Origin of the sequence: Oceanobacillus sp. FSL W7-1293 (assembly GCF_037969815.1) — a bacterium.
Classification (GTDB): Bacteria; Bacillota; Bacilli; order Bacillales; family Amphibacillaceae; genus Oceanobacillus; species Oceanobacillus oncorhynchi.
In genome coordinates this window covers 4,429,413-4,544,755 of sequence record NZ_CP150212.1, presented here as the reverse complement: position 1 = coordinate 4,544,755, position 115,343 = coordinate 4,429,413, and the positions used below count along the sequence as shown (strand labels likewise).

At 40.0% G+C, this 115,343-nt stretch carries 103 protein-coding genes, 3 riboswitches and 1 other annotated feature (2 of these 107 cut by a window edge); of the genes, 64 read left to right on the top strand and 39 right to left on the bottom strand.

Annotated features, from left to right (window positions below):
* Window positions 1-952, top strand: the 3' portion of a protein-coding gene (locus tag MKY65_RS21825; RefSeq protein ID WP_339180713.1) for an MFS transporter. 254 nt of this gene lie to the left of the window's left edge; only the last 952 of its 1,206 coding nucleotides appear in the window; its start codon lies off the left edge, out of view; it ends in the stop codon at window positions 950-952.
* A 53-nt stretch (window positions 953-1,005) separates the two neighbouring features.
* On the opposite strand, the gene MKY65_RS21820 is transcribed toward MKY65_RS21825, so the two are convergent.
* Window positions 1,006-1,668: a TerC family protein gene (locus MKY65_RS21820; protein ID WP_339180710.1), complete on the bottom strand. Its 663-nt coding sequence runs from the start codon at window positions 1,666-1,668 to the stop codon at window positions 1,006-1,008.
* 376 nt (window positions 1,669-2,044) lie between these two features.
* The gene (locus MKY65_RS21815) at window positions 2,045-2,341 is read right to left on the bottom strand and encodes a DUF2653 family protein (protein ID WP_042529140.1); all 297 of its coding nucleotides are present in this window, start codon (window positions 2,339-2,341) and stop codon (window positions 2,045-2,047) included.
* 502 nt (window positions 2,342-2,843) lie between these two features.
* Between MKY65_RS21815 and MKY65_RS21810 the strand changes: the two genes are divergently transcribed.
* Complete coding sequence (locus tag MKY65_RS21810) at window positions 2,844-3,101, top strand: AbrB/MazE/SpoVT family DNA-binding domain-containing protein (RefSeq protein ID WP_256705271.1); 258 nt, start codon at window positions 2,844-2,846, stop codon at window positions 3,099-3,101.
* Window positions 3,102-3,178: 77 nt separating this feature from the next.
* Here the strand turns inward: MKY65_RS21810 and MKY65_RS21805 are convergent, their stop codons facing one another.
* Window positions 3,179-4,213, bottom strand: a complete 1,035-nt coding sequence (locus MKY65_RS21805; RefSeq protein WP_339180707.1) for a S66 peptidase family protein — start codon at window positions 4,211-4,213, stop codon at window positions 3,179-3,181.
* A 42-nt stretch (window positions 4,214-4,255) separates the two neighbouring features.
* Entirely contained in the window at window positions 4,256-5,191 is a 936-nt protein-coding gene (locus MKY65_RS21800; RefSeq protein WP_339180704.1) for a hypothetical protein, read from the bottom strand.
* Window positions 5,192-5,705: 514 nt separating this feature from the next.
* Between MKY65_RS21800 and MKY65_RS21795 the strand changes: the two genes are divergently transcribed.
* Complete coding sequence (locus MKY65_RS21795) at window positions 5,706-6,530, top strand: AraC family transcriptional regulator (protein ID WP_339180701.1); 825 nt, start codon at window positions 5,706-5,708, stop codon at window positions 6,528-6,530.
* On the opposite strand, the gene MKY65_RS21790 is transcribed toward MKY65_RS21795, so the two are convergent.
* Window positions 6,503-7,696 (bottom strand): MFS transporter, encoded by a 1,194-nt coding sequence (locus tag MKY65_RS21790; RefSeq protein WP_339180698.1) that lies wholly within the window; start codon window positions 7,694-7,696, stop codon window positions 6,503-6,505. The genes MKY65_RS21795 and MKY65_RS21790 overlap by 28 nt on opposite strands.
* A gap of 179 nt (window positions 7,697-7,875) precedes the next feature.
* Window positions 7,876-7,979: riboswitch (TPP riboswitch) on the top strand.
* 81 nt (window positions 7,980-8,060) lie between these two features.
* On the opposite strand from MKY65_RS21790, the gene MKY65_RS21785 reads away from it, so the two are divergent.
* The 3 genes from MKY65_RS21785 to MKY65_RS21775 all read left to right on the top strand — a co-directional run bounded on the left by MKY65_RS21785 (window position 8,061) and on the right by MKY65_RS21775 (window position 10,794).
* Window positions 8,061-9,329 (top strand): acetylornithine deacetylase, encoded by a 1,269-nt coding sequence (locus MKY65_RS21785; RefSeq protein ID WP_339180695.1) that lies wholly within the window; start codon window positions 8,061-8,063, stop codon window positions 9,327-9,329.
* A gap of 39 nt (window positions 9,330-9,368) precedes the next feature.
* On the top strand, window positions 9,369-10,037 hold the full coding sequence (tenA, locus tag MKY65_RS21780; protein ID WP_339180693.1) for a thiaminase II: 669 nt from the start codon (window positions 9,369-9,371) through the stop codon (window positions 10,035-10,037).
* A gap of 169 nt (window positions 10,038-10,206) precedes the next feature.
* On the top strand, window positions 10,207-10,794 hold the full coding sequence (locus MKY65_RS21775) for a YpjP family protein (protein WP_042529152.1): 588 nt from the start codon (window positions 10,207-10,209) through the stop codon (window positions 10,792-10,794).
* Between the two features lie 117 nt (window positions 10,795-10,911).
* On the opposite strand, the gene MKY65_RS21770 is transcribed toward MKY65_RS21775, so the two are convergent.
* Window positions 10,912-11,622 carry an NAD-dependent protein deacylase gene (locus MKY65_RS21770; RefSeq protein ID WP_339180690.1) on the bottom strand — a complete coding sequence of 237 codons (711 nt, stop codon included), beginning with the start codon at window positions 11,620-11,622 and terminating at the stop codon, window positions 10,912-10,914.
* Between the two features lie 157 nt (window positions 11,623-11,779).
* Here MKY65_RS21770 and htpG point away from each other — a divergent pair, with 157 nt between their 5' ends.
* The 5 genes from htpG (at window position 11,780) to MKY65_RS21745 (ending at window position 16,499) form a co-directional block, all read left to right on the top strand.
* Entirely contained in the window at window positions 11,780-13,657 is a 1,878-nt protein-coding gene (gene htpG / locus MKY65_RS21765; RefSeq protein WP_339180687.1) for a molecular chaperone HtpG, read from the top strand.
* A gap of 430 nt (window positions 13,658-14,087) precedes the next feature.
* A complete protein-coding gene (locus MKY65_RS21760) occupies window positions 14,088-14,717 on the top strand; it encodes a TetR/AcrR family transcriptional regulator (RefSeq protein WP_193064498.1) in 630 nt (209 codons plus the stop codon).
* 52 nt (window positions 14,718-14,769) lie between these two features.
* A complete protein-coding gene (locus MKY65_RS21755; RefSeq protein WP_147211757.1) occupies window positions 14,770-15,180 on the top strand; it encodes a Spx/MgsR family RNA polymerase-binding regulatory protein in 411 nt (136 codons plus the stop codon).
* Between the two features lie 77 nt (window positions 15,181-15,257).
* Window positions 15,258-15,560: a hypothetical protein gene (locus MKY65_RS21750; protein ID WP_256705270.1), complete on the top strand. Its 303-nt coding sequence runs from the start codon at window positions 15,258-15,260 to the stop codon at window positions 15,558-15,560.
* Window positions 15,561-15,803: 243 nt separating this feature from the next.
* Window positions 15,804-16,499 (top strand): hypothetical protein, encoded by a 696-nt coding sequence (locus MKY65_RS21745; RefSeq protein ID WP_339180679.1) that lies wholly within the window; start codon window positions 15,804-15,806, stop codon window positions 16,497-16,499.
* Between the two features lie 42 nt (window positions 16,500-16,541).
* Here the strand turns inward: MKY65_RS21745 and MKY65_RS21740 are convergent, their stop codons facing one another.
* The gene (locus tag MKY65_RS21740) at window positions 16,542-17,465 is read right to left on the bottom strand and encodes a YitT family protein (protein ID WP_339180677.1); all 924 of its coding nucleotides are present in this window, start codon (window positions 17,463-17,465) and stop codon (window positions 16,542-16,544) included.
* A gap of 275 nt (window positions 17,466-17,740) precedes the next feature.
* On the opposite strand from MKY65_RS21740, the gene alr reads away from it, so the two are divergent.
* The 3 genes from alr to MKY65_RS21725 all read left to right on the top strand — a co-directional run bounded on the left by alr (window position 17,741) and on the right by MKY65_RS21725 (window position 20,038).
* Window positions 17,741-18,871 carry an alanine racemase gene (gene alr / locus MKY65_RS21735; protein ID WP_339180676.1) on the top strand — a complete coding sequence of 377 codons (1,131 nt, stop codon included), beginning with the start codon at window positions 17,741-17,743 and terminating at the stop codon, window positions 18,869-18,871.
* Window positions 18,872-18,896: 25 nt separating this feature from the next.
* On the top strand, window positions 18,897-19,205 hold the full coding sequence (locus MKY65_RS21730; RefSeq protein WP_193064503.1) for an MGMT family protein: 309 nt from the start codon (window positions 18,897-18,899) through the stop codon (window positions 19,203-19,205).
* A gap of 275 nt (window positions 19,206-19,480) precedes the next feature.
* On the top strand, window positions 19,481-20,038 hold the full coding sequence (locus MKY65_RS21725) for an NADPH-dependent FMN reductase (protein WP_212929406.1): 558 nt from the start codon (window positions 19,481-19,483) through the stop codon (window positions 20,036-20,038).
* A gap of 251 nt (window positions 20,039-20,289) precedes the next feature.
* Here the strand turns inward: MKY65_RS21725 and MKY65_RS21720 are convergent, their stop codons facing one another.
* From MKY65_RS21720 to MKY65_RS21705, 4 genes are all read right to left on the bottom strand, one after another.
* Window positions 20,290-20,943, bottom strand: a complete 654-nt coding sequence (locus MKY65_RS21720; protein WP_339180670.1) for a lysoplasmalogenase — start codon at window positions 20,941-20,943, stop codon at window positions 20,290-20,292.
* 293 nt (window positions 20,944-21,236) lie between these two features.
* A complete protein-coding gene (locus tag MKY65_RS21715; protein ID WP_042529173.1) occupies window positions 21,237-22,835 on the bottom strand; it encodes a glutathione ABC transporter substrate-binding protein in 1,599 nt (532 codons plus the stop codon).
* 57 nt (window positions 22,836-22,892) lie between these two features.
* Window positions 22,893-23,708, bottom strand: coding sequence for a MetQ/NlpA family ABC transporter substrate-binding protein (locus tag MKY65_RS21710; protein WP_339180668.1), 816 nt, complete (start codon window positions 23,706-23,708; stop codon window positions 22,893-22,895).
* A 22-nt stretch (window positions 23,709-23,730) separates the two neighbouring features.
* The gene (locus tag MKY65_RS21705) at window positions 23,731-24,831 is read right to left on the bottom strand and encodes an iron-containing alcohol dehydrogenase family protein (protein WP_339180666.1); all 1,101 of its coding nucleotides are present in this window, start codon (window positions 24,829-24,831) and stop codon (window positions 23,731-23,733) included.
* Between the two features lie 97 nt (window positions 24,832-24,928).
* A riboswitch (SAM riboswitch) is annotated at window positions 24,929-25,045 on the bottom strand.
* A 252-nt stretch (window positions 25,046-25,297) separates the two neighbouring features.
* Here MKY65_RS21705 and MKY65_RS21700 point away from each other — a divergent pair.
* The gene (locus MKY65_RS21700) at window positions 25,298-25,513 is read left to right on the top strand and encodes a hypothetical protein (RefSeq protein ID WP_042529178.1); all 216 of its coding nucleotides are present in this window, start codon (window positions 25,298-25,300) and stop codon (window positions 25,511-25,513) included.
* Window positions 25,510-25,785 carry a YolD-like family protein gene (locus MKY65_RS21695; protein ID WP_339180663.1) on the top strand — a complete coding sequence of 92 codons (276 nt, stop codon included), beginning with the start codon at window positions 25,510-25,512 and terminating at the stop codon, window positions 25,783-25,785. The genes MKY65_RS21700 and MKY65_RS21695 overlap by 4 nt, the downstream gene beginning before the upstream one ends.
* 76 nt (window positions 25,786-25,861) lie before the next feature.
* Here the strand turns inward: MKY65_RS21695 and MKY65_RS21690 are convergent, their stop codons facing one another.
* The gene (locus MKY65_RS21690) at window positions 25,862-26,644 is read right to left on the bottom strand and encodes a YibE/F family protein (protein WP_339180661.1); all 783 of its coding nucleotides are present in this window, start codon (window positions 26,642-26,644) and stop codon (window positions 25,862-25,864) included.
* Window positions 26,641-27,744, bottom strand: coding sequence for a YibE/F family protein (locus MKY65_RS21685; protein WP_339180658.1), 1,104 nt, complete (start codon window positions 27,742-27,744; stop codon window positions 26,641-26,643). The genes MKY65_RS21690 and MKY65_RS21685 overlap by 4 nt, the downstream gene beginning before the upstream one ends.
* Window positions 27,745-29,154: 1,410 nt before the next feature.
* Between MKY65_RS21685 and MKY65_RS21680 the strand changes: the two genes are divergently transcribed.
* From MKY65_RS21680 to MKY65_RS21660, 5 genes are all read left to right on the top strand, one after another.
* On the top strand, window positions 29,155-29,355 hold the full coding sequence (locus tag MKY65_RS21680; protein ID WP_193064805.1) for a helix-turn-helix transcriptional regulator: 201 nt from the start codon (window positions 29,155-29,157) through the stop codon (window positions 29,353-29,355).
* Window positions 29,339-29,896, top strand: a complete 558-nt coding sequence (gene def, locus MKY65_RS21675; RefSeq protein WP_339180656.1) for a peptide deformylase — start codon at window positions 29,339-29,341, stop codon at window positions 29,894-29,896. The genes MKY65_RS21680 and def overlap by 17 nt, the downstream gene beginning before the upstream one ends.
* A 33-nt stretch (window positions 29,897-29,929) precedes the next feature.
* On the top strand, window positions 29,930-30,868 hold the full coding sequence (locus MKY65_RS21670) for a phosphotransferase (RefSeq protein ID WP_339180654.1): 939 nt from the start codon (window positions 29,930-29,932) through the stop codon (window positions 30,866-30,868).
* Window positions 30,869-30,950: 82 nt separating this feature from the next.
* Window positions 30,951-32,018, top strand: a complete 1,068-nt coding sequence (locus MKY65_RS21665) for an ABC transporter permease (protein WP_339185342.1) — start codon at window positions 30,951-30,953, stop codon at window positions 32,016-32,018.
* Window positions 32,019-32,024: 6 nt separating this feature from the next.
* Window positions 32,025-32,714, top strand: a complete 690-nt coding sequence (locus tag MKY65_RS21660; protein ID WP_339180652.1) for an ABC transporter ATP-binding protein — start codon at window positions 32,025-32,027, stop codon at window positions 32,712-32,714.
* Between the two features lie 52 nt (window positions 32,715-32,766).
* On the opposite strand, the gene MKY65_RS21655 is transcribed toward MKY65_RS21660, so the two are convergent.
* From MKY65_RS21655 to MKY65_RS21640, 4 genes are read right to left on the bottom strand one after another with little or no spacing between them, the layout of a single operon-like run.
* Complete coding sequence (locus MKY65_RS21655) at window positions 32,767-33,597, bottom strand: energy-coupling factor transporter transmembrane component T (RefSeq protein WP_339180651.1); 831 nt, start codon at window positions 33,595-33,597, stop codon at window positions 32,767-32,769.
* Complete coding sequence (locus tag MKY65_RS21650) at window positions 33,588-35,303, bottom strand: ABC transporter ATP-binding protein (protein WP_339180648.1); 1,716 nt, start codon at window positions 35,301-35,303, stop codon at window positions 33,588-33,590. Before MKY65_RS21650 ends, MKY65_RS21655 begins: the two co-directional genes overlap by 10 nt.
* 56 nt (window positions 35,304-35,359) lie before the next feature.
* Window positions 35,360-35,914 carry an ECF-type riboflavin transporter substrate-binding protein gene (locus tag MKY65_RS21645; RefSeq protein ID WP_339180645.1) on the bottom strand — a complete coding sequence of 185 codons (555 nt, stop codon included), beginning with the start codon at window positions 35,912-35,914 and terminating at the stop codon, window positions 35,360-35,362.
* A gap of 49 nt (window positions 35,915-35,963) precedes the next feature.
* On the bottom strand, window positions 35,964-36,815 hold the full coding sequence (locus tag MKY65_RS21640; protein WP_339180643.1) for an S-adenosyl-l-methionine hydroxide adenosyltransferase family protein: 852 nt from the start codon (window positions 36,813-36,815) through the stop codon (window positions 35,964-35,966).
* Window positions 36,816-36,909: 94 nt separating this feature from the next.
* Window positions 36,910-37,179: a binding site (T-box leader), on the bottom strand.
* Window positions 37,180-38,442: 1,263 nt separating this feature from the next.
* Here MKY65_RS21640 and MKY65_RS21635 point away from each other — a divergent pair.
* From MKY65_RS21635 to pstB, 4 genes are all read left to right on the top strand, one after another.
* Window positions 38,443-39,402: a PstS family phosphate ABC transporter substrate-binding protein gene (locus tag MKY65_RS21635; RefSeq protein WP_339180642.1), complete on the top strand. Its 960-nt coding sequence runs from the start codon at window positions 38,443-38,445 to the stop codon at window positions 39,400-39,402.
* 81 nt (window positions 39,403-39,483) lie between these two features.
* The gene (gene pstC / locus MKY65_RS21630) at window positions 39,484-40,428 is read left to right on the top strand and encodes a phosphate ABC transporter permease subunit PstC (protein ID WP_339180640.1); all 945 of its coding nucleotides are present in this window, start codon (window positions 39,484-39,486) and stop codon (window positions 40,426-40,428) included.
* Window position 40,429: 1 nt separating this feature from the next.
* On the top strand, window positions 40,430-41,320 hold the full coding sequence (gene pstA, locus MKY65_RS21625; protein ID WP_339180637.1) for a phosphate ABC transporter permease PstA: 891 nt from the start codon (window positions 40,430-40,432) through the stop codon (window positions 41,318-41,320).
* Between the two features lie 49 nt (window positions 41,321-41,369).
* Entirely contained in the window at window positions 41,370-42,203 is an 834-nt protein-coding gene (gene pstB / locus MKY65_RS21620) for a phosphate ABC transporter ATP-binding protein PstB (RefSeq protein WP_339180634.1), read from the top strand.
* 127 nt (window positions 42,204-42,330) lie between these two features.
* Here pstB and MKY65_RS21615 read toward each other — a convergent pair whose 3' ends face one another.
* Complete coding sequence (locus MKY65_RS21615; protein WP_339180632.1) at window positions 42,331-42,573, bottom strand: hypothetical protein; 243 nt, start codon at window positions 42,571-42,573, stop codon at window positions 42,331-42,333.
* Between the two features lie 159 nt (window positions 42,574-42,732).
* On the opposite strand from MKY65_RS21615, the gene MKY65_RS21610 reads away from it, so the two are divergent.
* The 4 genes from MKY65_RS21610 (at window position 42,733) to MKY65_RS21595 (ending at window position 47,339) form a co-directional block, all read left to right on the top strand.
* Window positions 42,733-43,380, top strand: a complete 648-nt coding sequence (locus MKY65_RS21610; protein WP_339180630.1) for an SDR family oxidoreductase — start codon at window positions 42,733-42,735, stop codon at window positions 43,378-43,380.
* Window positions 43,381-43,712: 332 nt separating this feature from the next.
* Window positions 43,713-44,966, top strand: a complete 1,254-nt coding sequence (locus MKY65_RS21605) for an argininosuccinate synthase (RefSeq protein WP_339180628.1) — start codon at window positions 43,713-43,715, stop codon at window positions 44,964-44,966.
* Window positions 44,963-46,354 carry an argininosuccinate lyase gene (argH, locus tag MKY65_RS21600; protein ID WP_339180625.1) on the top strand — a complete coding sequence of 464 codons (1,392 nt, stop codon included), beginning with the start codon at window positions 44,963-44,965 and terminating at the stop codon, window positions 46,352-46,354. Before MKY65_RS21605 ends, argH begins: the two co-directional genes overlap by 4 nt.
* A gap of 118 nt (window positions 46,355-46,472) precedes the next feature.
* Window positions 46,473-47,339 carry a Cof-type HAD-IIB family hydrolase gene (locus tag MKY65_RS21595; protein WP_339180622.1) on the top strand — a complete coding sequence of 289 codons (867 nt, stop codon included), beginning with the start codon at window positions 46,473-46,475 and terminating at the stop codon, window positions 47,337-47,339.
* A 42-nt stretch (window positions 47,340-47,381) separates the two neighbouring features.
* On the opposite strand, the gene MKY65_RS21590 is transcribed toward MKY65_RS21595, so the two are convergent.
* On the bottom strand, window positions 47,382-48,443 hold the full coding sequence (locus MKY65_RS21590; protein ID WP_339180619.1) for an FAD-dependent oxidoreductase: 1,062 nt from the start codon (window positions 48,441-48,443) through the stop codon (window positions 47,382-47,384).
* Window positions 48,444-49,052: 609 nt separating this feature from the next.
* On the opposite strand from MKY65_RS21590, the gene MKY65_RS21585 reads away from it, so the two are divergent.
* A complete protein-coding gene (locus MKY65_RS21585) occupies window positions 49,053-50,921 on the top strand; it encodes an ATP-dependent DNA helicase (protein ID WP_339180617.1) in 1,869 nt (622 codons plus the stop codon).
* Window positions 50,922-50,987: 66 nt separating this feature from the next.
* Here MKY65_RS21585 and MKY65_RS21580 read toward each other — a convergent pair whose 3' ends face one another.
* Window positions 50,988-51,617 carry a CoA pyrophosphatase gene (locus MKY65_RS21580; RefSeq protein WP_339180615.1) on the bottom strand — a complete coding sequence of 210 codons (630 nt, stop codon included), beginning with the start codon at window positions 51,615-51,617 and terminating at the stop codon, window positions 50,988-50,990.
* A 204-nt stretch (window positions 51,618-51,821) separates the two neighbouring features.
* Between MKY65_RS21580 and MKY65_RS21575 the strand changes: the two genes are divergently transcribed.
* Complete coding sequence (locus tag MKY65_RS21575; protein ID WP_339180613.1) at window positions 51,822-52,616, top strand: carbon-nitrogen family hydrolase; 795 nt, start codon at window positions 51,822-51,824, stop codon at window positions 52,614-52,616.
* 380 nt (window positions 52,617-52,996) lie between these two features.
* Here MKY65_RS21575 and MKY65_RS21570 read toward each other — a convergent pair whose 3' ends face one another.
* Entirely contained in the window at window positions 52,997-53,689 is a 693-nt protein-coding gene (locus tag MKY65_RS21570) for a universal stress protein (protein WP_339180611.1), read from the bottom strand.
* Between the two features lie 1,274 nt (window positions 53,690-54,963).
* Here MKY65_RS21570 and MKY65_RS21565 point away from each other — a divergent pair.
* The 8 genes from MKY65_RS21565 to MKY65_RS21530 all read left to right on the top strand — a co-directional run bounded on the left by MKY65_RS21565 (window position 54,964) and on the right by MKY65_RS21530 (window position 62,221).
* A complete protein-coding gene (locus tag MKY65_RS21565) occupies window positions 54,964-57,378 on the top strand; it encodes a Na+/H+ antiporter subunit A (protein ID WP_339180608.1) in 2,415 nt (804 codons plus the stop codon).
* A complete protein-coding gene (locus MKY65_RS21560) occupies window positions 57,365-57,787 on the top strand; it encodes a Na(+)/H(+) antiporter subunit B (protein ID WP_339180605.1) in 423 nt (140 codons plus the stop codon). The genes MKY65_RS21565 and MKY65_RS21560 overlap by 14 nt, the downstream gene beginning before the upstream one ends.
* A 2-nt stretch (window positions 57,788-57,789) precedes the next feature.
* Window positions 57,790-58,122, top strand: coding sequence for a Na(+)/H(+) antiporter subunit C (locus MKY65_RS21555; protein ID WP_339180603.1), 333 nt, complete (start codon window positions 57,790-57,792; stop codon window positions 58,120-58,122).
* Complete coding sequence (locus MKY65_RS21550) at window positions 58,115-59,596, top strand: Na+/H+ antiporter subunit D (RefSeq protein ID WP_339180600.1); 1,482 nt, start codon at window positions 58,115-58,117, stop codon at window positions 59,594-59,596. Before MKY65_RS21555 ends, MKY65_RS21550 begins: the two co-directional genes overlap by 8 nt.
* A gap of 91 nt (window positions 59,597-59,687) precedes the next feature.
* Entirely contained in the window at window positions 59,688-60,170 is a 483-nt protein-coding gene (locus tag MKY65_RS21545; RefSeq protein WP_339180598.1) for a Na+/H+ antiporter subunit E, read from the top strand.
* Window positions 60,170-60,454: a Na(+)/H(+) antiporter subunit F1 gene (locus MKY65_RS21540; RefSeq protein WP_339180596.1), complete on the top strand. Its 285-nt coding sequence runs from the start codon at window positions 60,170-60,172 to the stop codon at window positions 60,452-60,454. Before MKY65_RS21545 ends, MKY65_RS21540 begins: the two co-directional genes overlap by 1 nt.
* A 19-nt stretch (window positions 60,455-60,473) precedes the next feature.
* Window positions 60,474-60,869 carry a Na+/H+ antiporter subunit G gene (locus MKY65_RS21535; protein ID WP_339185340.1) on the top strand — a complete coding sequence of 132 codons (396 nt, stop codon included), beginning with the start codon at window positions 60,474-60,476 and terminating at the stop codon, window positions 60,867-60,869.
* A gap of 113 nt (window positions 60,870-60,982) precedes the next feature.
* Window positions 60,983-62,221: a cytochrome P450 gene (locus MKY65_RS21530; RefSeq protein WP_339180594.1), complete on the top strand. Its 1,239-nt coding sequence runs from the start codon at window positions 60,983-60,985 to the stop codon at window positions 62,219-62,221.
* Window positions 62,222-62,345: 124 nt separating this feature from the next.
* Here the strand turns inward: MKY65_RS21530 and MKY65_RS21525 are convergent, their stop codons facing one another.
* Entirely contained in the window at window positions 62,346-63,365 is a 1,020-nt protein-coding gene (locus MKY65_RS21525) for an LLM class flavin-dependent oxidoreductase (protein ID WP_339180592.1), read from the bottom strand.
* A 635-nt stretch (window positions 63,366-64,000) separates the two neighbouring features.
* On the opposite strand from MKY65_RS21525, the gene rlmN reads away from it, so the two are divergent.
* A complete protein-coding gene (rlmN, locus tag MKY65_RS21520) occupies window positions 64,001-65,068 on the top strand; it encodes a 23S rRNA (adenine(2503)-C(2))-methyltransferase RlmN (RefSeq protein ID WP_042529247.1) in 1,068 nt (355 codons plus the stop codon).
* An 84-nt stretch (window positions 65,069-65,152) separates the two neighbouring features.
* Window positions 65,153-65,638, top strand: coding sequence for a GNAT family N-acetyltransferase (locus MKY65_RS21515; protein ID WP_339180590.1), 486 nt, complete (start codon window positions 65,153-65,155; stop codon window positions 65,636-65,638).
* 68 nt (window positions 65,639-65,706) lie between these two features.
* Here the strand turns inward: MKY65_RS21515 and MKY65_RS21510 are convergent, their stop codons facing one another.
* Window positions 65,707-66,954 carry a diguanylate cyclase gene (locus tag MKY65_RS21510; protein WP_339180588.1) on the bottom strand — a complete coding sequence of 416 codons (1,248 nt, stop codon included), beginning with the start codon at window positions 66,952-66,954 and terminating at the stop codon, window positions 65,707-65,709.
* A 606-nt stretch (window positions 66,955-67,560) separates the two neighbouring features.
* On the opposite strand from MKY65_RS21510, the gene MKY65_RS21505 reads away from it, so the two are divergent.
* From MKY65_RS21505 to MKY65_RS21485, 5 genes are all read left to right on the top strand, one after another.
* Entirely contained in the window at window positions 67,561-68,727 is a 1,167-nt protein-coding gene (locus MKY65_RS21505; RefSeq protein ID WP_339180585.1) for a ParM/StbA family protein, read from the top strand.
* 12 nt (window positions 68,728-68,739) lie between these two features.
* A complete protein-coding gene (locus MKY65_RS21500; RefSeq protein WP_339180583.1) occupies window positions 68,740-69,264 on the top strand; it encodes a hypothetical protein in 525 nt (174 codons plus the stop codon).
* A gap of 1,394 nt (window positions 69,265-70,658) precedes the next feature.
* A complete protein-coding gene (locus MKY65_RS21495; RefSeq protein ID WP_339180581.1) occupies window positions 70,659-72,887 on the top strand; it encodes a ribonucleoside-diphosphate reductase subunit alpha in 2,229 nt (742 codons plus the stop codon).
* Complete coding sequence (locus MKY65_RS21490) at window positions 72,872-73,318, top strand: flavodoxin (protein ID WP_339180578.1); 447 nt, start codon at window positions 72,872-72,874, stop codon at window positions 73,316-73,318. Before MKY65_RS21495 ends, MKY65_RS21490 begins: the two co-directional genes overlap by 16 nt.
* The gene (locus tag MKY65_RS21485; RefSeq protein WP_042529258.1) at window positions 73,299-74,342 is read left to right on the top strand and encodes a ribonucleotide-diphosphate reductase subunit beta; all 1,044 of its coding nucleotides are present in this window, start codon (window positions 73,299-73,301) and stop codon (window positions 74,340-74,342) included. The genes MKY65_RS21490 and MKY65_RS21485 overlap by 20 nt, the downstream gene beginning before the upstream one ends.
* Before the next feature lie 90 nt (window positions 74,343-74,432).
* On the opposite strand, the gene MKY65_RS21480 is transcribed toward MKY65_RS21485, so the two are convergent.
* The 5 genes from MKY65_RS21480 to MKY65_RS21460 form a co-directional block, all read right to left on the bottom strand.
* A complete protein-coding gene (locus tag MKY65_RS21480) occupies window positions 74,433-75,692 on the bottom strand; it encodes a hypothetical protein (RefSeq protein ID WP_339180576.1) in 1,260 nt (419 codons plus the stop codon).
* A gap of 122 nt (window positions 75,693-75,814) precedes the next feature.
* Window positions 75,815-76,972 carry an N-acetylmuramoyl-L-alanine amidase gene (locus MKY65_RS21475; RefSeq protein ID WP_339180574.1) on the bottom strand — a complete coding sequence of 386 codons (1,158 nt, stop codon included), beginning with the start codon at window positions 76,970-76,972 and terminating at the stop codon, window positions 75,815-75,817.
* Window positions 76,973-77,211: 239 nt separating this feature from the next.
* Entirely contained in the window at window positions 77,212-77,754 is a 543-nt protein-coding gene (locus tag MKY65_RS21470) for a flavodoxin family protein (protein WP_339180572.1), read from the bottom strand.
* Window positions 77,755-78,233: 479 nt separating this feature from the next.
* Window positions 78,234-79,463 carry an ABC transporter permease gene (locus MKY65_RS21465; protein ID WP_339180569.1) on the bottom strand — a complete coding sequence of 410 codons (1,230 nt, stop codon included), beginning with the start codon at window positions 79,461-79,463 and terminating at the stop codon, window positions 78,234-78,236.
* 1 nt (window position 79,464) lies between these two features.
* Window positions 79,465-80,391, bottom strand: coding sequence for an ATP-binding cassette domain-containing protein (locus tag MKY65_RS21460; protein WP_339180567.1), 927 nt, complete (start codon window positions 80,389-80,391; stop codon window positions 79,465-79,467).
* A gap of 679 nt (window positions 80,392-81,070) precedes the next feature.
* Between MKY65_RS21460 and MKY65_RS21455 the strand changes: the two genes are divergently transcribed.
* The 3 genes from MKY65_RS21455 to MKY65_RS21445 all read left to right on the top strand — a co-directional run bounded on the left by MKY65_RS21455 (window position 81,071) and on the right by MKY65_RS21445 (window position 86,103).
* The gene (locus MKY65_RS21455; protein WP_042529269.1) at window positions 81,071-81,586 is read left to right on the top strand and encodes a DoxX family protein; all 516 of its coding nucleotides are present in this window, start codon (window positions 81,071-81,073) and stop codon (window positions 81,584-81,586) included.
* A gap of 165 nt (window positions 81,587-81,751) precedes the next feature.
* Window positions 81,752-82,945, top strand: a complete 1,194-nt coding sequence (locus tag MKY65_RS21450; protein ID WP_339180563.1) for an MFS transporter — start codon at window positions 81,752-81,754, stop codon at window positions 82,943-82,945.
* 5 nt (window positions 82,946-82,950) lie between these two features.
* Window positions 82,951-86,103, top strand: a complete 3,153-nt coding sequence (locus MKY65_RS21445) for a DEAD/DEAH box helicase (RefSeq protein WP_339180560.1) — start codon at window positions 82,951-82,953, stop codon at window positions 86,101-86,103.
* A gap of 69 nt (window positions 86,104-86,172) precedes the next feature.
* Here the strand turns inward: MKY65_RS21445 and MKY65_RS21440 are convergent, their stop codons facing one another.
* Both MKY65_RS21440 and MKY65_RS21435 read right to left on the bottom strand, forming a co-directional pair.
* A complete protein-coding gene (locus MKY65_RS21440) occupies window positions 86,173-87,435 on the bottom strand; it encodes a hypothetical protein (protein ID WP_339180556.1) in 1,263 nt (420 codons plus the stop codon).
* 55 nt (window positions 87,436-87,490) lie between these two features.
* Window positions 87,491-88,279, bottom strand: coding sequence for a serine hydrolase (locus MKY65_RS21435; protein ID WP_339180555.1), 789 nt, complete (start codon window positions 88,277-88,279; stop codon window positions 87,491-87,493).
* A 269-nt stretch (window positions 88,280-88,548) separates the two neighbouring features.
* Here MKY65_RS21435 and MKY65_RS21430 point away from each other — a divergent pair, with 269 nt between their 5' ends.
* From MKY65_RS21430 to MKY65_RS21395, 8 genes are all read left to right on the top strand, one after another.
* Window positions 88,549-89,541 (top strand): TAXI family TRAP transporter solute-binding subunit, encoded by a 993-nt coding sequence (locus MKY65_RS21430; protein ID WP_339180553.1) that lies wholly within the window; start codon window positions 88,549-88,551, stop codon window positions 89,539-89,541.
* A gap of 93 nt (window positions 89,542-89,634) precedes the next feature.
* Entirely contained in the window at window positions 89,635-90,177 is a 543-nt protein-coding gene (locus MKY65_RS21425) for a DUF1850 domain-containing protein (RefSeq protein ID WP_339180551.1), read from the top strand.
* Window positions 90,170-92,164 carry a TRAP transporter permease gene (locus tag MKY65_RS21420; RefSeq protein ID WP_339180550.1) on the top strand — a complete coding sequence of 665 codons (1,995 nt, stop codon included), beginning with the start codon at window positions 90,170-90,172 and terminating at the stop codon, window positions 92,162-92,164. Before MKY65_RS21425 ends, MKY65_RS21420 begins: the two co-directional genes overlap by 8 nt.
* 125 nt (window positions 92,165-92,289) lie before the next feature.
* Complete coding sequence (locus tag MKY65_RS21415) at window positions 92,290-93,630, top strand: MATE family efflux transporter (RefSeq protein WP_339180549.1); 1,341 nt, start codon at window positions 92,290-92,292, stop codon at window positions 93,628-93,630.
* A gap of 16 nt (window positions 93,631-93,646) precedes the next feature.
* Window positions 93,647-94,078, top strand: a complete 432-nt coding sequence (locus MKY65_RS21410) for a hypothetical protein (protein ID WP_339180547.1) — start codon at window positions 93,647-93,649, stop codon at window positions 94,076-94,078.
* On the top strand, window positions 94,068-94,724 hold the full coding sequence (locus MKY65_RS21405; RefSeq protein ID WP_339180545.1) for a lysozyme family protein: 657 nt from the start codon (window positions 94,068-94,070) through the stop codon (window positions 94,722-94,724). Before MKY65_RS21410 ends, MKY65_RS21405 begins: the two co-directional genes overlap by 11 nt.
* A gap of 174 nt (window positions 94,725-94,898) precedes the next feature.
* Window positions 94,899-95,276 carry a RidA family protein gene (locus MKY65_RS21400; RefSeq protein ID WP_042529292.1) on the top strand — a complete coding sequence of 126 codons (378 nt, stop codon included), beginning with the start codon at window positions 94,899-94,901 and terminating at the stop codon, window positions 95,274-95,276.
* Window positions 95,277-95,287: 11 nt separating this feature from the next.
* The gene (locus MKY65_RS21395) at window positions 95,288-96,457 is read left to right on the top strand and encodes an iron-containing alcohol dehydrogenase (protein ID WP_339180543.1); all 1,170 of its coding nucleotides are present in this window, start codon (window positions 95,288-95,290) and stop codon (window positions 96,455-96,457) included.
* A gap of 44 nt (window positions 96,458-96,501) precedes the next feature.
* Here MKY65_RS21395 and MKY65_RS21390 read toward each other — a convergent pair whose 3' ends face one another.
* Together MKY65_RS21390 and MKY65_RS21385 are read right to left on the bottom strand one after the other, a co-directional pair.
* Window positions 96,502-96,747, bottom strand: a complete 246-nt coding sequence (locus tag MKY65_RS21390) for a YuzB family protein (RefSeq protein WP_042529296.1) — start codon at window positions 96,745-96,747, stop codon at window positions 96,502-96,504.
* A gap of 76 nt (window positions 96,748-96,823) precedes the next feature.
* The gene (locus MKY65_RS21385; RefSeq protein ID WP_256706343.1) at window positions 96,824-98,032 is read right to left on the bottom strand and encodes an MFS transporter; all 1,209 of its coding nucleotides are present in this window, start codon (window positions 98,030-98,032) and stop codon (window positions 96,824-96,826) included.
* Window positions 98,033-99,037: 1,005 nt separating this feature from the next.
* On the opposite strand from MKY65_RS21385, the gene MKY65_RS21380 reads away from it, so the two are divergent.
* Together MKY65_RS21380 and MKY65_RS21375 are read left to right on the top strand one after the other, a co-directional pair.
* The gene (locus MKY65_RS21380; protein WP_339180541.1) at window positions 99,038-99,919 is read left to right on the top strand and encodes a DUF1002 domain-containing protein; all 882 of its coding nucleotides are present in this window, start codon (window positions 99,038-99,040) and stop codon (window positions 99,917-99,919) included.
* Between the two features lie 257 nt (window positions 99,920-100,176).
* Window positions 100,177-101,103: a LysM peptidoglycan-binding domain-containing protein gene (locus MKY65_RS21375; protein WP_339180540.1), complete on the top strand. Its 927-nt coding sequence runs from the start codon at window positions 100,177-100,179 to the stop codon at window positions 101,101-101,103.
* 312 nt (window positions 101,104-101,415) lie between these two features.
* Here the strand turns inward: MKY65_RS21375 and MKY65_RS21370 are convergent, their stop codons facing one another.
* A complete protein-coding gene (locus tag MKY65_RS21370) occupies window positions 101,416-101,553 on the bottom strand; it encodes a hypothetical protein (RefSeq protein WP_175296993.1) in 138 nt (45 codons plus the stop codon).
* Window positions 101,554-101,870: 317 nt separating this feature from the next.
* Here MKY65_RS21370 and MKY65_RS21365 point away from each other — a divergent pair, with 317 nt between their 5' ends.
* Together MKY65_RS21365 and MKY65_RS21360 are read left to right on the top strand one after the other, a co-directional pair.
* A complete protein-coding gene (locus MKY65_RS21365; RefSeq protein ID WP_339180538.1) occupies window positions 101,871-103,061 on the top strand; it encodes a glycine C-acetyltransferase in 1,191 nt (396 codons plus the stop codon).
* A 92-nt stretch (window positions 103,062-103,153) separates the two neighbouring features.
* Window positions 103,154-104,104 (top strand): L-threonine 3-dehydrogenase, encoded by a 951-nt coding sequence (locus MKY65_RS21360; RefSeq protein WP_339180536.1) that lies wholly within the window; start codon window positions 103,154-103,156, stop codon window positions 104,102-104,104.
* A gap of 154 nt (window positions 104,105-104,258) precedes the next feature.
* Here the strand turns inward: MKY65_RS21360 and MKY65_RS21355 are convergent, their stop codons facing one another.
* On the bottom strand, window positions 104,259-104,846 hold the full coding sequence (locus tag MKY65_RS21355; RefSeq protein ID WP_339180533.1) for a TetR/AcrR family transcriptional regulator: 588 nt from the start codon (window positions 104,844-104,846) through the stop codon (window positions 104,259-104,261).
* 206 nt (window positions 104,847-105,052) lie between these two features.
* Here MKY65_RS21355 and MKY65_RS21350 point away from each other — a divergent pair, with 206 nt between their 5' ends.
* Window positions 105,053-106,201: a DUF418 domain-containing protein gene (locus tag MKY65_RS21350; RefSeq protein ID WP_339180529.1), complete on the top strand. Its 1,149-nt coding sequence runs from the start codon at window positions 105,053-105,055 to the stop codon at window positions 106,199-106,201.
* A 924-nt stretch (window positions 106,202-107,125) separates the two neighbouring features.
* Here the strand turns inward: MKY65_RS21350 and MKY65_RS21345 are convergent.
* Window positions 107,126-108,751: an ATP-binding cassette domain-containing protein gene (locus tag MKY65_RS21345; protein WP_339180526.1), complete on the bottom strand. Its 1,626-nt coding sequence runs from the start codon at window positions 108,749-108,751 to the stop codon at window positions 107,126-107,128.
* A 695-nt stretch (window positions 108,752-109,446) separates the two neighbouring features.
* Between MKY65_RS21345 and MKY65_RS21340 the strand changes: the two genes are divergently transcribed.
* Window positions 109,447-110,025: a hypothetical protein gene (locus MKY65_RS21340; protein ID WP_339180523.1), complete on the top strand. Its 579-nt coding sequence runs from the start codon at window positions 109,447-109,449 to the stop codon at window positions 110,023-110,025.
* A 62-nt stretch (window positions 110,026-110,087) separates the two neighbouring features.
* On the opposite strand, the gene MKY65_RS21335 is transcribed toward MKY65_RS21340, so the two are convergent.
* The 4 genes from MKY65_RS21335 to rarD all read right to left on the bottom strand — a co-directional run bounded on the left by MKY65_RS21335 (window position 110,088) and on the right by rarD (window position 114,994).
* Window positions 110,088-110,747: a YpmS family protein gene (locus MKY65_RS21335; protein WP_339180519.1), complete on the bottom strand. Its 660-nt coding sequence runs from the start codon at window positions 110,745-110,747 to the stop codon at window positions 110,088-110,090.
* A gap of 17 nt (window positions 110,748-110,764) precedes the next feature.
* Complete coding sequence (locus MKY65_RS21330) at window positions 110,765-111,664, bottom strand: SGNH/GDSL hydrolase family protein (protein ID WP_339180516.1); 900 nt, start codon at window positions 111,662-111,664, stop codon at window positions 110,765-110,767.
* Between the two features lie 371 nt (window positions 111,665-112,035).
* Window positions 112,036-113,694, bottom strand: coding sequence for an O-acetylhomoserine aminocarboxypropyltransferase/cysteine synthase family protein (locus MKY65_RS21325; RefSeq protein ID WP_339180513.1), 1,659 nt, complete (start codon window positions 113,692-113,694; stop codon window positions 112,036-112,038).
* Between the two features lie 94 nt (window positions 113,695-113,788).
* A riboswitch (SAM riboswitch) is annotated at window positions 113,789-113,887 on the bottom strand.
* A gap of 195 nt (window positions 113,888-114,082) precedes the next feature.
* On the bottom strand, window positions 114,083-114,994 hold the full coding sequence (rarD, locus tag MKY65_RS21320) for an EamA family transporter RarD (protein ID WP_339180511.1): 912 nt from the start codon (window positions 114,992-114,994) through the stop codon (window positions 114,083-114,085).
* A 250-nt stretch (window positions 114,995-115,244) separates the two neighbouring features.
* Here rarD and megL point away from each other — a divergent pair, with 250 nt between their 5' ends.
* Window positions 115,245-115,343: the start of a methionine gamma-lyase gene (gene megL, locus MKY65_RS21315; RefSeq protein ID WP_339180509.1), read on the top strand. The gene runs 1,080 nt beyond the window's last position; the window shows 99 of its 1,179 coding nt (coding positions 1-99); it begins with the start codon at window positions 115,245-115,247; its stop codon lies off the right edge, out of view.

Below are 115,343 nucleotides of genomic sequence, written 5' to 3'. Positions count from 1 at the left end.
GGCTCTTCTTTTGCTTGTGTTATATATACTGATGAAAAATGATGCATTATCACTTACTTTGCTTCTATTGATTGCTGCGGGATTTGGGATGCTAGATGCCTTTTTCGGGCCGGCAAGTTCATCGATGATTCCTAAGATTGTTGAGAAAAGCCAGCTGCAGCGCGCCAATGCCTTGTTCCAGGGTGTCGATCAGATTTCATTTGTAGCGGGTCCGATTGTTGCCGGTGTATTAATGGAATCTATCGGTGTCGGCGGCAGTTATTTTGTAGCGATGATTTTGGCTTTGCTTTCTGCGGTCATTATTTATCCGCGCTTCATTAATGAAGGGCCGGTTGCGTTGCAGGAAAAGCAGAAGCCAATCAAAGAGATCAAAGAGGGTCTGGCGTATATTCGCAATTCAAGCTTTCTTATAACGGGGATAGTTGTACTTATTACCCTTAACTTCTTTGTGTTTGGAACATTGCATATTGCGATTCCCTTCCTGGTGGAAAGCTATGGCGGAACACCGCTTAACCTAAGTTATATGGAAGCCAGTCTGGGGATTGGTCTGGTGGCTGGCACAGGGATACTCAGCTCTGTCTTAGTCAAGAAGAAAGGGAGGACCTCCTTATTTGGATTATTGGGAGCATTAATCGCATATGTCATTTTTGCACTTGTTCCTAATTTAACGATGCTGACAATAGTTGTGTTCTTTATCGGGTTTTCCATGTCTTTTGTATTCATCCCATTCTTTACTGCTGCTCAGGAACAGGCGGAAGATTATATTATGGGAAGGGTCATGAGTATTATCTTCCTGGCCATGAATGGATTCGATCCGATTTCTTACGCCCTTGTTTCGGGGTTATCCGCTGCCAATATCCCAATTCAAGCCATTCTGCTTGGTTTTGGAATGCTTGGCTTGATTATTACAGCAGTGTTATTTACAAAAGCAAAAACCTACAAAAGCATTTAAATCTGCAGAGTTAAAAACCTCTTATGTGACGTTAAGGCCCATAAGAGGTTTTTTTACACAGTCATTTCTAATTGATTTCTGCGCCATTTCCCAATAAAAAGAACGGCAAGGGTAAGAATGTTAAGGAAGATAAGCTGTCCATATTTCAGCGAAGCAAAAAGCTGCTGTACAAATGCTTCTTCTAACAGCATTTTTCCGGCTGTCCAGGCAAGCAGGCCGGCACCGATATAAATGATAATCGGAAATTTCTCAATGAGCTTCAAAATCAATTCACTGGCTGTTAAGATAATCGGGATGCTTAAAATAATCCCGGCAATGATCAGAAGCAAATCACTATCAGCAATGGCGGCAATGGCTAGTACATTATCCAAGCTCATAATCACATCAGCAAAAATAATAATCGTAATGGCCTCCCGCAAGGAATTACCGCTTTTCATCTGGCTGTGATCCTGCTTATCCACCAGTAATTTATATGCTACATACAATAGGAGACATCCGCCGATTAATTGGATAAAAGGAAGCTGCAGCAGGTAAATCATAATAAATACAAAGAGAATCCGAAGTGCGATTGCGCCGAACGTTCCCCAGCGAATAGCGCGTGCCTGAAGATGTTCCGGAAGATTCCGGCTCGCCATCGCAATGACAATCGCGTTATCTCCACTCAGTAAGATATTAATCAGGAGAATCTGTCCGATGGTCTGTATAAACTCCAACATATCTCTCCTTTCCTCATCAAGTCATTGGTTAAATATATGAGCTTGTACGAGAAATCAGAACAGCTGGAAGGAAAAAAGGGAGCAAAAACAAATAGAACAATAATTCTCTTATACAGGGGTTCATCACCAAACTCAAAAATCCTTATTTTCTTTATGAAGGAAGAAAATAAGGATTTTTTGGCTATTATGTACATACATGCTTGGAAATGTTCTTTAAGCTTTTTAAACCATCTTAGAAGAAGAGTTCATCCAGTTAAAAAATAAAATAATGAAAATAAATACGCTATTCATAGATGCGGAGGTTGCTGCTCCTGCATCCTCGAAAATATGTAAAGAAACTTAAAAATGAAAAATAGGAAGAAAGATTTGTGAAATATTAACTATTGTATCGAAGACGTGCATAAATGCCGTTTCGTCTGTCTAAATCCAACTTTAAGCCTGCATACGGATCGGCGTGGAGATTTTCTTTGATCCATTTTCTTAATGCAGCAATAATTTGCTTGGTCATCCATTCCTGTTTTCCAGATGACGTCACGACTTCTGCTGAAAATCCAGTGTAATCATCATAAAATAACTCTACTTGGACGTCATCTGCACTCATATTCTGTTCTTCAGCAATGTACATACATATAGCAAGCACAATATCCTCTTCAGGAATAATAAGTTTTTGCATACCTCAAATTCCTCCTGCATATGGTTGGGAGCTTATTTTCAGCTTCCGGTAATGATGCCTACTCTATTCTACTACAAACTCCCTATTTGCATGAAGTAAGAAGTAGTTATAGGGGCATAAACTTTCCCTGGCTTCTTTTTGACCGTTTCTTTTCCGTCCGGGTAAGTTGTAAATCTTTTCGGAAAAAGAAAAATGCGGATGAAAGAGCTTACTTTTTGCTTTGTGTAACGAACGTTTCTAAAAAGGATTATATAGATAGTATATCACTGTCTCAATTGATTTAATAATAAGAGCGACTTCAAATCTGCTATAGCGTATATAAAATGCAGTATATTTTAACCAATAATACTTTCTTACCGTATTTATGGATGGTGATATCGATTACTGCTGCCGCTTTTTCACACTGTTAATAAGTCCCTTTGTTGTTTATACATTTCCAAAAAAGGGTAGAGGAAATGATATAGATAGTTATCTTAAGAAATATAAAAAAGGAGCGTGCAGAATGAAAAGCACTGGTATCGTTAGAAAAGTGGACGAACTGGGCCGGATTGTTATACCTAAGGAATTGCGAAGAAGTTTGAACATACAAGAGCGGGATCCGATGGAAATATTCGTAGAGGAAGACCGAATTATCATACGGAAATACGAAGCTGAAAAGACTTGTTTTATTACAGGAGAAGTCAATGATGATAATATACAGCTGCCAGGCGGATTATATGTAAGTCAAAAAGGAAAAGAAATTCTTAAAGAATATCTTTGATGTGAAACAGAAAGATTGAAACGGAAGGGAGACGCAATATGTCTCCTTTTATTTTTGGCAAAGAAAAGCAGCCGGATTTAATCTGTCACAGCTGCTTCCAAAATTGAAAAGGATACCTGATTACAATCAATTCGTGCTAATCTTCCATATGGAATGGGCGTTTTTGGTTCGGTATGTCCAAAAGAAACACCATATAACACTGGGAGGTCATTCAGCCTGTTTTCTGCTAAAACAGATAGAATAACCTCCTTGTACGCCTCGTAATGTACTTCCCCATAAGGCTTGGCAACAATCATTCCATTCGCTTGGTGTAGAATCCCCTGAGCGGCATAATTTCGAAGCCATCTTTTAATTAATTCTGGATCCGTTTTTTCCTCTGATGTTTCAAAAAAGAGAATGCTGTTTTGCCATGCTTCCTGCTGCGGCCAAATGGCTGTTCCTTTAGCAAATTCAAGTACTTCGATACAGCCGCCGATGAGGTTCCCTTTTGCGATACCGTTTCCTTGCAGCAGTTCGTAACCCTGATTAGGGTGCATTGTTCTGGCAATAGACTTATTGGAAATATCCCACTCTAAAAATTCACTTGTCCACTTTTCCGGTGCAGGGATGCCGCCGACCGCTTCTGCTTCAAAAAGCATGCTTTGAATGGCTTGCACCGTATAATCATCCATCGCCACATTTTCTGCAAAATCTGTCATGATTGCTGGTCCGTAGAAGGAGGATAAACCAGCATGGAAGCAGAATAAATGAGCAATCGTCGTATCAGAAAATCCCATGAAAATCTTTGGATTTTGACGGATAATCTCAAAATCGATATAGGGAAGCAGACGAATACTGTCATCACCGCCAATATTAGAGATAATCGCTTTGATTTCAGGGTCTTTGAATGCAGTCATTAAATCTTCGGCCCGTGCCTCGGGATGTTCATCTATATAAGTTTGTCCTTTTAAGCTGTTAGGCATTGGAACGACTTCAAGCCCAAACACGCTCTCTAAGCGTTCCACACCCTGCTGGTAGCGCCAGCTTAAGGAGGGCTCGCCTGCTCCGCCCCAGGAGAGGCTGACAGTCGCTGCCTTATCCCCTGGAGATAATTTTGCCGGCTGCATAAGCATAAGAAATACTCCTCTCTGAAAATGGTATATCTTATGTATTCGTTATTTATTGGAGAAATCCTTTTTTTTATAAAAAGAGCCTGTTTTTTTCTTTCTTCGCATAAAAAAAGCTGAATATATTAATAAAGCTGTAACGATGAGAACGCAACAATAAATAATCAAGCTGGATCCGAAAAAATCTCTAAATTTAGTCCCTGCTATGTGTGCTTTATAAGGCTGTCCTTCAGGATATTGAACATCAATGACATGGTTAGCCTGAGAAAATATACGAGAAGATACTTCTTTGGAAACCATAACCTCCTTGTTTATGTCTTCTGCGTAGAAAGATAAATGCAAATAGTATGAACTTGTGCTATAGCGGCCAGCATTATAGTCATATTCCCTATCCGAAATATAGGCTTCAGTTTCTATTTGGTCTCCGCTATGGGACTGCACAATACTAACGATAGATTTTCCCATAAAGACATATGCCATTAAAAATACCAAGCAAACGATTCCCAATAGAGAAAAGAGAAACAGTGAAGCTGCTTTATCCTCTAATTTTTTTAGCAGTGGTATATGTTCGATATTATAAGCAATGAAACCGAAAGGATAGATACTAAAGACGACGATGACAATAAGATGCTCGATGATCTGTGATTTTTTATCCTCGTCTGTCATATAAGAATCGTTCTTCCTAATTGTATCCCCGGCATTAAGCTGTTCAAATTCCTTTTTACTTATTAAGGAAATTTCTTGAGTAGACATCTTCCGAGTTAATTGCGATAACGCTTCCTCTTCTAAAACAGCATAGTATTTCAATTTACCGAATAAATCACTGGATACCGTTTTACCAACAACAGTAACTTCCTCTTCGTTTCCGCCTTTATCTTGTAACAGCTGATACAGACTCTTTGATTCATCGACTATACCTGTAACCAAGACGCAGAAAACAAAAATCCCAATTGCATACGCACCTATTTTTTTAAATCGTTCCATGTGTCACATCCTTATCTTCCGGGGTTCCAAAATGCATTGTAGCATTTTAAGATTAAAAAGTATTTGCTGCAGGATTATTTTTCCTGTGTGAAAATTTTACTATTTCAATTTATACAATGCTTAGGGGAATTTGAACAGCATTTTAAAATCATGAAGGCTGTTCATATGATAGAATTTAAATATCCTTAAGTATATTAATGATTTACTCAACTTTCGCACATTAAAAAGTAATTTCGTTTCTATAGAAACAGGAGTTGATCGTTCCTTGGATAACTCCCTTGACAAAGAATAGAAGGTGAAGTGTAAAGCACCGCTGCGTCGGAAAGCGGAGTGGTTGGCCGGAGCGGAGCTATGCACCATCACCAATTCCAAAAAGGCCGGATATTTCACCAAAATGCAAGCATGGTAATGGAGAACATGTTCACCCTGAAATAGCAAGATATATATGCTTATTCTTAGGTGCGAAAGTTGAGTGATTTATTACAGAAATAAGCAAAATAAGGAAGGGAAATCGATGAATAAAATACTTTCAACGGATCAAGGTCTATTCTTATTTAAAACGGAATTTGAACAGGAAAGTATCCGGCGGTCAGATAATTGTTATAAATTCATTTACTCGCTTGGCGGAGACATGACATATCAGCTGCCTCATCAGGATTTGACTTTTTATACGGATCAAATGCTGCTTTTGAATCCTTATGACCCCCATCGGCAATTAGAGGTAGCGCATCATAAATTTTTAATCGAATTAAATCCAGAATTGATAAATCAAGCTGCCAAAAATTTGATGAATCATCATTCGGCAGATATTCAATTTGCACAAATGCCGCAGCAATCGCTGCAAATAAAGAAGTGGGTGGCATTTATTCTGGATTATATTGATGTAAGTAATGGGGTAATGGATGCGAGTATGAAGGTGTTCCTTGATAATAGCTTTACGCAGTTAGCAATCCTTCTGATGAAAGGAAGTATAAACAGTTATTATCAGGATGTTCAGCCGGAAGCATACACTGCTGCAGGTTTCCCGATTTATAAAGTGCTGGAGGCAATGAAGGAAAGTTATACATCTAACTGGACATTAGATGATATGGCTGCAATTGCCCAGTTAGATAAGTACCGGCTCTCACATATATTTAAAGAGAAGATGGGTGTTTCGCCATTTTCATGGCTGCAAATCTACCGTCTTCAACGCAGTTTGGATAAACTGCAATTTACCGATACGACGATATTGCAGATTGCGATGGATTCGGGATTTTCTTCTGTTTCTGTCTATAATCGTCTATTCAAGAAACTGTATGGCATGACGCCAAGCTATTTTCGCAGGTTAAGCAATACATAAATTCCAGCCAGAATCATCATACAAGTCCCGCATATGATAAAAATCAGGTGTATGGAGACCCAATAAGATACAAGTCCGAAGAAACCTAAAGAAATAAAATTAGAAAAATAAAGCAGGACGGCATTGAAACTGAAACCTCTTCCCAGCATATCTGGCGGAATATACTTTTGCAGTAAATAAACCCTGGATAGCCCAGATAGAGGCAATCCGACTGCTACCCAGATAATTCCCAAAACAAGCAGGGGGATAGCTGGTAAACCTCCTAAGAATAAAATGCCTGTCCCCCAGATAAGGGAGCTGAGAAGGTAGGTTTTTAGCGTGAATTGTTTAAAGATATAGGGAACAATCAAATTGACAATAATAACAACAATTCCAAACCATCCTGTTACAACGCTGTACCATACTTCTGCATTCGCCATCGTTTCTTGTAATAGTAATAACAGCCCAACCTGCCAAACCCAGGTGTTAAAGAAAACAATAAAAGCTGTCATCTCAAATAAGGAGCGGATGGTTTTATGAGAACGGAGCCATATAGCAAATTCCCGGATGGCTGTGAATATATTAAAATGCTTTTTATCTGTCTGCTCTTCTTTTAAAAGAATGAATGATAGAAAAAGCGCGCTCAATAGATAGCTGAGTGCATCCAGCGTGAAAAAGTGGATCACACCAATAGTATTCATGAAGATAATGCTGAAAACAGGTCCTAAAACAGTCATTCCCCGTGTTACAGTGTCCGTTAAACTATTTACTGCAGGTCTCTCTCTTTCACTCGTGATAAGCGGGATAATTGCCCGATGCGCCGGATTATATAAGCATCCGCATAAATGAATCAAGATGCTTACAATAATTAAATGCCAGTAAGCAAGCTGATTGGAGAAGTCTAACAAAACTAACCCGATGAGAAGCGGAGAACGAAATAAATCGATACGAATCAACCATTTCATTTTAGAAATCCAGTCAGCAATAACTCCTCCAATCAATCCGAACAGCAGGTAAGGAGCAACTTGAGCGATAGCAATCCCCGTGGTATACGCATTAGAAGCAGTTAAATCATAAGCAAGAAATAAAAGAGCCATGCCAGTCATCACATTCCCTAAATTGGAACTGGCAGTAGCAAGCAGATAGTTTCGGGCACGTTTATTTTTTTTTATGATAGTTATGTACACTAGCTGTAACCTCCTTTGTAAGAAGGTTACAACGTATTCCGGATTTCATCTGTATTGATATTGCGCAAAAAAACAGCAATATGTATACAGACAAGCGGGTATAGAATCATCCTTCCTTAAATTCTGCTTTACGCTTACAAAACTGTATGGTAATCTAAAAGGGATAAATACATACGCAATGGATCCACTAGGGGTGCTTATTAAGCTGAGAGAGGTATATTGCCTTGACCCTTACCAACCTGATCTAGTTCGTACTAGCGGAGGGAAGTGGGCGGATATGCCTTTAGGTAAATGAACCAAATTATTCTGCCGCTTTCTATATCAGGAGGCGGCTTTTTTGCGTGCTTTGAAAGGAGGTTTTTGAATGGATGGATTAATTCAGGAGATTCGAAATCGAGAAGACGAATTAATAGCGCTTGTCAGCGATTTGATTCGTTTTGAAACACCAGCCCCGCCTGCAAGAAATACAGAGGCTATCCAAGCTTATATTGCGAACTACTTGAAGGAAATGAATTTTGAAACAGAACAATGGGAGGTTTATCCCGGTGACCCGAATGTCGTCGGCTGTTTGCGTGGAACTGCTTCCGATACATACAACAGCTTGATTCTTAATGGGCATGTGGATGTCGCTTCTATAGAGGAAGGTGAAAACTGGAAGCATGCACCATTTCAGCCAGCAGTGGAAGGGCGTACATTATTTGGGCGGGGTGCAGCAGATATGAAAGGCGGTCTGGCAGCGTGTTTATTTGCGATGCGCATATTGCATGACCACCAGATTCGCCTTGGCGGGGATGTTATTCTGCAGTCCGTCATTGGTGAAGAGGTTGGGGAAGCAGGGACGAAGCAATGCGGAGAACGCGGGTATACAGCAGATTATGCCATTGTTGCAGATACAAGTCATTGCGAAATACATGGGCAAGGAGGCGTTATTACCGGCTGGATTACAGTGAAAAGTCCGTCCACGCACCATGATGGGACACGTCGCCAGCTCATTCATGCAGGCGGCGGGATGAATGGGGCCAGCGCCATTGAAAAGATGAATAAGCTCCTTACTGTGTTGCAGGAGCTGGAGCGACATTGGGCAGTGACCAAATCCTATCCAGGCTTTCCCCCAGGAACCAATACCATCAACCCGGCAGTGATTGAAGGAGGCAGACATGCTGCTTTTATTGCTGATGAATGCCGCCTGTGGATTACCGTTCATTATTATCCCGATGAGACTGCTGAGCAGGTTGCTGCAGAAATTGAGTCCCATTTACGAAAGACGGCTGAAGCGGATGTCTGGATGCGGGATAATCCACCCGCCTTTGAATGGGGAGGCGAATCGATGATTGTAGACCGCGGTGAAATTTTCCCGTCTTTCTCCGTAGATAAAGAACATGCTGCTTTTGCGATGTTACAGGAGAGTCATAGCAAAGCTTTTGGCGAGGAAGCGAAAGTCCGAATGTCGGAAACAGTAACTGATGGCGGCTGGCTTGCAGCATACGGGATTCCTGTTGTCTGCTATGGACCTGGTGAATTGAAGCACGCCCATGCCGTGGATGAGCAGGTAAACATCGACGAGTTAGTAGATTATACAGTGTCCCTGCTGCGATTTATTTTGAAATGGTGTCAAACAAAAAAACAGGAATAAGGCAGTTACTAAAAATGATAGAAAAGGGAGCGCATATACATGAAATTTACAGAACGTATTCGAAAGTCAGCAGATTCAATTTGGGAGAAAAGCCACCAGCATCCATTTGTGCAGGGAATTGGTAACGGTACACTCGATATAGAGTCATTTAAATTCTACATGTGTCAGGATTACAAGTATTTGATAGAGTACTCAAAAGTAATCGCGATGGGAACGGTGCTTGCAAAAGATTTAGATACCATGTCTGGCTTTGCTAAATCGCTGGATGAAACCCTGAATTTTGAAATGGAGCTTCATCGCCAATATGCCGAGCGTCTCGGTATTTCCAGAGAGGAACTAGAATCTACGGTTCCAGGGCCTGTAACGCTTGCCTACAGCAGTAATATGCTTGCAGAGGCACAGAAAGGTTCTTTAGCAGCATTGATTGCAGCGATTCTGCCGTGTGCCTGGAGTTATTATGAAATTGGTCTGGAGCTGGCAAAAAAGTCGGGTGCACTGGAGCATGAACAGTATGGGGAATGGGTGAAAATGTACAGCTCGGATGAATTTGGTTCCATCGGCAAGTGGCTGATTGAAAAATTAGATGAGCTTGCGGAAGGCTGTACAGAAGCAGAACTGGATCATTTAGAAGCTATTTTTCTGAATACGAGCCGCTATGAATATATGTTTTGGGATATGGCATATAAGCGTGAAGGCTGGCCGGTATAAGGTAAAACGACCCTATATGATTTCTTAAGTTGTAAAATAATGTATAAACAGAATGTTCCGTATAACAAATTATTTTCTTCCAATATTCAAAAAAGTAAAATGGTTGGATAGACAAGAAATGGATTCATGGTAAAATAAAGAAAACGGATACGGAAGATGGGTGAAGCAGATGAAGCTCTGGTGGAGAAAAATTGCAGTCGTATTTATAACAATTTTAACATTGGGTATCTATACGCCAACAAATCTTTTGGAAGTCGACGCCAATAAGCGGGATGACAGCAGTGTGTCTTCTTCATCAGATCTCGAAACAACATCTGTTATCGAGGAAACCACCCAATCATACAATGTAGAAGATCCAAGGGAAGCTTTTCTTGGCCACCTTCATGAAGAGGCGAAAAAATTGAGTATCGAAAAATTTGGAACGAGGATTGCGGGGAAGGTCGAGGATGAATTTTCTGCTATGATTTTACCACAGATGGAATTGGTGCTGTCTGATCTTGTCGAGCATTCTGACATATACAAGGATATAGCGATTACCGAAAAACCTTCAGACGGCTATGGAGAGCGGATTTTCAATGTTTCCAATAACAGCACCAGCAAAACATTGGCAAAGTTTCATGTCCGCCGGGAAAACCGGCCATTGGAAGGGTATTATTTTAATTTTCATTACCATTTAAGTGAGGATGGATTCCAAAAGCATTATCATATCGGGGATATTTATTGGAATAAGAATACACCGCCTAAATGGATGGCCTAAGACCGAAATTTTGGGGCTGCGGTTACTCGCCCCGCTTAAAACATTTGCCGCCATATTTATTTTAATCCATCAAGAAAGGCAAGGAAGCGTGCAGCGCCTCCTTGCCTTTTATCTGTTTTATAATAATTGATCCGTTTCTTCTAAATAAGCTCCAATCTTCCGGTCAAAAACAACTTCATCTGCAAACTCGTCTAATGGTGTTTTTTCCTGATTGACAATGACAAGTTTGGCGCCATTTTGTTTAGCGATTTCCGGGAATTGGTTGGCTGGTGTAACCGATAGAGAGGAACCTAGCACGATAAATAAATCGGCTTTCTTTGCATGCTCAAACGCAGCAGAAAAGGCATCCTCAGGGAGCATTTCCCCAAATAATACAATAGAAGGTCTGAGTATTCCGCCGCAGGAACAGTGATAGTCTTCGTTTAAATAAGCAGAACTGTCGTAGATTTTCCCGCAGCTTTGGCAATGCAGCTCTTGCAGGGTTCCATGAAGCTCATGAACGTGTCTGTTGCCTGCAGCCTGATGAAAACCGTCCACATTTTGGGTAATAATCGATTGGATCAGTCCATTCTTTTCCCAATCGACAAGAATGTGATGTCCTTTATGCGGACCAACTTCTTTGACGCCGAGAACGCGCTCCCGATAAAATTCGATAAAATCCTCTACGTGATGATTTAAAGCATCTACACTTGCGATTTTGCTTGGGTCTTTCTTTCTCCAAAGTCCCCGGTTTGTGGAACGAAAGTCAGGCAGCCCACTCTCTGTAGACATTCCTGCGCCAGTGAAAACGACGGTGTGTTTGGAATCTTTTAACCATTCATGAAGCATCGAGACCCCTCCTCTTCTATATATTTTCTATTATACATGTTGTTTAGGCTATATGCGACTAATATTGACAGTTAAAATAGAATATGGTATTCATGTAATAGAGGTTTAGCACTCTGTGAGAGAGAGTGCTAAAAACAGAAAAAGGAGAGAGAGCATTATGGCAAAGCATGAGTTTAAAGCAGAATCACAGAAACTATTAGATATGGTCATCCACTCCATTTATTCACAACGGGAGATTTTCTTGCGTGAATTAATCTCCAACGCAAGTGACGCCATTGACAAAATTTATTATAAAGCATTAACGGATGATGCTTTAACATTCGATCAAAGCAATTATTATATCAAACTGATTCCTAATAAAGAAAAGCGTACGTTGACTGTAGTAGATACGGGAATTGGAATGACAAAGGAAGAGCTGGAAGATAACCTCGGTGTGATTGCTAAAAGTGGGTCACATACGTTTAAATCGGAAAATGAAATTAAAGACGGCCATGATATTATTGGTCAATTCGGTGTCGGCTTTTATGCAGCGTTTATGGTTGCGGATAAAGTGACCGTATTAACAAAATCGATTGACAGTCAAGAAGGATATCAATGGGTTTCACAGGGGTCAGACGGCTATACGATTACGCCAATTGACCGCGAAGAAGTTGGAACAGAGATTATCCTTGAAATAAAAGATAACGAAGAAGAAGACAATTATGATACATTTTTAGAAGAATCTACTTTAAAACAAATCGTCAAGAAATACTCGGACTTTATCCGCTATCCAATTAAAATGGATGTTACGGAAAGCAAGTTAAAAGAAGGAACAGAAGATGAGTATGAAGATGTGATTGAAGAGCAGACGCTGAACACAATGGTTCCTATTTGGAAGAAAAATAAGAGCGAATTAACAGATGAAGATTACACTAATTTCTATCAGGAGAAACGGTACGGATTTGATCAGCCATTGCGCCATATTCATATCAATGTAGATGGAGCGGTCCGTTATAATGCAATTCTATTTATTCCGGAGCAAACGCCGTTTAATTATTACTCCAGAGAATACGAAAAAGGCTTGGAGCTTTATTCAAATGGTGTATTGATTATGGAAAAATGTGCAGATTTACTGCCTGATTACTTCAGCTTTGTAAAAGGAATGGTTGACTCAGAAGATTTATCCTTAAATATTTCCAGGGAAATGCTTCAGCATGACCGTCAGCTGAAAATCATTGCGAAAAATATTCATAAGAAAATAAAACAGCAGCTGTTAAGCCTGCTTCGCGATGAACGTGAAAAATATGAAACGTTCTTTAAAGCATTCGGTCAGCAAATCAAATTTGGCGTGTACAGTGACTTCGGCCAGCATAAAGAAGAGCTGCAAGACTTGCTTTTATTCTATTCTTCTACAGAGAAAAAGCTGGTAACGCTAGAGGAATATGTATCACGTATGCCGGAAGACCAAAAATATATCTATTATGCTTCTGGAGATTCCAATGATCGTATTGAAAAACTTCCGCAAACGGAAATTGTTGCAGATAAAGGCTATGAAATTCTTTATTTCACAGATGAAGTGGATGAATTTGCGATTAAAATGCTGATGCAATATCAGGAGAAGGAATTCCGTTCTGTTTCCAGCGGTGATCTAGGGATTGAAGCCGATGAGAAAGAGGAAGAGAAGGAAGAAACAGAAAGTCATAACGAGCTGTTTACAGCAATGAAAGAGGTTCTCGGTGACAAAGTGAAGGATGTACGAGCTTCCAAGCGTCTGAAATCCCATCCAGTCGTGCTTTCTGCAGATGGCGAGATTTCCTTGGAAATGGAGAAAATTATTAATGCGATGCCGGATAACCAGCAGATTCAGGCAGATAAAGTGCTGGAAATCAATGTGAATCACAGTATTTTTAAAGCACTCGAAGCAGCACAGGGGAAGGATCAGGATAAATTAGCGTTATATACCAACCTGCTTTACAATCAGGCGTTATTGATTGAAGGGCTGCCGATTGAAGATCCAGTGGCATTTACGAATGATATGAGTAAGATTATGGTTTGATGAAGAAAGCATCGTATAGGAGGTATAGCCTTCTATGCGGTGTTCTTTTGTTTGAAGGATATCTTTAAAAATCTGTGTTATGTATTTTTTTAACGAAGATACATTATTTAAAAAAAGCTGATAACTTTTAGAAATTTTCCTATCTTGTTTAATTTTTAAGGTTATGAAATAGCATAGTGAGGGAATACAATGATTAGGTCGGCAGTTAAATGAAGCTGGGAAAGAAGCATTTTTAACTAAAGGTGTTTAGCAGAGGGAGGAAAAGTGTACACTAATGAAAAAGCAATCGTTTGCCTGCCATAGAATCGTCACATTTCATAAAAAAAGTGACACGATGTCATAAAAATAATTGACTTATGACATCGTGTCACTTAATATAGAATTATAGGACATGACATTGTGTCACAATAGGTTATGGAGGAGCAAGAATATGCCTACATCAACATTTTTTAATTTAAACGATTCCAAACGGGCAAAATTATTGCAAGCGGTTGAAAAAGAATTTGCAAGAGCACCGTTATCGCAGGCCTCCATTGCGAATATTGTAAAGCTTGCAGGTGTTTCAAGAGGAAGTTTTTATCAATATTTTGATGGCAAAGAAGATGCTTTTTATTATTTATTAAAGCTTCATACAGATAAACGCCGTGCTTATTTTTTAAGCCTGCTGCGCGAAACAGATGGAGATTTGATGGCTTCCATGGATAAGGTTTTTCGGGTAACACTGATAGAATTGTCCGAAGAGAAGCATTTGCAGTTTTTAAAGAATGCCGTATTGAATGTGACACATGAAGTGGAAGATTCATTTACGGAGTTATTCTTAGGAAAGCATAATGAAGTAGACGCAATGAATCAAGTAAAAGATTTAGTTGATTTTAAAAAGCTGAATATCGAAAGTAAACAAGAATTTTTCCATGTTATGCAGATTTTAACGTCTGTTACATTTCGAAATATTGTGGATCAGCTATCCAGGAATCTTTCTCGTGAAGAAGCTCTAGATAATTTTCGTATTGAAATGGATTTGTTAAGCAAAGGGTTATCAAGTGCTGACAGGCAAGTATAGAACTTTTCTGATGGTTTGAAGAAAGAAACTATATATAAATGGGGTATGATTAATGACAGTTACAATTTATGGTGCAGCATGTTCATCAACAAGAAAAGCAAAACAATGGTTTACGAAAAACGGGATTGAGTATACAGAACGTAATGTAATCAGAGAACCTCTGACCGTAAACGAATTACAAAATATTCTTCGGATGACGGTGGAAGGTACAGATGAGATTATTTCCACACGTTCTAAGATTTATAAAGATTTAGATCTTGATATTGAAGCATTGCCATTGCAGGAGCTGCTGGAAATTATTCAGGAATACCCGCGTCTTTTACGCAGTCCGATTATGGTCGATGCCAAACGTTTGCAGGTAGGATATCATGAAGAGGATATACGTCAGTTTTTACCGCGTAAAACGAGAGAAAGCCAATGGCTCCAATGGAGAAAGAATCATTTGCGTGTCGCGGAAAGCTGATTGATAAAAAATGTTCAAAAGTGATTTTTACCGTGCTTTTGGACACACACTTTTAAGCAGAAATAACGGAGGAGACAATGCAATTTATTGCCAAACAACCGTATGTAAAAGTAGTCCGTCAAGTAAGTGCATTAGAGCAAAAGGATACAGAAGAGCAACGTTATATGTATCTTTATGAAGACAAAATCGCTACAAAGTACAGGGAATTTCCAATTGAAAATGTAATGGATATTTCGTATCGACTTACTGGGAACCAGACAAAGGGAATGCTTTATTTACACACGCTTAAAGGAGTTTATGCCTACATTATAAAATCTTCACCTGAACAATTTATCGATGCGTTTAAAGCTCGAACACATAGTACCACCCATCGAAATTAGAGAAACAAACGGAACAGCTCGAAGCTTTGCTAAATCCTTTCTTCGGGTTGCTTCTCCTGCTCACAAAACCTCAGCTCGACTTCCCCGGAGCGAGGTATCTTTATCCAAATATAAATAGCAATAAAGAATAAAACCTGAGTGACTATACCGCTTAGGTTTTTTTCCATCTATCCAATTAGGCAGATAACCAAAATTCGTCCTATTTTTTTCTTTGTGCATAAGCTGATTTTAGAGGTGATGTTAATGGTATATCTGAACCAGGAGAAGCACATTTATGCAGAAGATATAAAAGGAGCTTCGCCTAATCAAGAAACGTTTGTTTATGAATATGCAAGTGAGAGAGAGCAAAAGCAGCTGGAAATGCAGAGGGAATCTGTGGAAGTATTGCAGCAGCTGCAGCGGGATACCTTTGCTAAAAATCAGCAATTGGAGCGTATTGCGAAACGATTGAAGGAAATGGACAAAAATAAAAAAGATCAGCAGCAGATGCAAGAGAAGGTATTCAACCGATTAGATGTACTTGATGAAAATATAAAGAAGGAAAACAAGCAGCTCAATCAAATTATTGCTGCTCAAGAAAGTGCAAAAGCAGAGGGGGATGACATCAAAGCCAGCCAGACATCCATTCATGCTAAGCTTGAAAAAATAGCTGAGGTAAATGAAACAGTGAAGCAAAAAATGGAGAAACAGGAAAATAAACTGGAAGAGGTGGAGAACCAAAGAAAAGAAGAACTGACTGTGCTTCATGAAAGGCTCGACAAACAGGAGGCATGGCTTGAAAAATTAATAAGGCAGGTCCATGATTTGCGGGGAATTATTTATGAAAGAGCAGATGAAGTGATAAAAAAGGTAGAAAAAAGTATTCAATTATTTGGGAGCAAGTGGAATGTTGTCCGTCGCACGGACGCTGAGTCCTCTAAAGAAACAATAAAGAAGTGAGCTGTTTTCTAAGAAGCAGCTCACTTCTTTACTGGTACATCATCAATCATCTGTTTTATCGGCAGTATTATCCGATGAAACCCCCTCCGGTTCAGGAATAATCGCTTCTTCCTCAAATCCGGTAAAGGCTGCTTCATCCTCTGTCGTCGGAGCAAAGAAAGTGCCGCCAGATACATCTTTCACATTATGGACAACGATAAATGAACTGGAATCGATTTCCCTGATAATTCGTTTAAGCGTTAAGAGGCGGTAACTGGGTACGATAATATAAAGGATATAATGCTGGCGATCTGTATAGGATCCAGAACCATTGATAAATGTCGCACTAGACGACATGACTGTATTAATCTGATAAGCTATTTTTTTAAATTCAGGCGAAATAATGGTGACTGCTTTCTTAGAATCAAAACCGCCAATCACATAGTCGCTGGCGACCTTCCCTATGGATAAAGCAATAATGGTGTATAGTGTGTAAAGCGGGCCAATAATGAAAACTCCGGCTAATACGATAACGGCGTCCATGATGAAGGTGGTTAGTACGACATTCCATTCATAGCGCTGTGCGAGCAGACGAGCTATCGTCGAAGTACCTCCAATAGAGCTGCCTGCTTGAATAATCAAACCAAATCCAATCCCCATGGTAAGACCTGCAAAAATAGCAGCTACCAGAGAATCGCCCAGAGGCTGTGTTACGATATTTTCTGTTAAAAAGATAAACAAGGATAGAAGTGGGACATTAACCATTGTTTTTATCACGATGCTTTTAGGAAGAAATTTAAAACTGACGAGTTGTAATAAGACAAAAGCAACCATCGTAACAATCCCGGGAGACCATCCGAGAGAATAAAAGAGTAAAAGTGCAATACCTAGAATGCCTCCATCTGCAATTTGGTTTGGCATGGCGAATATGGTCGTTGCCAGAGCACATAAAATGGTTCCAATCAGCGCCAGAAAGATTTGTTTCATGTTCTCAACCTCCATCGATAAAGTAGTTTTCCCTGACAATAGGAATCATACGTATATTTATATTTAGTGTAAAGAAATAAAGGCAATTGGGAAAGATATTTCAATGCTGTCTCTCACACTTTTTAGGTAAACGTGCTTCACTGTGTCTGTCAAGCAGGCTGAGTATATCTATCCAATACAGAATGGAAGTGATAAAATGGATATGATGTATTGTATTAATCTGAAAAACAGACCGAAAAAATAAAAATGATGATGTTAGACAAGGTGGGAATCACATGATAACAACCAGTTTTCGTGATACTTGGGCAGAAGTGTCCTTGCAAGCGTTAGCGTATAATGTACAACAATTTAAACAGCATATCCGTGAAGGAGCGCGGTTTATGGCGGTGGTGAAGGCAGATGGATACGGTCATGGAGCTGTGCCAATTGCAGAAGAGGCGCTGGCAAATGGGGCGGACTGTCTTGGGGTAGCAATCTTAGATGAAGCGCTGTCTTTGAGAGAAGCAGGGATTACTGCACCGATATTATTATTGGGCTATACGCCAGCTCATGCCGTTCATAAGGCAGTAGAACAAGATGTCACGCTGACTGTCTATTCAGAAGAGACAATCGAAGCCATCTGTCAGGCTGCAGATATCTTACAGAAAACAGCAAAAGTCCATATCAAAGTGGATACCGGAATGACTCGTATCGGTGTCCGTACCGCAGAAGAAGCTTTGGATTTATGCCGCGCATTAGAACGGGAAGAAATAGAACTGGAAGGAATCTTTACGCATTTTGCGGAAGCCGACAATGGAGAATCCAGCGCTTATACGTATCAGCAGTTTGAAAGCTTCCAGAAAATATATCAGGCAGTAGAAGCAAAAGGCTGTCAGATCCCAATCAAGCATTGCTGTAATAGTGCGGGGACCCTCGCCTATCCAGAAATGCATCTGGATATGGTACGCGTCGGAGTCAGCTTGTACGGGCTCTATCCTGAACCGCATCTTAAGGAAATCCTCCCATTAAAACAGGTGATGAGCTTAAAAACAAAGCCAGTTTACATTAAAAATGTTCCGGCTGGACAATCTATCAGCTATGGCAGAACCTATACAACAACGCAAGAAACAAAGGTGGCGACCCTGCCGATTGGTTATGCCGATGGTTTTTCACGTCTTTTATCCAATCAAGGACACGTGACCGTTCGCGGGAAGGAATGCCTGATTGTCGGACGCATTTGTATGGATCAGACCATGGTGGATGTGTCCGATGTAGATGGCGTTCATGAGAATGATATTGTTACCATTTTTGGCGAGCCGAGTGAGGGCTATATTTCTTTAGGTATTGTCGCAGAGCAAATGCAGACCATTCATTATGAAACGGTTTGTTTAATTGGCAAACGGGTACCGAGAAAATACGTGAAATAATAATGTGGAACAGGAATGATAAAGGATGACACCTTTTACGGAAGAAGTTATTAAAATAATACGGGAGATCCCGTCTGGAAAAGTAATGACTTACGGTCAAATAGCAAGAGAAGCTGGCAATTCGAGAGCCGCAAGACAGGTTGTCCGCGTGCTCCATTCCATGAGCAAAAAGCATCAATTGCCCTGGCATCGTGTGATCAATGCAAAGGGGCAATTAGCTATTCCGAATGAAGAGGGAAATTGGGAGCAGCGCACACGTCTGGAAGCAGAAGGTGTCCTGGTGAGTTCCAGCGGATATGTTGATTTAAAAAAATATCAATGGCATCTCGAATGAAGCGCTGCAATTCAGGAAGGCCTCTATGGGTAAGCATCTTATTGTATTTCTGTTAGTTAACTAGGTATAATACAGGTAATAACTGTTTTGAGAAACATTCTCATTCCTATATTTACAGGTTCTCCAAATGCAGAAACGTGCTTCTTTTGAGGCGAGTCTTTGCAGAGCAGGAAACAGCGTAAATACATATTCATATATATGAATAGACGGACGAGAGAATCTAAAAATCGAAACTTCTGAATACAGAATAAGACCACCATATAGGAGGATGCTCCGTGAAGATAGTTGGAATTTCCGGCTCCACGATTGGCTCAAAAACAAGAGTCGCTGTGGACCATGCATTGAAATATATTGAAAAAGAACATACCGGGGTAGAAGCAGAGATGTTAGATTTGAAGGATTATGACATGGTTTTTAGTGACGGACGTTCTTATAAAGATTATACAGGCGACACGAAAATCTTATTAGAAAAAATCATGCAGGCTGATGGCATTTTGGTTGGAATGCCTGTTTTCCAAGCATCTATTCCAGGAACATTAAAAAATCTGTTCGACCTTCTGCCAATGGATGCATTTCGGAATAAAGTGGTTGCTATTATTGCAACAGCAGGAACAACAAAGCATTATTTAGTACCCGAGCAGCATTTGAAGCCGATTCTTCACTATATGCACGCATGGGTGATTCCGAAATATGTATTTGTTGAAGAAAAAGATTATACAAACTATGTAATCTCGAATCAAAACGTCATTGACCGCTTAAATAAGCTGTCAGATGATTTGATTCATTATGTAGATCTCATGCAGAAGCACCCAGAGCTAACGTCGCTTATATAAGAAAAGCCCTCTTACTGAAAAATTGTTTTCTTAAGAGGGCTTTTCTTTATTTAAGAAATAAGAAATAGTTGGAGCTAGTCACTCCAACGGGTTTCATGGGGTGAGTAATCTTAGGCCCTAGAAATATACTCCGTTTTCCGTCGCCCTCGAGCTCATCTCCTTTAAAGAAGACTTAGCGATTGGCAAGCCGACAGGCGTAGACAGAGCTAAAGTCGCACTTATGCCCAGAGGGTGAAAAGAAGACTTAGCGATTACCAAGCCATTCCTTTTTGCTTCGAATCAATGGTAAACAAGCTGTGGGCGATAAGAAATTGAGCACCATAATACGTAAGCATAATGACTTCATGAGCTCCTGTAAAGCCGGTGATAAACATATTCCACGCAAGAACACTGTCAGAAATAATAAATAGAAGGCTGCCGAGAATAGCCCAGCGATTTCCTGTCATGATTGCTGTGAACGCCATAAGCGTGATAATTCCGATATAGGCAATGACAGGAAAGATGAAACCTGTCTCCCCGTTAGTTTGAAGATTACTCACAAGCTGATAGCCAATCCAAGCAGCAAAAAGAATAAGCGGAACCGCAGAAAGACTTCTTGGCAAAGAAAAACGCCATTCTTTTAAAAATCCAACGATATATAGTACATGTCCGATAAAAAACGCGGTCAAGCCGATGAAAAACCACTGCAGCGTCGCATCCCCAGTCAAGCACAAGCTGATACCGCCAATAATCCAATAATGCGTGGACTTTCGTTTTGGCAGCGATTTTTCAAAAGCATAAATCAGAATCAGCACCATTGGAATCACCTTGAAGAAAATACTAAATGCTAATGGCTCAGATGGTGAAATAAATATATAAACAATTCCAGTCGTCAGAATTAATATGGGTAAACGATAAAGTATCAAAATGGGTACATTCCCTTCGCTTGTTAAAATAAAAATCTTCAGACATGTTTAGTTCCATCATAGTAAAAAAATGCTTAGATAACAAATTCTAGATATATAAACAGAAAACCTTTTTTCAAACCTATTTTTAACATCGGAAGAGATAGAAGCTTCTGTTGAAGATAGGGAGGCTGTTTTGTATTGTTTGTACATACGAAGCTGAATACTGCTGTAATCCTTTGTTAGCAGCATTCGGTGGTTCTGATGGTGTAATAAAAAACTCCCCTTGTCCATCATAGACAAGGGGAGATTCTTTATTCTTCAATAGAAACATCTTTTAAATTTAACAGCTGTGTCGGAGACTGTGTCAGCCCTTTTACGCTGTCATCGACACCTAACAAATATTGCTGGTGATGGATATAAACCATTGGCGTGATTTCCGCAAGTAATTCCTGGGTTTGGCGGTAAAGCTCTAATCGTTCATCTGGATCACTTTCCTGGCGGGCTTGATCTAATAAATCGTCGAGTTCTTCATCTTCTGTGAAGGTGCGATTTCCTGGTTCGCCTAAATTATCTGAATGGAATAAAGGATATAGCCCGTTGTCCGCATCACCGGTAACAGTGGTCCAGCCAAAGACAAACATATCATGTTCCCCGTTGGCAGTCTGTTCCAGCATTGTTCCCCATTCCACCGTTCTTACTTCCGCATTGATACCAATTTCCTTCAGCTGTGCTTGGATTGTTGTTGCTGTATCGATGCGCTGACGGTCATCATTTGTCCAAATCGTGGTAGAAAACCCATTTTCATAGCCTGCTTCAGCAAGTAACTCTTTGGCCTCTTCCAGATTATATTCGTGATCCTCTATATCTTCACTGTATCCGAATACACTTGGCGCAATCGGTGTGTGTGCGGGGATCCCGACATCGTCATAGATTCCGGAAAGAATTTCCTCTTTATTAATGGCTTTTGCAATTGCCTGACGGACACGTTCATCATCAAACGGTTCCTTGTCCATGTTAAAACCTAAATACGATAATGCCAGGCTGTCCTGAGACTGCACTGATAAATGATCGGAATTTTCAATTTGAGCTACATCTGACGGACTAAGGGAATTAGCGATTTGAGAAGCACCAGTCTCTAATTCTGCGACACGGGTCAGATCTTCTGTAACTACTTTGAAAGTTACGGAATCGAGCAGTGCCGGTTCGCCCCAATACTCTTCATTGTTAACTAAGCGTACCTGCTGCCCTGGCTTCCATTCTTCGTATTTGAAAGGGCCGGTGCCTTGCGGGTTTGCACTGATGACAGTACCTGCCTCTTCGCCATCTTCCATTGCGGCATAGTCTTCTTCAATCTGGTCTTTTGAAATCATCACACCGCCGGGATGAGCAAGGTGTGCCGGTAACGCTGCAAAAGGATATTCTGTTTTAAAATGAACCGTATAATCGTCAATAACTTCTACCTCGGAAATCATATTGTACATGATTGCCCGTGGAGAACCAACCTCTGGGTCAAGCGTACGGTCAATATTTGCCTTTACAACGTCCGCATTAAAATCAGAGCCGTCATGGAAGGTCACATCTTGACGAAGCTTGAATTCCCATGTCGTATCATCAATTTGTTCCCACTCCTCTGCCAGCAAAGGCTGATTTTCCATATTCTCGTCCTGGGTAACAAGCGTTTCAAAGATATTTCTTTGTACATCACTGGACGGAGTATCATTGGATGCTGCCGGGTCAAGCGATACAGCATCGGCTGGTGTGGTAATAATTAAATCGCCGCCCTGCGATCCTCCCTCTGTCGTATTGCTGTCAGAGGATGCATTGTCATCTGGTTCACTGGCACAGGCGGCAAGTACCAGGCTGAACAGAGCAATAAATGCAAGTACATATATCTTTTTCTGTATTCTCATGATGCTGTTTTCTCCTTTAAGTATCGTAGTCTGAGTATATTACCTGAAAATAAAGATTTACCAGCCTGGAACAACAGAGCCATCAAAGTTTTCTTCAATAAATTCTTTCACTTCGTCTGTATGGTAAATATCAATAAATTGCTGAACGACTTCATCATCTTGGTTTTCTGTACGAGCTGCAATTAGGTTAACGAAAGTAGAATCCTGCTCGATAAAGAGCGAATCATCATTCGGTGAAAGCCCTGCTTCGATTGCAAAGTTTGAATTGATTGCTGCTGCATCTACTTCTCCAAGCTGTCTTGGAATTTGTGCAGAATCTAATTCCAGTAATTCAAGGTCTTTCGGATTATCGACCACATCATTTACGGTTGCATTGACACCCAAGCCTTCTTCTAATGTGATAAGACCAGCTTGTTCAAATAATAATAAAGCACGTCCACTGTTTGTAGGATCGCCAGGGAGCCCTAATGTTGCACCATCAGGAAGGTCCTCCAGAGAATCAACTGATTCGGAGTAAACCCCCATCGGGAAAGTAACGGTATCTGCTACCTTCACAATATCCAAGCCTCTTTCTTCCACCATGCTGTCCATAAAAGGCTCTGTCTGGAAGCTGCTGATGTCAATTTCACCTTCATCCAGTGAAACGTTCGGCATAACATAATCACTAAAAACAACTGTTTCAATTTCTAAATCGTCTTCTGCTGCAATTTCAGCTATTTTTTCAACAATTTCTTCATGTGGACCGGCTGTTACACCTACTGTCAATACGCCATCTTCAAGTAAATCTGAACCGCTCTCTTCCTCATCTCCGCCGCAAGCAGCGAGGAAAGTGACTAATAAAGCTGTAATAAGAAGTAAATATTTCCTTTTCATAATGGTTTTCCTACTTTCTTTTTTATTTAGTAATGTTCTCAAGCTGTAAAAATGCATCAATAACGGTATTTGCATTAATTTCTTCTTTCATCAAATGAATGGATTCTTCTTCCCGTGTGACTTTTTTAGCTATGGTTTCCAGCAGTTCCTCATCATCCGTATGTATGGAGAAGTCTGCTAATCTTGTTGGGAAGCCCCATGTATCATAGTAAGCTAATAGCTTCGTAAGCTCCGCTTTATCCTGTTCGATGGCAAGCTGAGCTAAAATGCCATAGGATACAATTTCACCATGAAGTGAATCGGCAATCTGCGGGGCGGCAGTTAATCCATTATGAATGGAATGCGCACCTGCAATTCGTCCAGCTTTTCCGCCGAAGCCGCCAACCATGCCGCCTGTTGCGATAATTGCTTCGATAACACGAATAAGAGCATCAGTGACTTGGTTGCTCTCACAAGCTTGGATTGCTGCTTCACTGTCATCCAGCAAAATATCCTTGCACGCACGAGCGGCGAATTGAGAGATTTGCAGCCAGACTGGAAGCGTGCCTTCAGGGTAGAAGGCTTCAACTAGAGAGCGAGCTTCATAGAATTTAGCTAACGTATCGCCAATGCCTGCTTTTAAATATTTTACAGGAGCTTCTGCAATAATTGCTGGTTCGACCACTACGAGTGTATTAGACTCTGGAAACTCTGTATAATGAGAATGCGCACCATCCTCCTGATAAAAGACGCTTAATGGCGTCCAAGCTGCGCAGGTTGCGGCAATTGTTGGGATTAAGATACTTTTTATTTGCGCATTGGCAGCCGCTGCTTTGGCAATATCCAGTGCAGTTCCCCCGCCGAAGCCGATGACAGCATCTATTTGCTGTTCTTCATAAATCGCGGCGAGCCTGTCAGTTCGTTCCACGGTACAATGCCCATCTGCAGTATGTATATCTTTTTCCTCTATTTGGTTCAGCAATGCGGAAGGAAGATACGGTTTTGCTTTTTCCCAAGCAGTCCGCCCGGCAACTACAGCAATCCGCTTCACCCGCAAGTCATTCAGATTTTCTACCAGATATTCCAGAGAACCGTCACCGATTTGATAATGGCTGGGCGACCCCTTTACAGTAACTGTTTGCATGGTAAGATATCCCCTTTTACATGTGTTTAAATGCTACATAAAAAACCTCTCTATTTTGTTCTAGAGAGGTTGAATAAGTTCATTTACGAAACGTCCTCTCTTATTTTCCAAAGCACAGTATGCACTTTGCAGGATTTAGCACCTTTTTTAGAACGAGTTCTAGAAAGGTTGCCGGGCTTCATCGGGCCAGTCCCTCCGCCACTCTCAATAAGAGTTCTTATGTAACTGTGGATACATTTTAATATGAAATATGAGAAAAGTCAAATATAGCTTGATACAAGGGGGCTGGCGTGCTAATTATGTTAATCAGCACCATTTTTGGTCCCAAACCCCAAATAATTAAACGGGTTATCCTTTGTTTCTTTTAAAACACATTCATCCATTTATTTCATGTTTACTCTTGCTTATTTTTTGATATAATAAGAACAAACGTTCAGAACAAAGGTTCTTATTTGAAGGAATAAATATGATTGGATTACTTCATCATTCTCTGGATAAAAAGGAAAAAATCATGATCTATTATATCGACCGCCATAACAATGTAACGCAGCGTGTTATTCGTGTCGTAGGTATAGATGATAAAAGGATTCTTGCTTATTGTTACTATAAAAAACAGGTGCGCAGCTTTAAGATAGAAAATATTTTATCCATAGGGTGTGTAAAAAGGAGCGTCGGGGCTTGAATATTCGTGTACAGGAAGAAAGGAATACGAAAGAAAAAACAATGTTAAATGAGCGGCAATGGAAGCAGAATTGCTTTCAATTAATTATCGCTCATAAAGATAATTTGCTTATTGAAGTGAAATGCTATCAGGACTGTCATGTTCATCATATAAAAGGATATATAGACAGCATCAACTATCAAGACGAGCACATAGCCATAGTTGATAAGCTGGGGCGTAAGGATTTTACAATCATTAAGTTTAATGACATGATAGACGTTTTTATATTATAGATAAAAACCCGAATGTATTCCAAGCGGAATCATTCGGGCTTATTTCTAAACATAAATAGCGTATGGCTGCTTTTACCTATTTCTGCTCATCCAACGCGATGTCCTTTTTCTGCTTCTTCAAATAATACGCACTCATCAGAGAAGCAATTGGAATAACCAGAGCGATGCCAAGACCCGAAATAAGGATTCCAAGCATTTCATCATTGAATACTTTGGCATTTATAATTTGGCCAAGAGAGTAGTCTAAATCCTTAAACCAGATGAGCAGCCCCATATAACCTCCGAAAAAGGCGAAAAATAGCGTGTTTGTGCTTGTGCCTAGAATATCACGGCCAATACGAATGCCGGCTAAGAATAGATTCTTTCTGGAAATTTCCGGATTCTGGTCGTGGATTTCACGCATCGGGGAGGTGATTGAAATGGCAGTATCTACAATCGCCCCGATCGTGCTCATAATAATCACAGCTGTAGCAATTTGAATAAAATTTAATCCAATATGCACATTGAAAGCTGTTATTTCTCCAGATTCTTCTTCCCCAAGTCCATAGATCATGGATTGTTCGGTTAAAATAATAATGAAAAAGATTAAAATAACCATTGTTGCAATCGTCGATAAGAAAGCAAGCATCGTTTTATTATTTACCCGGTTGATGAAGAACAAGCTGATTGCACTGATAAAACCGCATGCGATAAGCGCAATAATAATTGGATTTCCGGACGGGTCATTCATGACAAAAACAGCCATAAGCACAATGATAAAATTAATAAAGAGGGCAATAAAAGATCGTACGCCCTTCATACCGCCAACCCAGGCCATTAATGCAAATAATATGATTGCCAGTAATACGAGTACATTCATAATTTCGCCTGCTTTCTCCGGATAAAGAAAATGGAAATATAGATGGCAATCGGAATGGTCAATACAATCCCAATTCCGCCGACTAAAGCACGTGTTAATTCAAGGGAAAGGTTCATCGATATGGTGAAGCCGAATGGTGCTGCATTTTTAAAATAGATTAGCAGCATGGGTATCGACCCGCTGACGTAGGCAAAAAATAAAATGTTGGTCATGGTGCCCATGATATCTTTCCCGACTTCGTAACCTGCTTTTTTTAATGTTTTTAAATCAATCCGGTTATTTTTCTCATACATTTCAAACATGGAAGCAGATAAAGTAATCGCAACATCCATAACAGCCCCTAAGGAACCAATTAGTAACCCTGCCATAAATATGGTTTCCGGGTTCCTGGTTAAAAAGGCCATTTCTTCATAACGCAGTCCTTCTTCGCCAGTGAAATGCAGTGCTGCATAAGCAATCACTAATGAAATAACTGTCCCTATTAATGTGGCTAGAATAGCTGTATAGGTTTTTTCGTTAAATCCTGTCGCCATCAATAAGGAGAGAACGGTGAAGATAATAATACTGATCGCAGTAATAACAGAAAGACTGATGCTGGGATGCTGTATATAAATGTCTAATGCAAATGATAAAATAGCTGCATTGACAAACAAACTCAACGCGGATAAAGCACCTCTGGACTTTCCGACTGCTAATAATATGATCAGGAATATCCATGCGACAAACACGAAATATTTATCCCGTTTAATATCCCCTGTTGCTTCCCCGTCTTGAGCAAGAAAGATTTCATCGCCTGCAGATAACTCATAGTCCAATGCCAGGGACTGCACATATTCATTATCAAATTCAGTTATTTCTCCTTTATTTGATCCATTTTTTACTTCTCCAACAATATGCTGGGTGACTTTTTCATCTTGATTGCCATGCTCATCTGGCTGATCTTCTCTATTTATTTCTTGAACATCGGTTATGTGAACAATCGTTCTATCATATAAATCATAATTGTTATTGATAAATATCATCGATGCGATAAAACCGATTAGTAATAGACAGACGGTAATATATTCGGTCCTGGTCCGATTTTTTAACCATGCCTTCAATGTAATCACTCCAAAAATAGGATTGTCCTATTCGTATTTCCGAAAACATATACTATGATAACACTTTTAATAAAAAGGAGATACATACAACATCACAAAATTTCGGGGAATAAAGGGAAGCTTCATTCCGATGTGGGCTTTTCATTCTCCGCGGAATGTTAGTTAAACCAATCGAGTCGTTATTGGCTGTTGGGTCTCCTGCCTAGAATTTTCAATTTCTCTCTATGCTTGAAGCGGGCATCATACAAAAGACCTTCGATGGGGCGAGTAATCGCAGCAACGGTTTTAATAGACCGAGTAATCGCAGGTCTCAATGATGTCAGGTTAATGCGACCGCTGCGGCGGACCGTTTTGCTTTCCGGCGTACAAATGTTTTCGATGGGGCGAGTAATCGCAACCCCAGGACGTTGCGGTCTTAGTCTGCCTAGGGGCACGCTCTTCAGCTAACTTTTGCCAAGAAGAGCACTTGGCAAAAGTGGATCTTCAGATGGTGCTGATCCCTCAGGAGTCAAAACGGTCCGCCTCCGCTAGTAGGATATTCTATACATGAAAAACAACTCAACAAACAGAAGTTTGACCCGATAGAACATATTTTTATGCTGTATGGTAAAATGTTCCGCCAAGATTACTTTCTGTGCATAAATGCTATTCCCTGTATTTCATATACATGCTGTCATGATTGGTTGTTCAGGCGAAAACTGCTATTTCGTCCAGCTCATTAGAATGTTATTTCTTTCATTCGCTGTAGAAACCTATCAGAGCGCAGGCCAACCACGGAGACTCCTAAGTGGTTTGCAGGCTAAACCCGTGACTCCTGTCACAACGCCTGCACTTGCACGTCCTGGGACTGCGATTACTCGCCCCATCGAAAACATTTGTGCATCGCAGGGCGAGCTGAAGATCCACTTGAAAAGCGGTTTTCTTTTCAAGTTAGCTGAAGCCGTCCCCATGGCAGACTAAGACCGCAACATCCTGGGGTTGCGATTACTCGCCCCATCGAAAAGAGTTGTTGCAACGTCTGCACTAGTACGTCCTGTACGTCGGAAAGCGAAGTGGTTGGCCGGAGCGGAGCTATGCACCATCATCAATTCCAAAAAGGCCGGATATTTCACCAAAATGCAAGCATGGTAATGAAGAACATGTTCATCTTGGAATAGCAAGAAATATTTGCTTATACTTAGGTGCGAAAGTTGAGTATTTAAGAAAATTCATTAACCTGACAACATTGGTAATCGCAGTTCCAGTCCCAATCAGTTACATTGCAATAAAACAAAAAGTCACCCATAACCTTCTTATTTTAGTATGTACCAAAAGGGAGTGAGTATTTCATTGTGTCCAACGTTTTGGACATTTACAGGAAAGTCATGCTACAATTTTGTCAAATGCTTTTGACAAAAAGGAGCTTAGTTGGTGAAGAATAAGATTAAAAAATTAAGGAAGCAATCGAATATGACACAAGAAAAATTGTCTAAGCTTTGCGGCGTTTCCAGGCAGACCATTAACTGTGTGGAAAATGATAAATATGACCCGACGTTAGAACTGGCGTTTAAAATATCCAGAGCGCTTGATAAAAATGTAGAAGAGGTGTTTATGTATGACAAAATTTCATAAAGACTACCGTATAACGATGAAAGATATTAAAAAAGAGGGGGCTTCTATTTTAAGAAAGCAGTTAGACCCTGTGTCTCTTCCTGTTTCGGAGGAAACGAAAACAGAGCTGGAATGCATGATGACATATTTGAAAAACAGTCAGGACCCTGAGATAGCAAAGAAATATAAGCTAAGGCCGGGAGCAGGGCTTTCAGCGAATCAAGTCGGCATCAACAAAAGCATGTTTGTCATACGATATCAGACAGAAAAGGAGGAGACCATGGAATTAAAGCTGATTAACCCTAAATTGATCAGCCATGCTGCAAATACCATCTATCTTCCGGAAGGGGAAGGATGCCTGTCTGTAAACAGGGAAGTATCTGGACATGTGCCGCGTTATGAGAGAATAAAGGTGCAGGCCTTTGATACAGAGGGAGAAGAGCATACATATACCTTTAAAGGATATAGTTCCATTTTGGTTCAGCATGAAATGGATCACCTGAATGGAATCATGTTTTTTGACAGGATTAATAAAGAACGGCCATATTTGAATTTGCAGTAGGCTGCAAGCTTTTTTGGGAAAGGGGTAATCGCAATGAATCCATTTACTGCAATATTGCAAGAAGCGTATGGAATCCATCCTGTTCACATACAATCCAAACAGGGCGGATGGGCATCCCTTGCCTTTGAAATAAAGGCGAAGGATGCTACTTATTTTTTGAAAGTATATGAAAAGAGACGTGCTTCTACGCCGAAGTTGACCGCATGGATTGACCAGTATGCTCCCATTGTGGAATGGTTAGCAAATAACAGTGATTTAAAAGGAAAAATTCCTGTTCCACTACAGACAAAGGAAGGAAAGTATCAATGTGAAGACGCGGAAAATAGTTATTTACTGTATTCTTTTATTGATGGGGAAACCATTGGTGAACAAGATTTAACCAAGCAGCAGGTATCAGAATTTGCACATATAATAGCCGCACTCCACTCATTTGGGGAGGAAATCCCTTTTCCAACGGAAGCTTTGAAGGAGGACTTTGAAGTGCCTTTTTTAGTAGAATTGGAAGAGGTCATTCATTTCAATGAAAAACATCTCCCGGGGGAATTATATGTCCTTTTCCGTGAAAATCGGGAAAAAATAGACGCATGGATCAGCAGCGTAAAAGGACTTTCAAAAAAGCTGAAATCTCTTTCATTCGATATGGTTTTATGTCATACAGATCTGCATCATTGGAATTTGATGGAGGCGGAAAAGCTGATATTAATAGATTGGGAAGGGCTAAAACTGGCTCCTGCAGAAGCAGATATGATGCTTCTGATAGAGAACCCTTATTGGAAGCAGTTTATGAAAGTTTATCTTCAGCATCACGAAAATTATCATATCAATCAAGATGCTCTTGCTTTTTACCAGTTAAGAAGAAGGCTGGAGGATATTTGGGAGTTTGCTGAGCAGTTATTATATGAAGAACTGGATGCGCAAGAAAAGGATGAAATTATCGGTTATTTGACGGAGTTAACGGACGATACAAATTGATTGTTTGAGATGACGGGTTAAACATTCTCTAAAAAGGGAATAAGCAAAGGGATTTGCAATGAAGCCAAAAGGAAGTGAAGGGATGTTTTTAGCTTGGAATGAAATAAAGAACAACAAGCTGCGTTTCACCTTAGTTATAGGTGTGCTGGTACTTATTTCTTATCTTGTATTCTTTTTATCCGGTCTGGCCAATGGGCTGGAGCAGCTTAATCGGGAGGCTGTTGATAAATGGGAAGCAGACGGTGTTATTCTAACAGAGGAATCCGATTTACGTCTGCAGCAATCCATCGTGTCTGCGGATGATTTTGACGGAGCCGGAGTGGATGAATATACCGAATTATCTCAGCTCAGCGCAATAGCGAGTCATGGGGATAAAAAAGAAAATGTATTTATCTTTGCTGTAGATGAAGCGTCCTTTATCATGCCAAATGTGACAGAAGGAAACGCATTCGCGGATGAGGGAGAAGTAATAGCGGATGATACATTAAAAGAAGACGGCTTTGAAATTGGTGATGAGATTTCCTTATCCTCCACAGAGGAGACGTTGGAAATCACAGGCTTTACGGATAAAGCCAGATTTAATGCAGCACCAGTATTGTTCACAGACTTAAATACGCTGGAAACACTGCAATATGGGGAAATGGCTGAAGGAGATAACGATGCAGTGAATGCCTTTGTTATTCGTACAGATAACTTAGACAGTGTGGAAGCAGATGAAGCATTGCAGGTGGTTGATACAGAAACATTTATAGAGAATCTGCCTGGTTACACAGAGCAGAATTTAACGCTGACATTAATGATATATTTCCTATTTGTTATTTCAGCTGTGGTCCTGGCGATTTTTCTCTACGTGCTTACTATTCAGAAGATAAGCATTTTCGGGGTAATGAAGGCCCAGGGGGTTTCCTCCAAATACTTGGCCGGCTCTGTTGTAGCGCAGACATTTTTGCTTTCTTTAGCTGGCGTGATGATAGGATTGGTTCTTGCTGTAGCTACAGGATTATTCCTGCCGGCAGCTGTACCGGTAGCCTTTAATTACATTGAAATGCTGGTTTATGGAATGATTCTGATTGTCGTATCCGTCATTGGAGCATTTATTTCTGTACAGACCATTGTGCGAATTGACCCATTACGGGCGATAGGAGGTTAAGGGAGCATGGCTATTTTAGAATTGCAAAAGGTGCAGAAAACCTTTGGATCCGGCAGAACAAAAGTAGAAGCAATGAAAGAAACGAATTTTGAGGCGGAACAAGGCGAATTAGTTGCAGTTATTGGCCCCTCTGGTTCCGGAAAAAGTACGTTTTTAAGTATCGCCGGAGGGCTGCAGACACCCACAACGGGAGAAGTCAGGATGAACGGCACCGCTTTGACGGATCTAAAGGAAAAGAAGCGTGCAGCGTTAAGGCTGAAGGAAGTCGGCTTTGTTTTGCAGGCATCGAATCTGGTTCCTTATTTAAACGTCGGACAGCAGATGCAGCTGCTGGATAAGGTAAAGAAAGGGAATATGTCTAAAGCAGAATCCGGAGCGCTCTATCAGTCGTTAGGCATTGATCATTTGCTTCGCAGCTTCCCGAAAGACTTATCTGGCGGAGAGAGGCAGCGGGTCGCGATTGCTAAAGCACTCTATACCAACCCAAGTCTTATTTTAGCAGATGAACCGACGGCGTCTCTTGACTCTGACCGTGCATTTGAAGTGATGCGTATGTTAAAAGAAATTACAGAAGAAAAGCAAACAGCAACAATCGTTGTAACACATGATACCCGGCTGATTGAGGATTGTGATAAAGTCTATCAAATGACAGATGGGAACATGGAATTACAGGAAAAGGAACGTTATACGGTATGACAAAAAGGATGTGATTTCCATTCACTGGAACATCGCATCCTTTTTCATCCTGTTACAAAAATGGATTATAAAACCTGCTGCCATCATGAAAGGTGATTATCAACGATACGGTTAAAATGACTGCTCCAACAGCTATCGTGATATAATCTGCCCGTTTAAAAGACTTGATGCTGTACCAGGTTCTTTTTTTATTTTTCCCAAATCCTCTTAACTCCATCGCGTTGCTGATGACTTCAATTCTTTCCAAACTGGATAGGATTAATGGCAGAATAATAGCTCCTGCATTTTTGATCCGCTTCCCTAATTTTTCATTTTTCGATAAATCAATCCCGCGGGCCTGCTGAGCTTGGGCGATAGTACGGAAGTCCCGTTGGATATCTGGAATATACCGGAGTGCCAAGGAGACAGAATAGGCGATTTTATAATTAATCCCAATCCGGTGGAGAGAGGCAGCAAATTCACTCGGATGGGTAGTGACGATAAACAGTAACGCAGCCGGAATAACGACAAAATATTTTAATGTAATATTAAATTGATAAAAGATTTGCTCCAGTGTCATATTATAACGCCCGGCTATTTCAAAAAGTACATGATTGGTGCCATAGATCCGGACACCTTCCTGAGGAGAAAACAGGTAAATAGCGATATTATTCAACAGTAAAAAGATTAAAATAAAGATTAATACAAAGGCGATGTCCCGGATATGAATCCTTGAAATAATAAATATGGTTATGCTGATTATGAATAAGAATAATAGAATCCTTGTATCATACGTAAGCATTGCAGCGGACGACCACATAATAAAAATAACCAATTTAGTGACTCCAGATAATCGATGGACAGGGGATTCCTTTTCAATATAAGATAACATTTCTATGGCCATGCTTTGCGTACCTCCCTGTCAAAGGCAATAAACCTGGATACAAACTCGACCGGTTCCTCGATACCGGTAAGAACTGCTAAATCAAATAAGGATGTTTCTTTTAAATTAGCTTCCGCCACAATCGCTTCATTGGTTAAGATATTTATAGGTGAATCATCTGCGATCACTTTGCCATCTGCTATGACAATCGCCCTTTGTGTATATTCCAGCATTAAATGCATGTCATGTGTAATCATCATAATGGTAATACCTTGGGCGTTTAAATCTGCCAGGAATTCCATCATCTCCGTATAGTGATAGAAATCCTGCCCGGCAGTAGGCTCGTCCAGAATAATTATTTCCGGCTCCAGTACTAAAATAGAAGCGATGGTTGCTCTTTTTTTCTGGCCGAAGCTTAATGCGGAGATCGGCCAATTTCGAAAAGGGTACAAGCCGCATATTTTTAATGTTTTCTCTACCTTTTCCCTTATCTCTTCCTCTGAATAAATTCCTTTCATAATAAGGCCTAAGGCTACCTCATCATAAATCATATGCTTTGAAATCATTTGATTTGGATTTTGCATCACCATGCCGATCCGTTCAGCACGCTGATAGATAGTGTCTCCGGTAATATCCTTTTGGTGATAGAGGATTTTTCCCTGGTTATTTTTTTCAAATCCGCAAATTAATTTGGATAAAGTGGATTTGCCTGCACCATTTTTACCGACAATGCTTACCATTTCTCCCTTATCAATGGAAAAGGATATCTTTTTAATGTTATTTTCCTTGCCACTATATGTAAAGGAGACATCCTCCAGCTGTAAAACAGGCTGTGTCAGCGTTCTCTTTTTTGCGGGCGGAGTTTGCTCGAACCATTGTAAAAGCTTGTCTTTGAATGCCTCTGTTTGCAATGTATTCAAATGCTCCAAGCCATGCTGGGGTGTGAGGGAGCAATCCGCATACTTTAATGCTTTGATGTATAAGGGCTCTCGAATATTATTTCTCTGTAACACATCGGAGGCAAGCAATACATTGGGAGAGCAATCATATACAATCTCTCCGTCATTAACAACGATAATTCTGTCCACATTCCGGTATAATACATCCTCTAAACGGTGTTCAATGATAACGACCGTCGTATTTGTCTCCTTTTGAATCTGATCAATTAAATCTATGGCATGCTTCCCTGTAGCAGGGTCCAAATTGGCCAATGGTTCATCGAAAAGGAGAATATCTACATCATCCACCATGACGCCAGCGAGAGAGACCCGCTGCTTTTGCCCGCCGGAAAGAGCGTGAATAGAAGCCTCTAAGTATTCCTCCATATCCACAAGGCGTGAGACCTCGGCTACCCTTTTCATCATGGTATCATGCGGAGTAACATTATTTTCTAAAGAGAAAGCAATATCCTCGCCGACAGATAAGCCGATAAATTGCCCGTCAGGATCCTGCAATACCGTGCCAACCATTTTGGATAACGAAAAGATATCGAGCTCTTTTGTTTCCTGTCTTTGGATTTTCAAGCTTCCTGTCATCTCCCCTTTATACGAGAAAGGCACCAGCCCATTGAGGCAATGAGCTAGTGTGCTTTTTCCAGAACCAGAAGGGCCTACAATTAATATTTTTTCTCCTTGATGAATAGTTAAATCAATATTTTTTAACGTAGGTTCCTGTTGGCTTCGATATTTAAATGTAACATTTTCAAACTGGATAATAGGCTGTTTCATGTTTATCTCCCTTAGAGCATCTGCTGTTCTCAGAAATCAGGTAACGGCAACAGACGCTATTCTTTGGTAAGACTCCCGCTCTGACTTTTGGTTTTTGCATAAGATGCGATTAGAATCGTACCAAGAATGCCGGTGGTTATAATATTGGCAATACCGGCGAAAGCTCCTTGTACAAATACTTTATTGGCAGGCTCTGCATAAATCAATATATCTAAAGCTGGAGCAATCAAGAACCAGCCTGCAGCTTGCACACCTGCTTGTACTACATTGAACTGAATGATTTGTCTGGAGGCAAATATTCCTGACTCTATATCGATTTTTCTAGTGAATAAGCCGATGAAAAATCCGATAAATACCGATACAAACACCCAGCTCCACCAAATAGAACCATAAAATACGGCATCCTTTAAGGCATGACCGATCAAACCGATCAATCCTCCGGCAATAGGGCCAAAAACAACACTCATTAAAGCTAGAAAGGCATATGCGGTTTCAATGGTTGTATTTGGTATCCCGGTTGGAATGGCTGCAAAGCGCCCTAAAATAACAAATACTGCTGAACCAATTCCAATTGCTACAATTGTTTTAATGGATAATCCATTTCTCTTCAATTTCCAATTCCCCCTTTAAATGATATGTTCTTATTTTATTAAATACCAATCAGCTTATTTTCGGTGCTTTGCGAATAATAATTTGCCAATGGGGCCCAGTTTCTACGTGATACGCATTGGCAAAGGAGCCCTGGTTAATCGCAACGCCTAAATTATCCAATGAATTCACATACAGCAAAGGCTCTCCGAGGCGAATCTCGGCAAAGGAATGCCGGTATGTCATGATATTTTTATATACCTGCTGGCGGTTATTGGCGATAGTGACTTCGAAAGCATCTCCGTGAGCCACATTAATTTCTTGAAACAGCTCTCTGCTGATGTTGGTCCATAGATTGCCAAAGCGAATATCCAGTATATCAATATTACCGTAGACGATATCATCTTCTATATAAGCTTCCGGTTTTGTTAATTCAACAATGTCGTTTACATCAACAAGGGCGCCGACTTCTTCAAAGGTAATGGTATTTGATGCTAATCTTGCCCCTGTATAGGCATAAACGTCACGTCCATGAAACGTATAGGATTCCCCTGAGCGAGGTAAACGGTTTGTTTTCTCATCGATGATTCTTGCTTCCTTAATGCCGATGTCCTTTTTAATATGGGTAAGTGTTCCATTATCCGGCGTCACAATATATTGGTTATTCACCGTTTTAACGACGACGCTCAGCCTTGCAGTACCAACTCCTGGATCAACTACAGAGATAAAAACCGTTTCCTCTGGCCAATATGGTAACGTTTGATAGAGACGATAGGAGCCTTCCCAAATATTATATTGCGGGATATCGTGTGTCAGGTCGAATACCCGGAGCTTGGAATCTACAGAAAGTGCTACCCCATACATGGCGCTGACTGCCCCGTCGCTAAGACCAAAATCTGTTTGAATGACTAAATTTCTTCCCATTTTAAATTCCTCCTCTTATTTGTGTTGCTTGCATTTTCGTCGATGAGCAGTTGGTTTTAAGGAAACTAAAAAACCACGCCCGTATCGAATAAACGATAAGGACGTGGTTGGAATTTACGTGGTACCACCTTATTTTACTGTATGCTCACACATACAGCCTCATCAAGTACGAAAGCAAGATGCTTTGATACTGTGGTATGGATAACGAGTACCAAATCTCGTCGGAACCTACTCATATCGATGGATATTTTCAGCACGAAGCTCAAAGGCCATTGTTCAGATTCATATTTTTACTTCTTTTCAGCTGCCGAAGTTCTCTGTGAAAAAATAGTTGAATCTTACTTTTCCTCTTCTACGCTTTTCATAAATAACTATGCGAATTAATGTCATTATAAATAATCGAAATATAAAAAGCAAGCATTTTTAGAAAAATGATAAAAGTCGAAATAACAAGTCTGGCTTGTTAAAGGAATCATCTATTTCGGCAGTTTTCAAATTTGAATGCTAAATAGATTATCTGTGCATAGAATAAGATAGAGAAGGAAATGATTCTTTTCTTAATGACTCAACTTTCGCACATTAAAAAATAACTCCATTACCATAGAAACAGGAGTTGGTTGTTCCTTTGATAACACCCTTGACAAAGATATTGAAGGCGAAGTGTAAAGCACCGCTGCGGCGGACCGTTTTGCTTTCCTAGGGGCACGCTCTTCAGCTAACTTTTGCCAAGAAGAGCAATTGGCAAAAGTGGATCTTCAGATGGTGCTGATCCCTCAGGAGTCAAAACGGTCCGCCTCCGCTAGTAGGATATTCTACACGTGAAAAACAACTCACCAAACAGAAGTTTGATCCGATAGAACATATTTTTCATGCTACATGGTAAAATGATCCGTCAAAATTATCTTCTGTGCATCGAAGCGATTCCCTGTATTTCATACCCATGCTTTTATGATTGGTTGTTCAGGCGAAAGCTGCTATTTCGTCTAGCTCATTGAGATGATATTTCTTTCATTCGCTGTAGAATCCTATCAGAGCGCAGGCCAACCACGTAGACTCCTAAGTGGTTTGCAGGCTAAACTCGTGACTCCTGGGGTTGCGATTACTCACCCCATCGAAAAGCGTTGTCACAACGCCTGCACTTGCACGTCCTGGGACTGCGATTACTCGCCCCATCGAAAAGAGTTGTTGCAACGTCTGCACTAGTACGTCCTGGGACTGCGATTACTCGTCCCATCGAAAACATTTGTACGTCGGAAAGCGGAGTGGTTGGCCGGAGCGGAGCTATGCACCATCACCAATTCCAAAAAGGCTGGGTATTTCACCAAAATGCAAGCATGGCAATGTAGAATATGTTCACCCTGGAATAGCAAGATATATATGCTCCTTCTTAGGTGTGAAAGTTGAGTTAATGAAATAGGACAAGCTTGAGAAGGAGAAACCAAATGGTGGATTGCCTTGTTTTTTTCAAAGTTCTGCAGCCGCAGCCCTCTTAAATAAAAAACTTAAATTTACATACTCTTTACATTAACAGCAAACTATATTAATAATTCTTCTCTATACTTCAAAGTGAGGACAGAGGAGAAATGTCCAGTAACTATTATGCAGATAAATTTAAGGGGGCACTTTAATGAGCTTTAGACGGTTTACTTTATTCTTTTTTGTTTCTATTTTAATTTTCTTGGCAGCATGCGGTTCAGGCGATGCAGATAGTGCAAGTGATTCAGAGTCTGGCAGCAGTGAAGAATTATCAGGTAATGTAGCAATTGATGGTTCAGGCACGGTGTACCCATTAATGGCGAGATTAGCTGAAGATTATATGATAAATGAACAGCAGGGTGTTTCGGTAGAGGTTAGCCGGGCCGGGACGAGCGCTGGCTTTGAAAAATTCTTAGTGGAAAATGGAACAGACTTTAATGATGCTTCCCGGGAAATAAAAGAGGAAGAACAAGCAAAAGCAGATGAATTAGGCATGGAAGTGCAAGAATTAAAGGTAGCATTAGACGGTTTAACGATTGTGACGCACCCAGATAATGACTGGGCGACAGAGTTAACTCCGGAGCAGGTACAAGGGATTTTCCTTGGCGAATATACAAAGTGGTCAGATATAGACGAGTCATGGCCAAATGAAGATATTCAAGCTTATGGTCCAAATGAAAATCATGGAACATACGAATTCTTTTACGAAGAGATTTTAGAAGAACAAGATTTAGTAGATGGAATTGACCTTCAACAAGATTACTCGACATTAGTGACATTGGTTTCAGAAGATAAGAACGCTATTGGATTCTTTGGATTTGGATATTATCAAAGTAATCAAGATGCGATCAACGCTGTATCTATTGACTTTGGTGAGGGAGCAGTTGAACCATCTCTAGATACAATTGCAGAGGACGGACCTTATGCAGATTATACACGTCCAGTGTTTACGTACTTGAATGTAAATCAAGCACAGGAAAAACCGGAAGTGCTTGATTATGCGAAATACGTTTTAGAAAATACAAATAATGTAGCTGGCGAGACAGGCTTTGCACCGATTCCAGATGAAGAAATCCAGTCACAGCTGGAAGAGTTAGAAGGAATCGAATAAGACAAGAAGACGGATGAGCGGTGTGTAAAAACATCTCTCATCTTCCTCTTATTTTAAGAAATGGAAGGTGGCTCTAGCATCATGGCTGCAAATAATAAGAACCGCATGTCGGTTAGTAAAATGATTGAACAACAAAAACAGAAGCGCAAATTTTTTAATCAATTAGAACGGTTCATACCAAGTCTATTATTCATTATTGCTTCGATATCGGTTCTTACCACAGTCGGGATAATTTATACGCTGTTTGCTGAATCGGTTGCTTTTTTTCAGAATGTCCCAATTCTTGATTTCCTTACAGGGACCGTGTTAAAACCGCTAAGCCAAAATCCTGAATTTGGACTACTGCCGTTGTTAAACGGGACCATTATCTCCACAGTGATAGCAATGCTGGTAGCAGGACCAATCGGGATGATGTCGGCAATCTATTTAAGTGAATACGCACCTGATCATGTTCGAAGAGTACTAAAGCCGTTATTGGAGATTTTAGCCGGCGTACCGACAATTGTTTACGGATTTTTCGCCTTTACATTTGTAACGCCTTTACTAAGAATGATTTTTCCATCTATTGAAGCAACCAACATTCTTAGCCCGGGAATTATTATGGGTGTAATGATTATCCCAATGATTGCTTCGTTATCAGAAGATGCGATGTCTTCTGTTCCAAACTCGATGAGAGAAGGAGCGCTAGCACTTGGATCAACAAAGCTTGAGACAACATTTAAAGTAGTTATTCCAGCAGCGCTGTCAGGGATTATTGCTTCCTTTGTGCTTGGTATTTCCCGGGCAATAGGGGAAACGATGATTGTCGCCATTGCCAGCGGAAGCTCCAAGAATTTCTCGTTTGATATTACGGGGTCGATGCAGACGATGACTGCTTATATTGTAGAGGTAGCAGGCGGGGAAGCGGCAGCAGGAACGACTATTTATTACAGTCTTTATGCCGTTGCATTAACCTTATTTGTTTTTACGTTAATGATGAATCTATTAGCAAAATATATTTCACGTAAGTTTAGAGAGGAGTACTAAGATGGCTACGAGATATATGGATGCAGTGCTTGTTGAGAAACGTATGTCATCACGTGTACGGAAAAATACCGGCTTTAAGGGCCTTTTCTTTGCCTCCACATTATTCGGTCTGATTGTGCTGGCTGTATTGCTCGTTCGTATTTTTACGCAGGGAATCGAATATATCAATATCGATTTTCTGATGAATCATCTATCCACAGACGCAAGCAGAGCAGGAATTATGGGAGCTATTTTAGGAACAGCATGGCTGATGGTGGTAGTAGTCCCGGTAACTATGGTCATCGGGGTAGGAACAGCCATTTATCTGGAGCTTTATGCAAAGAAGGGTAAGCTTCAATCCTTTATTGCAACAAATATTTCTAACTTAGCAGGTGTCCCGTCGATTGTGTATGGGTTATTAGGCCTGACATTATTTGTTCGTACTTTAGAATTCGGCAATGTCATCTTAGCGGGCGGATTAACCTTAGCCTTACTTGTACTTCCCATTGTTATTGTGGCAGCACAGGAAGCTTTGCGGGCAGTGCCGGGGCAGCTTAGTGAAGCGTCCTACGGCATGGGAGCAACAAAATGGCAGACGGTGCGCCGTATTATTTTACCAGCAGCATTACCTGGTATTTTAACGGGAGCGATTTTAGCATTATCACGTGCAATCGGAGAAACAGCTCCGTTAACTGTTCTTGGTATACCTGCATTGTTAATCCCGTTTCCGTCCGGTATTTTTGATACATTCACGGCATTGCCGATGCAAGTCTATTATTGGACGATTGATTCATCCCTTGTAGCAGAATATGCGAATTTAGCGGCGGCAACAATTATTGTGTTATTGGTTTTACTGTTCTTGCTAAACTCTATCGCTATTTTGATTCGGAATAAGTTTCAGCAGCGCTACTAAATGCACGATACAAAATTTAATGAGCTGAAATAGGAGAGGAGAATATTCCATGAGTACTGTCATGACAAAACAAATAAATTTAAAGCTTGTAAGAAATCCAAATGAAAAACACGAACCGGAAGTGCCTAAAGAGGTCGTTTATGATACAAAAGGGTTAAATTTATGGTATGGGGAAACACATGCTTTAAAAAATATTAATATGGATATCAAAGAAAAAGAAGTGACAGCGATTATCGGCCCCTCTGGCTGCGGGAAATCCACGTATTTGAAAACATTGAACCGGATGGTGGAACTGGTTCCCATTGTTAAAACATCTGGCCAGATAACGTATAAAGGGAAAAATATTTTAGATAAATCCTTTCGTGTAGAGGATTTACGCACACAGGTCGGAATGGTTTTTCAAAAAGCAAATCCGTTTCCGAAATCAATCTATGAAAATATTGCTTACGGACCTAAAATCCACGGCATTAAAAATAAGAAGGTTCTAGATGAGATTGTGGAGAACAGTCTGCGCGGCGCATTCATCTGGGATGAGTTAAAGGACCGTCTGAGTGATAATGCATACGGGTTATCGGGCGGACAGCAGCAGCGTTTATGTATTGCCCGCTGTCTGGCAGTAGAACCGAATGTGATTTTAATGGATGAACCGACGTCAGCGCTGGATCCAAAATCAACCTTACGCATCGAGGAGCTTGTACAGGAATTGAAGAAGGATTACGCAATTGTTATCGTAACGCATAACATGCAGCAGGCAGCCCGTATTTCTGATAAAACAGCATTTTTCTTAAATGGGGAAATCATTGAATATGATAAAACCGACCACATTTTCAATAACCCGACAGATCAGCGTACAGGGGATTATATTTCTGGACGGTTTGGATAAGTGAATAAAACTTCTTTAGAGAATGGCTTTCTGGGCCATTCTTTTTATTTTAGAATTTGAGTTTAGTGTTAAGTGATAGTGTTTTTTTATGATAGAAGCATATCGGATTTTTATCGCCAGACTTGAATTAAGAAATAAATTGATAAATGATTTTAAATGCGGGCGGTACAAGAATAACCAAGGCTACAAACAGATGAACATACCTTCTGTTCGTGAAACTGGTATAGGTGAATAATAATAAAATGATAAAAACAGCTAAAGCTAATAGATTGATGGAATATACCCAAATGGTTGAGTAGAACACATGTAAAATAGAGATGAAAAAGTAAATAAATGCGCTTGCAATAAAACTTTTTTTAGCGGAAGACATCGTTACCATCCCCTGTTGCTAGAGTTAATTTTATATATAACCATTCTTCCCTTCATACAAAAGAGAAAACCTGATTATTTTGTTTTGGAAATCCGTGTTTGGATATTTTATACAAGGGAACATGATAATATAAAGAATGATTAAAAGGAGTTGTGAGAAATGAAGGTATTTGTAATCGGAGCGAACGGACAGATTGGAAAGCATCTGGTGAATCAGCTGCATGCACATGAACAGCATGAGGTGACAGCCATGGTTCGAAAAGAAGGGCAGAAAAAAGAATTAGAAGATAGAGGTATTCATGCCGTGTTAACGGATTTGGAAGGCAGTATCTCTGATTTGGAAAATGCTATAGAAGGTGCTGATGCAGTCATATTTACAGCTGGCTCCGGCGGAAAGACCGGTCCGGATAAGACATTGCTCATTGATTTAGATGGTGCAGTAAAATCGATTGAAGCTGCGAAAAAGGCCAATGTGAATCGTTTTGTGATGGTGAGTGCATTTCAGGCACATAACCGGGACAGCTGGGCAGACAGTCCAATTAAACCATATATGGTGGCAAAACACTTTGCAGATGAAACATTGATGCACAGCGGTCTTGATTATACCATCGTCCGTCCAGGTGGATTACAGAACGAGCCAGGCACAGGAAAAGTGCTGGCAGGAGAAAACCTGGAGCGGGGCAGCATTCCGCGTGAAGATGTAGCAGCCGTCATCGTGGAAGCACTTGAAGCTGAAAACACGTATCAAAAAGGCTTTGATTTAATTACTGGAGTAGACTCTATTCATGATGCGGTAGGGAAAATATAAAATAAAACTGTAACTTTCGGGAATTTCCCGGATGGTTTTCCGTAACAGCGTGAAAAAAGGCGTTCTTTTCTAGAAAGAGCGTCTTTTTTGTGTGAAGAAAAATATACATAATCATTTCCACACAAAAGGATACTTTTTCTAAGCAAACGCTCATTTATCCCATTATTTATGTTTCCAGAAACAAATAAAAAACCCAGAAATTACGCGTCTTGACAGGATAAAAGCGGAATTCCTCAAAAAAATAAAAAAATTTTAAATTACCTCTTGCATTATTATACATAATGATGCATAATAATTCGATAACAGCACATTTACGAGAGGGGATTTTTTAAGTGGCAAAAGACAAGATCGTTTTAGCTTATTCTGGAGGATTAGATACATCTGTAGCGGTGAAATGGTTACAGGATAAATATAATTATGATGTGATTGCAGTAGCGTTGGATGTTGGGGAAGGAAAAGATTTGGACTTCGTGAAGCAAAAAGCATTGGACGTTGGCGCTATCAAATCATATGTAATCGATGCGAAAAAGCTTTATTCAGAGGAATATGTATTGCCGGCATTGAAGGCCAACTTGCTTTATGAAGGGAAATATCCATTAATTTCAGCATTATCACGCCCATTGATCGCAAAAATATTGGTAGATATCGCTGAAGAAGAAGGTGCAGTGGCTGTAGCGCATGGCTGTACTGGAAAAGGAAATGATCAGGTCCGTTTTGACGTTGCCTTTACAGCGTTAAACCCTGAGTTAAAGATTGTTGCACCAGTTCGTGAGTGGGCAATGTCGAGAGAAGAAGAAATTGAATATGCATTAGAGCATAATATTCCGGTTCCAATTAAAAAGGACAGTCCATACAGTATTGACCAGAATCTATGGGGAAGAAGTAATGAATGCGGCATTTTAGAGGACCCATGGGCAGAAGCGCCAAAGGATGCATATGATTTAACCCAAGAACCAGAGGATGCACCAGATGAAGCGAAAACGGTGCAGATTACGTTTGAACAAGGAAAGCCGGTTTCATTAGACGGCCAAAAACTGGATTTAGATGAATTGATTCTAACACTAAATGAAATTGCCGGTAAACATGGTGTTGGCAGAATCGACCATGTGGAGAATCGTTTAGTCGGTATCAAATCAAGAGAAATTTATGAAGCTCCGGCAGCAATGACGTTGATTAATGCACATCAGGAATTGGAAGCATTAACTTTACCTCGTGAAGTAGCGGAATTTAAACCGGTAGTAGAGCAGAAGCTGGCACAGGCAGTTTATTACGGCTTATGGTATTCCCCGCTGACAGAAGCCTTGCAGGCCTTTATTGAGAAGACACAGGAGCATGTTTCTGGTACAGTAAAAGTGAAGCTGTACAAAGGGCATGCACAAGTTGTCGGAAGAGAATCTGCAAATTCCTTATATGACTTTGACTTAGCAACCTATAACAAAGCTGATGCTTTTGACCATGATGCAGCACTAGGATTTATTAAGCTATGGGGACTGCCGACGCAGGTACATGCCTCTGTCAACGGCCCTCAAGGAAATAAATCGATTGAGAAAGTAAAACTAGAGGTAAAGGAAGCTGTTAATCCGTGAAATTATGGGGTGGAAGATTTACAAAACCAACGAATGAACTAGTCGACGAGTATACCTCGTCGATTCGTTTTGACCAGAAGTTAGCGAAATATGATGTGAAAGGCAGTCTGGCTCACGTTGCAATGCTGAAGAAATGCGATATTATACCGGCAGAGGACGCAGAGCAGATTACCGAAGGATTGAAAAAGGTTCTGTCCAAAATTGAGGCTGGAGAAGCTGAATTATCAGAAGCAGATGAAGATATCCATATGAATGTCGAGAGACTGCTGATTGAAGAAATTGGTCCAGTAGGAGGAAAGCTTCATACTGGGCGCAGCAGAAACGATCAGGTAGCGTTGGATATGCGGCTGTATGCAAGAGAAGCGGTATCTGAGCTGATTGTGCTCGTGAAATCAGTTCAGCAGGCGCTTATCGGGCAGGCGAAGGCAAACATTGATGTCATTATGCCGGGATATACGCACCTGCAGCGTGCGCAGCCGGTTTTATTTGCACATCATATGATGGCATACGTATTTATGTTTCAGCGTGATGTGGAGCGTCTGGAGGACAGCTTGAAGCGTGTGAATAAATCGCCATTAGGTGCAGGGGCACTGGCAGGCACAACTTTTCCGATTGATCGTGCTTTTGTAGCAGAGCAGCTTGATTTTGACGGAATTTGTGAAAATAGCCTGGATGCTGTCAGTGATCGTGATTTTGTGGTCGAATTCCTGTCCAATGGCTCGTTGATCGGTACGCATTTATCACGTCTTTGTGAAGAACTCGTGCAGTGGTCCAGTGCCGAATTTAATTTTGTCGAGCTGGATGATTCGTATACAACGGGAAGCAGCATGATGCCGCAAAAGAAAAATCCAGATGTGGCAGAGCTTGTCCGCGGCAAGACAGGGCGTCTTTACGGCAATCTGATTGGAATGCTGACGACGTTAAAAGGCTTGCCTCTCGCATATAATAAAGACATGCAGGAGGACAAAGAGGGGATGTTTGATTCCCATGAAACGCTGAAGGGTGCTTTACAGCTCTTTGCCGGAATGATTGCATCCATGGAAGTAAATAAAGAAAGTATGTACAAAGCGGTTTCCAATGATTATTCCAACGCGACGGATCTGGCTGATTATCTGGTGAATAAAGGACTTACCTTCCGTGAATCGCATGCGGTTGTCGGCCAGGTGGTTTTAAACTGTATTCAAGACGGCAAGTATCTGCTGGATTTAAGCTTAGCGGAATTCAAACAATATTCCGAGGTAGTGGAAGAAGATATATTTGAAGCGCTGAAGCCGGAAACAGTGGTTAATGCAAGAGCAGCTGCGGGCGGAACAGCAAAAAACAGTGTATTAGACCAAATCGAAAAGGCAGAGCAATTATTGGAATCATCTGATGTAAATAAGGTATAGTATATACGAGAAGTAAAATGATTGGAGCCCATAGAGTCAGCAGATGGGTTCCTTTATTTTACGCAAAAAAATACAATAGATTCAAGTTTTTCTAATGTCGTAAAGGCGGTAATGTATTATGAAATTAATTGCATCAGATATGGATGGAACCTTGCTTAACGAAAAGGGCGTAATCAGTGAAGCGAATGCGCAAGCAGTAAAAAAAGCAATTGACAAAGGTGTAGAGTTTATTGCTGCTACAGGCAGATCTTATAAAGCTGCGAATACGCCGCTTCAAGCTGCCGGGATTAATTGTCCTATTATTAGCTTGAATGGCGCAGTAACCTATCAGGAAAATGGAAAAGTAATCAATAGTATTCCAATGGATAAACAGGCAGCTGCACGTATTGTTGAAGAATGCAGCAAATTGGGGATGTATGTAGAATTATTTACAGATAAGGGTGTCCTTTCCGAAAGCCGGGAACACTTTTTAGACATCCTCATGGATATCCTGCATGCAGCTCATCCAAATATATCTGAGAGGGAAATGCGTGAGATGGTGGAGCAGCGGTTTCAATTAGAAGAAGTTTCTTTTATTGAAAATCTGCAGTTAGCAGTAAAGGATGAGGATACCGAGGTTTATAAAATTCTTTCCTTTGCTTTTGAGGAGAGCCAGCTGGAGGGTGCAAAGAGAAAGCTTCGTGATGAGACAGGGGCTGTAATTACCTCTTCCGGAGAGACGAATCTGGAATTTAATCATCCTAAAGCCCAAAAAGGATTAGCCATTCAAAAGTATATAGAAGACAGCGGCTGGTCTATGCAGGATGTGATGTCAATCGGAGATAATTGGAATGATGCAAGCATGTTAGAAATGGCTGGCCGCGGAGTCGCGATGGGAAATGCTGCAGATAAAATTAAGCAGTTATGCCAATATGAGACGGTGACAAATGAGCAGGATGGTGTCGCCAAAGCCATTGAAAAGATGCTGGCAGATTTAGATAAATAGAAAAATGCCGGGCTGTTTTACTTCTGCCCGGCATTTTTCTATTTAATGGCGTTTACTCAACCATAATACCCCTGATTTTGCGAGTCTTGGCAATAAGCCTGTCATGGGTTTCTTAGCCATATTTCCAAAACCGTCTGACTTTCCTAAGGAGCCCAAGGTTCCTTTAAGCTTGATAGGTTTTGGTTTTTTCGGCTGTTTTTCATGTAAAACAGCGAGCAGGATTTCTGCAATCTGTTCTCCCTGCAGTCCGGCCAGCTGTGCACTCGGCGAATGCTCGCTGGATGCGCAGTCCCCCAGCACATACACGGATGGATCTTCTGGAACTTGATAAAAATCATTGACAACGACTTTCCCTTGATTATCCTTGCTGTATGGAAGTTCACGTACAAGCCAATTCGGCTGGACGCCTGCAGTCCAGATGGTCACATCATTTAAATAACAGACACCGTTATTGCATACCCCATCCTGTTCTACATATTCTACCGTTGAATGATGAATCACATCGACATTGTTTTCTGTCAGCCATTTTTGTACATAGGATTGAATTTTGCTGTCCAGCGGTTTTAATACGGTATTGCCGCGGTCAAGCAGGCGGATGTTTAAATCTGGCCGGCTTTCCCGAATTTCTGAAGCAACCTCAATACCGCTTAATCCTGCGCCAATAACAGAAACTTTTCCATAAGCTTTCAAATTCCCTATTGCCACGCCTGCTTTTCTGGCTTTTGCAAAGGTTTGAACGCTTTCGGTATATTCTTCTGCCCCCGGGATTCCATGGTAATTGTCTTCGCAGCCTAATCCGATAATTAAATAGTCATAAGGAACAATGGATTCTTCGTCTTGAATAATAATCTGTTTATTTTCCGTATCGATTTTTGTGATTTCCCGAAAAATATAGTTCACCCGGGAATCAGCTGGAAAATCAACACGAACATCATGATCGGCTGAAGTTCCTGCAGCAATCGCATAGAACTCTGTTTTTAGCGAGCGAAATGGATTACGGTCAATAACAGTGATATGTATATCATCGGATAATGTTTGGCTGAGAAGGCCGAGCAGCGTCTTGATACCGCCGTATCCACCTCCAACAAGAACAACTCTTTTCATTGTGTTACACCCCTTATTTAAATTGTGAAGAAATATAAAACGAAACTTTAATCAGCGGGAGTTTGCCAGACGACTCTCTGCGGGAAATGAAATGTCTCAACGGAATGGAACGATGATGCCGCGTCCCGTCAAAATGCTGCGATGAATTGCTCCAGCAAAAAGCAGATAGGATCGCAAGGGGATGCACCTAGAGATATGACCGGGAAGCGGCCTCCCTAAACCCCCTTGAACTCATGAACGTATACTGCCAGTTAAACTGTGGTAAAATATGAATGCATTTTCATTTAAAAATAGCCGCGTTCAGCTCCAAATGTTCTCCACTTTCGACATTTTGAAACAATCTCTCTTCCGAATACTAGCGTAACAAATTATGAAGGCGATGTCATTAAGATTGAGGCTGCAGTTTACGAATAAGAAAAGGATAATTTATTCAAAAAAATTAAATTATTTCAGGTGGAATGAATAGCTTGCTAGAGTTTTAGAAATAATGGTACGATTAAGAGTGCTTTTTATTCAATAAGATTAACCAATCATTCTATGGGAGGGAAATATAACTCCCGCTGAATGAAGTTTCGTTTTCATAGATATAGAAAAGAAAAGGAGTTGCCTATGGCAGGAATGAATTCAATCCCATTTACTGTAGCAAAAAATGAGCAATTTTTTGATCGCCTGGGAGATTATATCGGCGATGTTTTTTATGATATTTTACCAGAACAAGGCTTTGAGCTGCGTGATGAACAGATTTATATGGCGTTTCAGCTGGAACAGGCTTTTAAGCATAAAAAGACTATTTTTGCAGAAGCAGGTGTCGGTACGGGAAAAACAATCGTGTATCTCTTATATGCCATTTGTTATGCCCGTTATCAGAGAAAGCCTGTGATTATTTCCTGTGCGGATGAAACCCTGATTGAACAGCTGGTCAAAGAGGGCGGGGATATCGATAAGCTGGAAAAAGCGCTCGGCTTAGAGGTAGACGTCCGTTTGGCAAAAGCGCGCGAAAACTACTTGTGCATGAAGAAATTAGATCCGTTGTCCGAATATACAGAGGATGAAGAAATTCTTGATGTACATGACTCTATTCCAGATTTTGTGTTCGATCAAGGTGTTTCGATGCAGTCTTTTTATCCTTATGGAGACCGGAAAGATTATCCATGGCTTTCGGATAAGCAATGGGAACAGATTGGCTGGGACCCGCTGAAGCAGTGTGCGACTTGTGACTTTAGACATCGCAGTGCGCAGACATTGCATCGTGATTATTACCGCCATGCAAAAGATTTGATTATCTGCTCGCATGATTTTTATATGGAGCATGTGTGGACGAAGGAATCACGAATCAGGGAAGGACAGCTGCCGCTGCTTCCGGAAGCAAGTGCAGTTGTGTTTGATGAAGGGCATTTATTAGAGTTTTCGGCCCAAAAAGGGTTGACCTACCGCTTCAACTATCAGAATATCACCAATGTCTTAACTGGCTACCAAGGGCAGGACGTGCGGGAAGAATCACTGCAATTAGCCGAAGATATCATGGCGCTCCATGATGACTGGTTTGATTATATTTCAGAAATAGCTGCGCGTGTAGAAGGCTCCAATCGACTTGAGATTCCAACAGATATGAAAATGCGTGAAATGGCAGTTCAATTAGAGAAGATGGTTCAAGAGCTGTTAGAACAGCTTGTTTTTGATGCGGAACTGTTCACCATGGATGCATACCATACAAAAATTATTGAAGAGTACTTGGAATTTTTCACGTATGGTTTATCGATTTTCTTAAAGGATGATGAAGGAGTTTACTGGTTGGAAGAGGGTGGCGACCAAAGCAGTCTGGTTATCATGCCGAGACTGGTAGAGGATGTACTTCGGGAAGAAGTATTTCAGAAAAACATCCCATTTATTTTCTCCTCCGCAACACTGTCTCAAAATGGAGATTTTTCTTATATTGCGAAGAGCCTGGGTGTGGATGCATATGACTCCTTTTCTGTCGAATCCCCATTTGATTATGAGGAAGTCCGTACCATAAAAGAGCATGGTTATTCGGAGGAAACAGAAAAGTATCTGGGGATTGCCAGCCAGCTTCAGGAGAATAAAGGGCACAGTCTCGTTTTATTCCGCTCGGAAGAAGAGATGCAGGCATTCCGGAAATGGACAGAAACGCAAGACTGGTCCTTTGATTTCCTATTTGAAGGGGATAAGGAAATCAGTGAAATTGTCCGCGAATTCCAGTTTAATAAGTCCTCTGTTCTCTGTGCGTATCATTTATGGGAAGGGCTCGATGTGCCGGGAGAGGCACTGACGCAGGTTATCATTGCTTCCCTGCCATATCCGCCTGATGATCCTGTGTTTAAAGCAAAACGCAAACATGCAAAGAACGCGTATGATGAAATCGATTTGCCTTATATGGAGCTTCGGTTAAAGCAGGGCATCGGCCGATTAATTCGTACAGAGCATGATAAAGGAATCGTTCATATTTGGAAAAAAGCATAGAGTTACATGCTCTATGCAGCATTTAATTTGATTTTTAAAAGGACCGTTGATACCTATATCCTCGTATTAACGGTCCTTTTTCGTATCAATTAAGCTTATAAAGTGATTTAGAATCTTTGCAGTCAGCCCCCAGATGGTATTGTCATCATATTGATAGAAAAGCTCCTCCATTGTCCTGATATGCCATTCATAGTCCTCTCCGCCGACAATTAAATGGTATGGGAAATTATCCTCGGGTTTTATTTCTAAATGCACTTTATATTTTTTTGGTTCATTTTCTAAAAAGAAGGAAAGTGGGACGGTGAAAATATGATCCACTTCATCCGGGCTGGGCTGGATATTTTCTATACTCTTCAGCCTCCCGATAAAAGGATATATAATTCTTCCTAAGTCATTCACCACATAATCAAGCGGAATGGGGTCGGAAATATCCTGTTCTGAAATTCCAAGCTCTTCCGTGGTTTCCCGTACAGCGGTATGGGCAGGATGCTTGTCATCCTGGTCTGCACGGCCTCCGGGAAAACAAACATCTCCAGGCTGGCTTCTTAGATTTTTGGACCGGACTTCAAAAAGGATATGAGTTTCTCCATCTAATTCAACCAAAGGAATTAAAACAGAAGACCGTTTAAAGTGTTTGTGGCCCATTAATGCCGGAGTGCGTTCCCTTAAATGATTCAGAATATGTTCTATCTGCATGCGTATCCTCCCTTTTCAGCGTTCGTGTCATATATTAATTCTAGTATGCTTTTGGATTACTGTCATTTATATCGATTAACATGACAGATTATGTGTGTAAGTTGACACGTATTCGTAGAGATAGGATGATAATTATATAGAGAACGTTCAAATAAATATCGCTTTTGATAGAATAAGAATAAATAAGAGAAGGGTGCGTATGTAATGAAACATGCTATTTATCAAATGGATATTGTTCCCGGTGACCCGGAGAGCAATCGCAGAAGAGTGGAAGCGTGGCTGATAAACCAGGTTAAGGAGGATAAACCTGATATCGTCGTTCTTCCGGAAATGTGGACGACAGCATATACGTTGGACCAATTAGATCAAATCGCTGATTTGGATGGAGAGCCTACGAGGAGCTTTTTGAAGGAGCTGGCAAAAACGTATCAGGTGCATATTATTGGCGGGTCATTTGCAAATAAAGCAGAGGGCGCAATCTATAATACAGCGCTTGTTATTAATAACGAGGGGGAAGAGGTCTATACGTATGATAAAATCCATCTCGTCCCGATGCTGAATGAACCGGCGTATTTAGCAGGCGGAAGAAAACAGGCGCGTGTATTTGAGTTAGATGGGATCAAAATGGGGCTGATTATCTGCTATGACCTTCGTTTCCCTGAGTTAGCCAGAGAATTAGCTCTAAAAGGAGCAGAAGTGATTTATATTGTCGCAGAATGGCCATCCGCACGCAAGGATCATTGGAAGGCGCTTCAACTGGCGCGGGCGATTGAAAATCAATGTTATATTATATCCAGTAATCGGATAGGAGCGTATGATGGTGTCGAATTCTGCGGAACGTCGCTGATTGTCGATCCGTGGGGGACGATTGTCCAGGAAGGGTCCGAAGAACAGGAAGAAACACTGATTGAAACAATCGCTGCTTCAAACGTGGATCGTATACGTGAGGAAGTCCCTGTCTTTAAAAGCAGAGTCCCGGAAATGTATCAAGGCTGGTAAGAACGAAAAGCGTAAAGTGCCCGTTTAAAAACGTAGAGACTGCGCTTCCCGTTTTTTTTGGGTGGTGGTTCGACTTTAGTCGAACTTCCTTTACCTTAAACCGATGATGGCTTTCACCTGCAGGGCATAAGTGCGACTTTAGTTCTGTCTGTGCCTGATGTCTTGCCAATCGCTAAGTCTGCTTTATCATAGGGCACTCTCGTGTTGTCTCGTAGTTTTTGGCGCTTGGAGCTGGACATGGCTATTTCTGAATAAGAATAATATAAGAAAAATCTTATATTTTCCTATCCCATAAAAAAGACTCCTTTGTCAGTGCGTCCCTCGAAAAGCCGGAAGATAACCGGTTTTCAAGGGATAATCACCGTCGCAGGGAGTCTTTTTTAGTGAAGTGATTTATCAATATTAGGCGGTTCTTTTAATTCGCCTGTACAAACATTTTCTGTGATATGCACTTGGGAAGTTTTCCCTTTGTTGTTCACGAATTTGAATACACCGTTATTAAAGTCCGTACCAATTTCCTTGTAGAAGATTCCCTCGTACAGGTTATGCTTGGAACGAGTGAATTTCAGACGATATTGTCCAGGTACTTCGCCGTCTTCCTGAATAAATGCGCGTACGCCTTTTTCGTAAATCGTATCATCCGTACTTTTTAATGTACGATCAACAGAAACAATGTGAAGGTCGATAAAAGAAATCTCACGAAGAAGCACATTGACAAAAGATCCTTTTGTAATCTCTTCCCAACGGTTCTGTGCGCTTTGCCCAATAATGATTTGTGTAATATTGTACGTATGTGCTACGTCTTTAATTGCTTTTACAGAGCGCTTCTCTTTATCACGTATAATAAATTCCTCTACGTCTAATTCCTCGCACAATTCCTTCCAATGTTCAACAAAGCCAGATTTATCTGCATCAAATTCATCATAGGGAAGGGCATCTACTGTTAAAACATATAATGGGCAATCCATCATTTGTGCTAATTTATGACCGCGGCGGATTAGACGTTCTCCATTAGGACCATAATAAACACATACTAAAATACTTTCGTCCATACGACCTCTGATTTTTTTCATCGCTTCTACGCACCTTTCTTTAATAGTCATTTACTTTTTCTTTCGTTTTTAAAACATCTATATATATCTGAATAGGAACAGAATGGTTTCACTTTTAATTTAACCTGTCAGAAGGAGGTTTAACCCCTTTTATAACAGGTTTTTGAAGATAGTCATATCCTTTAAACCGTATCATTTTAACATGTATTTTTAGATTCGTATAGTACTAGATGTAAAATATTTATTTCACATTGATTTTTTCACTGTAAAGTCCTTTATACAGGTATTTCTTAGAAGTTGCAAGTAAATTTAATAATGACGTCTTCGTTGCTGATGAGATATATCAAAACATCTCAAAATAAAATTTTATAGGGGTGTCACAACGTCATACATGCAAACAAAGAAAAATTCTTGTATAATATCTATGTGTGATTATGAAGACGTCATGTTTAGTGTGTGTTCCAATAAGCTTTGTAAAAATGCCCAAGTGACAAATGCTGCAGCATTGCACTGCTTTTGTCAGACTTTTTGAACAACCATTTTAACACCTCATAATGCCTTTGCTCTTACTACATGAAAGGCTTATTATTTTACCACGTTTTAACATAGCATGAGTGTCCGTCATTTCCCCATGAGGGTATTGAAATAATAAAACAAAACGTTAATCCAGCGGGAGTTTTTACGAATGGTTCTCCCTAAAAAATGATATGGCTGGAAAAACGGTCACTACATTTCCTGATTAACTCAAGCTTCCATTCACAAGGGAAAAAAACATGTGGATTAAGTTGAGTTTCTCTCTATTTTAATGCATTGGTTCAACCACTTTATCGTCTTTGTTCCATTCAGTAACGTAAAATGCTGAAGGGCCCCTGCAGCTATTTATATATACTTTCGTCAATAATAAGCTTTCTATTATTAGATTAGCATTTTACGGACAAAATAACCATTGTATATGCTGTTTGTTTAGAAAGTATAAGAAAAGGTTTTAAAGAAGCTGTCACGAAGCTCCTTGCCTTGTGCCGGAATATTCAAGCTGGCACATCCTTATGGTGGTAAAGAACGAGCGTATCTCGCTTATTCGAATGTTCGTTTTCTCTCCCGTTTTAAAGGGTAGTTAGTAAATAGCATACTTGTCTGGATGAAATATGTGCGGACTTTTTAAACAGGTGAGAAATTTTACCCTTTTTTGCTGCTTGAACCCAAACTTTGATTGATACCTAAACATCTGGCAACCATCAGGTTTTCTAACATAATCACAAAATAAGAAAAACAATGAAATGATAGGAGGTTCTCGTTTGTCGACTTTAGTACTGGCTATTTTTATCCCATTTCTGGCTGCTGCAATTATACCCTTCTTATATAAGTATATAAAAAACATACATGTGGGCTGGTTCGTCATTCTGGTGCCGACAGGTTTATTCATTTATCTTGCTTCGCTCATCCCGGCTATTTCTAATGGAGAAGCAATTGTGCAGACAATAAACTGGATTCCGAGCTATGGAATCAATATAACGGCTTACCTGGATGGACTTAGTCTGACTTTGGCATTATTGATTTCCGGAGTGGGAGCACTTGTAATTCTTTATTCTATTTATTACCTTTCGCTGAAAGAACCAATAGGTACGTTCTATACATACCTTATGCTGTTTATGGGAGCAATGTTAGGTGTTGTGATGTCAGACAACATGCTGGTTTTGTATGTATTCTGGGAGTTAACAAGTATCTCTTCCTTCCTGCTAATCGCATTCTGGTATCAGCGAAAGCGTTCCAGAGAAGGTGCCAAGAAATCATTGATTATTACGGTTTCTGGCGGTATTTCAATGCTGGTTGGTTTTATCATGATTGGTGCCATGGCAAATACGTGGAGTATCCGCGAGGTAATTGCTGAAGTGGCGGCAATTAGCGATCATGCTTTATTTATCCCTGCTCTCTTGCTTGTGCTGCTTGGAGCATTTACGAAATCAGCACAGTTTCCGTTCCATATATGGCTTCCGGATGCGATGGAAGCACCTACACCGGTTAGTGCTTATCTGCACTCGGCCACAATGGTAAAAGCGGGTATTTATCTGGTTGCTCGTTTCACACCGGTTTTTGGCGGGGAAGCTGTCTGGTTCTGGGCTGTTACAGGTGTCGGGATATTTACGCTTTTCTGGGGATCCTTTAATGCTGTCCGTCAGACCGATTTAAAAGCATTGCTGGCTTATTCAACCATCAGCCAGCTTGGAATGATTATGAGTATGTTCGGGATGGGCTCCGCAGCCCTTCATCTGGGATATGCTGAGGAATCGGTGGTATATACAGGGGCAACCTTTGCGGCGTTATTCCATTTAGTGAATCACTCGACGTTTAAAGGCGCGTTGTTTATGGTTGTCGGTGTCGTCGACCACAGTGTGGGCACCCGGGATATTCGCCGCCTGGGCGGACTCATTACACTTATGCCTATTACATTTACGATTGCAACAATCGGCAGCATGTCCATGGCAGGGTTACCTCCGTTTAATGGATTTTTGAGTAAAGAGATGTTCTTTATATCTACTTTAGATATTACGGAAGCAAGCTTCTTCGGCTTAGGGACATGGGGGATTATCATTCCGATTGTTGCCTGGATAGCAAGTGTCTTTACATTTGTTTATTCCACCGTATTTGTTGTGAAAACGTTCCTTGGTCCATATAAAGAAGAAAAGCTGGAGCATCCGGCACATGAGCCAAAGCCGGGAATGCTGATTTCACCGATTATATTAGGATTGCTTGTAATTATATTTTTCTTTGTGCCGAATGTGATTGGAGAGAATCTGATTACGCCTGCGATGAGCGGAATCTTCCCTACCTTTGCTGCAGAAGGCGCAGATTTGGGAACGGATATTTATGCTTGGCATGGCTTTGAGCCTGAATTATTTATGACCATCGGTGTCGTACTGTTTGGGGTTCTCTTATTCTTCACGAGAAAATACTGGTCAGGTATATATAAACTGTTTCCAGAGAAACGATCAATTAATGTGTTTTATGGATTCGTCTTAGACCAGATGGAAGATAAATCAACGGTTATTACAAATAAATATATGACGCGTTATTTACGTGATTATATGGTGTATATTTTTGCTTTCTTTATTTTGGTGGTCGGCGGAACTTTTATTTATACAGAGGCATACCAATTTACACTGCCGGAAAATGCAACGATTTCGGTTTTTGAATGGCTTATTGTGCTGTCTATGATGGCAACCGGTATTACAATTTTATTTGCACAGTCCAGGCTGACAGCGATTGTGTTAAATAGTATTTTAGGCTTTGGAATTGCGATTCTTTTTGTCCTGCTGCGTGCACCTGATTTAGCGCTGACACAAACCGTTATCGAAGCAGTAACCACTGTTTTATTCCTTGTAGCGTATTATTTCTTGCCTGAGCTGGAAAAAGAAAATACGTCGAAGAAAACGAAGAGTATCAACCTGTTTATCTCCATTGGTGTCGGTGTCGTATTTACAGCTGTAGCATTAGGTGTTCAGGGGAACAGAGGATTTGATACAATTTCTGGATTTTTTGAGAATTCCTATGAACTTGCAGGAGGAAATAACATGGTGAATGCCATCTTAGGGGACTTCCGTGCATTTGATACAATGTTAGAGGTAGTTGTTCTCTTAATTGCAGGGATTGGTATCTATACAATGATCCGGGTGAAGGCCAAGAAGGAGAGTGATCAGATTGAAGATAAATAACGTCATCCTTCGTACAGTGGCCAAGCTTGTTTTCTTTATCATTCTGACCCTTGCAGTTTATTTATTTTTTGCAGGTCATAATAGTCCAGGCGGCGGCTTCAGCGGCGGGCTGGTACTTGCATCTGCACTGGTACTGTTATTTATTGTATATGATATTGAAACCATCCAAAGAGGTCTTCCCATTGATTTTAAATTGGTAGCTGCTTTTGGTGCATTCTTGTCTGTGGGCACTGGGTTTGGCGCATTGGTGTTTGGTGCAAACTTCTTAACACAGGCCTTTGATTATTTCGATATCCCTTTTTTCGGGGAAATAGAACTGACAACAGTGACGATTTTTGAAGCTGGTGTTGCGCTTGCTGTTGTTGGTGTTGTGGTAACAATCTTATTAAGTATTAGTGAGGATGAGTAATTATGGAAACGTTAGTAACCATCCTGGCAGGTGTATTAGTTACAGTAGCAACTTATCTCTTGCTGTCAAAGAGTTTGATCCGCGTTATTATCGGTACTGCGATTTTAACCCATGCAGCCCACCTTCTCATTATGGTGCTTGCAGAATTAAAAACGGGAACAGTGCCGATTGTCGGCGAAGGAGATCCGGTAGATCCACTCCCGCAGGCATTGATTTTAACGTCAATCGTTATTGGTTTTGCAGTAACTGCGGTGTCTCTCGTTCTCGCTTATCGAACATATCAAGAGATTGGAACAGATAAATTAGATGAGCTGAGGGGGGAGACGGATGAGTAATTTAATTGTTATGCCCATGGCACTGCCGGTCCTGTTTGGGATTATTCTTTTATTTTTGAGACCTTATGTGAAGGTGCAAAGAGGACTGTCATTGCTCGTATTTGTTGCGAATATCGGAATCAGTGCATATATGCTGCAGCTGATTCAGCAAAATGGCGTCTTACGTCTTGATTTTGGCGGTTGGGAGCCGCCTTTTGGAATCTTATTTGTGGCAGATAGTTTTTCTATGCTGCTGGTGCTGGCGGCAAGTATTGTTGCTGCTGTATGTTTAATCTATTCGTTTTCTTCTGTGGAGCCATCATTTGAAAAGAATTTTTATTATTCTTTTGTTTTATTTCTTATCGCAGGGGTAAATGGCTCCTTTCTGACAGGAGATATCTTCAACCTGTTTGTCTGTTTTGAAATTATGCTGCTTGCCTCCTACGTGTTAATCGTATTTGGCGGCAAAAAAAGACAGCTTCGCGAGTCGATAAAATATGTCATTGTTAATGTTGTCTCCTCTTGGATTTTCCTTGTAGCTATTGCATATATATATGGATCGGTCGGAACATTAAATATGGCGCATATAGCAGAGCGTGTTGCAGAAAATGGACAGACTGCGACATTAACTGTTGTCAGTATTGTTTTCTTAACCGTATTTGCATTAAAAGCAGGTCTGTTTTTGTATTTCTGGCTGCCGGGCTCTTATTCTGTTCCAATTACTCCGGTCGCAGCTATGTTCGGAGCGCTGCTGACAAAGGTTGGAATTTATGCGATGTTCCGTATGTTTACCTTGATTTTCTATCATGAACCGCAAATGACGCACACGATAATCGGAATTTTAGCAGGGCTGACTTTAATCGGCGGGAGTATTGGAGCAGTTGCTTATAAGGACCTCAGATTAGTTGCTTCTTACAATGTGGTCATTGCAGTTGGTTTTATTCTCGTTGGTTTGGCTGTTGCAACACCAGCTGCTATAGAAGGTTCTATTTATTATTTGATTCATGACATTATTATAAAAGCATCTCTATTTTTACTGGTAGGAACGATGATTGCAGTGACTGGGCAGACGAAAATGGATGAAATCAGCGGTCTGATCAAGAACCACCCGCTGCTTGGCTGGCTGTTCTTCCTGACAACATTATCTTTAGCCGGAATTCCGCCATTAAGCGGATTTATCGGTAAAGTCCTTGTTGGGGAGGGTGCTGTAGAAGGCGGCGCATATGTCTTATTAGCTCTTGCATTTATCTCAAGTATCTTTGTTCTATACTCCCTGATGCGTATTTTCTTAACAAGCTTTTGGGGAGAAACCATTATCAGTAAAGACGAAGAAGCACCAGCAAAGAAAGGCTGGAGCGTTGCAATGTGTATATTAGCTTTAGGTACGATTGCTTTAGGCTTAGGCGCTGAATCTATGTCTGTTTATGTTCAAGATGCAGCAGAAACATTATTAAACCCGCAAATTTATATTGATGCAGTACTTGAAGGGAATTAGTCCGGATGAAATACGAATTATCCGGTCCCCCTAGGAGTGTGCATGAATACCTCTGAAGCAGTTTTTCTAATAAACAAGGTGGTGATGCTGAATGCCGGCACAGTTTTTATTGAATGTGTTTATTGCTGTATTATGGACCCTGATTAATGATGAATCCGAACTTCGATTTACAACATTTGTCGCAGGTTATCTCGTTGGGATTGGTATTGTATTTTTAATGCATCGTTTTTTTGGAGAACGATTTTATCTTTCACGCTTTATAGCGTTAATAAAACTGATATTTATCTTTACGAGAGAGCTTATCATGTCGTCAAAGCTCGTTCTTGGGCAAATTTTAAAACCGAAACTTTCGATTAAGCCGGGACTGTTTAAATACGAAACAGTCTTGCGGGGAGATTGGGAAATTACGGCTTTAGCACTATTATTAACATTAACTCCAGGTTCTGTTGTTATTGAAGTGACAGATGACGGAGATGCATTTTATATTCATGCGATGGACGTGGAAGAGTCAAAAGATATCCTGTTAAAGTCCATTGATAACTTTGAGAAAGCAATTATGGAGGTGACGCGCTAATGATTCAAGGAATGCTGACGATTGCTTTAACGTTTTATGGAATATCGATTTGTATCAGCGTGATTCGTATTATTATTGGCCCGAGTCTGCCTGACCGTATCGTTGCTTTAGATATGGTTGGTGTGACACTCGTATCCTCCATAGCTATTATATCTGTTATGATGACAACCACTGCATTTTTAGAAGTTATCTTGATTTTAGCTATCCTGGCTTTTATCAGTACCATTGCCTTCTCAAAATATATTGAGAGGGGGATCATTCTTGAATATCGACGCGACGATTGAATTTATTGCTGCTCTATTTATGCTTACCGGGTCGATTATGGCATTAATCAGTGCGATAGGAATTATTCGTCTGCCGGATGTTTTTACACGATCCCACGCTGGTACAAAAAGTTCTACACTTGCTGTACTATTGACCCTGCTTGGAGCATTTATTTATTTTGCTTCCAATCAAGGATTTTACAGTGTCCGGCTGCTGCTCGGAATTGCTTTTGTGTTCTTAACTGCTCCCGTAGCAGGGCATCTTATCACACGTGCGGCTTACCGGGCGAATGTAAAAATGGCTGATACGACTGTGGAGGATGAATTGAAAGAAGTGACAGATAAAGTAAAAGAAGAAGCGGAAAAAGAGCGCAGTGAAACTGGAGAAGTCATTATAGAAGACGAAAAGAAAGCAGACAAAGAGCATTCTGAATAGAGTGCTCTTTGTTTATAATTCTAAAATAACAGTGCATACTTTTAAAAGGGAGACAGGTTTTTAAGAGCGTTGAAGAGGGAAGTAGGATAGAGAAGTACATAGGGGGTTAGAAAATGGTAAAACCAATCGTGCAAGATAAAGGAATGGATCATACCATCGATTTTTTAAGAGACGGTTATTTTTATTTTTCTAAACGAATGAACGAGTATCAGGAAGATGTTATCGGATCACGTATATTTGGAAGAAAGCTGGTGATGCTGCGAGCGGAGGAAGCAGCAGATTTAGTAAAGGATACGACTAAGTTTAAGCCTGAGAAAAGTATCTCTGAACTGTCCGCCAGCTCGCTGAGGGAAGAAAATGGCGTATTTTATCTGGCAGACATCGATCAACATCAGGAGAAAGCCTGGTTTCAAGATGTCTTCTCTGCAGAAAAGCGGGAAGAGTTGGAAGCAATTATCCGCCAGCGCTGGGAAGAAAGAATAGAAGCATGGAAAATAAACCCGTCTATTGATTTTGTTGCGGAAATGGAAGAGATGTGGGTGATTGCTGTTTGTAACTGGCTGGGGATTCCGATTCGTGCAAACAATCTAAAACAGCGTACCACGGATATACAGGAGCTTGTTCAATTATTTTCAAAGTATGGATTCAATCGCTGGAAAAGAAAACAAGCGAAAAATCGAATAGAAAAGTGGCTTGTCTTCTTAATTCGTCAGCTGAGAGCAGGTAAAATCCATGTCGATGAAGAGAAGATATTGTCTAAACTGGCTTGGTATGAAGATGAATCAGGTCAAATTTTACAGACAGGAAAAGTGGTTCAGGAATTATTATTTCTTATCCGGACCTTTGCAGCTTCCGGCAGATGGGTTGTCTTTTGTCAAATAGCACTGATTGAGAATCCAGAATTAAAGGAACGGCTTCAAGTGGATCATCAATATGTTGATTGCTTTATCCATGAGGTTATCCGCTTCTACTCCATGATTCCTTTTGCTGTAGCAAAGACACAGGAGCAGCTTTTCTGGAAGGAGATGTTTTTTGATAAAAATCAATTGGTTTTGTTTGATATACATGGCATCAATCATCATCCTGATAAGTGGCTTCATCCCGACTTATTTCAGCCGGATCGATTTTTAGATATTTTACCTGACTTTGGAGAAGGGGCGGCGAAAGAGCTCGCTTCTGCGAATGAGAATATAACAATGCAGCTCATGAAGATTAGCTTGTCTTATCTCCTGCGGGCCGATTGGATAGCTCCGAATCAGACCTTCACCTGCCGTGGCACGGAAATTCCGGCACGGCCAAAAAATGGCATGCCGCTTGATTTTTACCATCAATCTTTTGTAGAGGATATGTAAGGGCGGTTTCTATTGAATCGGACAGTGATGTAATAAAATACATTTTTCACGGTCAATTGCATTGCGATAAAAAGCCAGTTTGAACAAGAAATAACTTCTTGTTCAAGCTGGCTGATGTTATCTATTATTCACTCATCAATTCGCCTACGATAGAATAGGAATAAAGTCTTTCCTTAATATCGTAAATCTGTGAGGTGATTATAATTTCATCTGCATCTGTTTCTTTACGGAATGCTTCTAACCCTTTACGGACAGTTTCTTTGTTGCCGATAATAGTTGTCTTCGGACTTAAAGACTCTTGCACAGCAGCTTTTTCTGCTGGAGACCAGATGGCATCCATGTTCTCAACAGGCGGCTGCAGTTTAGATTCTATCCCTTTTCGCAGATTTAAGAATTGCATCTGATGAGAGGTAGCTAAATAAGCTGCTTCTTCATCGGTATCCGCTGCAATGACATTGACTGCAACCATTGCATACGGTTTATCAAGTGCTTCAGACGGCTGGAACCGATCACGATAAAGCTCTAATGCAGGAACGGTATATGCAGGTGCAAAATGGCTGGCAAATGAAAATGGCAAGCCCTTTTCCGCCGCTAATCGTGCACTAAAATCGCTGGAACCAAGCAGCCAAATCGGGATATCTAAGCCCTGTCCAGGTATTGCCTTTACTCGGGAAACTGGATTGCTTGAAAAATAATCCTGCAATTCATTGACTTGCATCGGAAATTCCTCTGGACCGGCATGAAGGGTACGGCGCAGAGCAAAAGCGGTCGCTTGATCACTTCCTGGTGCCCGGCCTAATCCTAAGTCTATCCGATTCGGATAAAGGGATTCCAGTGTGCCAAATTGCTCTGCAATGACCAGACTGGCATGGTTTGGCAGCATGATTCCTCCTGAACCGACACGGATGGAGTTGGTATGCCCGGCAATATGGCCGATCAATAAAGAGGTTGCTGAGCTTGAGATTCCTTTCATGTTATGGTGTTCTGCAAACCAATAGCGGTGAAATCCCAGTTTCTCAACATGCTGTGCTAAACGGACACTTTCCTGAAATGCCTGTTTAGCATCTCCTTCTTCAATGATTGGTGCGAGATCGAGTACAGATAAAGGTATATTTTGAAACTTTTTGTATGATTGTGTATCCATTAAATCCCTCCTTCACTAATGAAAATGATAAAGGTTTCTTAGGGCAGCGTCCAATGTTTAAACTTATGGCGTAAGAAGAAGTTACTTTTTGCCTCTTTATCCAGGGGGAGGGGATTGCAGTTACCAATGTTATCAGGTTAATGAATTTTATTAATTTTGATACAGATAGTAGTAAAACCTATCTAGTGGAGGAAAAACACGGAGACTCCTATGGGAAAGCGTAATGGTTTTCGGTGGGGCGAGTAATCGCAAAAGCTCTTCGATGGGACGAGTAATCGCAGTCCCAGTCCCAGTGTGAAGACCCCGCAGAAAAAAAGCGAACTTCTTTTTTTCTACCACAGGCATAAGCGCGACTATGCTTCTGTCTGCGCCTGTCGGCTTGCCAATCGCTAAGTCTTCTTTAGAGGAGATGAGCTCGGGGCCCATGGAAAGCGTAGTGTTTTTCTGGGGTTGCGATTACTCACCCTATCAAATATCGCCTTAGCGGACATCTCCTTGGCAGGAACATCCGGTGTTTTAAAAACCAAGTGATTTTCTTGATTCATCTAATGAAAAGAATGTGAAAACTATTTGCTAACCTGGTCGTAATCAAGTAATATAGGGAAAGCAGAAAAAATGAAATGAGGGTATTTTTGATGAGTCATTCATCTATTTACGGATTAACATATGAACAATTGCAGTCGTGGTTAATGGAACATGGTGAAAAACGTTTCCGTGCTGAGCAAGTGTGGAACTGGTTATATAAAAAACGGATTGACCGCTTTGAAGATATGAATAATGTCAATCAGTCAACGATAGATCTTTTAAAGGAAAATTTTGTCCTGCATACAATGGCTGAAGAAATTCGCCAGGAGTCAAAGGATGGAACGATTAAATTTTTATTCAAGCTGGCAGACGGCAATGTGATTGAGACGGTCCTGATGCGTTTTAATTATGGATTATCTGTCTGTGTGACAACACAGGTAGGATGTAATATCGGCTGTTCTTTCTGTGCAAGCGGGCTGCTGCGTAAAAGCCGTGATTTAAACAGCGGTGAAATTGTCGAGCAGATTATGAATGTACAGAAGCATATGGACGAGCGCGGGGAAGAAGAGCGTGTCAGCCATATAGTAGTGATGGGAATTGGCGAGCCGCTCGATAACTATAAGAATTTAATGGATTTCCTATACATTGTGAATGATGATGGCGGATTAAATATCGGTGCACGTCATATTACAGTTTCGACAAGTGGACTGGCACATAAAATGTATGAATTTGCAGATGACCCGATACAAGTCAATTTGGCTATTTCTTTACACGCTCCAAATAATGAATTACGTACACAAATTATGAAAATCAACCGTGCCTTCCCAATTGAAAAACTGATGAAGGCAGTAGATTACTATTTAGAGAAAAAGAATCGCCGGATTACGTATGAATACATCATGCTTCATGATGTCAATGATCATAAGAAGGAAGCATTGGAACTGGCTAAGCTGATCAGGAACCACCGTCATTTAGCTTACGTGAATCTAATTCCTTATAATACGGTCGATGAGCATATAGATTATCAGCGCAGCAGTTCAGAGAATATCCAAGCCTTTTATGAAACATTGAAGGCTGAAGGAATTCAATGCGGTGTCCGCTGGGAGAATGGTGCGGATATTGATGCAGCCTGCGGTCAATTACGCAGTAAGCAAATCAAAAAGACAAAAGCAGTTTAATATACAGTGAAAGAGGCTTGCTCTGAGACAGGGCAGCTTCTTTCTTTATAAATGGGGCAGGATAGCCGGGGGAGGAGTAATGTATTGGATAAATCAGTTCTCATCAGAGAAATCGAAGCTAAGGATGATAAAGCTATGGAAGCGATCATTAAGCGCTCCTTAGAAAAACATCATCTCGATCATGAAGGAACAGCCTATACAGACCCGCAGCTCGCTGAGTTAAGCTCTTATTATCAAGCACGGCCAAAGGATAAATATTGGGTAATGGAGCTGGATGGGGAAGTCGTTGGCGGTGTTGGAATAGGTATATATAATGAAAAACAGTCTATTTGTGAGCTGCAGAAGCTTTATTTGGCTCCCGCAGCCCAAGGAAGGGGTTTGTCCCGGAAACTAATGAAAACGGCTCTGGACTATGCTTCTGTGCATTTTAAACAATGCTATCTAGAAACAAGACATGAGTTGGAGGCAGCGAGCAGCTTATATGAAAAATATGGCTTTCAATCCTTGGAGAAACCCTTGGAAGGAAGCGAACACTCGGCTATGGACCGCTGGTATATCAAGGTATTATAAAGAAAGGGCAGCTTCGTTAAAATTGAACGAAGCTGCCCTTTCTTATGCCCGGTGCACAAAGTAATACGTTATTTCTTGTTGTTTAACCTGCCATCCATAGAAATAATCCGATTTTTCCCGCTGTTTTTTGCCTTTAACAACAATTCATCAGCTTGTAAATAAGCATTCTTAAGCTTCGTCAGACGATTATTATGGATATAATACATCCCAAATGAGGCGGTATAAGGGATGCTGACAGCTTCAGACCGGAATTCTGTCTGGGCAGGAGTATCCAAAATAGTATCTTTTAATTCATTTAGGAATAGCTGGCAATCCGCAAAGGTTTTATTCCTGAGAATAATGGTAAACTCCTCTCCGCCAGTACGGAATACATAATCACTGGAATTTATATTTTTTTGCAGTATTTGTGCGAAGTGCCGGATGACACTATCGCCGACAACATGATTAAATGTGTCATTGATAGATTTAAAAGCATCAATATCACCAATAATTAATGCAATATTTTCTTCCTTCTCGTCTAACTCCTGCATGACTTTATTCAGATAGGTCCGATTGTAAATATTCGTTAGAAAATCGGTATAGGCCATTTTTTTAAATCGTTCGCTTTCCTGTTTTTGGAGTAAAAGCTTGGTATGAAATATCCCGGCGCGTCCTACGATATAACTCAATAGGAAAATAGCAATCACTGCTTCCCATTGGCCTTCAGATATAAATGTGAAAAGCAGCCCGTTTGTCAAAGCTGTTTTAAGCAAATCAAGCATGCTCCGCCCGGTAATAAATTCAAATGCTTCCTGTTTCGAATGCATATTTTTAGTAACAAGCATGATTAATATTAAAAAACAGGAAGAAATAACATCCATTAAAATAATTAAAAAGAACACAACCAGCCAGAACGAGAAGGGGAGGCCCTGTACAGCAGGATATATAATATGAAAACCATAGAATCCAATCGTACAGAATAAAGTCGGCGCACCAATATTATAAAAGGTATGCAGCAGTTCGTCCTCATCTGCTGTACCGGTGATTTTCCGATGAAAATATACATAAAATCGATTTGCAATTTCAAATAGAAATAAGCCTAATGGACCTGCTAATAAAACGAGGGAAAAACTATAGGAAATACTGTAATCAATATTCATTTTTCCAGCCTTAACAAGCGTCCTTAAGTGGACAAAAAGGATAGAAAAGAGAAGGTAGATGGAATAAATCAAAATATAAGAGTTTACATCCAGAAGTAATGTACCATAACTGACCGAAAGCAGAGCAGCCATGGTAAAAATCGATAGGATCACTATACGCAGGTATAATCGGACCATTATAAGAACCTCTCCATTTCAAAGAATAGTAATTGGATTTTCCACCGGTCTGATACTCCAAGTAAAAAAGAAGCGGTGAATTAGACCTAATTATATGGCAAGTAGAATCATAGCTGCGCAAATTTAAATAGATATAAGTAAATAAAGGATGTTTTTACATTTCCCACCAACTATAAAATACAAATATTTACTTATTCTAAGTTAGTAATATTCATATGTATTTAGTTATATTTTATAGAAAATTGTAATATTTAACAAGTATTAATTTTGATTTTGTAAAAAAGAGGGTAGAGTTCACAGGTAGAAAACATTAGTAAACAATTATGCACACAAGAAAACAATATTGTTTACATCGAATACAAAAATGTTTACTTGTAAACAATAATGTATATTAATTGATTTGATAGGGTTTATAAAAGTGTACAAAAAAACAAACATGTAAACATTTCGCTAAAATACTTGATGGATGGAGAAGATGTGTTTATGCTAGAGTTATAGTTTATCGAAGAAGATAACTATTAGATAGAATGGAAGTCTAGATAGATTGCTCATTCGTTTTATGTTGTATTATATAGAAGAAACGTAATTTTGAAAGGAGAATGGAAAATGACAAAGTCAAGAATTGCAGCAATTGATGTTGGAAATGATGCCTTAAAGGGGAATTTCGGTAAATTAGAAAATGAATACTACATACCCAATGTGGTAGCACCTGATTTAGAAGACAGGCCCGTTATTGGAATTGAAGAATTAGATACGAAGGAAGTACTGGATAATATTCATATCCGAATCCACTCCCCTGCCCTATCCGAAAATAACCTTGTTTACAGAGTAGGAAATCTGGCTACTAAAACAACCAACTCTCAGGAACTGGATCCAGGAAGCAGTAAATCAGAAGAAGATCAGACATTAGTTATGTTACTTGCTTCATTAGCATTAGATGCTGTATCAAGTGAAGCATTTAAAGAGAAAAACGGTGTTTATGATGCACTTTATACATTAGGTACAGGATTACCGCTTAGAGAAGTAAAAGAAGGAAAAGATGTGGGTTATCGTTCCCGTCTATTGGGCTCTGTACATCAGATAGAATTTTTAGTTACTCCGAAGCACCAGGGGAAAAAAGTAAATATTAAATTTGATGAAGTAAAAGTATATCCGGAAGGTTTTGCTGCATACGTCAATTTAATCATGGATAATGACTTAAAAGTTATCAACAAGGAATTAATTGACAAACAAATTTTAATTCAAGATATTGGCGGGTTATCCACAGATATTGCTGTTATTCGCAATAGAAATGTGGATGACGATAAAGCACAAGGTTTTAATATCGGTGTTTCCGAATCATTAGAACAAATTCGTGAAGAAATCAGGTCAAAACACGGTGTAGAACTGGACAGCAGAAGAGATGTCGTGGATATTATCACCAGAAAAAATAATCGTAATCATATTATGGTCAAAGGAAGCCGTACGAATGTTCATGATATAACAGATCATATTCTGCTGGAGCTTGCCAAGAAAGAATATCGTTATTTGCGGAACGTGTGGAGCAGGAATTCCCAGACAGAAATTTGCTATTTTGTCGGTGGCGGCTCTGCGGTGCTGAAAGATTACATCAAAGCGATCAATAATAAGCTGGAAGGCTACAATATTGAATTCTTTGAAGATGAGAATGAAAGCATCTGGATGATGGCTAATGCGTATTATAAATTAATTACCGATTTTGTGCAGAAGAATGAAAAGGTTGAGAAGGAAGAGAAGACTACGAAAGCGAAGTAAGGTGATTATTCTATGGGAAAGAATATCGAAAGAGGACAAACAATCACATTTCGAATTCCTTCAGATACTCCTGACTACTTACTAAGACAACTGCAGCAATTGAAGGAAACCGAACGGAGAAACTTCTCCAGTAAAATTGCGAGCTTCGTTTTAAAGGGTGTCAATGAAATGACAGTAAGGGAAAAGGAGACGGTTACGATTCCGCTCCCCCGACAGCTGACAAAGGAACAAAAAAGCTGGTTGAAGCATGAGCACTCAGAAGCTCTGATCGGGACGATTCTATATCAATTATTATCCGATCCTATGCGGGCAACGGCACTATTAACTTCTATGAACAGCGGAGTGGAAAATCTATTTACAGAGATAGAAGAACCAAGCAGCACCGCATCGGAAATAGAGGAAGAAAGCCTTCAGGAAGATTGGACTATGGACGATTTAAGTGCAGGTGATTTAATGATTCATCCTGCTGAAGAAGAAGAGAAAGAGGAAGAAGAACCCGACCCATTAGGTGATTTCTTTTCAAGTATGAATAAATAAAAAAGGAACAGCTGCCATGAAATATGGAGCTGTTCCTTTTTTATAAGAGTAAGAAATAAAATGTTGAGGATAGCCGCTCCAACGGGCTTCATGGAATGAGTAATCTTAGGCCTCAGAAATACACTACGCTTTCCATGGCCCCCGAGCTCATCTCCTTTAAAGAAGACTTAGCGATTGGCAAGCCGGCAGGCGCAGACAGAGCTAAAGTCGCACTTATGCCCCGAGGGTGAAAAGAAGACTTAGCGATTGGCAAGCCGGCAGGCGCAGACAGAGCTAAAGTCGCACTTATGCCCTGAGGGTAAAAAGAAGAACACTTTTTTTCCTGCGGGGTCTTCCCACTGAGGCAGGGACTGGGACTGCGATTACTCGTCCCATCGAAGAGCTTTTGCGGTTACTCGCTCCATCGAAAACCGTTGTAGCGGACATCTCTTTGGCGAGAACACCGATGTTTTAAAGACCAAGTGATATTTTTGATTTTTCTTATGCTATTATAAAACCCGCTTTTATTTATACATATCTGGGGATAATTCTGTGGAAATCTAAAGGATAACTTTTTGGTTATCCACCCATTATCCACAGGGGTAAATGTGGATAAAAAATTGCCAATAAAAATCGTTTCTAAATACTTTTATTTCTATTAAATTAAGCTATAATGAGAACTTGAGTTTAATAAAAATTAGCGGATTCTATTTTTGATAGAAATTTTATATCTATCCATTTAAGTTGAATTATTTAATCTATCTTTTGCATCTGACAAAATTAATTTTTTCTATAATAAGCACTTTAACTAGCGTAGTGTATTTCCAGAGTGCAGATAGAAGCTAAAATCTTTATTTCAACTAAATATATCACGTTACATTCAATTAAAAAATCTTATTCGCTGTATGATAAATGAATCGTAAGTATGAGCGGTTCAAAAAATAACGTTAACCATACGTTGTTCCCCCTTTGCTATTTTAAGCAGATAGTGCAGAAATCATTTGTTTTTTTGGACAAAAACAGATTTTAGTTATAACATCCTATCTCGAATTAAAATCTTGCGTAGTTGAATAATCTATGATAGTGTTTAATACAAGATATAGGCGAAACGAAAAACGTTTAGCACTACATATTGTGTCTTGTCAGGGTAATGTCTGAATTGCTGAAATGGTGAAGCCTGCTGTAACCTTGGTTTCCTCCATCAACTGATTGTATTTAAAATGGAGTAATCTACTATATATAGTACGGATAACAGATTACTTTTTATCATTTCATTCATCAGCAGATTTGCCTCACAAGGCGCTTATTATTTTGGAGAAATATGCTGTAAAGCCGTTGGAAGAGTATAAGTTTATTTTTATTATGATAAATAAATTGATTTTAAATAGATACATATGATTACAGGAGGCATAAAAATGACCATTATTATTAATCCGACATCGATTCAAGAAAAAATCAATCGTGCATCAGAAGGTTTGAAAGTAGATGCTGATGCTTGGTTTCAAAAAGCAGAAAAGCAGACACAAGGGGTTACTTCCAGTACGAAAGTGAATGATACCATTATTCAGACAGCCCTTGAAAATATAGATGAAGCAAATCCGGATTGGACGTATGCAGCTGCACGAATTTACGTGGAGAATTTATATAAAGAAGCTGCTGCCAACCGCGGCTATGACGAAAGAGAAAAATATGGTTCCTTTTATCATTTAATTAACATGTTAACCAATGAGGGCATTTATACACCTTCATTTCTGGAAAAATACTCAAAAGAAGAAATTGATCAAATTGGAAGACTGATTGTACCGGAAAGAGATAGGTTATTTAACTATTTGGGAATTTATACCATTGCTACACGGTATTTAGCAACGGATCATCAGAAGCGTGTATTTGAGCTTCCTCAGGAGCGCTGGCTGATTATTGCGATGCACCTTATGCAGGATGAGCCGCAAAATAAACGGGTGGAATATATTCAGGAAGCTTACTGGGCATTAAGTAATCTATATATGACTGTAGCGACACCAACATTAACCAATGCGGGAAAAACACATGGCCAGCTTTCCAGCTGCTTTATTGATACTGTAGACGACAGCCTGCAGGCGATTTACGACAGTAATACCGATATTGCCAAGCTTTCTAAAAACGGCGGCGGAATCGGTGTTTACATGGGTAAAATTCGTGCACGGGGCAGCTCAATCAAAGGATTTAAAGGAATGTCCAGCGGTGTTGTGCCATGGATCAAACAGTTAAACAATACAGCAGTCAGCGTGGATCAGCTTGGAACCCGTAAAGGTGCGATTGCGATTTATTTAGATGTATGGCATCGTGATATCGAATCATTCCTTGATTTGAAGCTTAACAATGGGGATGACCGCATGCGTGCGCATGATATCTTCACTGGCGTATGCTTGCCGGACTACTTTATGGAGCAGGTTGAAAACCGCGGCGATTGGTATTTATTTGATCCGCATGAAGTACGTCAGGTAATGGGCTATTCTCTAGAGGACTTTTATGATGAAGAAAAAGGAAATGGTTCATGGCGTCAAAAATACGAAGAATGTGTCGCAAATGAAGATTTATCAAAAGAAAAAGTACCGGCGATTGAAATTATGAAGCGTTTGATGCGTTCTCAGTTAGAATCTGGCACGCCTTTCATGTTCTACCGTGATGAAGTAAACCGTCAAAATGCAAATTCACATGAAGGTTTGATTTATTGCTCGAATCTGTGTACAGAAATCACACAAAATCAGTCGCCTACTGAATTTGTAGAAGAATTTTTAGAGAGTGAAAATACAATTGTAAGAAAATATAAAGCTGGAGACTATGTGGTTTGTAATTTGAGCTCGGTCAACCTTGGAAGAGCTGTTTCCAATGATGTATTAGAGCGTCTGATTCCGATACAGGTAAGAATGCTGGATAATGTGATTGATATTAATACGCTGCCGATTATGCAGGCAACGATTACAAATCAAAAATATCGCGCTATTGGTCTTGGAACGTTTGGATGGCATCATCTTCTTGCGCTAAAAGGAATCGGCTGGGAAACAGAAGAAGCTGTTCAATATGCAGATGAACTTTACGAAAATATTGCTTATTTAACGATTAAAAGCAGTATGGAGTTAAGTAAAGAAAAAGGTGCTTATTCTGTTTATGAAGGAAGTAAATGGAGCACAGGTGCTTATTTTGACCAAAAAGGCTATACAGACTCTAAATGGACTGCATTAAAAGAAGAAGTCAAAGAGAATGGAATCCGTAATGGTTATTTAATGGCTGTTGCACCGAACTCTACAACGGCAATGATTGCTGGTTCGACAGCAAGTATCGACCCGATTTTCCAAGTGTTCTATCATGAAGAAAAGAAGGATTTTAAAATACCTGTTACAGCGCCGGCTTTAGATCATAACACGTATAATATTTATCGCCGTTCTGCATATATTGTAGACCAGCGTTATTCTGTCAGTCAGAATGCAAAACGCCAACGTCATATTGATCAAAGTTTATCATTTAATATTTATGTACCGAATACGATTCGCGCATCTGTATTACTCGACTTACACTTACAGGCATGGAATGAAGGATTAAAAACGACATATTATGTCCGTTCCACATCCAACGATGTCGAAGAGTGTGAGTGGTGTCAAAGTTGAGGATTCTCATTGCGTATTTAAGCTACAGTGGTAATACAGAAGAAGTTGCTGCGTATATTGGGGATTATTTAAATAAAGAAGGGGTAACAGTTGAGTGGCATCGAATCGGCATCGATGCACTCAACGATCCTGCTGATTATGACCTTGTATTTTTGGGTACCTTCACTTGGGAAAGAGGAGCTACACCAGATGAGGTAAAGGATTTTGTTATAGAAGTAGGATATAAACCCGGAAATATGGTTATTTTCGGAACTGGTGATACACAATTTGGCGGGGATGATTTGTTTTGCAAAGCTGCAGATAAATTAGCCCATTTTTATGGAAGCAGTTATCCGGCTCTTAAAATCGAACAATCGCCGCGTGGATCACAGGAGAATAAGATTGAACAGTGGTTAGAAGGAGTGCTGAATCATGCAAAAAGTTACGCTTGAGCGTGCTAAAACGTTAGAACCGCGTTTTCCAAATAAATCAACCGGCGTATTTGGAGGCCAATCAAGTGGCATTCTAAATTGGAATGATATTGCTTATCCACATTGGTATAAAATATATAAACGACTTGTCGGAAACTATTGGCAGGCCGATGAAATAAATATGTCTAGTGATGTAAAACAGTTTCCCACCCTGTCTGAAGAAGAGCAGGATGCGTATTTGAAAATAATTGGGCTGTTATCCACATTGGACGCACCGCAAACAAGAACAGCATTGTTGATTTCACTCTATGCAACAGATGCTTCTGTCCAATCAATTATGGCGGTTATCGCGCAACAGGAAGCAGTGCATAATGAAAGTTATTCTTATGTTCTATCCTCTGTCGTTTCCTGGAATGAACAGAATGAATCATTCCAATTAGGAAGAACAGATGAATTATTGATGAAACGGAACGAACTGTTAACAGAGCAATATAATACGTTTGTGGAAAATCCGACAATAGAAAATATCCTTAAAACATTAGTATATACTTCGCTGTTAGAAGGAATGTTTTTCTATTCTGGATTTGCTTTCTTCTATAATTTGGCGAGACAGAATAAAATGGTAGGGACCTCTACGATGATCAGCTATATCAACCGTGATGAATTGGAGCATGGCCGCTTTATTACAGAACTGTTCCGGGCTACATTAGCTGAGAATCCGGAGCATAATAATAAAGAATTCATTCAATGGGTTTATGACCATTTCCATCAATCTGTTGAACTGGAATTAGAATGGTCACATTATGCGCTTGCAGGTGTGGAAGGAATTGATATGGATGAGCTGGACGGCTATGTCAAATACCGTGCCAATAAAATGCTGCGTATGATGGGATTAGAAGAACTTTATCCAGAACATGTGGATAATCCTATGAAATGGATTCGTGCATATGTGGATAACGTGGATGGGACAAAAACGGATTTCTTTGAACAGAAATCACGTCAATATACGAAAACTAGTGATTTAAACGGTTTTGATGACTTATAAGAAAAGAAGCTTTTACGTTATATAACGTAAAAGCTTCTTTCGTATTTCAGAAAAATAACCTGTGGATAAATTTATAACTTATTCACAACACTACTCGTCTATCGTGGATAGTTCTCCTGTAACGGCATCGATAGCATAGGAACCGCCTGTTACCTTTCCGCATAATTGATACATTTTTGTTTGCTTATCATAAACATATACAGGTTCTACTTCGATATGCTCGCATAAACGCCCGGCAGCTGCTTCTGTATCCACTTTTACTGCTTCCGCATCAGCAAGGAAATCAAAAGCTTCCAATAACGCTGCTGTGTCCATGTAATTATCAACTTGTAATGTCTCTGGATTGATCAACAGCTTCAAGGATGGATAAAGAACCTTTGGTACAGGTGCTGCAGGGTCCAACCTTGCTAATAAATACCCACTGTCACGTTTTACAGAAGTCAGGCGCCAACGCCCGCTGTCGTTTGGAAACTCCTTCCGCAGCATATCCGTAATCTCGGTTACCATCTTCTCTATGGTGTCCTTCTCAATGGGCCTATTGTTATCTGGAGTTATGTTCTTTTGAAAAACTTCCTCCTCTGTAAAGGTATGCTTTAAATCGATTTCCTTTTTCTCTAATCTCTCCGTGGAAGGCTCCTCCCAGGTTAAAATCGTATCAAGAGGTGTGTAAGAAAGATTGTTCTCTGCCTGATTGAAATAGATAATAGAATCAGGAATTCGATTTGGAATAAGGAAGCTGGATATAACATAGAACGGCTTCCAAGCAGCAGTCAATTCGTCCGGGACTTCAATAAGCTTACAATGCTGCCTTGCCAGAGGATAGATAACCTCATCTACTAAATTAAAAGGCTCCCATTGAATTTGTGATTCATCCGCAAACTTTCCATGCATATAGAAGCTTGATAACATTCCTTCCTCATTAAAAGAAATCGTGATTGTTCCTCCGGGGAAAAGTCTGATATTATCCACAGCAGCGTGGAAAACAATTTTTTCTTTTGCTTCATTTACAAGCTTGAACTGTCTGCCGTAATCTAATTGGGTCTGCTCCTCTATCCATTCAATCATGGCTTCCATGTTATCCGCTTGTGGAAATAACTCAGCAGGTAACCGATTTTCTCCCTTCACAAAAATAATATGATTCAGTTTTTTTGTGTCGGTATCCACAGCTATTTCAACAGTTCCAGCCGGGTTTAAATCATCGGTTTTATCTATTCCATTTGGGAGCCAAGTCATACTTAAATGAATTTGGTCTTCCTCATGCTGAACGAAATCATAATTTTCTAAATAAAAATCAGTCAGTTGAAATTGTTCACGTGTTGTTTCAATTATTTGTTTTGTAGCAGGATGCATAGGTATACCTCGCTTTTTGACTTATAGATTGATTAAAGTATAACATGCTATCTTCTCATTCTAAAGAAATGCATCAGCATGAAAAAACGGCTTCGAAGTATTTTCGAAGCCGTTTCATCCTATTAATTTAAATGATTAATAAGTCCATTGGTAATTGCGCGGGCTACGCTAGATTGATAGTCACCTGTCTGCACAACGGTTAGGTCATGCGGATTGGTAATATAGCCAAGTTCAATCAGCACAGATGGCGCATTTGTGTTTTCGAGCACTTTATATCCCGCCTGTTGTGTGCCTCTGGATGGCAGAGAAACAGTAGAAGACAGAGTGCTGTTAAGTGAGCTGGCTAAAGCAGCATCAGAATCAGAGTTGTAATAAGTTGTTACTCCGCTCACTGGCACAGCAGAGAAACTATCATAATGTAAACTGATAAAAGCATCGGTATTATAGCTGTTACTGATTCGTGCTCTTTCGTCTAATGAAACAAAATAATCGCCATTTCGGGTCATGATTACATTTGCTCCGGCTTCTTCCAGCTGCTGCACAACATAATCTGCTGTAGAGGTGACAACATCTTTTTCATAGATATTATTTAATCCGATGGCTCCCGGATCTTTCCCGCCATGACCAGGGTCAATGACAATGGTGTGTCCGGATAGAGAACCAGAGCTGCTGGACTGTGTCTGAGCTGCTTCGACAGTTGGAGCAGTATTTTCTGTTGCTGCTTCTTCACTGCTGCTTCCATCTGTTGTCAGCCAGGAAGCAATCCATCCTGTTTCGCCGTTGCCTAAGGAAATCTCAATCCAATCCCCTGAAGTGGAGTTGACATCAAAGGAATCTCCTTGATAAGCATAGGAAATAATCGTATCTGATGTGCTCGGACCGGACCGGACATAAATGCTGTCAGCAGAAACAGTCACTGATCCGGAAGAATTTACAGCCGGCTCTGCAGCCGGTTCTTCATTTACTGTTTCTTCTGCAGCTGGAGCTTCTTCCTGACTGGGGCCGCCAGTTGAAATAAGATGGTGCTTGGCGACCCATACAGGTTCACCGCCATAATAAGTCTGAACCCAACCATGCTGTTCGTCAAACGCATTCACCTTATCTCCCTTTGTAAACTGACCAACCAGAGACGCATCGTTAGACGGCTCGCTTCGGATGTTTAACACAGCAGAGCTTACTTCATAACTGTCGCCATTTGCCAAGCTTGCATTCGGCAAGAAAAAACTAAGTATAAATAATATTGCAGCCAATAGATAAATCTTCTTTGTTTTCTTTTCCATTGAATCCTCCTCTAGATGACTAAAATGAATTACATGATTGGATACTAATAGAATAGCCTAAACATAGAAGAGTTTAAACCTGGAAAGGGAAAAATAATTAAATAAGACTAGCATTTTTAGATTCATTTAGGATTAAGTAGTTATTTTGGGAAAATAATAACAATTCTTTCATTAAGGGAATTATTTATATTTAATTGATAAATCCCTGTTGGCGTCATCAACAGGAAAGGATTGTAATCCTAGTCATCCGTAAAAGAAAGCAGTGTGGAAGCAGCTTTAAAAGCTCTTTTATCATGTAATATGTCACCTGGTTTACTGGCTTTTCCAATCACATATCCCGCAAAATGCATTTTATAAAAGTCACATATATATTGAAATTGCTGAATAAGCGGCAGCCCTTTAATAAATGGATTGTCACCCCCGACGATAATTAGATATACCTTCTTTTGAGACAGTTTTTCTCTGAAATCAGGATAATCTGAATCTCTTAAGATTTGCGACCAGCGATCAATAAACAGCTTCATAAGAGCGGACATACTATACCAATAAATAGGGGTGGCAAAAACAAGCGTATCATGTTCTAACAGCATATCAATAAGTTTTGTATGATCGTCATTTACTGGGGTGAATCCATTCATATCATGTCTTTGATCAATGATGGGATGAATAATATAGTCACGTAAATAAACGTGCGTGCCCTGACTTTTAGGCACAGCTTCATAGGTTAATATTTCTGTATTACTGTTTTGGCGTGTTGATCCATGAAACACAATCGTACTCATAAACATCCTCCTTCTATATAAAACGAAACTTCATGCAGCAGGAGTTGTTGCTCCTCTCCAGCTGAATTAGCCTGAATAATTCAGGGAGTCCATATCTGTTCTCTCCCGCCTGAATAAATTTAAATTCACTCTTTATGGTGAGACGGGGTTTACGGGCAGTTCTCCATGATAAATGAAGAAGCGGGGGAGAGGAAATAAAGATAGCAGCTTGCAATGAATGGAAGGGATTCTATCATTTATTTAGTATGAAGATTTTTAGATTTTTACTTAAAAAAGCAATATGATAAAGAATATGTATGACCTTGTCAGTGTATGCATGAACGAAAAAAACAGAGGCAGGAGAGCAGGATGAACTGCTTCTGTCTCTGTTTTATCATCATATGATATTGTGGTGTTTCCTTCGTAATTAGAATCCGCTGCATCTGGCCCTGGGCGCTGAAAAAAAGGGTGCTGCCATGGTAGTGAGCCCGAAAATAGCTCTACATACGAATCCATTTCCAGATTTCTTTTGGTGTGGCGTTCTTTCCATATAAAAGAATTCCGACTTTGAAAATTTTCCCGGCAATCTTCATAAAAAGAAGGATACTTAAAATAATCACAGCAAAGGCAATCATAATCTCTATCCAAGGCCAATCATCCAGCATGGTCAACCGCATGAGCAATACAGAAGGTGCTGTGAATGGAATGTAGGTGCTCACGGTAGCAAGGATACCATCCGGATTACTGATTACCGGTCCAATAATGATAAATGGCAAAAATGGAAGCATCATTACAAAACCTTGCAGATTACCAGCACTGGACACATCCGACATGGTTGCACCGACGCCGACGAAAATGGCTGCAAACATCAGATAGCTCAAGAGAGCGATAAATACAAATAGAAGCGTTCTCGGGACAAGCAGGTATTCTAAAACCGGAACTTCTGTCTGCCAGATAATAAACGGCAGCAGGACGGCAATATAGACTGTAACTTGAATAAGACCTAAGATAAAATAACCGATAATTTTCCCCTGCATCAGCTCGGATGGTGTTAGAGAGGATAAAATAATCTCTGCAATCTTATCTTTTTTCTCTTGGGAAGCACTTTGAAAAATAGCCATCCCTGTAAAAGTGATGGAAAGCATGATTACCCCGGCAAAAACACCTGGCAGGATACTTTCCCAAGGATCCTCCAGGGAAGCAATCCCACTGCCTTCGCTTGTCGCTGCTTCATCCTGGTTAGTGCCCTCTGCGAAGGAAACAGGCTCAAGCAGCTGGTTTATTTCCCGTTCACTGAGACCAGAGTCTTTCGCTTTCATTACCTGGACGGGTCCGCTTAACGCCTGTAATTGCCCAGGAAATAATGGATCAGCTTCCTCGCTTGTATAAGTGGCGATTCGGTTCTCCTCCAAGGATTGTTCATTAATAAACAGATACGCTGTATAAGGCTCATTCACTTCTGTTACTTCCGATTTTAATGTATCAGTAGAGTGAAGCTCCCAGTCAAAACCACGTTCTTCATTAATCGCCTCGATGTCTTCATATATTCCTATGTCATCATTTACATAGACTGTCATAGTTTCAGCTTCATCTGAATCTGAAGAAAATAAAGAGGCGAGGAAGAAGAATAAAATAAATAAAGCCGGTGTAATAAATAATCCGATGACAAATGTTTTATTTTTTAAATTCCGTTTTATTTCCCATTTTGCTACTTTCAGTGAGTTCTGCATTTCAGGCACCTCCTTCCTGAGAGATAAGATGCTTATCTGTAGCAATATCAATAAAAATTTCGTGCAGAGAAATACGGTTAATATGTAGCTCTTGTACATCTAATTCTGCAGGTAATTGCTTTAGCCAATAATGAGGGATGACCCCTTTTTGCAGATGGAGAATCGAACGGCTGCCATTATGCTCAATCCGGTCGACTTCAGGGATTTTCTCCAGCAGAGCGGGCGGATTCTCACCATGCAAGATGCATTTGAAATTGGCATATTGCTTTTTAACTTCGTCCAACGTGCCATAAATCACTTTCTGGCCATGCTGTATCATAAAAAGCCGGTCACACATCTGCTCCACAAGATTCATTTGATGTGATGAAAGCAGAATGGCCGTTCCGTTCGCAGCTAAAGAAGCGATTTCATCTTTGAAAATCTCTTGACTGACTGGATCGAGACCGGAAAAAGGTTCATCCAGAATGAGCAGGTCTGGTTCATGAAGAATAGAACCGATAAATTGTACTTTTTGACTCATTCCTTTGGAGAGTTCTTCGACAGAGGTGTTTTCCTTTCCTTCTAAATCAAATTTCTTTAAATAGGTTAAGATGCGTTCCTTTGCTTTATCTAAAGGGTAATTCTTTAAATCAGCAAGGTATAAGAGAATATCCATCACCTTGACATCTTTATAGAGGCCTCTTTCTTCAGGAAGATAACCAATTTTAGATTTAGGAATGGCTTCTCCCGACTGCTGATGGAAGTGAACTTCCCCGCTGTCCGGATACATGATACCCATAATATTACGAATCGTGGTAGATTTACCCGCCCCGTTTGGCCCTAGTATAGCCATGATTTCGCCGCGGTTTACTTCAAAGGAAATTCCCTTTAAAGCTTCCTTATCCTTAAAAGATTTTTTAAGGTTCTGAACGGTTAATAAGGTCTTCATATAAACACTCCTCGTTCATCCCATTATAAAAACGGAAAATTCTTCTTATTTTATTGTACGGAAACCCTGTTTGAATGGTTTCAAAAAAATGATTATTACTGGTAATTTATTACGGAGAATTGTCCGTCAGTTATCCTCCTTCCTTTTTGGAATTGATGATTGTGTATCGCTCCTGCAACCAACCGCTCCGCTTTCCAACGTACAAATGTTTTTAATGGGATGAGTAATCGCAGCAATGTTGTCAGTTTAGTGCGACCGATGCGATTACTCATCTCATTAAAACTGTCGCTAGCTAGTTGTTTTTATCACATTTAATTATATTTTCCAATCATAGATTTTGGTGTTGACTCATTAATATATGGTATTTTTTAATTTACTACCAAACGGTATAGGGAAATGTGCATATTTAAAATCCATGAGGGGTGTGTTTCATTTTAAAAAGTAAAAGAAAAGAGCGAATAAAATATCCGTGTTTATGTAGATATAAATTATCCATAATTTACCTTCATCATTTGTTCATATTCGGAATAAAATGTGAATAAATTCACAAATTAGTATTTACTGATGCGTATCTGCATGATATTATAAAAGTGTACTAAAGGATATCCTCTTTAAATAAATGTGAAACAATGAACATGTTAAAAACAAATTATTTTATTAAATAAAGGGAGAGATTGACATGATGAACTTTTTAAGAACAAACAAGTACGTTGCGGGGCTTTGGGTGATTATTCGACTTTATCTTGGATTTAGATGGCTGACCTCTGGCTGGGGCAAAATTGTAGGCGGTGAATTTGATGCAGGTGGTTATTTGCAAGGTGCTATTGCACAAACAACTGGAGAAAACCCGGCTGTACAGGGCTGGTGGGCAACATTTCTTGAAACTGTAGCAATTCCGAACGCTGGACTATTTTCTGTATTTGTTATGTGGGGAGAAGTACTGGTTGGACTTGGACTAATCTTAGGTATTTTTACAAACCTTGCTGCTCTTATGGGCGTTGTGATGAACTTCTCTTTCTTGCTAAGCGGAACATTCTCTACAAACCCGCAAATGGCTATCTTAGGAATCTTCATTGCTATCGCTGGTGCAAATGCTGGAAGATATGGTCTGGACCGCTGGGTAATGCCTTATCTTAAAGAAACCTGGAATCAGCGTGTGAGAAAAGGAAAACAGCCTGAAACCAATGCAGCTTAAAGCAGCGGATTAAATAAAAATATAAAAAATACAGGAGAGCGGGGGTATCCTGCTCTCCTGTATTTTTTATGGGGCGGAAGAACCTCCTCCAAATTCTTTTCATGTTATTTGCTGAGAAACTCCTGTATAATAGCTTAGGAATGACAAAATGAAAGAAGGATGTTTATGTCGTCGGTTCAAGCGCAAGCCGTCTCGCAGAATGATAAGATTTTTTCGCGGGATTTTTTATATATTTGGATAGCGAACTTTTTTATTTTCTTAGGTTTTCAAATGACAATACCTACCATACCTCTGTTTGTGAAGGATCTTGGCGGCAGCGATCAAATGGTGGGAATCATTGTAGGTATTTTTACGTTTTCTGCCCTCCTGATACGTCCCTATGCCGGGCATGCGCTCGAAAATAAGGGGAGAGGGTTTGTTTACTTAATCGGATTAGGGATTTTTGTTCTCTCTGTAGGAGCATTTGCGTTTACAGCGAGCATTTTAATTTTAATTATAATACGAATTATTCAAGGTATCGGCTGGGGATTTTCAACAACAGCCGGAGGAACAATAGCAACCGATTTGATCCCGCCAAAGCGGAGAGGGGAAGGAATGGGCTATTTTGGTTTATCCGGAAATATTGCGTTGTCTTTCGGACCAAGTTTAGGCCTGACGCTGGTTGTGCTTATCTCCTATCAGCAGCTTTTTTTACTATGTGCATTTGGTGGTGTAGTGGCGTTTCTTTTTGCCATGCGCATCCGCTATAAAAAAGTTGACCCGGCTCATCAAACAAAGGTTGCGCGCTTTGACGTACTGGAAAAAAGCGCCCTGCAGCCATCGATTCTGCTATTTTTTATTACCTTTGCATTTGGTGGAATAGCGACATTTCTGCCTCTGCATGCGCAGGAAAGAGGCGTAGAGGGGATTCAAATCTATTTCTTTATTTTTGCAGTATTTATTATGGTTTCGCGGCTGTTTTCGGGTAGACTATATGATAGAAAAGGTCATAAAATGATTTTTCTGCCGGCAGTTTCGCTTATATTCCTGTCTATGCTTCTCTTAGCCTGGCTGCCCAACATAACTGTCTTATTGACAGCAGCAGCTTTATTTGGACTGGGATTTGGGGCAGTACAGCCTGCCCTGCAGGCATGGGCGGTCAATCGGGCGCCAGCTGACCGGAAAGGAATGGCAAATGCGACCTTCTTTTCCTGTTTTGATCTTGGAGTCGGCGTCGGGGCAATTTTGTTCGGGCAGATTGCAGCTATGCTTAACTATACATCTATCTATTTAATAGCAGCAGGCTCTATCGTTATTTCCATACTGATTTATGTATTTACTGCCCTTGGGAAATCATCTGACAACATAAAGGTGGGTTAACAGATTTGAAACAAATTAAAGATATCAATATAAAAAATGCGTTTCCTGATAATTTTTACCGTCGTGGTCTGAATTACTTTAGAACCAATAAAGTAAAGGATTTAATGTATAATCCGAATCAGTTGACTTGGTCGGCAACAGTCCAGGGTACAGAAGATTACTTTGTAGAAGTGAATACTAATGATTTGCAGCAGGGTTCCATCGACATGCATTGCGATTGTCCTGCATTTGAGGTGTACGGCTATTGCAAGCACATCGTAGCCACCTTATTAGCGGTTCAAAGCTATGAAAACAGTGATGTGAAACCGAAAGTAAATCACTATCGTTTAAATCGTTTTATGGAAGCTATCCGGGGAACGAGAAGTGTCACAGAAAACACTTCTTATCAGCATCCGGTAAAGGTAGAGTATATTGTAAGCTGGTCTTATTTGAGACATTTGCAGGTTGAATTGAAAATTGGCGAGAAGCATCGCTATGTGGTAAAGAATGCAGCGGACTTCTTAGAAAATTATTTTAGAAAAAGAGATCATTATTTCTCTAAAAAGTTTACATTTCAAGCAGGGAAGCATGTCGTGGAAGAAGCAGATCAAGAGATTTTTGAGCTGCTGTATCAGGCAAGCAAGAGTGCTGACCTGTATGATTCCTATAATTATGCAGGGAAAAGAAGCAGTGAAAGGTATCTTCTGATTCCGCCGGTACTTGCAAAAAATTTATTATATAAATTAATGGAACGGGAAACGGCTGTGAAAACAGAGCGGGAAGAATATAAAGAGGTGCAAATCGTTGACGGAGAGCTGCCTTTTCAATTTGACGTCATGAAAAACGATCAGCATATCTCGCTTAATCTGCAGCAGGGAAATGAAATGACATTCTTCCCTAACTATGATGTATTGTTTTTAGACGGTGTTTTCTATTTTCCTAAACGAGAGCAAGTTCCTGTTTTGAAGGAATTGGAAATGTTTCGTTTAGAGAATATTTACTTTGATGTTCCTGTTGAACAGACAGATACCTTTCTCTCTGAAATTATGCCGGCGCTGGAGACAGTCGGCCAGGTTCAATTAGATGAACGTATTGCGGATGAGGTCATCAAGGAGCCGTTAAAAGCAAGATGCTATTTAGAATTACGGGAGGATTTAATTGTCGGGCGTCTGGAATATCATTATGGCACACATGTGATTGACCCCTTTCAAGGAAAAAAAGATACGGATGTGATGCTGATTCGGGATGTGGATAAAGAAAGTCTTATTATGCAGCATATCGAAGAAGCAAATTTCAAATATAATGGCAGAGAACTTTATATGTCTGTGGATGAAGAAGACCTCTATTATTTCTTATATAAGATTTTACCTTCCTTAGATAAGGATGTAGAACTGTTTCTGTCCAGCGATTTTAAAAGGCTGTTCTTTGATTATGATCCGCAGCCGAGCACGAGTGTCCGGATGGAGGGGCAAAATAATTTATTAGAAATCGGTTTTTCCATTGATGGAGTAGACGATAATGAAATTAATCGAGTTCTTCAGGCTGTGATTGAAAAGAAACGCTATTTTCGTTTGAATTCCGGTCAAATGCTGGATTTGGATACGGAAGAATTTGCTTCCATCCAGCGGTTTTTTGACGGATTGGGAATGGATAAGGATGCCGTTCAGGACGGTCAGGTACAGATGCCGGTATATCGCGGTGCCCAGCTGGATGAGCTGCTCGATACAAAAAAACAGTATGATTCGAATTTCAGAGAATTGTTAAGCCATTTGAAGTCGCCGGAGGAACAGGTTTATGAACTGCCTGAAAACCTGCAGGCCTCCTTGCGAACCTATCAGAAGGTTGGTTACCAATGGTTTAAATCTCTGAGTCAGTATCAGCTCGGCGGAATTCTGGCAGATGATATGGGGCTGGGAAAGACCTTGCAGAGTATCGCCTATATTACGTCTGAAACGGAAGAGAATCCTGTCGGCCCGCATCTGATTGTAGTTCCATCTTCTGTAGTATATAACTGGAAAAGTGAGCTGGAGAAGTTTGCCCCGCACTTAACATCGGTTATTTTGACCGGGCAGCCGGCGGAGAGGCATAAGCGAATGGAAAGCGCCTCAGAGACAGATGTCTGGATTACTTCTTATGCAACCTTGCGTCAGGATATTGACTATTATCAAGAGATTATGTTCCAAACATTATTGCTGGATGAGGCGCAGTATATTAAGAACTATCAGACGAAAACCTCGAAAGCCATCCGTACACTTCATGCTACACGGCGGTTTGCGTTAAGCGGCACACCGATTGAGAATTCGATTGAAGAGCTGTGGTCCATTTTTCAGGTAGTCCTGCCTGGATTAATGCCGGATCAGAAGACATTTAGGCAGCTTGATTCCAGCAAAGTAGCCGCCATTACAAAACCGTTTATTTTACGGCGTTTGAAACGGGATGTGCTCAAAGAGCTTCCGGAAAAAATCGAATCCGTGCATATTTCGGAATTAACAAATGATCAAAAGGATTTATATGTCGGTTATTTAAGGAAGCTGCAGCAGGAAGCAGCGATGTCCATGCAGGAGGATTCTTTCCAGCAGAATAGAATGAAGATTTTAGCAGGATTAACGAGACTGCGCCAGATCTGCTGTCATCCTTCCATGTTTGTCGAAAACTATGAAGGAAGATCCGGCAAGCTGGAGCAGCTGATGGAAACAGTAGAAACAGCAATCAACAACGGCAAAAGACTGCTTATCTTCTCCCAATTTACCAGCATGTTAGACATTATTCGCGAACGGTTAGAGGCAGCAGAGCATGACTACTTTTATCTGAGTGGCGAAACCCCTTCTAAAAATCGTGTCGAAATGAGCGAACGATTTAATCAGGGAGAAAAAGGAATATTCCTTATTTCCCTGAAGGCAGGAGGGACTGGTCTGAATTTGACTGGTGCGGATACGGTTATTTTATATGATTTATGGTGGAACCCGGCCGTAGAAGACCAAGCGACTGGGAGAGCGCATCGATTCGGACAGAAGAATGTGGTGCAGGTCATCCGTCTGGTGACAGAAGGCACGATTGAAGAAAAAATTTATGAGCTGCAGCAAAAGAAAAGAGAATTAATTGATCAGGTTATCCAGCCTGGAGAAACGATGCTTTCTTCTCTAAGCGAGGATGATATTAAAGAACTTTTAAGTTTGTAGACATCAATGTAGAATATTCCTTTCTAAATAACAAAAAAGACGGCCATGCTCCGTCTTTTTTGTTTGGAATTATTGATTTAAACTGAACAGCTTTCTGGGTCTTCCCTTCGAATAGGGACTTTCCTTGCCGGAAATTTTAATAATCTCTCCGGACAGCAATTTTTTTACAGTCCGTTCGGCACTGCGCTTGCTGACCTGATAAAACATTGCGATATCGTTTGAAGAGAATGGTTCATTATTGCGTTCAACAATAAATTGAATAAAAAGATAAGATAATTCATTGTTTAAGCGGGCCTGATGAACAAGCTCATGAAATAATTTATTGGTGTCGATATGTTTCCGCTGGCCGATAGGGCCAATGATTTCCTGACATTCATTAACCAGATAGCTGAGGCTATGCCGATCACTACGGCAGGCTTCCAGGGCCATAAACGCATTTTTTTGGGAAGAAAGAGGATTCAATCCAAGTCCAAATGCCAGTCCAATAGAACAGCCGGCAAGCTTTTCTACCTCATCGATAAAGGGAAAGTCACGATAGTTTTCTTTAATCACTTTAATCAGCTTGCTTGTACCGATGATAAAATAATGATTATCTTTATTCGGTAAAAGTATAGCCTCATACTTTTGACAAAATGTACTGACATATTTTCTGACTTCTGTATGTATTTGATGATGCATATGGATAGGGAGGCTTTCTTTTAAAAATAAAATACCTGTTACTACAAGGCCGGTTGAATGCTTCTGTACCTCCAGTGTTTGTACTACTTTTTCCAATGCCTGATAAATACGTTTATCAGACATTGGAATATAATGAACGGGTAAAGCTTCCTGGAAAAGCCCGTTATAGACATCTCTTCTCGAGGTCAGAATCAAATCTATTTTTTTCTGTAAAAATAGATCCTTATGGAAATCAATCAGCATTTGAACATTGAAACAGCTCTGCTTGGTATAGCTGGCCGAAATAAAATCATATTCTGTCATGGCGATATCATCCTTGAAATCAATGTGCTTTATATCTTCCGGATAATCGATGGATATGCATTTTTTCTTAGAAAGCTGTCCAATACGTAAGATAGATGACAAAATACTATATTCATCGTAAGCGATATAAAGCATGATTTGCTGACGCTTTTGTTTTAAAGCTTCACTGTAGGAACTGTAATCAGTGAAAAGAAGTGCGTCACACATCATGGCCCCCTCTGCCCGAACTGCAGCATTGCATGATTCAGATAATACAAAAGGGAGGACGTCAATAGATGGAAATTGTTCCGCGATTTCTTGTACTCTTTGAACGATTGTTTTTTCTCCTAAAACCCCTAGTGTTATATTCATTTGTTTCCCCCCTTACAGATAGCTGTATTTTTTATAAGAAAAGAGGCATGACGGCTTAACTTTTCAAATAATGATAGATATGTGCTCCTGCTCTCTGATGAAATTGCTGTCCCTCTCCATTGTTCATCCATCCTTCTGTCAGCATAACTGCTTTGAGCTGTTTATCCGCTGTTTGAAAAATAGCTGCATCGTGCTCTGCCCCGGCCAGTTCCCCGGTTTTATGAAATGTCTTGATGGAGGAATCGTAGGCAGAAAAAGCAGTCAGTTTACTGTTGAACTGCTGATTTTTCAAGATAGTCAGCATTTGCTCCTGACGGTGTTTTGGCAGTACGTTATTTGGCTCTGTCAATAAATCCAGCAGAAGCATGACATCATAGCAGCTCGTCCGATTCTCCAATCCGAGCTTTATTGCTGCATCATCCATCAGCTTTCGCTCTAATTTCGTATGCTTTCCGCCTATTTGTTGAATAAATGCATGGATAGTATCTAAACCGATGAAATCAATCACTGCATTTGTAGCGGTATTATCAGAGACAATGATCATTAATTCGAGGAGCTGCTGATATGTATAGGTCTGCTTATCTGATAAATAAGGAATAATTCCCGCACCGCCGACCATATCGGAGGAGGAGAGATGCACCAGTTTAGATAAATCAATCTTTCCTTTCTCTTCTTCATAATAGGCAGCGGCAAGGATAAACAATTTAATAATACTGGCGGAACGAAGCGGCTTGTTTTCATTAAAAGCGATTTCATTTTCTCCGGATTGAATCAAATAGCATATTTTTACTGGCGGTAAAGGCTTTATGGAATAAATAGCATGCTTTAACATTTTTAGTGACAATGTTTTATCACCTCGTTGGAAAGTGGGTTATGTTAATCTTATGGAATATTCAAAAAGTAGTCAAGAAATACTTGGAAATCGCTTAAAAAAAGTATACAGCATGTTTTCGCACTATATATCATACAGTAAAAAGAATGTTTAAAGTAATGAATATTTTTAAAATTGTATATGTAATCGTTTCCTGTTTTGAGAATAATTTGACGTTTATGTTACTAATATTGTAAACTTATTACAAGTACGATACTTTTTTGTAAAAGGGGGACTTTTAGATGAAAAAGAATTGGTTAAGCCCGCTAGCACTTATTTTTGCGTTATTGTTATTATTAGCAGCCTGCGGCGGCGGTGACGACGGCAATGCAGACGATGGCGGCGAGGAAGCTGGAGATCCGAGTACAGATCCGGAAATGATTCAGATTGCTACCGGCGGAACAAGTGGAACTTATTATCCGCTGGGAGGAGAAATGGCAACCATCATTTCGGATAATACAGATGTAACAGCAGATGCGATTTCTTCCAATGCTTCAGCAGAAAACGTGATGTCAATTGAAAATGGTGATTTAGACGTTGCTTTTGTACAAACAGATGTGGTAGCGCATGCTGTAGAAGGAATCAACGCTTTTGATGAACCTGTTGAAAATGTACAGGCAATGGGTTCTTTATACCCGGAGACGGTTCAAATTGTAACGACGGCGGGTTCTGGAATTGAATCGGTAGAAGACCTGGCAGGAAAAACCGTTTCTGTTGGTGCTCCTGGATCAGGTACATTTATCAATGCCGAACAAATCCTGGAAGTACACGATATGACAATCGATGATATTGATGCTCAAAACCTGGACTTTGGTGAATCTACCGGAGGAATCCAGGATGGCAATATTGATGCCGCGTTTATTACATCGGGAACGCCTACAGGTGCGGTAGAGGGCTTGGCTGCTTCTGTAGATGTATCTATTGTCCCGATTGCTCAGGATAAAATCGATGAGCTTACGGAAGCGTATCCTTACTATGCTGCAGATACGATTGAAGAAGGTACTTACAGTCTAAGTGAAGATGTGGAAACAGTTGCTGTATTAGCGGCATTGGCTGTAAGCAGTTCTTTATCTGAAGACCTCGTCTATGAGATGACCAAAGCAATATATGAAAATGCAGAAGGGATGGCGCATGATAAAGCATCCTTTATCACAAAAGATACCGCATTAGACGGAATTGATATTGAAGTGCATCCAGGTGCACAGAGGTACTTTGATGAAGAAGGTATCGAATAAATAAATGAAATAAGCCGGCTCCACCCAAGAATATGCAGGGATAGGCTGCCGGCTTTTTTACAGAGCACAGCTTGTATAAATAGGTGATGTGAAATGTGGAGAAAGCGGTTAAAGCTTCTTCTGGTATTACTCCTGATAGGAGGAGGAATTGGTTTTGGCGTGAATTATCCGATTCAGACAGCGTTAGTTTTTAACGATGGCGAATCCGGAGAATTGACGGCTTTTTTACCTTTAAAAGAGAATGAGCATTTCTCGATTACGTTCACTCACTCCATTCATTTAACAGATGTTGTGGAGAAATATCGAGTAACAGATGACTTAATGATCGAGCAATATGAAATAATTTATGAAGAGTTTGGTATTGGCATGCCAAATAATGCGGGCGAAGGAGAAGAATTTGTTTATGAGGATGGGAAATACCATATAAAAAATATGAAACATCAATTTGAATCGTTAAATATTCGTAATGGAGAAGTTGTTTCGAATCATCGTTTAGCCTGGAAGGATAATAAACAAATCGAGGAGTGTTGTGAAGTACCTTTCAATGATTATTTTGTGCCTGGGGATTGGTACAAAGTGAAAGTAGATAAAATAACATTGCTTGATTATTGGGAAGGAGAGAAGATCAATGAGTGACAAAAATCATGATCAACTTTCAGAAAAAGAACAGCAGGAATTATTGGAGAAATATGATACAGAATCAAAAACAAGAAATTTAAAGGGTAAGATGGCTCATGTTATTTTTCTTGGTTTAATTGCATTCTCTGTATTTCAATTATATACAGGCATTTTTGGTCAATTTACTGCTTATATTCAACGGACCATTCATTTAGGGTTTGCATTGTCACTTATATTCTTATTGTTCCCGGCTGTCCGCGGGATGAAAAAGGATAAAATTCCTTGGTATGATTATGTTTTAATGTTGTTATCTATCTTAGTTTGTGGATATTGGCCGGTGTTTTATGACACCTTAGTACAGCAATTTGGCGGTATTTCTGCAGTACAAATGTTTGTAGGCGGACTGGCGATTTTGCTTGTATTAGAAGCAGCCCGACGTGCAGTAGGCCTGCCGATTACTATTATTGCGCTTATCTTTCTTGGTTATGCGCTGCTTGGACCGAACATACCAGGAATGTTTGCCCACCGCGGTCTGTCGCTCGAGCAGCTGATTCAATCAATGTTCTTTACGACAGAAGGAATTTTGGGAACTCCGTTGCAGGTATCGTCTACATATATATTCTTATTCCTTTTATTTGGAGCCTTCTTAGTGCAGACAGGAGTAGGAAATTATTTTAATGATCTAGCGATATCTATAGCTGGAAAAAGAGTAGGGGGACCTGCAAAAGTAGCGATTTTCTCCAGTGCTTTAAATGGGACCATCTCCGGAAGTTCTGTTGCGAATACGGTAACCACAGGTTCTTATACGATTCCAATGATGAAAAAGCTTGGGTATCGAAAGAACTTTGCAGGTGCTGTAGAAGCAGCAGCGTCTACAGGAGGACAAATCATGCCGCCAATTATGGGGGCAGCTGCCTTTTTAATGATTGAATTCGCTGGAGAAAGCTATTGGAATATCGCAAAAGCAGCTATTATTCCAGCGATTTTATACTTTGCAGGAATCTGGATTATGACACACTTTGAAGCAAAACGAACAGGATTAACCGGTTTACCGGACGAAGAGATTCCGAGTAAAATAGGTGTTTTAAAAAAGATACATCTATTGCTGCCAATCTTAGCAATTGTTTACTTCTTGTTTATCGGGATGAGTGTGGAAAGAGCAGCCATTTATGGTATTCTGGCTACAGTTATTGTAAGTCTGTTCCGAAAAGACACGAGGATTACGCCGGCTAAATTTATCGTTGCTCTGGAACAAGGAGCTAGAACAGCATTAGGAGTTGCCGCAGCCACCGCATGTGCCGGGATTATTGTTGGCGTAGTTACGAAAACGGGGCTTGGATTGAAGCTTGGAAACAGTTTGGTTTCCATTGCAGGCACTATTGCTTCATCACCAGAGATTCAATTGATGCTGACATTGGTATTTACCATGATTACATCGATTATTCTTGGAATGGGCTCACCAACGACAGCGAACTATATTATTACATCCACCATTGCTTTACCGGCAATTGTCGCACTCAACGGAGAGTTAGAGGTTGCTATCCCAATCCTGGCTGCGCATATGTTTGTATTCTACTTCGGTATTGTTGCTGATATTACACCGCCAGTTGCTCTGGCTGCCTTTGCGGCAAGCGGTATATCCGGGGGAGAACCGATACGTACGGGAGCGAATGCAACCAGGCTCGCTATTGCTGCGTTTATTATTCCGTATATGTTTGTATTAAATCCGACATTGTTAATGATTGATTCAACAGCACTTGAAATTATCTTATCATTAATTACCGCCATGCTGGGGATGGTTGCAATTGGTGCCGGAATGATTGGCTACTGGTATCGTCATGTAAAATGGTATGAGCGGATTATAGCGATTGTTACCGGGCTTCTGTTAATCTACCCGGAAGGATATTCTGATACGATAGGCTTTGTTATGTTTGTTATTATGTTTGTTATCCAGTACATGTCAAGGGAAAAAACAGACCGAAACAGCAGAGTGCAAGCCAGTTAATAAAGCTGCTTCCAAAAGAAGGTCTCCTTATTTTCATCTGAAAAGGAGACCTTCTTTCTTTTTTTGTGTTTTACCCTTTATAATAATGAAAGAATGAGTTCAGAAAAGAGCAGGAGTGCAAATAAATGGCTAAGAAATATGATTTTACAAAAGGCAGTATCGGGAAAAGTCTTTTTTATTTTTCAGGACCAATTCTTTTGGCAAATCTGTTGCAAACATCGTATCAATTTGTAGACAGTCTGTGGGTCGGTAATCTGCTTGGTGCGAATGCTTTGGGTGCGGTTGCCATTTCCGGGAGCATTATATTTGTGGTGCTTTCGTTGATTATTGGTTTAAATAATGCTGCTTTGACCATTTTGTCACAGCAGCAGGGGAAGCAGAATGAAGAGGGTCTTAAGCGTTATTTGAATGCATTTGTTGTTCTGATGACGTCCATTGCATTATTACTTGGCGTGTCAGGATATATCTTTGCAGACGTGCTGTTGGCAATGCTGGGCACGCCGGACGTAATGGCTGCAGACGCTGCTGCTTATCTGCGAATTAATTTTATGGGAATCCTTTTATTATTCGGTTATAACTTTATAAGTACAGTCCTGCGTTCAATAGGAGACAGTAAAACACCGCTTTATTTTGTGACGGCGGCAGTCCTGTTGAATACTGTGCTGGATCCGCTGTTTATTCATGTATTTGGCTGGGGCATCTCTGGTGCAGGCTATGCTACAGTTGTGTCACAAGGGTTTTCCTTTTTAATTGGCTTCCTTTATATTATAAAGAAGGATTTAGCACCGTTTACCTTACCAAATCTGCCAAAATGGAAAGAAATTAAATTGATTCTGCATATCGGTATTCCTTCCAGCCTGCAAATGGCTGTGATTTCTGCCGGTGCGGCAGCAATTATCGGAGTTGTGGCGGCACAGGGAGAAGCGGTTGTTTCAGGGTATAGTGCGGCACAGCGTCTGGACAGTTTATTGATGCTGCCTGCACATGCTTTGAGTATTGCAATTTCCAGTATGGCTGGTCAGAACATCGGTGCACAAAATTGGGGAAGAGTCAGGGATGTGGCGAAGTACGGTGTGATTTATAATTTTCTTATTATGCTTCTTATCGGCATTATCGTCGCCATTTTTGCTGAGTATGGTGTAAAATTATTTATCCAGGATGAGGCAGCAGTCCAATTTGGAACGATATATCTTCAGATTGTTGCATTATGCTACCCGTTCTTAGGGATTAATTTTATCTTAAACGGCGTTGTTCGTGCAGCTGGCGCAATGTATCCTATCCTTATATTAAATATCATTTCATTCTGGATACTGCGTTATCCGCTGGCTGCTTTGTTCTCTTATCTGTTCGGTAATATTGGAATTGCAATCGGTGTAGGAGCAAGCTTTATCTTAAGCAGTGTAGTAGCCATTCTATATTATCGTTTTGGGAAATGGAGAGAGAAGAAGCTATTTGCAGATGCTTGAATGGGGAGGAACATAGATGATTTGGATCGTTGGTTTTGTATCCGGCTGTGTGCTTGGCAGTTTCTTATATGCTTTGCAGCAATGGACAGCAATTCCTGTTTACACGCTGCTGATGAATGTAGATTATTTTCCCGTAATTGGCGGAATGAATTTACCTGATTGGGTAGAGTTTTCCTTCCACTTGGGTGTCTCTGTGGCTATTGTCTGGATTCTCTATCGCCTATTAACAAAGAAACATCTGGAGCAGAATCTGATGCCTTATATATGTTGTAATGCTGCGATTGGCCTGCTTATTTTCCCGACAACGATGCTATCTGACCGAACTCCGGAAATAGACAGTATAGAGGCGTGGCTTATCTGGCTGGCCGGACATATTGTATATGGTATTTCTATATGGGGGATGCTGAGGATAGGTGAATGGGTAAAGGAGAAAAAATATGAAACGTAGGAAAAAACGCCAGCTGGCAGATTTACTGAAATATTTGATGGTAATTGGGTTGGTATTTGTTTTCGGATTAATTTTCCTTTCTTTATTAGTCAATTATGTTTCGGATCAATCTGGACCAGAATTGGAAGAGTCGAAGCCCGTCCCATCTTTGAATCAGCAAATTTGGGAATATAGACCGATCGTGGAAAAGTATGCGGAGCAGCACGGGATTGAGGAGGAGACAAATACAATTCTTGCTATGATGATGCAGGAATCTGGCGGGCAAGGTACAGATCCGATGCAATCCTCTGAAAGCCTGTGCGGGGAAAGGGGCTGTATTGATGATCCAGAGCATTCGATTGAACAGGGAGTATCCTTTTTTGCCTGGGTGTATGAACAGGCAGAAGGCGATACCGCATTAGCAGTCCAAGCTTATAATTTTGGTCCTGGTTTTATTGATTATGTACAGGAAATGGAAGAACCTTATTCGGAGGACGCTGCCATTGCTTATTCGCAGTATATGTATGAAGAGGCGGGAAGGGAGGCTTCCATTTATGCCTGCCGGAGAGAAGAAGCAGAAGAACTAGATGCATGCTATGGAGACATTTATTATGTTTCTTCTGTCATGTCCTATAAGGAAGCAATAGAAATGGAACTGGAAAACTGATATGATAACAGTATGTGAAATGCTCTTGATTCAGAGCAGCTTTTACATACAGAAGTGTTGTCATATCTTTTTTGTGCATGAAAAGAATCGTTCTACAATGCATATTTCCAAGCAATTAACTGATGATTATGACAACAGCGGATACTAAAAAAACAAGGCGGAGGATGATTTTTTATGAAAGCTATTCAGACAAATAATGCACCAGCAGCAATTGGACCATACTCTCAAGCAATCGAAGCAGGAGATTTTCTTTATATTTCCGGACAAATTCCGATTGATCCGGCAACAGGGGATGTCGTAGAAGGAATTGAAGCGCAGACGAAGCAAGTATTAGCAAATTTACAGGCTATTTTAGATGAAGCGGGGTTAAGCTTTGCAAACGCAGTGAAATTTACGATTTTTTTAAATTCCATGGAGGATTTTGCGACAGTGAATGAAATTTATGGAGCAGCGTTGTCTGAGCCATATCCGGCACGTGCTTGTGTGGAAGTGAGCCGTCTTCCGAAAGACGTTCTTGTAGAAATGGATATTGTAGCATACCGTAAAGCATAAGGAGTGATTATATGGAGAATTTTATCTATCACAATCCAACGAAACTTATCTTTGGAAAAGGACAAATCGAAAAGCTGGCTGGCGAAGTTCAGCCTTACGGAAGCCGTATTCTGATTGTATATGGCGGAGGAAGTATTAAACGAAATGGCATCTATGATCGTGTATTGGAAGAATTGAAAAAAATCAATGCGGAGGTGTTTGAGCTTTCTGGTGTAGAACCTAACCCGCGTATTTCTACAGTACGGAAAGGCGTACGTATTTGCCGCGAACAGAGAATTGATTTTATCTTGGCTATCGGTGGAGGCAGCACTATTGACTGCTCCAAAGCAATCGCTGTCGGCGCCGTAACGGATGCAGATATGTGGGATGTAGTGACGAAAAAGGAAAAGCCGGCAGGTGCACTGCCATTTGGAACGATTCTCACCTTAGCTGCTACAGGCTCTGAGATGAATTCGGGCTCTGTTATTACCAATTGGGAAACCAATGAAAAGCATGGATGGGGGTCTCCGTATACCTATCCAAAATTTTCTATTCTGGATCCTGTGCATACTTTCTCTGTACCGCGGGATCAAACCATTTATGGATTGGTAGATATGATGTCGCATGTATTAGAGCATTATTTTCATCATGAAGAAAATACACCGATTCAAGACAGATGGTGTGAAGGTATTCTGTTGACCCTGATTGATGTAGGGCCGAAACTATTAGCAGACCCTGAAAATTATGCCTATCGCTCTACAGCAATGCTGGGCGGAACACTGGCCTTAAATAATATGCTGAATTTAGGTTATCGGGGTGATTGGGCAACGCATAATTTAGAGCATGCGGTTTCTGCTGTCCACGATATTCCGCATGGCGGCGGTTTAGCTATCCTATTCCCGAATTGGATGCGGCATGTACTGGATGAGAATAATGTACATCGCTTTAAGCAGCTTGCTGTCCGGGTCTTTGACGTAGATACCATAGGGAAATCAGATAAAGTAGTTGCCTTAGAAGGAATTGACAAACTGCGTGAATTTTGGAATGAACTTGGTGCGCCATCCAGTTTGACAGATTATGATATAGACGAGTCCACGCTTGAAGAAATGGCGGAGAAAACCGTGGTGGCAAACCCGACATTCGGCAACTATCGTGCTTTAACGAAGAAGGATTCCCTGGAGATTTTTAAAGAAAGTCTGTAATTTCCCGGGAAATCATGTCTGACTATACAAAGAAGAGCTTGCAGTTATTCATAAACTGCAAGCTCTTCTTTAATTTGCAAACGTATTTTATCAAGACATTCTTCCGGTGTCTTGCCAAACACACGCTTATTATTTACTAATGCGTACGGTCGAACGGCACAAAGTCCGCAAAACGACAGGCATTCATTCATAAGAACCGCTACCTCAGGGAATTCTTTCTCTAAGATGGATTCAATATCTATAGTAGTGATGGCATTTCCGTCACATATTTCTACGACAACGATACCCATTGCTATCACTTTCTTTCTATAATAATTAACGCTACTTTGTTAGTTTTAGCATAATTATAGAAACAAATCAATATTTTTATCTGGATGAGAAAGTGTGCGAATGAGAATGCTTTGTATTCGGTTCATGTTCATAACGTAACCAGACAACAAGCATGATAAAGCCGCAAAGAATAAGCAGCAGGCCGGTTGTTAAAAAGACGGAAGAGAATCCCCAGGTTGCAGCGATGGTACCGCCAAGCATGGGACCGATAATGTTTCCGAAAAAGCGTAAACTTGTATCGTAGCCAAGTACTTCTCCTTGTGTAGACAGCGGTGCTTCTTTCCGGATATAAGCCACACGGATTGGGATAACTCCACCAAGGAACAAACCGAGTAAGAATCGCATAATGACTAATTGCCAAATACTCGTAATGAACATACCCGGCAAATAGACCAAGCCGGAAACAAACAGCATGATAATTAATATTTTCGTATAGCCGTGCTTATCTCCGATCATTCCCCAGCGTCTGGTCATCAACAGATTGCCTACCCCTGTGGCGGAGAAGGCAATTCCTGCAAAGAATGCGAGGTTGACCGGACCATGAATTTCTTCAACGAATAATGATAAAATCGGCTGAACGCTGAAGTGAGCAATCTGTACAAGTGCTGACATCAATAAAACAATCAATAAGATTGGTTTACGCAGGATATACTGCAATACTTCTTTTCTGGAGTAATTCTTTGTATCCTCTTCTTTTGAAAAGGTCACCTTCATTTCTTTCACTCCAAATATAACGAGCAATCCGGAGATAAAGATAGTGATCGCTACCCACTTAAAGGTGCTGGAATACCCAAATGCATCTGCCAGCGCCCCACCTAATAAGGGTCCCATCAAAGAACCGGTGATGGTTCCGGTCTGCAGGGTGCCTAATACTTTCCCGGCAACTTCTTTAGGCGTCTGGGTTGCGATAAACGCCTGAGACATTGGAATAAATCCTGTTACGATTCCCATTAAAAAGCGCAAAAGAAATAACTGCCATACGGCTGTGACGAATCCCATTAAAAATACGGAAATTCCGATTCCTAATGCAGACATCACCATTAAACGTTTCCTGCCGAAGCGGTCGCCGACTCTTCCCCAAATCGGGGCAAAGATAAATGCACTGATGAAAGTAACGGCAAAGGTCAATCCAGACCATGTCTGCACATAAGACGCAGAAAAGTTTCCCATGGACTGAATGTATAAGGAAATAAAAGGCACAACCATTGTCATGCTTCCGCTAATAAAGAAATTAGCAAACCACATAATCACTAAGTTACGTTTTACTCCTGGGTGTGTATTAATAACGTTCAAACCTTCTTTCTGACATTGTAAGAACTGCAGATTCATGTACACTTATTGATTCAAGCATACAGCAGGGGAAAACGAATTTGCTGTATGCATTTTCGTTTTGAAATGGGATAAGCGTCTTTAGTACATATGAAAAAGGCATAAGTGCAATGACCCATACCTTCTCTAAAACAATCTGCAGCCGTCCGTTTAAGTTGCATAAATGCATAACGCTATCACCATCTGTAAAATTCCTTCCATCCTGAAACAAAGGAATGCGGAATTTTACTAAAAGTTATCCTTTATTTATTTCGCTACTCCAAATATACACTAACACGAACTAAATGAAAAGGTATCTGCTCACAAAAAGGATTTATTTTAACATCTCAATTTTCGCATATTAAAAAGTAACTTCATTTCCATAGAAACAGAAGTTGATCGTGCCTTGGGTAACTCCCTTGACCTAGACAAATATATAGAAGGTGAAGTGTAAAGCACCGCAGGATATTCTATACGTGGAAAACAAATCACCAAATAGATGCTTGATCAGGTAAAACATATTTTTCATGCTATATGGTAAAATGTTCCGCCAAGATTACTTTCTGTGGAGAGAAGCTATTCCCTGTATTTCATATCCATGCTGTTATGATTGGTTGTGCTGGCGAAAGCTTCTATTTTGTCCAACCCATAAAAAACGTTTTATCATAAAAAAGACAGGGAATCAGCAAGGTACATGGACAGTGAGCCTGCATGATAAATATAATTCAAAGCTTTTCCTATAGAAATAAATCATTTGATAGAAGCTCCTGAAACTGGCAGCATGTTTTTAAATCATTAATTTATTCAGCCGACAGAATAAATTAATGATTTAAAAACATGTAAACATTTTTCCTTCGGGTTATAATAGATGACGATAGTTGCTCATCATAAATATCAAACGTAGGGGTTAAAAAACGCTTACGAAGAAAAGGAGTAAACAGAATGAATAAAAAGGTAGTATCCGTGCTGAAATACGTGGCACTAAGCTGCATATTATTTTTTAGTATCCTATTGCCAGTTTCAGCAGCTTCTAATACGACGATTATCTATGGGGAAAAACTCAGTGACAGTCAGCGGGCGGAAGTTCGGGAGGCTTTGGAAATCTCAGATGATGACACATATGAAGAACATGACGTTACAGGACAAGATTATGCTGATTTTATAAATGGAAATCCAGATGCAAATATGTATTCTTCTGCAGGAATTACGCTGGAGTCAAGCGGTTCCGGCCTGGAAGTAAATATTTTAACACCGGATAATATTACGGAAGTAACCAGAGAAATGTATATGAACGCACTGTTAACAGCCGGAGCGGAAAATGCGACGGTAGATGTTGTTTCTCCAGTCAGAGTATCTGGTCATTCTGCATTGACAGGAATATATAAAGCCTATGATGTAGAAGGAGTAGAATTAGATCCGGAACGAATGGAATTAGCTAACGATGAGTTAGAAGTAGCAACAGATTTAGCAGATAATGAAGATATCAGTGATGAAGAGGTAAGTACGCTTTTAACAGAAATCAAAAAAATGATTGCTGAACAGAATCCAGTAACCAGAGAAGAAGTAGAGCAAATCGTTAATGAGCAGCTTAACAATCTGGACATTCAGCTGAATGACGCTGACAGGCAGATGCTTATTGATTTAGTAAATCGAATGAGGGATTTAGAAATCGACTTTGGAGCAATGAGAGATCAGCTTGAGAGTATTACAAATGACCTTGTCGAAAGAGCAGAGGATTTAGGTTTAGACAGGGGATTTTGGGAGAGAGTGGCGAACTTCTTTAGTGATATCTTCCGTTCCATTGCAAACTTTTTTAGCAGCTAATTGAATACTGGCAAGCAGTTGACGAAGAGTTCTCTAATCATAGAGGGCTCTTTTTTTATATTACAGAAACGAGCCTTTGACGTGGGTTTGTCATAATGCATACGCTTTACCGCTCTTCTATAACAAATATGTTACAAATGTAATAGTAAACAGGGCATATGTAATCATTGTAATTTACACTTAACTCTTCTGTAACTGTATTCTTCTGATTCCTGTGATAGGATAGTCATTGTGAAAAAACATAAGGAGGTTATCAGATGAGAAAACTCGTAGCAGCATTATCTGCTGGAATTATTATAACCGGTACAGCTGCAACAACAGTTTCCGCTGACGCAAATGAACACAAGGTAGAATCAGGAGAGAGCTTATGGAAGATTGCAGCTCAATATGATACAAGCGTGCAAAACTTACTTGATATAAATGATCTTAAATCAGAGGTAATTCACCCGAAAGATGTTATTAAGGTAAGTGAATCTGATGAAGATGGAGAAGAAACAGTATACACAGTAGAAAAAGGGGACACCCTTTCAGCTATTGCTAAAGAATTCAATGTATCTGTCAACGATATTAAAGAATGGAATAACCTTTCATCTGATATTATCGTGATCGGTAATGAATTATCCATAAATGGAACAGCTGAAGCACCAGCAGTGGAAGAAGAAGCTGCAGAAGAACCGGCTGAAGAGCCAGCAGTAGAGGAAGAAGCTGCAGAAGAACCGGCTGAAGAGCCAGCAGTAGAGGAAGAAGCTGCAGAAGAACCGGCTGAAGAGCCAGCAGTAGAGGAAGAAGCTGCAGAAGAACCAGCTGAAGAAGCTACTGTAGAGCAAACTTCTAATGAAGAAGCAGCTGCTTCTGAATCAGAAGAACAGTCTTCGGACAATGGTTCTCCACAAGGAGAAACAATTTCTGTAGAAGCAACTGCATATACAGCAGATTGTAATGGATGTTCTGGAGTAACTGCAACTGGTGTAGATTTAAACCAAGACCCTAATGCGAAAGTAATCGCAGTAGACCCAAGTGTTATTCCTTTGGGAAGTGAAGTTTATGTAGAAGGTTATGGCTATGCAACTGCTGCTGATACTGGCGGTGCAATCAACGGAAACAAAATCGACCTTCACGTACCATCTCAAGATGAAGCAGTAAACTTTGGAAGACAACAAGTTAACGTAACAATCGTTGAATAAATCGTATAAAAATAGCTTAAGAGTCTATGAAACTCTTAAGCTATTTTTTTTAGTTGAGAAAATAAATATAATAAAAAAGGCATCATACTTTTGATTATATAAGCATGAGACCCTATGAAGTCATGATATTTAGCTGTCCGTATCTCGTAGTTATCACGCAGAGTTTTTCTGATATACATGCGTTTCATCTATTATCAACGATCATCTGATTTTTTCTTTACATTTTAAAAAGACGAATAAACATTTGCTGATATATTTTACACCCCAGAAAGCCGGCAGTGTTATCTTTATCAAATTTTTGGAATATCCTCTTTAGTTCTGAAATTCGGTAGAAGTGGCAGCCGGGCTTTGTTCAATTTCTTCATTACTATCGTTATGAGCACTTGAATAGCCTAAAGCTCCTACTGCAGCAATGACAAAAATAAACAAAGTAAGTAGAACTTTTCGCATGTTTCTTTTCAACCCTCCATCATATATTTAAAGTATGTGTTCAAAAAAAGTTCACTCTATCAAAGTATCATTTTTTAAGAGACTTTTTGAACATCCTTTTTAATAATATTCAACTCTCTTAGTATAGGACAATATGGTCAAATTGGCTAGCAGGAAAAACATTAATTTTCATATATATTCGCTAATTCTGTGAATAACTGGATTGGGTTATTTATATGTTATACTTGAAAGGGATTACATTTTTGACAAAGAGTTGTCCGCAGACCCATGCGGTGCAAAGTTACATTTTACAATGCTTTAAAGGAGGAAAATAGGGTATGACAAGCCGAAAATTAGATCATTTTTTGGAATCAAATATAAATGATTTAAAGGAAAATGGTCTCTATAACGAAATTGATACCGTAGAAGGTGCAAATGGCCCGGAAATTACAATCAAAGGAGAAACATTAATCAATCTTTCTTCTAATAATTACTTAGGGCTTGCGACGCACCATGAATTAAAAGATGCAGCCAAGCAAGCTGTGGATTCCCATGGTGCCGGCGCTGGCGCTGTCCGCACGATTAATGGAACGCTTGACTTGCATATCGAATTGGAAAAGAGAATTGCTGCATTTAAAGGAACAGAAGCAGCTATCGCTTATCAATCTGGATTTAACTGTAATATGGCAGCGATTTCGGCTGTAATGGATAAAAATGATGCGATTCTATCGGATTCTTTAAACCACGCCTCTATTATTGACGGCTGCCGCTTATCGAAGGCGAAGATTATTCGATTTGAGCATTCAGATATGGCGGATTTACGTGCGAAAGCGAAGGAAGCGACAGAATCAGGGACATATAATAAAGTGATGGTAATTACGGATGGCGTATTCTCCATGGATGGAGATATCGCGAAGCTTCCGGAGATAGTGGAAATCGCTGAAGAATTTGATTTGATTACTTATGTAGATGATGCACATGGCTCAGGAGTAACTGGTGACGGTGCAGGAACAGTAAAGCATTTTGGCTTGCAGGATAAAGTTGATTTTCAAATGGGCACCCTGTCGAAAGCAATTGGTGTTATCGGCGGTTATGTTGCAGGGAAACAATCATTAATCGATTGGTTGAAAGTCCGTTCCCGTCCATTCTTATTTTCTACAGCGGTTTCTCCAGCAGATGCAGCTGCAAGTACAAGAGCAATTGAAATGCTCATGGAGAGTACAGAACTGAATGAAAAGCTCTGGGAGAACGGGGATTATTTGAAAAAAGGGCTGAAAGAACTTGGTTTTGACATTGGAGACAGTGAAACACCAATTACGCCTTGTATTATCGGTGATGAAAAACAGGCACAGACATTTAGTAAAAGACTGTATGAAGAGGGTGTTTATGCGAAAGCGATCGTGTTCCCGACAGTTCCGAGGGGTACCGGACGGGTTCGTAATATGCCGACAGCTGCGCATACGAAAGAAATGCTGGATCGTGCTATTGTCATCTATGAAAAAATCGGTAAAGAATTGAAACTTATTTAAAAAAATAAGAGCGCGTGTTCAAAAGGCTGATTGAAAGCTGCAAATTCTTTCTAACGGCATTTTGAACATCCTCTCAATGGAGGTTTTCCGAGATGAAAAAAATATTAGTGACCGGTGCATTAGGCCAAATCGGATCAGAATTAACGGAGAAGCTTCGTAGTACATACGGTGAGGATAATGTCATTGCTTCTGATATCCGGAGACCGGAGCAGCCATCAGGAATATTTGAAGAAATCGATGTGACAAAGGAAAAGGAATTTTATGAGATTGCCAAAAAATATAAGGTAGATACAATTATCCATTTAGCTGCACTTTTATCTGCTAAGGCAGAAGCTTTTCCAAAAGTCGCCTGGGAAATCAATATGGGCGGACTGGTAAATGCGCTGGAAGCTGCGAAGGAACTGGATTTAAAATTTTTCACACCAAGCTCGATTGGAGCTTTTGGACCAAGTACACCGAAAGCCAACACACCGCAGGACACGCTGCAGCGGCCGACGACAATGTATGGGGTAAATAAAGTAGCAGGAGAGATTCTTTGTGATTACTATTATTCCAGATTCGGAGTAGATACCAGAGGAGTTCGTTTTCCAGGTTTAATTTCCTATGTAACTGCTCCAGGCGGCGGTACGACAGACTACGCGGTGGAAGTGTATTATGAAGCGCTTCGGTCAGGAACATATACCTCCTATATTGCAAAAGGAACGCATATGGATATGATGTATATGCCCGATGCTTTACAAGCGATTATTCAACTGATGGAAGCAGATCCCGATCGCTTAAAGCACCGCAATGCCTTCAATATTACTGCAATGTCTGCTGCGCCGGAGCATTTTGAAAAAGCAATCCGCAAGCATATTCCTGATTTCACAATGGATTATCAGGTAGACCCGGTCCGGCAAGGAATTGCAGAGAGCTGGCCGGATTCGATTAATGCGGCGGCTGCCAAAGAGGAATGGGATTTTGAAGCAGCATATGATATGGACGCGATGACAGTGGATATGCTGGAAAAAGTTCGCGAGAAAATAAAGAAGAATAGTGCATAACAGGACAAAAACATTCCAGGGTTTCAAGTGAAAAACGCACTTATATTTCAATCGTTTAAACTACTCCTTTTATATCAGAACCCTTTTTACTATTTTTTGACTGCTGTAAAGGAAGTATCTCCGTGTAAATTAAAAAACCGCCTTATTGTCCAGGTTAATCAATGACGACCATGGACATAAGGTGGTTTTCAATAATACTGCGGATGTAAGATTGGGTATAGCGTTCTGGATTAAACAATGCATGGATAGCCAGCCCATCGAGTATACTATACAATTTCTCTAATTCAATATCTCTATAAATATCTTTTTTCAATAAGTCATTTTCTTCTAAAGTCGTTAAAACTAATTCAATAACTTTTAAAACATCATCGTAATTGAGGTCAAATCCATCCTCTTTTCGACCATGAGTAATAAAGGCAAACCAAACCTCCATTTCCTTTCTTGAAATGTCATTATAAGGAGTTATCTCCATTAGAAGCTGAACCAATTTTTCTAGAACAGGCAGATCTTTCTCCATAATTTTTTTAATCCTAACCCCCACGTTTTCTTTTAATAATTCCATTGCAAATTTAAGAAGTTCTTTACGAGTAGGAAAATAATACCTGAGAGCGGATTGAGAAATTCCAGTTTCTTCTGCTATTTTTCGTGTCGTTGCTTGTTCAATTCCCTTTTGAGATATAATTTCCCAAGTAGATTTTGCTATTTGTTCCCGACGTTTGCTATGATCAACTTTTTTTGGCATAGAATAATTGTATCAGATAAGAAGTGAAAAACAAAACTTTTTAGCTCAATTGAGCTATTAAAATTGCGCGTTCGTTTATCGTTATGATAAAATCTTTTTAGCTCAATTGAACTAAAAAAGTTTGCTTAACTAAATACTCAAGTCAAATGATGGAATTTAATTTTAGAACAACCAAAAAAGCTTTAGACAGCGAAGGGGCAGATGGGATGAAGGGGCAGGAAAATCGAATAAGATTATTAGATGTGTTAAGAGGCTTTGCGATTATTGGCACGTTAGGAACGAATATCTGGTTGTTTGCTCAGCCGGGGAATATTATGACCGTTTTTTCAAATGCAAATTGGTGGGAAAGCTTAGATTCTTTCCTGCAAGCTTTCCTATCTGTATTTGTTAATGGTAAATTTTTAAGCTTATTGACTATTATGTTCGGAATTGGTTTGGAGTTGAAATATCGTAAAGCTGCAAGAGAAGGTCTTCCATGGATTCGCCTGTATTTATGGACGATGTTTCTGCTGTTTTTAGATGGTTTATTACATTTTATTTTTGTGTTTGAATACGATATTCTAATGAGTTATGCAATTACAGGAATGATCGTTGCTTTCATTATTCGTTATCGTGAAGAAATGATGAAGAAAACGATGATAGTATCAGCAATTATTCATCTTACGGGCGTAATGCTGCTATCGATAGCATGGTTCTTCTTAATCAAAGAAGCGTCATTTCTAAATGAAATGGCGAGAATATCTCAAGAAACAAGTAATTTATACTCCAGCCAGAGTTATTGGCAACAAGTACAATTTAGAATTCGAGACTTTTGGGGGTTAAGGGTAGAAGCTATTCTAATAATCTTTATGAATATCACCTTGTATATTTTAGGAATCCGGTTATTCCGTGCAGGTGCATTTTCAAATAACGAAAATGGGCAGCGTCTTCGGAAAAAACTAATGATATATGGTCTCGGTATTGGGATACCATTAAATTTACTTACATTAGTTCCGGGCGGATATTTTGATATTGCTTCCCGGTATATATTTGCCCCGGTTTTAGCATTAGGCTATATTGGCTTATTCGCTTGGGTACTGAAAATAAGAATAGCCCCATGGCTGATTAATCGATTTGAATCTATAGGAAAAACCGCCTTAAGCTGTTATATATTACAAAATATAGTGGCATCAATTATCTTTTATGGCTGGGGGACAGGGGTGGCTCCGTTGTCTTCCGCTTATACTGTAATTGTTTATTGGATTCTTATCACAATAGTGATGATGATAAGTGCTGAACTTTTCATCAAGTATTTAGGTAGTGGTCCGTTGGAATACTTGTGGAGAAAATTATCATATTCCCCATTTAAAAAATAAAGTGATTCGTTATACAATCAAATTTTAAAGTGCAGCTAAAAGTTTGTATGATGCAACGGATTGATTCTTCAAACTAACACCCTAAGTTACTTAGGCTAACGCAGTGGTAGAATGAAAGAAGCACTGGGACTGGGACTGCGATTACTCGTCCCATCGAAGAGCTTTTGCGATTACTCGCCCCATCAAAAACCGTCGCTAGATAGTTTTATTATTATCACTCAACTTTCGCACATTAAAAAGTAATTTCGTTTCTATAGAAACAGGAGTTGATCGTTCCTTCGATAACACCCTTGACAAAGAATAGAAGGTGAAGTGTAAAGCACCGCTGCGGCGGATCGTTTTGCTTTCCTAGGGGCACGCTCTTCAGCTAACTTTTGCCAAGAAGAGCACTAGGCAAAAGTGGATCTTCAGATGGTGCTGATCCCTCAGGAGTCAAAACGGTCCACCTCCGCTAGTAAGACGTTCTATACGTGAAAAAACAACTCACCAAATAGATGTTTAATCAGATAGAACATTTTTTTCATGCTGCATGGTAAAATGTTCTACCAAGATTACTTTCTATGCATAAAAGCTATTCCCTGTATTTCATATTCATGCTGTCATGATTAGTTATTCAGGCGAAAGTTAAGTTATCAGTATTAAATTTTAAAAAATTCATTAACCTGACAACATTGCTGAGATTACTCGTCCCACTGAAGAGCTTTTACTGTCGTTGCAGTGTTATTACTGCTTTTAAGTTGGTTAGAGTAGAGAATGAAACCATTAAAAAAACATATAAAGACTAACTCTAAAATAAGAGGTTATTTAGCAATAGCAGCTTTTTTATATGTATGAAAAAGAAAGAGACTGTTTCTCAACCATGTAATCGATTGTGCAGCAGTCTCTTTTCTAATGTTCCTTATCACAAGCTTCTATATTAACCGTTTAAGCCGTTGTATACATCTCATTCACTTGCTTTTGCAACTTTTTATCCTGTACATATTCATCATAAGACATTTCTTTATCAACGATACCGTTTGGAGTTACTTCCATAATGCGATTCGCAATACTGTTGATAAACTCATGGTCATGTGATGTGAATACAATGGAGCCTTTGAATTTAACAAGTCCATTATTTAATGCCTGGATGGATTCAAGGTCAAGGTGGTTGGTCGGCTCATCCATAATAAGTACATTCGCCTTGGAAAGCATCATTTTAGAAAGCATACAGCGAACCTTTTCGCCTCCGGACAGTACATTTGCTTTTTTCTTCGCTTCTTCTCCGGAAAATAGCATTCTGCCTAAGAAACCGCGCAGGAATGTTTCCGTTTCGTCCTCAGGAGAATATTGACGCAGCCAGTCTACCAAGGAGAGGTCTATGCCGTCAAAGAACTCGGAATTATCTTTCGGGAAATAGGATTGAGAAGTCGTAATTCCCCATTTGTAAGAACCTTCATCCGGCTCTAATTCTCCAGAAATAATTTGCAGTAACGTTGTATTGGCAATATCATCCTTGCCGACCAGCGCTACTTTATCATTCGCATTTAGTGTGAAATTAACCTTATCCAGTACTTTCACACCATTAATTGTTTTCGATAAATCCTTCACCTGTAATAAATCATTTCCAATTTCACGCTCTGGGGTAAAGGCGATATATGGATATTTTCTAGATGACGGCTTGATATCATCCAGCGTAATATTATCAAGCATTTTCTTACGGGATGTTGCCTGCTTCGACTTCGAAGCATTCGCACTAAAACGGGCAATAAATTCTTTTAACTCTTTGATTTTCTCTTCTTTTTTCTTATTAGAATCCTGTGCCATACGGGAAGCAAGCTGACTGGACTCATACCAGAAATCATAGTTTCCGACATAAAGCTGGATTTTTCCGTAATCGACATCCGCAATTTGTGTACATACTTTATTTAAAAAGTGACGGTCATGCGATACAACAATAACGGTGTTTTCAAATTGAATCAGAAATTCTTCCAGCCATTGAATTGCCTGAATGTCTAATCCGTTGGTCGGCTCATCCAGAAGCAGAATATCCGGATTGCCGAATAAGGCTTGTGCAAGTAATACTTTTACCTTTTGTTCTTCAGGGATCTCAGCCATTTTTAAATCATGGGCAGATTCTTCTACACCAAGTCCTTTCAGAAGCACGGCAGCATCGGACTCTGCTTCCCATCCGTTCATTTCTGCAAATTCACCTTCCAACTCCGCAGCACGAATGCCATCTTCTTCGCTGAAGTCTGCTTTCATATAAATCGCATCTTTTTCCTGCTTTACATTATATAAACGCTCATGGCCCATCAAGACAGTCTCTAAAACAGGATGCTCTTCGTAAGCATAGTGATCCTGTTTCAAAACAGTCAGACGCTGTCCGGGTGTCAGGGATACATTACCGGATTGCGGCTCGATTTCACCTGAGAGAATTTTCAGGAAAGTAGATTTCCCTGCACCATTTGCTCCAATCACACCATAGCAATTTCCAGGGGTGAATTTTAAATTAACATCTTCAAAAAGCTTCTTATCACCATATCGTAAACTAACATTAGTTACTGTTAACATATTTTATATTGCCTCCAAAAAATCGTTATCAGAATAAGCTTACGTTATTTGAGATAACAATGCAAGATAAGACGGTTAAATAATTGATGTCATATCCTATAAATTAAAGTGAGCAGAGAAATAGACCGGAAGGCTTAGTCAAAAATATGACGCTGGGTTATTACAGGAAGGTAAAATAGCAGGTATCATCAAAGTAAGTTAAGGAAATATGTTATTCATTATTTTCAAAAACCGGGGCGGGCAGCGGAAAGATGTGAATGACAGCAAAAAATGGTACACAAGCGGGATGCCAATTCAGATTATTTTCATATACTAAGAAATAAGAACATGCTGAAGAAATATCGATAGATGAAAGCAAGGGACCAAAAGGAATCTGATGATGCGATGAAAAAGTACAAGGCGTATCGAAAGCATATTAAGAAAAAATCATGCCGATTTAAAAACAGCCAATGAAACTTTTTTAAAATGTAATACGTAAATAAATGGTAGAAGAACGATTTTTATTTATATAGAAGAGAAAAAAATGAACACGACATTTCCTCATTAATGAAGGATGCAGTGATTTGAAAAAGCAATTTTGCTAAAAAACGTTAGGTTTACTAGTTTACCTATTTTTTTGTATCAGCTGTTGTATATTAAAAAGCTTTTGTATATATTAATAAAAAGGGGTATGTCCGAAGAGGGGGAACACGTAGATGAAAAGCAAGACGGTTTATTTGCTGTTTACCGATACAGGAAGCTATCTGTCACGATTGATTCATCTGTATACCCATGAGCCTTTAAACCATGTTTCTATAGCTTTAGATAGAGAATTAACAGAAGTTTATAGCTTTGGGAGAAAACAGCCTAATAACCCATTTATCGGCGGCTTTGTGAAGGAGGATATTTTCTCACCGTATTTAAACCAGTCCAGGTGTGAAATTTACGAGCTTAAAGTCACTGAAAAAGAATATGAATATATTAAAACCTTTATTCAGTATATAGAAATTGATAAAGAGAAATATCGTTATAATTTTATCGGCCTGTTCGGGGTCATGATGAAAATAAAAATTACACGGCAGACAGCCTTTTTTTGCTCACAGTTTGTGGCTACCATTTTACAAAATGTAACGAGCCTTCCGTTAACAAAAGATCCTTATTTTACAACACCAGAGGATATTCGGAGTGCTCCTAATTTAAAGCTTATTTACGAAGGAGTATTATTACATTATAAAGATATAGATTCCTTATCGCTGACAGAACAGCCATCATTATCTTATATTTCTAATTTATAAATGTCGGGATAAAGCATCTAAAAAGCACAGCGTCTCACTGGAGGCGCTGTGCTTTTTAGTTTCTATTCAAACAGGTCCTGCATGGCATCCATGCTGACATCTTGAATGCCGAGTGTTTCATAAGGGACGACAAGTTTCATGGTAATATTATTTGCTTCTAAATCCATATGCTGCACAGCAACATCGAAATTACCCTGCAATTCCATATCGGTAACAGCTACATAAATTTCTTGGCTGTCTGGATCAATGGTTACCCATTCAGGCATTGGCAAAAAGCGGTCCATATATTCCATTATTTTTTTGTTCGGCAGTTCTAACAGTCCAACGGATATCGACTTTTGCTGCAGAACCAGATCTCCATTTGCCTGTTCAATCGGTTCAAAACGGACGGATAGAGGTACAGTGGATGAAAAGACGGGCAGTTCTCCCATCAGATGCACATCATCTTCAAGCATAATACGGTAGTGATGCTCCGTTCCCTCCAGTAATTTTTCAACATAAGCATTGACTAGATTATTTAAATTTTGCTTGGTTGTCTGAATGTAAAACTCAGAACTTTCCTGCTCGTCTATCATGGTATTTGGAGGAAATTCATTATTGGAAACCGGCCAAAAAATAAGTACCAGCAGAATCAGCAGGATAAGGCCGTTAAAGATGAGGAGACCAAAAAAGCCGGCCCTCCATTTATTATTGATTTTTATTTGTCTGTTCTTTATTCTCATTATGTTTTCATCCCAACTTAATTAAAATATTCCAGAATACGTTCAGCCATTAAATAATATCCGTCATAATTAGGGTGGAAATTATCTTCTGCAAATAAGTCTGCAGCATCGTCATCAAATAAATCATCAATTGGAACAAAAGTGCTGTTTTCATTTTGACTGACAATTTCTCTTCCGATATCATTCCAATTCAGAACGATTTGATCCAATTCCGGGATATCCTCAAAGTAATTTTTAAAAGGATTAAATATACCTAATAGATAAATAGAAGCATCCTCATTAAGGGAGCGGATCGTATCAAATATCTCATGTAATCGTTCTTCATAGGATATTTGTTCTTCATTGAAATAGCTGATCTCTAAATCCATGATATTTTCCTTCAGTACTTGCATAATATCATTTGCACCGATGGTAATGATAATCATATCTGCTTCTTCTAAAGCATCAGCTAATGCAGGTTCTTCCTCCAGACGGTGAAGCAGCTGGTCCGTTCGGTTTCCGCGCTTTCCGAAATTTTGAAAATGGACATCGGTATCAAGCACCTGGAGTGTTCTGTCTAATATCCCGACATACCCTCCCTGTTCTGTATCGTCTCCTACACCTTGCGTCAGAGAGTCCCCGAGTGCCACAATATCTACATCTTCCTCTGAAGCAAATTCAAATGTATTTTCTAAATCTTCGTCGACAGCGATTGGAGCATTTTCCTGCTCTTCAACGTCACCCATAACATCCTCGCTCTCTGCGGGTGTTTCTTCCTCATTTTCTGTTTCTTCAGGCGTAATTTGTTCTCTTAATGCTTCTTCTTTTTCCCGCTGTTCCGAGCTTAATTGAAAATAAGGCAGCTGTAAAATTGCAAAAACAGCAATAGCGGCAATCAGAATGGAGCTAGTGAGAATAAACCATTTCTTTTTCGTCATCTTCATCATCACACCTACGTGTTCTTTTCTTCTAGTTTATGTTGGAACAAATAAAATTACCTAAGAATATGAAAGGAAATTATATTTGGTATATGTGTATTTGTAAAATGGATTGGTAAAGTTTCATAGAATATATGCGTCTTCTTATAGTCTTATTTTAATCAAGGATAACCAATACTAAACAGGCTAAATGAAAAACGCCTTCTAATTTTTAAGCTAGAAGACGTAACCACATTATATTATAACATAAAACGAAACATCAATCAGTGGGAGTGTTGTTTTTCTCCATCATAAAACTACCCGCCTTTCTTAACAATAAAACATGGAAATGTTCTATAAAAGAAAGGCGGGTAAGGATGTTATTTTTGTATTTAACGTCCGGAGCTGCGTAATTCAAGAGCAAATTGCACCGGCTGAACGGTTGAAAGAATAAACACTTCAGATGATACTTCAGGAGCGGAAGCTGTGAATAAAATCGTACCCTGATAAGCTGCATTTTCTTCTGGAGTCTGTTTACCTTCCTGCAGCCATATTGCATCAGCTCCTGTTAATATATCTGTTGTCACCTCATCGATATCTGCCGCAGGAATCACCTCATAGCCTAATTTATAGAGAGGAACAATTTCTTCGTCCGCGATGCCGACAGTAATAATCCGCTTTTTGCGGACGCCTTCGCTGCGGTCAAATGGGGATTGAAGTAAATTTTGCACTGCTATTTCCTCGGCTGATTTTTGATTGCCTTGTGATTTTCCTGTTGCTTTATCAATGGCCTGGTCCAAGTCAGCTACAATATCGTCAAATGACTCTAAACCAACGGATAAACGGACCAATTCTTCCGTCGTACCGCTTTTTGCCAAGTCCTCATCCGTCAATTGCTGATGGGTTGTAGAAGCAGGGTGGATAATAAGTGATTTGGCATCCCCCACATTGGCGACATGAGACCAGAGCTGCACATTATCGATTAAGGTGCGGCCTGCTTCTCGTCCGCCTTCAATACCAAATGTAATAACCGACCCAAAACCGCCTTTTAAATATTTTTTAGCAAGCTGATGGGAAGGATGTGATTCCAGCCCCGGGTAGTTGATCCATTCTACAGCAGGGTGATTTTCCAGATAAGCTGCTATTTTTTCCGCATTTTCGCTATGCTTCCTGATGCGTAAGTGTAAAGTTTCCAGGCCTTGCAGTAATAAAAAGGCATTTTGCGGACTTAGCGCAGGTCCGATATCACGTAATAATTGGACGCGCAGCTTGGTTATAAATGCAGCAGGACCTAAATCCGCATATTTTAAGCCATTATAGCTCTCATCCGGCTCGATAAAATCAGGGAATTTATCATTATTCCAATCAAATCTGCCGCTGTCGACAACGACACCGCCGATGGTTGTGCCATGTCCGCCAATCCATTTCGTGGCGGAGTGAACCACAATATCCGCGCCCCAGGTTAACGGCTTGGCAAAATAAGGGGCAAATGTATTATCAATAATTAAAGGAATGCCATGATTATGAGCAATATCAGCCACCGTTTCGACATCAAAAACATATAAACTTGGATTAGTGATGATTTCTCCAAATATTGCTTTTGTTTTATCTGTAATCGCAGCCTCAATAGCCTCCGGGTCTGTTCCATCTACAAATTTTACATTGATTCCATAACGGGGGAGCGTGTTGGCAAATAAGTTATACGTCCCGCCATATAGATTGCTGTCCGCGATAATTTCATCACCGGCACGGGTGATATTTAAAATCGCCATCGTAATAGCTGCCATCCCGGAAGCTAGACCTAAAGCGCCGACTCCGTCTTCTAATTGCGCAATCCGCTGCTCAAATGTATCTACCGTCGGATTCATAATTCGAGTATAAATATTACCTGGCTCTGCTAATCCAAATAAGTTTTGTGCATGCTCTGTATCGCGAAAAACATAAGAGGTTGTTTGATAGATTGGAACAGCACGAGATCCGGTTGCCGGGTCTGGAACCTGCCCCCCGTGTAACAAAATCGTTTCGTCTTGCTGTACTGGATAGTTTGACATTGTATTTCCTCCCTTTTTATTGAGAACACTCTTTTACCTGAAAAAAAGCTCTCTTCTAAAATGAAGAGAGCTCTGATAACTGACTTAGAACCCTCTCTTATCTTTCAGATGATATATCTGTAGGATGGAGCACCTGAATGTTCAAGTTGCCGGGCTTCACAGGGCCTATTCCCTCCGCCGCTCTTCATAAGAGATTCTGCTAAATATTTTGAAATTACTTGCGAGTATATAGTTTTAAAGGATAAAAGTCAAGTGTTTTACTAGGGATTAATAGATAAAATAAAGTGAACCTTCCTTCAGGAGGATTTCTTTCATCCTCACTGAAGAAACTATCACAAGAGTATGACCTAAAGGCCCTTGAACGAACCAGGCCCTTACTGGCTGAAAACTATGCCTTTCTTCTTTTTCTCCGCGGTGCGTCCCGATAAATACTGGCCATATAGATAATAAGTGCAGCCCAAATCAAAGCAAAAGTAATCATATGATGTACCGTAAAGGTTTCATTATATAGAAATACCCCCAGAAAGAACATAATTGTTGGTGCTACATATTGCAAAAAACCAACCATTGCCAATGGAATCCGTTTGGCACCTGCAGCAAACAGCAGTAAAGGTATTGCTGTAACACCGCCCGCGCCTATGAGTAAAAGATTGTCCGCTGCAAACAAAGGAGAAAAAGTAAAAGATCCTTCTGACGGAACAAATAGTAAATACAATAGAGCGATTGGAGCCACCACAAGTGTTTCAATAGTAAGTCCATACATTGCATGCAGATGGAGTGTTTTTTTAATCAATCCATAAAAGCCAAAGGTGATGGCCAATAACAGCGAAATCCAAGGAAATACGCCATAGCTGAGCGTTAAATAAACCACTCCGATGCCGGCAAGAAGAAACGATAAGACTTGACCTTTCGTTGTCTTCTCTTTCAGTACAAAGACCGCTAATAAAATACTGATTAAAGGATTGATATAATAGCCTAAGCTGGCCTGCAGGACATGCCCATGCTGTACCGAAAAAATAAATAGAAACCAGTTGATAGATATAACGATAGAAGCTGTAATGATAGCGATGGTTTTCTTCTTATCTTTTTTCAGCTCGTGGACCGTTTCAATCAGCTCACGCCAATTACCTGTCACCAGTACTAAAAAAATCATGAAAATTAAGCTCCAGACAATCCGGTGGGCTAGTACTTCACCAGCTGGAACATGTTCAAGAAACTTCCAATAGATTGGAAATATTCCCCATAATAAATAAGCAGCAAAGGTAATAACCGCTCCCTGTTGTAAAGATTTATCCTCCATTATCCATTCCTGCCTTCTAAAAAAAATTAAACTAAAACCAATATTAAAACTTTATGAGGAAGGAAGCAATAACTTTTAAATAATGTATTCCGTAAAACGAAGCTTCATGGAGATGGAGCTTTGTTTTCTTTGTATGAAATATTAGATATTTTTTTGAGCCGGAAACATTTCCAACAGCACAGGAATACTTTATCATGAAGAGAGAGACTTATCTGAATTATTACCTTTATCAGGATCGGGGAGAATATAAATGAGCAAAAAGTTTAAACATATGGAAACAGCAATGATTCATGAAGGGTACGATTCCAAAGAGCTGCTTGGCAGTTTAACACCGCCCATTTTTCAAACA

Coding starts and splice junctions, on each gene's coding strand:
- MKY65_RS21710 (WP_339180668.1), bottom strand. CDS start 23,708: ATGAAAAGGAAATATTTACTTCTTATTACAGCTTTATTAGTCACTTTC.
- MKY65_RS21815 (WP_042529140.1), bottom strand. CDS start 2,341: ATGCAAAAACTTATTATTCCTGAAGAGGATATTGTGCTTGCTATATGT.
- htpG (WP_339180687.1), top strand. CDS start 11,780: ATGGCAAAGCATGAGTTTAAAGCAGAATCACAGAAACTATTAGATATG.
- MKY65_RS21705 (WP_339180666.1), bottom strand. CDS start 24,831: ATGCAAACAGTTACTGTAAAGGGGTCGCCCAGCCATTATCAAATCGGT.
- MKY65_RS21660 (WP_339180652.1), top strand. CDS start 32,025: ATGGCTATTTTAGAATTGCAAAAGGTGCAGAAAACCTTTGGATCCGGC.
- pstA (WP_339180637.1), top strand. CDS start 40,430: ATGGCTACGAGATATATGGATGCAGTGCTTGTTGAGAAACGTATGTCA.
- def (WP_339180656.1), top strand. CDS start 29,339: ATGACAAAATTTCATAAAGACTACCGTATAACGATGAAAGATATTAAA.
- MKY65_RS21385 (WP_256706343.1), bottom strand. CDS start 98,032: ATGTGGTTTGCTAATTTCTTTATTAGCGGAAGCATGACAATGGTTGTG.
- MKY65_RS21510 (WP_339180588.1), bottom strand. CDS start 66,954: ATGGTCCGATTATACCTGCGTATAGTGATCCTATCGATTTTTACCATG.
- MKY65_RS21570 (WP_339180611.1), bottom strand. CDS start 53,689: ATGAAAAAAATCAGAGGTCGTATGGACGAAAGTATTTTAGTATGTGTT.
- MKY65_RS21450 (WP_339180563.1), top strand. CDS start 81,752: ATGTCGTCGGTTCAAGCGCAAGCCGTCTCGCAGAATGATAAGATTTTT.
- MKY65_RS21650 (WP_339180648.1), bottom strand. CDS start 35,303: ATGAAACAGCCTATTATCCAGTTTGAAAATGTTACATTTAAATATCGA.
- MKY65_RS21670 (WP_339180654.1), top strand. CDS start 29,930: ATGAATCCATTTACTGCAATATTGCAAGAAGCGTATGGAATCCATCCT.
- MKY65_RS21425 (WP_339180551.1), top strand. CDS start 89,635: ATGTGGAGAAAGCGGTTAAAGCTTCTTCTGGTATTACTCCTGATAGGA.
- MKY65_RS21500 (WP_339180583.1), top strand. CDS start 68,740: ATGGGAAAGAATATCGAAAGAGGACAAACAATCACATTTCGAATTCCT.
- MKY65_RS21485 (WP_042529258.1), top strand. CDS start 73,299: ATGCAAAAAGTTACGCTTGAGCGTGCTAAAACGTTAGAACCGCGTTTT.
- MKY65_RS21440 (WP_339180556.1), bottom strand. CDS start 87,435: ATGAATATAACACTAGGGGTTTTAGGAGAAAAAACAATCGTTCAAAGA.
- MKY65_RS21540 (WP_339180596.1), top strand. CDS start 60,170: ATGATTCAAGGAATGCTGACGATTGCTTTAACGTTTTATGGAATATCG.
- MKY65_RS21455 (WP_042529269.1), top strand. CDS start 81,071: ATGATGAACTTTTTAAGAACAAACAAGTACGTTGCGGGGCTTTGGGTG.
- MKY65_RS21545 (WP_339180598.1), top strand. CDS start 59,688: ATGCCGGCACAGTTTTTATTGAATGTGTTTATTGCTGTATTATGGACC.
- MKY65_RS21590 (WP_339180619.1), bottom strand. CDS start 48,443: ATGAAAAGAGTTGTTCTTGTTGGAGGTGGATACGGCGGTATCAAGACG.
- MKY65_RS21665 (WP_339185342.1), top strand. CDS start 30,951: ATGTTTTTAGCTTGGAATGAAATAAAGAACAACAAGCTGCGTTTCACC.
- MKY65_RS21330 (WP_339180516.1), bottom strand. CDS start 111,664: ATGACGAAAAAGAAATGGTTTATTCTCACTAGCTCCATTCTGATTGCC.
- MKY65_RS21730 (WP_193064503.1), top strand. CDS start 18,897: ATGACACCTTTTACGGAAGAAGTTATTAAAATAATACGGGAGATCCCG.
- MKY65_RS21340 (WP_339180523.1), top strand. CDS start 109,447: ATGAAAAGCAAGACGGTTTATTTGCTGTTTACCGATACAGGAAGCTAT.
- MKY65_RS21535 (WP_339185340.1), top strand. CDS start 60,474: ATGCTTACCGGGTCGATTATGGCATTAATCAGTGCGATAGGAATTATT.
- pstB (WP_339180634.1), top strand. CDS start 41,370: ATGAGTACTGTCATGACAAAACAAATAAATTTAAAGCTTGTAAGAAAT.
- MKY65_RS21410 (WP_339180547.1), top strand. CDS start 93,647: ATGATTTGGATCGTTGGTTTTGTATCCGGCTGTGTGCTTGGCAGTTTC.
- MKY65_RS21655 (WP_339180651.1), bottom strand. CDS start 33,597: ATGGCCATAGAAATGTTATCTTATATTGAAAAGGAATCCCCTGTCCAT.
- MKY65_RS21415 (WP_339180549.1), top strand. CDS start 92,290: ATGGCTAAGAAATATGATTTTACAAAAGGCAGTATCGGGAAAAGTCTT.
- MKY65_RS21350 (WP_339180529.1), top strand. CDS start 105,053: ATGAAGGGGCAGGAAAATCGAATAAGATTATTAGATGTGTTAAGAGGC.
- MKY65_RS21430 (WP_339180553.1), top strand. CDS start 88,549: ATGAAAAAGAATTGGTTAAGCCCGCTAGCACTTATTTTTGCGTTATTG.
- MKY65_RS21690 (WP_339180661.1), bottom strand. CDS start 26,644: ATGAATGTACTCGTATTACTGGCAATCATATTATTTGCATTAATGGCC.
- MKY65_RS21375 (WP_339180540.1), top strand. CDS start 100,177: ATGAGAAAACTCGTAGCAGCATTATCTGCTGGAATTATTATAACCGGT.
- MKY65_RS21715 (WP_042529173.1), bottom strand. CDS start 22,835: ATGAGAATACAGAAAAAGATATATGTACTTGCATTTATTGCTCTGTTC.
- MKY65_RS21820 (WP_339180710.1), bottom strand. CDS start 1,668: ATGTTGGAGTTTATACAGACCATCGGACAGATTCTCCTGATTAATATC.
- MKY65_RS21370 (WP_175296993.1), bottom strand. CDS start 101,553: ATGCGAAAAGTTCTACTTACTTTGTTTATTTTTGTCATTGCTGCAGTA.
- MKY65_RS21585 (WP_339180617.1), top strand. CDS start 49,053: ATGGCAGGAATGAATTCAATCCCATTTACTGTAGCAAAAAATGAGCAA.
- rlmN (WP_042529247.1), top strand. CDS start 64,001: ATGAGTCATTCATCTATTTACGGATTAACATATGAACAATTGCAGTCG.
- MKY65_RS21335 (WP_339180519.1), bottom strand. CDS start 110,747: ATGAGAATAAAGAACAGACAAATAAAAATCAATAATAAATGGAGGGCC.
- MKY65_RS21805 (WP_339180707.1), bottom strand. CDS start 4,213: ATGCTTATGCAGCCGGCAAAATTATCTCCAGGGGATAAGGCAGCGACT.
- MKY65_RS21355 (WP_339180533.1), bottom strand. CDS start 104,846: ATGCCAAAAAAAGTTGATCATAGCAAACGTCGGGAACAAATAGCAAAA.
- MKY65_RS21360 (WP_339180536.1), top strand. CDS start 103,154: ATGAAAAAAATATTAGTGACCGGTGCATTAGGCCAAATCGGATCAGAA.
- MKY65_RS21470 (WP_339180572.1), bottom strand. CDS start 77,754: ATGAGTACGATTGTGTTTCATGGATCAACACGCCAAAACAGTAATACA.
- tenA (WP_339180693.1), top strand. CDS start 9,369: ATGAAATTTACAGAACGTATTCGAAAGTCAGCAGATTCAATTTGGGAG.
- MKY65_RS21495 (WP_339180581.1), top strand. CDS start 70,659: ATGACCATTATTATTAATCCGACATCGATTCAAGAAAAAATCAATCGT.
- MKY65_RS21345 (WP_339180526.1), bottom strand. CDS start 108,751: ATGTTAACAGTAACTAATGTTAGTTTACGATATGGTGATAAGAAGCTT.
- MKY65_RS21745 (WP_339180679.1), top strand. CDS start 15,804: ATGGTATATCTGAACCAGGAGAAGCACATTTATGCAGAAGATATAAAA.
- pstC (WP_339180640.1), top strand. CDS start 39,484: ATGGCTGCAAATAATAAGAACCGCATGTCGGTTAGTAAAATGATTGAA.
- MKY65_RS21615 (WP_339180632.1), bottom strand. CDS start 42,573: ATGTCTTCCGCTAAAAAAAGTTTTATTGCAAGCGCATTTATTTACTTT.
- MKY65_RS21575 (WP_339180613.1), top strand. CDS start 51,822: ATGAAACATGCTATTTATCAAATGGATATTGTTCCCGGTGACCCGGAG.
- MKY65_RS21400 (WP_042529292.1), top strand. CDS start 94,899: ATGAAAGCTATTCAGACAAATAATGCACCAGCAGCAATTGGACCATAC.
- MKY65_RS21760 (WP_193064498.1), top strand. CDS start 14,088: ATGCCTACATCAACATTTTTTAATTTAAACGATTCCAAACGGGCAAAA.
- MKY65_RS21405 (WP_339180545.1), top strand. CDS start 94,068: ATGAAACGTAGGAAAAAACGCCAGCTGGCAGATTTACTGAAATATTTG.
- MKY65_RS21460 (WP_339180567.1), bottom strand. CDS start 80,391: ATGAAGACCTTATTAACCGTTCAGAACCTTAAAAAATCTTTTAAGGAT.
- MKY65_RS21530 (WP_339180594.1), top strand. CDS start 60,983: ATGGTAAAACCAATCGTGCAAGATAAAGGAATGGATCATACCATCGAT.
- MKY65_RS21525 (WP_339180592.1), bottom strand. CDS start 63,365: ATGGATACACAATCATACAAAAAGTTTCAAAATATACCTTTATCTGTA.
- MKY65_RS21740 (WP_339180677.1), bottom strand. CDS start 17,465: ATGAAACAAATCTTTCTGGCGCTGATTGGAACCATTTTATGTGCTCTG.
- MKY65_RS21800 (WP_339180704.1), bottom strand. CDS start 5,191: ATGGAACGATTTAAAAAAATAGGTGCGTATGCAATTGGGATTTTTGTT.
- MKY65_RS21810 (WP_256705271.1), top strand. CDS start 2,844: ATGAAAAGCACTGGTATCGTTAGAAAAGTGGACGAACTGGGCCGGATT.
- MKY65_RS21475 (WP_339180574.1), bottom strand. CDS start 76,972: ATGGAAAAGAAAACAAAGAAGATTTATCTATTGGCTGCAATATTATTT.
- MKY65_RS21640 (WP_339180643.1), bottom strand. CDS start 36,815: ATGGGAAGAAATTTAGTCATTCAAACAGATTTTGGTCTTAGCGACGGG.
- MKY65_RS21550 (WP_339180600.1), top strand. CDS start 58,115: ATGAGTAATTTAATTGTTATGCCCATGGCACTGCCGGTCCTGTTTGGG.
- MKY65_RS21480 (WP_339180576.1), bottom strand. CDS start 75,692: ATGCATCCTGCTACAAAACAAATAATTGAAACAACACGTGAACAATTT.
- MKY65_RS21795 (WP_339180701.1), top strand. CDS start 5,706: ATGAATAAAATACTTTCAACGGATCAAGGTCTATTCTTATTTAAAACG.
- MKY65_RS21785 (WP_339180695.1), top strand. CDS start 8,061: ATGGATGGATTAATTCAGGAGATTCGAAATCGAGAAGACGAATTAATA.
- MKY65_RS21365 (WP_339180538.1), top strand. CDS start 101,871: ATGACAAGCCGAAAATTAGATCATTTTTTGGAATCAAATATAAATGAT.
- MKY65_RS21420 (WP_339180550.1), top strand. CDS start 90,170: ATGAGTGACAAAAATCATGATCAACTTTCAGAAAAAGAACAGCAGGAA.
- MKY65_RS21380 (WP_339180541.1), top strand. CDS start 99,038: ATGAATAAAAAGGTAGTATCCGTGCTGAAATACGTGGCACTAAGCTGC.
- MKY65_RS21395 (WP_339180543.1), top strand. CDS start 95,288: ATGGAGAATTTTATCTATCACAATCCAACGAAACTTATCTTTGGAAAA.
- alr (WP_339180676.1), top strand. CDS start 17,741: ATGATAACAACCAGTTTTCGTGATACTTGGGCAGAAGTGTCCTTGCAA.
- MKY65_RS21580 (WP_339180615.1), bottom strand. CDS start 51,617: ATGCAGATAGAACATATTCTGAATCATTTAAGGGAACGCACTCCGGCA.
- MKY65_RS21635 (WP_339180642.1), top strand. CDS start 38,443: ATGAGCTTTAGACGGTTTACTTTATTCTTTTTTGTTTCTATTTTAATT.
- MKY65_RS21465 (WP_339180569.1), bottom strand. CDS start 79,463: ATGCAGAACTCACTGAAAGTAGCAAAATGGGAAATAAAACGGAATTTA.
- MKY65_RS21750 (WP_256705270.1), top strand. CDS start 15,258: ATGCAATTTATTGCCAAACAACCGTATGTAAAAGTAGTCCGTCAAGTA.
- MKY65_RS21755 (WP_147211757.1), top strand. CDS start 14,770: ATGACAGTTACAATTTATGGTGCAGCATGTTCATCAACAAGAAAAGCA.
- MKY65_RS21505 (WP_339180585.1), top strand. CDS start 67,561: ATGACAAAGTCAAGAATTGCAGCAATTGATGTTGGAAATGATGCCTTA.
- MKY65_RS21595 (WP_339180622.1), top strand. CDS start 46,473: ATGAAATTAATTGCATCAGATATGGATGGAACCTTGCTTAACGAAAAG.
- MKY65_RS21555 (WP_339180603.1), top strand. CDS start 57,790: ATGGAAACGTTAGTAACCATCCTGGCAGGTGTATTAGTTACAGTAGCA.
- MKY65_RS21700 (WP_042529178.1), top strand. CDS start 25,298: ATGATTGGATTACTTCATCATTCTCTGGATAAAAAGGAAAAAATCATG.
- MKY65_RS21390 (WP_042529296.1), bottom strand. CDS start 96,747: ATGGGTATCGTTGTCGTAGAAATATGTGACGGAAATGCCATCACTACT.
- rarD (WP_339180511.1), bottom strand. CDS start 114,994: ATGGAGGATAAATCTTTACAACAGGGAGCGGTTATTACCTTTGCTGCT.
- MKY65_RS21775 (WP_042529152.1), top strand. CDS start 10,207: ATGAAGCTCTGGTGGAGAAAAATTGCAGTCGTATTTATAACAATTTTA.
- MKY65_RS21610 (WP_339180630.1), top strand. CDS start 42,733: ATGAAGGTATTTGTAATCGGAGCGAACGGACAGATTGGAAAGCATCTG.
- MKY65_RS21770 (WP_339180690.1), bottom strand. CDS start 11,622: ATGCTTCATGAATGGTTAAAAGATTCCAAACACACCGTCGTTTTCACT.
- MKY65_RS21325 (WP_339180513.1), bottom strand. CDS start 113,694: ATGTCAAACTATCCAGTACAGCAAGACGAAACGATTTTGTTACACGGG.